This window comes from Glycomyces amatae, assembly GCF_020991375.1.
GTDB lineage: Bacteria > Actinomycetota > Actinomycetes > Mycobacteriales > Micromonosporaceae > Glycomyces > Glycomyces amatae.
The window spans coordinates 1-113,280 of record NZ_JAJLQZ010000016.1; the positions used below are offsets into that span (position 1 = coordinate 1).

At 72.3% G+C, this 113,280-nt stretch carries 102 protein-coding genes and 2 tRNA genes (1 of these 104 only partly in view); 44 read left to right on the top strand and 60 right to left on the bottom strand.

The features are described from left to right. Window positions 1–206: 206 nt before the first annotated feature. The 3 genes from LO763_RS20785 to LO763_RS20795 form a co-directional block, all read right to left on the bottom strand. Window positions 207–1,397, bottom strand: a complete 1,191-nt coding sequence (locus LO763_RS20785) for an MFS transporter (RefSeq protein ID WP_230788285.1) — start codon at window positions 1,395–1,397, stop codon at window positions 207–209. 190 nt (window positions 1,398–1,587) lie between these two features. Continuing rightward, entirely contained in the window at window positions 1,588–2,517 is a 930-nt protein-coding gene (locus tag LO763_RS20790; protein WP_230788287.1) for a deoxyribonuclease IV, read from the bottom strand. 131 nt (window positions 2,518–2,648) lie between these two features. Continuing rightward, window positions 2,649–2,722 (bottom strand) — tRNA-Ile (locus tag LO763_RS20795). Window positions 2,723–3,100: 378 nt separating this feature from the next. Here LO763_RS20795 and LO763_RS20800 point away from each other — a divergent pair. The 4 genes from LO763_RS20800 to LO763_RS20815 are packed head-to-tail and all read left to right on the top strand — an operon-like array spanning window position 3,101 to window position 7,218. Further along, window positions 3,101–4,429 carry a branched-chain amino acid ABC transporter permease gene (locus tag LO763_RS20800; RefSeq protein WP_230788289.1) on the top strand — a complete coding sequence of 443 codons (1,329 nt, stop codon included), beginning with the start codon at window positions 3,101–3,103 and terminating at the stop codon, window positions 4,427–4,429. A gap of 11 nt (window positions 4,430–4,440) precedes the next feature. Further along, window positions 4,441–5,484, top strand: a complete 1,044-nt coding sequence (locus tag LO763_RS20805; RefSeq protein ID WP_230788291.1) for a branched-chain amino acid ABC transporter permease — start codon at window positions 4,441–4,443, stop codon at window positions 5,482–5,484. Next, window positions 5,474–6,331, top strand: coding sequence for an ABC transporter ATP-binding protein (locus LO763_RS20810; protein WP_230788294.1), 858 nt, complete (start codon window positions 5,474–5,476; stop codon window positions 6,329–6,331). The genes LO763_RS20805 and LO763_RS20810 overlap by 11 nt, the downstream gene beginning before the upstream one ends. Window positions 6,332–6,339: 8 nt before the next feature. Continuing rightward, a complete protein-coding gene (locus LO763_RS20815; protein WP_230788297.1) occupies window positions 6,340–7,218 on the top strand; it encodes an ABC transporter ATP-binding protein in 879 nt (292 codons plus the stop codon). A gap of 152 nt (window positions 7,219–7,370) precedes the next feature. On the opposite strand, the gene LO763_RS20820 is transcribed toward LO763_RS20815, so the two are convergent. Beyond that, entirely contained in the window at window positions 7,371–8,627 is a 1,257-nt protein-coding gene (locus tag LO763_RS20820; RefSeq protein ID WP_230788299.1) for an ABC transporter substrate-binding protein, read from the bottom strand. Window positions 8,628–9,006: 379 nt separating this feature from the next. Here LO763_RS20820 and LO763_RS20825 point away from each other — a divergent pair, with 379 nt between their 5' ends. After that, window positions 9,007–10,131 (top strand): hypothetical protein, encoded by a 1,125-nt coding sequence (locus tag LO763_RS20825; RefSeq protein ID WP_230788301.1) that lies wholly within the window; start codon window positions 9,007–9,009, stop codon window positions 10,129–10,131. On the opposite strand, the gene LO763_RS20830 is transcribed toward LO763_RS20825, so the two are convergent. Further along, window positions 10,112–10,744 (bottom strand): TetR/AcrR family transcriptional regulator, encoded by a 633-nt coding sequence (locus tag LO763_RS20830; RefSeq protein ID WP_230788304.1) that lies wholly within the window; start codon window positions 10,742–10,744, stop codon window positions 10,112–10,114. The two genes, LO763_RS20825 and LO763_RS20830, sit on opposite strands and share 20 nt — an antisense overlap. 125 nt (window positions 10,745–10,869) lie before the next feature. Here LO763_RS20830 and LO763_RS20835 point away from each other — a divergent pair, with 125 nt between their 5' ends. Next, the gene (locus LO763_RS20835; RefSeq protein ID WP_230788318.1) at window positions 10,870–11,913 is read left to right on the top strand and encodes an aldo/keto reductase; all 1,044 of its coding nucleotides are present in this window, start codon (window positions 10,870–10,872) and stop codon (window positions 11,911–11,913) included. Window positions 11,914–11,970: 57 nt separating this feature from the next. Here the strand turns inward: LO763_RS20835 and wrbA are convergent, their stop codons facing one another. Further along, the gene (wrbA, locus tag LO763_RS20840) at window positions 11,971–12,570 is read right to left on the bottom strand and encodes an NAD(P)H:quinone oxidoreductase (protein WP_230788321.1); all 600 of its coding nucleotides are present in this window, start codon (window positions 12,568–12,570) and stop codon (window positions 11,971–11,973) included. A gap of 113 nt (window positions 12,571–12,683) precedes the next feature. Between wrbA and LO763_RS20845 the strand changes: the two genes are divergently transcribed. Beyond that, entirely contained in the window at window positions 12,684–13,616 is a 933-nt protein-coding gene (locus tag LO763_RS20845) for a carbohydrate kinase family protein (RefSeq protein WP_230788324.1), read from the top strand. Between the two features lie 35 nt (window positions 13,617–13,651). On the opposite strand, the gene LO763_RS20850 is transcribed toward LO763_RS20845, so the two are convergent. The 4 genes from LO763_RS20850 to LO763_RS20865 form a co-directional block, all read right to left on the bottom strand. Then, the gene (locus tag LO763_RS20850; protein WP_230788327.1) at window positions 13,652–14,821 is read right to left on the bottom strand and encodes a hypothetical protein; all 1,170 of its coding nucleotides are present in this window, start codon (window positions 14,819–14,821) and stop codon (window positions 13,652–13,654) included. A gap of 201 nt (window positions 14,822–15,022) precedes the next feature. Continuing rightward, window positions 15,023–15,880 (bottom strand): glutaminyl-peptide cyclotransferase, encoded by an 858-nt coding sequence (locus LO763_RS20855; protein WP_255672865.1) that lies wholly within the window; start codon window positions 15,878–15,880, stop codon window positions 15,023–15,025. A 147-nt stretch (window positions 15,881–16,027) separates the two neighbouring features. Then, on the bottom strand, window positions 16,028–16,909 hold the full coding sequence (locus LO763_RS20860; RefSeq protein WP_230788330.1) for a putative RNA methyltransferase: 882 nt from the start codon (window positions 16,907–16,909) through the stop codon (window positions 16,028–16,030). Then, window positions 16,906–17,490, bottom strand: coding sequence for a TetR/AcrR family transcriptional regulator (locus LO763_RS20865; RefSeq protein ID WP_230788332.1), 585 nt, complete (start codon window positions 17,488–17,490; stop codon window positions 16,906–16,908). The genes LO763_RS20860 and LO763_RS20865 overlap by 4 nt, the downstream gene beginning before the upstream one ends. Before the next feature lie 257 nt (window positions 17,491–17,747). Between LO763_RS20865 and LO763_RS20870 the strand changes: the two genes are divergently transcribed. Continuing rightward, on the top strand, window positions 17,748–20,120 hold the full coding sequence (locus LO763_RS20870) for a glycoside hydrolase family 3 protein (protein WP_369432048.1): 2,373 nt from the start codon (window positions 17,748–17,750) through the stop codon (window positions 20,118–20,120). Window positions 20,121–20,166: 46 nt separating this feature from the next. Here LO763_RS20870 and LO763_RS20875 read toward each other — a convergent pair whose 3' ends face one another. Continuing rightward, window positions 20,167–20,499, bottom strand: a complete 333-nt coding sequence (locus LO763_RS20875; RefSeq protein WP_230788335.1) for a YtxH domain-containing protein — start codon at window positions 20,497–20,499, stop codon at window positions 20,167–20,169. Between the two features lie 269 nt (window positions 20,500–20,768). On the opposite strand from LO763_RS20875, the gene LO763_RS20880 reads away from it, so the two are divergent. Beyond that, window positions 20,769–20,841, top strand: a tRNA-Asn gene (locus LO763_RS20880). Between the two features lie 714 nt (window positions 20,842–21,555). On the opposite strand, the gene LO763_RS20885 is transcribed toward LO763_RS20880, so the two are convergent. Further along, complete coding sequence (locus tag LO763_RS20885) at window positions 21,556–21,828, bottom strand: hypothetical protein (protein ID WP_230788337.1); 273 nt, start codon at window positions 21,826–21,828, stop codon at window positions 21,556–21,558. Window positions 21,829–21,944: 116 nt separating this feature from the next. On the opposite strand from LO763_RS20885, the gene LO763_RS20890 reads away from it, so the two are divergent. Then, window positions 21,945–22,199 (top strand): hypothetical protein, encoded by a 255-nt coding sequence (locus LO763_RS20890; protein ID WP_230788341.1) that lies wholly within the window; start codon window positions 21,945–21,947, stop codon window positions 22,197–22,199. A 67-nt stretch (window positions 22,200–22,266) separates the two neighbouring features. Beyond that, the gene (locus LO763_RS20895) at window positions 22,267–22,914 is read left to right on the top strand and encodes a TetR/AcrR family transcriptional regulator (RefSeq protein ID WP_230788343.1); all 648 of its coding nucleotides are present in this window, start codon (window positions 22,267–22,269) and stop codon (window positions 22,912–22,914) included. Here LO763_RS20895 and LO763_RS20900 read toward each other — a convergent pair. Both LO763_RS20900 and LO763_RS29165 read right to left on the bottom strand, forming a co-directional pair. Next, window positions 22,911–23,576, bottom strand: coding sequence for a DsbA family oxidoreductase (locus tag LO763_RS20900; protein WP_230788347.1), 666 nt, complete (start codon window positions 23,574–23,576; stop codon window positions 22,911–22,913). The two genes, LO763_RS20895 and LO763_RS20900, sit on opposite strands and share 4 nt — an antisense overlap. Next, entirely contained in the window at window positions 23,576–23,704 is a 129-nt protein-coding gene (locus tag LO763_RS29165) for a hypothetical protein (protein ID WP_255672866.1), read from the bottom strand. Before LO763_RS29165 ends, LO763_RS20900 begins: the two co-directional genes overlap by 1 nt. A gap of 126 nt (window positions 23,705–23,830) precedes the next feature. Here LO763_RS29165 and LO763_RS20905 point away from each other — a divergent pair, with 126 nt between their 5' ends. The 5 genes from LO763_RS20905 (at window position 23,831) to LO763_RS20925 (ending at window position 31,186) form a co-directional block, all read left to right on the top strand. After that, window positions 23,831–25,507 carry a DUF885 domain-containing protein gene (locus tag LO763_RS20905; protein WP_230788350.1) on the top strand — a complete coding sequence of 559 codons (1,677 nt, stop codon included), beginning with the start codon at window positions 23,831–23,833 and terminating at the stop codon, window positions 25,505–25,507. Between the two features lie 453 nt (window positions 25,508–25,960). After that, a complete protein-coding gene (locus LO763_RS20910) occupies window positions 25,961–27,502 on the top strand; it encodes a pyridoxal phosphate-dependent decarboxylase family protein (protein ID WP_439650313.1) in 1,542 nt (513 codons plus the stop codon). Continuing rightward, window positions 27,499–28,776 (top strand): lysine N(6)-hydroxylase/L-ornithine N(5)-oxygenase family protein, encoded by a 1,278-nt coding sequence (locus LO763_RS20915; protein ID WP_230788352.1) that lies wholly within the window; start codon window positions 27,499–27,501, stop codon window positions 28,774–28,776. Before LO763_RS20910 ends, LO763_RS20915 begins: the two co-directional genes overlap by 4 nt. Before the next feature lie 44 nt (window positions 28,777–28,820). Further along, window positions 28,821–29,411 (top strand): GNAT family N-acetyltransferase, encoded by a 591-nt coding sequence (locus LO763_RS20920; RefSeq protein WP_230788354.1) that lies wholly within the window; start codon window positions 28,821–28,823, stop codon window positions 29,409–29,411. Beyond that, window positions 29,408–31,186, top strand: a complete 1,779-nt coding sequence (locus tag LO763_RS20925; RefSeq protein WP_230788356.1) for an IucA/IucC family protein — start codon at window positions 29,408–29,410, stop codon at window positions 31,184–31,186. Before LO763_RS20920 ends, LO763_RS20925 begins: the two co-directional genes overlap by 4 nt. On the opposite strand, the gene LO763_RS29170 is transcribed toward LO763_RS20925, so the two are convergent. Then, complete coding sequence (locus tag LO763_RS29170; protein WP_255672867.1) at window positions 31,183–31,317, bottom strand: hypothetical protein; 135 nt, start codon at window positions 31,315–31,317, stop codon at window positions 31,183–31,185. The two genes, LO763_RS20925 and LO763_RS29170, sit on opposite strands and share 4 nt — an antisense overlap. A 20-nt stretch (window positions 31,318–31,337) precedes the next feature. Between LO763_RS29170 and LO763_RS20930 the strand changes: the two genes are divergently transcribed. After that, on the top strand, window positions 31,338–32,105 hold the full coding sequence (locus LO763_RS20930; RefSeq protein ID WP_230788358.1) for an SDR family NAD(P)-dependent oxidoreductase: 768 nt from the start codon (window positions 31,338–31,340) through the stop codon (window positions 32,103–32,105). A 12-nt stretch (window positions 32,106–32,117) separates the two neighbouring features. Here LO763_RS20930 and LO763_RS20935 read toward each other — a convergent pair whose 3' ends face one another. Both LO763_RS20935 and LO763_RS20940 read right to left on the bottom strand, forming a co-directional pair. After that, a complete protein-coding gene (locus LO763_RS20935; RefSeq protein WP_230788361.1) occupies window positions 32,118–33,386 on the bottom strand; it encodes an MFS transporter in 1,269 nt (422 codons plus the stop codon). 59 nt (window positions 33,387–33,445) lie between these two features. After that, window positions 33,446–34,756, bottom strand: coding sequence for an aminotransferase class I/II-fold pyridoxal phosphate-dependent enzyme (locus LO763_RS20940; protein ID WP_230788363.1), 1,311 nt, complete (start codon window positions 34,754–34,756; stop codon window positions 33,446–33,448). A 48-nt stretch (window positions 34,757–34,804) separates the two neighbouring features. Here LO763_RS20940 and LO763_RS20945 point away from each other — a divergent pair, with 48 nt between their 5' ends. Beyond that, complete coding sequence (locus LO763_RS20945; RefSeq protein WP_230788367.1) at window positions 34,805–35,422, top strand: pyridoxamine 5'-phosphate oxidase family protein; 618 nt, start codon at window positions 34,805–34,807, stop codon at window positions 35,420–35,422. Window positions 35,423–35,557: 135 nt separating this feature from the next. Here the strand turns inward: LO763_RS20945 and LO763_RS20950 are convergent, their stop codons facing one another. The 5 genes from LO763_RS20950 to LO763_RS20970 form a co-directional block, all read right to left on the bottom strand. Beyond that, on the bottom strand, window positions 35,558–36,427 hold the full coding sequence (locus LO763_RS20950) for a ThuA domain-containing protein (RefSeq protein ID WP_230788371.1): 870 nt from the start codon (window positions 36,425–36,427) through the stop codon (window positions 35,558–35,560). Window positions 36,428–36,461: 34 nt separating this feature from the next. After that, a complete protein-coding gene (locus LO763_RS20955; RefSeq protein ID WP_230788375.1) occupies window positions 36,462–37,394 on the bottom strand; it encodes a M23 family metallopeptidase in 933 nt (310 codons plus the stop codon). Between the two features lie 298 nt (window positions 37,395–37,692). After that, the gene (locus LO763_RS20960; RefSeq protein ID WP_230788378.1) at window positions 37,693–38,490 is read right to left on the bottom strand and encodes an ABC transporter permease; all 798 of its coding nucleotides are present in this window, start codon (window positions 38,488–38,490) and stop codon (window positions 37,693–37,695) included. A 9-nt stretch (window positions 38,491–38,499) separates the two neighbouring features. After that, window positions 38,500–39,333, bottom strand: coding sequence for an ABC transporter permease (locus tag LO763_RS20965; RefSeq protein WP_230788384.1), 834 nt, complete (start codon window positions 39,331–39,333; stop codon window positions 38,500–38,502). Continuing rightward, window positions 39,330–40,283 (bottom strand): ABC transporter ATP-binding protein, encoded by a 954-nt coding sequence (locus LO763_RS20970; protein ID WP_230788386.1) that lies wholly within the window; start codon window positions 40,281–40,283, stop codon window positions 39,330–39,332. The genes LO763_RS20965 and LO763_RS20970 overlap by 4 nt, the downstream gene beginning before the upstream one ends. Before the next feature lie 230 nt (window positions 40,284–40,513). Here LO763_RS20970 and LO763_RS20975 point away from each other — a divergent pair, with 230 nt between their 5' ends. Further along, on the top strand, window positions 40,514–41,569 hold the full coding sequence (locus tag LO763_RS20975; protein ID WP_230788388.1) for a fatty acid desaturase family protein: 1,056 nt from the start codon (window positions 40,514–40,516) through the stop codon (window positions 41,567–41,569). A gap of 79 nt (window positions 41,570–41,648) precedes the next feature. Here the strand turns inward: LO763_RS20975 and dnaG are convergent, their stop codons facing one another. After that, entirely contained in the window at window positions 41,649–43,511 is a 1,863-nt protein-coding gene (dnaG, locus tag LO763_RS20980; protein WP_230788390.1) for a DNA primase, read from the bottom strand. A gap of 352 nt (window positions 43,512–43,863) precedes the next feature. On the opposite strand from dnaG, the gene LO763_RS20985 reads away from it, so the two are divergent. Together LO763_RS20985 and dusB are read left to right on the top strand one after the other, a co-directional pair. Further along, the gene (locus LO763_RS20985) at window positions 43,864–46,413 is read left to right on the top strand and encodes a hypothetical protein (protein WP_230788393.1); all 2,550 of its coding nucleotides are present in this window, start codon (window positions 43,864–43,866) and stop codon (window positions 46,411–46,413) included. Window positions 46,414–46,781: 368 nt separating this feature from the next. Continuing rightward, window positions 46,782–47,939, top strand: coding sequence for a tRNA dihydrouridine synthase DusB (gene dusB / locus LO763_RS20990; protein ID WP_230788395.1), 1,158 nt, complete (start codon window positions 46,782–46,784; stop codon window positions 47,937–47,939). Between the two features lie 187 nt (window positions 47,940–48,126). On the opposite strand, the gene LO763_RS20995 is transcribed toward dusB, so the two are convergent. Continuing rightward, a complete protein-coding gene (locus tag LO763_RS20995; protein ID WP_230788397.1) occupies window positions 48,127–48,384 on the bottom strand; it encodes a type B 50S ribosomal protein L31 in 258 nt (85 codons plus the stop codon). Beyond that, window positions 48,381–49,655 carry a CobW family GTP-binding protein gene (locus LO763_RS21000; protein WP_230788399.1) on the bottom strand — a complete coding sequence of 425 codons (1,275 nt, stop codon included), beginning with the start codon at window positions 49,653–49,655 and terminating at the stop codon, window positions 48,381–48,383. Before LO763_RS21000 ends, LO763_RS20995 begins: the two co-directional genes overlap by 4 nt. A 63-nt stretch (window positions 49,656–49,718) precedes the next feature. Between LO763_RS21000 and rpmB the strand changes: the two genes are divergently transcribed. The 4 genes from rpmB to LO763_RS21020 all read left to right on the top strand — a co-directional run bounded on the left by rpmB (window position 49,719) and on the right by LO763_RS21020 (window position 51,012). Continuing rightward, complete coding sequence (gene rpmB, locus LO763_RS30035) at window positions 49,719–49,955, top strand: 50S ribosomal protein L28 (RefSeq protein WP_230788401.1); 237 nt, start codon at window positions 49,719–49,721, stop codon at window positions 49,953–49,955. Between the two features lies 1 nt (window position 49,956). Further along, the gene (rpmG, locus tag LO763_RS21010; protein WP_230788404.1) at window positions 49,957–50,127 is read left to right on the top strand and encodes a 50S ribosomal protein L33; all 171 of its coding nucleotides are present in this window, start codon (window positions 49,957–49,959) and stop codon (window positions 50,125–50,127) included. Between the two features lie 195 nt (window positions 50,128–50,322). After that, window positions 50,323–50,628, top strand: coding sequence for a 30S ribosomal protein S14 (rpsN, locus tag LO763_RS21015; protein WP_230788408.1), 306 nt, complete (start codon window positions 50,323–50,325; stop codon window positions 50,626–50,628). 189 nt (window positions 50,629–50,817) lie between these two features. After that, a complete protein-coding gene (locus LO763_RS21020) occupies window positions 50,818–51,012 on the top strand; it encodes a hypothetical protein (protein ID WP_230788410.1) in 195 nt (64 codons plus the stop codon). 90 nt (window positions 51,013–51,102) lie between these two features. Here LO763_RS21020 and LO763_RS21025 read toward each other — a convergent pair whose 3' ends face one another. Beyond that, window positions 51,103–52,269 carry a hypothetical protein gene (locus LO763_RS21025; protein ID WP_230788413.1) on the bottom strand — a complete coding sequence of 389 codons (1,167 nt, stop codon included), beginning with the start codon at window positions 52,267–52,269 and terminating at the stop codon, window positions 51,103–51,105. A gap of 66 nt (window positions 52,270–52,335) precedes the next feature. On the opposite strand from LO763_RS21025, the gene LO763_RS21030 reads away from it, so the two are divergent. After that, entirely contained in the window at window positions 52,336–53,220 is an 885-nt protein-coding gene (locus LO763_RS21030) for a hypothetical protein (protein WP_230788417.1), read from the top strand. A gap of 6 nt (window positions 53,221–53,226) precedes the next feature. Here the strand turns inward: LO763_RS21030 and LO763_RS21035 are convergent, their stop codons facing one another. From LO763_RS21035 to LO763_RS21045, 3 genes are all read right to left on the bottom strand, one after another. Next, on the bottom strand, window positions 53,227–54,600 hold the full coding sequence (locus LO763_RS21035) for a glycine--tRNA ligase (protein WP_230788420.1): 1,374 nt from the start codon (window positions 54,598–54,600) through the stop codon (window positions 53,227–53,229). A gap of 230 nt (window positions 54,601–54,830) precedes the next feature. After that, complete coding sequence (locus LO763_RS21040) at window positions 54,831–57,764, bottom strand: hypothetical protein (protein ID WP_230788423.1); 2,934 nt, start codon at window positions 57,762–57,764, stop codon at window positions 54,831–54,833. Window positions 57,765–57,835: 71 nt separating this feature from the next. Beyond that, window positions 57,836–59,614 carry an HSP90 family protein gene (locus tag LO763_RS21045; protein WP_230788426.1) on the bottom strand — a complete coding sequence of 593 codons (1,779 nt, stop codon included), beginning with the start codon at window positions 59,612–59,614 and terminating at the stop codon, window positions 57,836–57,838. 277 nt (window positions 59,615–59,891) lie between these two features. On the opposite strand from LO763_RS21045, the gene LO763_RS21050 reads away from it, so the two are divergent. Continuing rightward, window positions 59,892–61,142 (top strand): hypothetical protein, encoded by a 1,251-nt coding sequence (locus LO763_RS21050; protein ID WP_230788427.1) that lies wholly within the window; start codon window positions 59,892–59,894, stop codon window positions 61,140–61,142. 61 nt (window positions 61,143–61,203) lie between these two features. Here the strand turns inward: LO763_RS21050 and LO763_RS21055 are convergent, their stop codons facing one another. The 9 genes from LO763_RS21055 to LO763_RS21095 all read right to left on the bottom strand — a co-directional run bounded on the left by LO763_RS21055 (window position 61,204) and on the right by LO763_RS21095 (window position 68,291). Beyond that, complete coding sequence (locus LO763_RS21055; protein WP_230788429.1) at window positions 61,204–62,154, bottom strand: hypothetical protein; 951 nt, start codon at window positions 62,152–62,154, stop codon at window positions 61,204–61,206. After that, on the bottom strand, window positions 62,151–62,522 hold the full coding sequence (locus LO763_RS21060; RefSeq protein WP_230788431.1) for an antibiotic biosynthesis monooxygenase: 372 nt from the start codon (window positions 62,520–62,522) through the stop codon (window positions 62,151–62,153). The genes LO763_RS21055 and LO763_RS21060 overlap by 4 nt, the downstream gene beginning before the upstream one ends. 25 nt (window positions 62,523–62,547) lie before the next feature. Further along, window positions 62,548–62,931: a Fur family transcriptional regulator gene (locus LO763_RS21065; protein WP_230788551.1), complete on the bottom strand. Its 384-nt coding sequence runs from the start codon at window positions 62,929–62,931 to the stop codon at window positions 62,548–62,550. Window positions 62,932–62,957: 26 nt separating this feature from the next. Then, window positions 62,958–63,269 carry an ArsR/SmtB family transcription factor gene (locus LO763_RS21070; protein WP_230788433.1) on the bottom strand — a complete coding sequence of 104 codons (312 nt, stop codon included), beginning with the start codon at window positions 63,267–63,269 and terminating at the stop codon, window positions 62,958–62,960. A 53-nt stretch (window positions 63,270–63,322) separates the two neighbouring features. After that, window positions 63,323–64,219 carry a metal ABC transporter permease gene (locus LO763_RS21075; protein ID WP_230788434.1) on the bottom strand — a complete coding sequence of 299 codons (897 nt, stop codon included), beginning with the start codon at window positions 64,217–64,219 and terminating at the stop codon, window positions 63,323–63,325. Next, window positions 64,216–65,037: a metal ABC transporter ATP-binding protein gene (locus tag LO763_RS21080; RefSeq protein ID WP_230788436.1), complete on the bottom strand. Its 822-nt coding sequence runs from the start codon at window positions 65,035–65,037 to the stop codon at window positions 64,216–64,218. Before LO763_RS21080 ends, LO763_RS21075 begins: the two co-directional genes overlap by 4 nt. A 15-nt stretch (window positions 65,038–65,052) precedes the next feature. Then, complete coding sequence (locus tag LO763_RS21085) at window positions 65,053–66,150, bottom strand: metal ABC transporter solute-binding protein, Zn/Mn family (protein ID WP_230788438.1); 1,098 nt, start codon at window positions 66,148–66,150, stop codon at window positions 65,053–65,055. 408 nt (window positions 66,151–66,558) lie between these two features. Beyond that, the gene (locus tag LO763_RS21090; protein WP_230788440.1) at window positions 66,559–67,275 is read right to left on the bottom strand and encodes a TIGR03943 family putative permease subunit; all 717 of its coding nucleotides are present in this window, start codon (window positions 67,273–67,275) and stop codon (window positions 66,559–66,561) included. Continuing rightward, window positions 67,272–68,291: a permease gene (locus LO763_RS21095; RefSeq protein WP_255672870.1), complete on the bottom strand. Its 1,020-nt coding sequence runs from the start codon at window positions 68,289–68,291 to the stop codon at window positions 67,272–67,274. Before LO763_RS21095 ends, LO763_RS21090 begins: the two co-directional genes overlap by 4 nt. A 75-nt stretch (window positions 68,292–68,366) precedes the next feature. On the opposite strand from LO763_RS21095, the gene LO763_RS21100 reads away from it, so the two are divergent. Beyond that, window positions 68,367–69,365: an ion transporter gene (locus LO763_RS21100; RefSeq protein WP_230788446.1), complete on the top strand. Its 999-nt coding sequence runs from the start codon at window positions 68,367–68,369 to the stop codon at window positions 69,363–69,365. Here the strand turns inward: LO763_RS21100 and LO763_RS21105 are convergent. The 4 genes from LO763_RS21105 to LO763_RS21120 form a co-directional block, all read right to left on the bottom strand. Continuing rightward, window positions 69,355–70,140: an isoprenyl transferase gene (locus LO763_RS21105; RefSeq protein WP_230788448.1), complete on the bottom strand. Its 786-nt coding sequence runs from the start codon at window positions 70,138–70,140 to the stop codon at window positions 69,355–69,357. The two genes, LO763_RS21100 and LO763_RS21105, sit on opposite strands and share 11 nt — an antisense overlap. Before the next feature lie 91 nt (window positions 70,141–70,231). Continuing rightward, entirely contained in the window at window positions 70,232–70,984 is a 753-nt protein-coding gene (gene recO, locus LO763_RS21110) for a DNA repair protein RecO (protein WP_230788451.1), read from the bottom strand. A gap of 63 nt (window positions 70,985–71,047) precedes the next feature. Next, complete coding sequence (locus LO763_RS21115) at window positions 71,048–71,431, bottom strand: PIN domain-containing protein (protein ID WP_230788556.1); 384 nt, start codon at window positions 71,429–71,431, stop codon at window positions 71,048–71,050. A gap of 5 nt (window positions 71,432–71,436) precedes the next feature. Next, window positions 71,437–71,769, bottom strand: coding sequence for a type II toxin-antitoxin system Phd/YefM family antitoxin (locus LO763_RS21120; protein ID WP_230788454.1), 333 nt, complete (start codon window positions 71,767–71,769; stop codon window positions 71,437–71,439). A 132-nt stretch (window positions 71,770–71,901) separates the two neighbouring features. Between LO763_RS21120 and LO763_RS21125 the strand changes: the two genes are divergently transcribed. Beyond that, window positions 71,902–72,558, top strand: a complete 657-nt coding sequence (locus LO763_RS21125) for an MOSC domain-containing protein (protein ID WP_230788457.1) — start codon at window positions 71,902–71,904, stop codon at window positions 72,556–72,558. A 198-nt stretch (window positions 72,559–72,756) separates the two neighbouring features. Here the strand turns inward: LO763_RS21125 and LO763_RS21130 are convergent, their stop codons facing one another. Continuing rightward, the gene (locus LO763_RS21130) at window positions 72,757–73,377 is read right to left on the bottom strand and encodes an endonuclease V (RefSeq protein ID WP_255672886.1); all 621 of its coding nucleotides are present in this window, start codon (window positions 73,375–73,377) and stop codon (window positions 72,757–72,759) included. 116 nt (window positions 73,378–73,493) lie between these two features. After that, window positions 73,494–73,793 (bottom strand): hypothetical protein, encoded by a 300-nt coding sequence (locus tag LO763_RS21135; protein WP_230788464.1) that lies wholly within the window; start codon window positions 73,791–73,793, stop codon window positions 73,494–73,496. A gap of 141 nt (window positions 73,794–73,934) precedes the next feature. Between LO763_RS21135 and LO763_RS21140 the strand changes: the two genes are divergently transcribed. Further along, window positions 73,935–75,014, top strand: coding sequence for an NAD-dependent epimerase/dehydratase family protein (locus tag LO763_RS21140; protein WP_230788466.1), 1,080 nt, complete (start codon window positions 73,935–73,937; stop codon window positions 75,012–75,014). A 45-nt stretch (window positions 75,015–75,059) separates the two neighbouring features. Here LO763_RS21140 and LO763_RS21145 read toward each other — a convergent pair whose 3' ends face one another. The 5 genes from LO763_RS21145 to LO763_RS21165 form a co-directional block, all read right to left on the bottom strand. Further along, window positions 75,060–75,761 (bottom strand): hypothetical protein, encoded by a 702-nt coding sequence (locus tag LO763_RS21145; protein ID WP_230788468.1) that lies wholly within the window; start codon window positions 75,759–75,761, stop codon window positions 75,060–75,062. Window positions 75,762–76,003: 242 nt separating this feature from the next. Continuing rightward, a complete protein-coding gene (locus LO763_RS21150; RefSeq protein ID WP_230788558.1) occupies window positions 76,004–77,158 on the bottom strand; it encodes a uroporphyrinogen-III synthase in 1,155 nt (384 codons plus the stop codon). Then, window positions 77,158–77,499, bottom strand: coding sequence for a nitrite reductase small subunit NirD (gene nirD / locus LO763_RS21155; protein ID WP_230788470.1), 342 nt, complete (start codon window positions 77,497–77,499; stop codon window positions 77,158–77,160). Before nirD ends, LO763_RS21150 begins: the two co-directional genes overlap by 1 nt. Window positions 77,500–77,504: 5 nt before the next feature. Next, window positions 77,505–79,979 carry a nitrite reductase large subunit NirB gene (gene nirB, locus LO763_RS21160; RefSeq protein ID WP_230788472.1) on the bottom strand — a complete coding sequence of 825 codons (2,475 nt, stop codon included), beginning with the start codon at window positions 79,977–79,979 and terminating at the stop codon, window positions 77,505–77,507. Further along, the gene (locus tag LO763_RS21165; protein ID WP_230788474.1) at window positions 79,976–81,412 is read right to left on the bottom strand and encodes an FAD-dependent oxidoreductase; all 1,437 of its coding nucleotides are present in this window, start codon (window positions 81,410–81,412) and stop codon (window positions 79,976–79,978) included. The genes nirB and LO763_RS21165 overlap by 4 nt, the downstream gene beginning before the upstream one ends. A 282-nt stretch (window positions 81,413–81,694) precedes the next feature. Here LO763_RS21165 and LO763_RS21170 point away from each other — a divergent pair, with 282 nt between their 5' ends. Then, window positions 81,695–84,046, top strand: coding sequence for a terpene synthase family protein (locus LO763_RS21170; RefSeq protein WP_230788476.1), 2,352 nt, complete (start codon window positions 81,695–81,697; stop codon window positions 84,044–84,046). Here the strand turns inward: LO763_RS21170 and LO763_RS21175 are convergent. Continuing rightward, the gene (locus LO763_RS21175) at window positions 83,962–84,693 is read right to left on the bottom strand and encodes a hypothetical protein (protein ID WP_230788477.1); all 732 of its coding nucleotides are present in this window, start codon (window positions 84,691–84,693) and stop codon (window positions 83,962–83,964) included. The genes LO763_RS21170 and LO763_RS21175 overlap by 85 nt on opposite strands. A 77-nt stretch (window positions 84,694–84,770) precedes the next feature. On the opposite strand from LO763_RS21175, the gene LO763_RS21180 reads away from it, so the two are divergent. The 4 genes from LO763_RS21180 (at window position 84,771) to ispH (ending at window position 89,125) form a co-directional block, all read left to right on the top strand. Continuing rightward, window positions 84,771–85,553: a bestrophin-like domain gene (locus LO763_RS21180; RefSeq protein WP_230788480.1), complete on the top strand. Its 783-nt coding sequence runs from the start codon at window positions 84,771–84,773 to the stop codon at window positions 85,551–85,553. A gap of 92 nt (window positions 85,554–85,645) precedes the next feature. Then, the gene (locus tag LO763_RS21185; RefSeq protein ID WP_230788482.1) at window positions 85,646–87,070 is read left to right on the top strand and encodes a family 2B encapsulin nanocompartment shell protein; all 1,425 of its coding nucleotides are present in this window, start codon (window positions 85,646–85,648) and stop codon (window positions 87,068–87,070) included. A gap of 91 nt (window positions 87,071–87,161) precedes the next feature. Further along, a complete protein-coding gene (locus LO763_RS21190; protein ID WP_230788485.1) occupies window positions 87,162–88,172 on the top strand; it encodes a polyprenyl synthetase family protein in 1,011 nt (336 codons plus the stop codon). Further along, the gene (gene ispH, locus LO763_RS21195; protein WP_230788496.1) at window positions 88,169–89,125 is read left to right on the top strand and encodes a 4-hydroxy-3-methylbut-2-enyl diphosphate reductase; all 957 of its coding nucleotides are present in this window, start codon (window positions 88,169–88,171) and stop codon (window positions 89,123–89,125) included. Before LO763_RS21190 ends, ispH begins: the two co-directional genes overlap by 4 nt. Window positions 89,126–89,224: 99 nt before the next feature. On the opposite strand, the gene LO763_RS21200 is transcribed toward ispH, so the two are convergent. The 4 genes from LO763_RS21200 to LO763_RS21215 form a co-directional block, all read right to left on the bottom strand. Continuing rightward, a complete protein-coding gene (locus LO763_RS21200) occupies window positions 89,225–90,349 on the bottom strand; it encodes an alpha/beta hydrolase family protein (RefSeq protein ID WP_230788500.1) in 1,125 nt (374 codons plus the stop codon). 183 nt (window positions 90,350–90,532) lie between these two features. Continuing rightward, window positions 90,533–91,645: an alpha/beta hydrolase family protein gene (locus LO763_RS21205; RefSeq protein ID WP_230788503.1), complete on the bottom strand. Its 1,113-nt coding sequence runs from the start codon at window positions 91,643–91,645 to the stop codon at window positions 90,533–90,535. 143 nt (window positions 91,646–91,788) lie between these two features. After that, window positions 91,789–93,765: a molybdopterin oxidoreductase family protein gene (locus LO763_RS21210; RefSeq protein WP_369432050.1), complete on the bottom strand. Its 1,977-nt coding sequence runs from the start codon at window positions 93,763–93,765 to the stop codon at window positions 91,789–91,791. Between the two features lie 322 nt (window positions 93,766–94,087). Then, window positions 94,088–95,503, bottom strand: a complete 1,416-nt coding sequence (locus LO763_RS21215) for an MFS transporter (RefSeq protein WP_230788514.1) — start codon at window positions 95,501–95,503, stop codon at window positions 94,088–94,090. Between the two features lie 296 nt (window positions 95,504–95,799). Between LO763_RS21215 and LO763_RS21220 the strand changes: the two genes are divergently transcribed. The 3 genes from LO763_RS21220 to LO763_RS21230 all read left to right on the top strand — a co-directional run bounded on the left by LO763_RS21220 (window position 95,800) and on the right by LO763_RS21230 (window position 98,149). After that, complete coding sequence (locus tag LO763_RS21220) at window positions 95,800–96,717, top strand: ABC transporter ATP-binding protein (RefSeq protein WP_230788517.1); 918 nt, start codon at window positions 95,800–95,802, stop codon at window positions 96,715–96,717. Then, window positions 96,714–97,817 (top strand): ABC transporter permease, encoded by a 1,104-nt coding sequence (locus LO763_RS21225; protein WP_230788519.1) that lies wholly within the window; start codon window positions 96,714–96,716, stop codon window positions 97,815–97,817. The genes LO763_RS21220 and LO763_RS21225 overlap by 4 nt, the downstream gene beginning before the upstream one ends. Window positions 97,818–97,894: 77 nt before the next feature. Further along, window positions 97,895–98,149: a PIN domain-containing protein gene (locus LO763_RS21230; RefSeq protein WP_230788521.1), complete on the top strand. Its 255-nt coding sequence runs from the start codon at window positions 97,895–97,897 to the stop codon at window positions 98,147–98,149. 5 nt (window positions 98,150–98,154) lie between these two features. On the opposite strand, the gene rsmI is transcribed toward LO763_RS21230, so the two are convergent. Beyond that, the gene (gene rsmI / locus LO763_RS21235; protein WP_369432047.1) at window positions 98,155–99,006 is read right to left on the bottom strand and encodes a 16S rRNA (cytidine(1402)-2'-O)-methyltransferase; all 852 of its coding nucleotides are present in this window, start codon (window positions 99,004–99,006) and stop codon (window positions 98,155–98,157) included. A 301-nt stretch (window positions 99,007–99,307) separates the two neighbouring features. On the opposite strand from rsmI, the gene LO763_RS21240 reads away from it, so the two are divergent. Beyond that, a complete protein-coding gene (locus LO763_RS21240; protein WP_230788525.1) occupies window positions 99,308–99,868 on the top strand; it encodes a restriction endonuclease in 561 nt (186 codons plus the stop codon). Window positions 99,869–99,962: 94 nt separating this feature from the next. Here the strand turns inward: LO763_RS21240 and LO763_RS29445 are convergent, their stop codons facing one another. From LO763_RS29445 to LO763_RS21255, 3 genes are all read right to left on the bottom strand, one after another. Further along, a complete protein-coding gene (locus tag LO763_RS29445; protein WP_304608858.1) occupies window positions 99,963–101,324 on the bottom strand; it encodes a S1C family serine protease in 1,362 nt (453 codons plus the stop codon). A 179-nt stretch (window positions 101,325–101,503) separates the two neighbouring features. Next, window positions 101,504–103,003, bottom strand: a complete 1,500-nt coding sequence (locus LO763_RS21250; RefSeq protein WP_230788527.1) for a sensor histidine kinase — start codon at window positions 103,001–103,003, stop codon at window positions 101,504–101,506. Next, window positions 103,000–103,719 carry a response regulator transcription factor gene (locus LO763_RS21255; RefSeq protein ID WP_230788529.1) on the bottom strand — a complete coding sequence of 240 codons (720 nt, stop codon included), beginning with the start codon at window positions 103,717–103,719 and terminating at the stop codon, window positions 103,000–103,002. The genes LO763_RS21250 and LO763_RS21255 overlap by 4 nt, the downstream gene beginning before the upstream one ends. A 315-nt stretch (window positions 103,720–104,034) precedes the next feature. Here LO763_RS21255 and LO763_RS21260 point away from each other — a divergent pair, with 315 nt between their 5' ends. From LO763_RS21260 to LO763_RS21280, 5 genes are all read left to right on the top strand, one after another. Further along, window positions 104,035–104,388, top strand: a complete 354-nt coding sequence (locus LO763_RS21260) for an STAS domain-containing protein (protein WP_230788532.1) — start codon at window positions 104,035–104,037, stop codon at window positions 104,386–104,388. Window positions 104,389–104,658: 270 nt separating this feature from the next. Beyond that, the gene (locus LO763_RS21265) at window positions 104,659–108,357 is read left to right on the top strand and encodes a multifunctional oxoglutarate decarboxylase/oxoglutarate dehydrogenase thiamine pyrophosphate-binding subunit/dihydrolipoyllysine-residue succinyltransferase subunit (protein ID WP_230788536.1); all 3,699 of its coding nucleotides are present in this window, start codon (window positions 104,659–104,661) and stop codon (window positions 108,355–108,357) included. 207 nt (window positions 108,358–108,564) lie between these two features. Further along, window positions 108,565–109,887 (top strand): extracellular solute-binding protein, encoded by a 1,323-nt coding sequence (locus LO763_RS21270; protein ID WP_230788539.1) that lies wholly within the window; start codon window positions 108,565–108,567, stop codon window positions 109,885–109,887. Between the two features lie 23 nt (window positions 109,888–109,910). Then, window positions 109,911–110,849, top strand: coding sequence for a carbohydrate ABC transporter permease (locus LO763_RS21275; protein ID WP_230788540.1), 939 nt, complete (start codon window positions 109,911–109,913; stop codon window positions 110,847–110,849). 10 nt (window positions 110,850–110,859) lie between these two features. After that, window positions 110,860–111,744 (top strand): carbohydrate ABC transporter permease, encoded by an 885-nt coding sequence (locus LO763_RS21280; protein WP_230788565.1) that lies wholly within the window; start codon window positions 110,860–110,862, stop codon window positions 111,742–111,744. A gap of 126 nt (window positions 111,745–111,870) precedes the next feature. Here LO763_RS21280 and LO763_RS21285 read toward each other — a convergent pair whose 3' ends face one another. Beyond that, on the bottom strand, window positions 111,871–112,365 hold the full coding sequence (locus LO763_RS21285; RefSeq protein WP_230788544.1) for a hypothetical protein: 495 nt from the start codon (window positions 112,363–112,365) through the stop codon (window positions 111,871–111,873). Window positions 112,366–112,562: 197 nt separating this feature from the next. Beyond that, window positions 112,563–113,280: the 3' portion of a zinc-binding dehydrogenase gene (locus tag LO763_RS21290; RefSeq protein ID WP_230788549.1), read on the bottom strand. The gene runs 257 nt beyond the window's last position; the window shows 718 of its 975 coding nt (coding positions 258–975); its start codon lies beyond the right edge, outside the window; the stop codon is at window positions 112,563–112,565.

A 113,280-nucleotide genomic window follows, 5' to 3' on the forward strand; every position in this document is an offset into this window, starting at 1 on the left:
TGGGCCGCTGGGCCGCTGGGCCGCTGGGCCGCTGGGCCGCTGGGCCGCTGGGCCGCTGGGCCGCCGGGCCGCCGGGCCGCCGGGCCGCCGGGCCGCCGGCGCCGAAGACGGCGCTGCGGGCCCGGCCCTGCCGGGCCCGCAGCGCGGGAGTCGAGCTGATAGCTCTTGTTCGAGATATGTCGTTGTGCCAGTGGAGAAGGCGGTCGCTAGGAGGCGGTGACGAGCTCGGCGGGTTCGATGGCAGGCACGGCGGACTCGGCGTGGGCGCGGGCCAGCGGGACCGACAGCGCGAGCCCGGCCAGCGCCAGGCCGACGCCGACCAGGAGCGGGGCGGTCAGGCTCAACCCGGCCGACAGCGCGAGGCCGCCGAGCCAGGCGCCGTTGGCGTTGGCGAGGTTGAACGCCGCGTGGTGCAGCGAGGACGCCAGCGACGGGGCCTGGTGGGCGCCGTCGAGCAGCAGGCGCTGCATGATCGGGCCGACCAGCGAGGACGAGGTCGCCATGAGGAAGACCCCGCCGATCGCCAGGACCGGGTTGCCCATGGAGAAGAACATCATGAGCAGCACGGTCGCGATCGTGGTGAACGCGGCGAACAGGCCCTGGATCGGGGCGCGGTCGGCGACCTGGCCGCCGATGACGTTGCCGAGGGTCAGGCCGATGCCGAACACCGCGAGGGTGATCGCGATGGCGACCGCGTTCAGGCCGGTGACCTCCTCGAGGATCGGCGTGAGGTAGGTGTAGGCGGCGAACATGCCGCCGAAGCCGACCGCGCCGGTGACCAGCGGGAGCAGGACCTTCTTGGAGCGGATCGCGCGGATCTCGTCGGCGGCCCGGGTCGGGACGATCACGCCGCGGGTGTCGGGCACGGTGACCCAGACGGCGACGGCCGCCGCGAGGCCGAGCGCGGCGACGGCCGCGAAGATCCAGCGCCAGGAGACCTGGCCGACGATCAGGGCGCTGACGGGGACGCCGACGATCGTGGCGACGGTGAGGCCGGACATGATCCCCGCGATCGCGCGGGCGCGCCGCTCGTAGGAGACCAGGCTCGCGCCGACCACCGCGGCCGCGCCGAAGAACGCGCCGTGCGGCAGGCCCGCGAAGAACCGGGTGCCGAGCAGGAACCCGAAGTCGGGGGCCAGCGCGGTGGCGAGGTTCGCGGCGGCGAACCAGGCCAGCAGGCCGACCATGAGCGGCTTGCGGGGGACGCGGGTGGTGGCGACCGTCAGCAGCGGGGCGCCGAGGACGACGCCGACGGCGTAGGCCGAGACGGCCAGGCCGGCCTCGGCGAGCGAGACGCCCGAGGAGGCGGCCATCTGGGGCAGGATGCCCATGATGACGAACTCGGCGGTGCCGATGCCGAACGCGCCGATGGACATGGCGAACAGGGGCATGCGCATGGGAAAAGCAGCTCCGGGAAGACGTGGGAGGGTGAGAACGCTGAGGCTGTCACCGGCTGCTTCCTTGCCGAACCGGTCGCTGTTCAAGAACCGGGGGCGCGTGCGCCCCGTGAGTCCATCATAAGAACACTCGTCGGGCGAGTAAAAGTCCCGGAGGTGAAATCCCGGCGTGATGTCCGTCGCGGGCCGGTTACGCGCGCCGCACCGTCCCGCGACCGGTCGCGACCGATCCGCCGCGGGAGTCGGGAGCCTCCGGCTCGGGGCGGTCGCCGCGGCCGGCGAGGTACTTGGCGTAGGCAACGTCGCGGGCGTGGGCCGGGGTCTCGGTGATCAGCGGGACCCCCGACAGGAGCGGGGTCGACATGACCGTGCGCAGCCCCTCGTCGCCCAGCCTCCCCAGGCCCAGCGACTCGTGCCGGTCCCGGCGCGAGTCGCGCGGGTCCTTGCTGTCGTTGAGGTGCACCAGGCCGATCCGGCCGGGGCCGACGGCGGCGGTCAGCGCCCGGAGCGAGGCGTCGAGGCCCTCCGGGTCGGCCAGGTCCTCGCCCGCCGCGTGCAGGTGGCAGGTGTCGAGGCAGAGGCCGACCGCGTCGGTCCCCACGGCGTCGAGGTACTCCCCCGCGCTGCGCAGCGTCGACGCCGTCCAGTTGGCCCCGCCCGCGGTGGGCTCCACCAGGAGCCGGACCGAGGGCGGCGCCCCGTCGAGGACCCGGCGGAACACCGGGCCGAGGCGGCGCAGCGCGGCCGCCCGGTCGCCGTCGATCGAGGAGCCCGCGTGCACGACGACGCCCGCGGCGCCCAGGAGCCCGGCGGCGGCCATCGCCGTCCGCAGGTTCCCGACCGAGCGCTCGACGACCTCGGCCGCGGGCGAGGCGAGGTTCACCAGGTAGGCGGCGTGGACGAAGACCGGCCAGCCCTCGGCGGCGCACTGGCGCCGGAACTGCGCGGCGACGTCCTCGTCGACGCGCGGCGGCGCCCATCCCCGCGGGGACCCGACGAAGACCTGGAGGGTCTCGGCGCCGATCTCGGCGGCCTTGACCAGTCCCTTCCGGACCAGGCCTCCCGCCACGGGGACGTGCGCGCCGATCCGGTGCTCCACGGCGGCGGGGATCGCGTTCACGCCCAACGGTCCTCTCCCCTTCCGGCCGGGGGCCACTCTCGCGCACGGCCCGGTCGGCGCGGCCGCGGGGCCGTCGCGGACGGCGCTCCGGGCCCGCGGCGGGGCCCGGAGTCCGGGTGGGCCTTCTTCTGTAGGGCAGGCAGGACTTGAACCCGCGACCCAGGGATTATGAGTCCCCTGCTCTAACCAGCTGAGCTACTGCCCCGAGCGGGCAATATCCTCTCACACCGCGTGGCCGCGCGGTGGCCCCAGGGGAGCGGACGGACGAGACGGGGCACGACGCGTGCGGCGAAGTGTTGCAAGATATTCACAGGAGTCGAATCGTCCGGCAACGGGCGCGTGCGAGGCCAGGTCGGCGGCGTCCTGTCGCCGGTAACATCTGAGCCACATTCGCAACGGTTCTATAACGAGGCCTGCTCTTGTCGCCAAGGTCTCCTTAAGATGCGACTCACTCCCGCCGTTTCGTGTTTCTCGAACATCACACGCGACGGGTTCCGACGCCCAAACCTCCCGAGGGGGCCCATTGAGACGTGCAGTGCTGTTGCTGTCGGCTGCGTTCGCCGGCCTGTTGCTGGGATTGGGGGTGAACAGCAGCGCGGTCGCGCAGTCGGCGCTCGGCGTCCACGGCACCCTGGAGAACCAGCAGGACGAGCCCGTCGCGGGGGTCTCGATCACCGTCGCCCAGGCGGACGGGACCGAGGTCGCCACGGTCGAGAGCGCCGAGGACGGCACCTGGGCCGTCCCGCTCGAGACCGGGGGGGCCTACGTGATCACCCTCGACGAGTCGACCCTGCCGGACGGGCTGCTCGTCCGCAACGGCAGGCCGCAGCTCGAGGTCGAGGTCAACTCCGACCGGACCGTCCTGTTCCCGCTCGACACGCAACTGGCCGAGGGCGTCACGCCCGAGGACCCCGACGAGTCCTCCTCCGACGAGGACGGCGAGAGCGCCGCCCCCGGAGACGAGACCTCCGGTGACGAGGTCGACGAGGCCGAGGACGGCGAGGCCCTCGGCGAGATCGAGGACGAGGGCGGCGCCACCCGCGCCGTCAGCCTCCTGTTCTCCGGCCTCCACTTCGGCCTCATGATCGCCCTCGCGGCGGTCGGCCTGTCCATGGTCTTCGGCACCACCGGGCTCACCAACTTCGCCCACGGCGACCTGGTGACCTTCGGCGGCGTCGCCGCCCTGCTGTTCAACCTCACCTTCGGCCTGCCGGTGTGGCTCGCGGCCATCGCCGCGGTCGTGCTCGGCGCCGCCTTCGGCTGGGCCCAGGACTGGGGCCTGTGGAAGCCGCTGCGCAAGCGCGGGACCGGGCTGGTCACGATGATGATCATCTCGATCGGTGTGGCCATGCTCATCCGCTACGCCACGCTGTTCTTCGTCGGCGGCGAGCGCCAGCGCTACACCGAGTACGTCGGCCAGGAGCCGTGGGACTTCGGGTGGCTCGTGATCACCCCCAAGGACGTCGCCACCGGCTCCATCGCGCTCGTCGTCTGCGTCCTGGTGGGCCTCGCGCTCGTGTTCACCCGGCTCGGGAAGGCCACCCGCGCGGTGGCCGACAACCCGTCCCTGGCCGAGTCCACCGGCATCGACGTCAACCGGGTCATCCGCCTGGTGTGGACCATCGGCGGCGCGCTCGCGGCCATGTCGGGCGTGTTCCTGTCCATCAGCGACGGCGTCAAGTTCGACATGGGGCAGCACCTGCTGCTCCTGGTCTTCGCCGCGGTCGTGCTCGGCGGGCTCGGCACCGCGTTCGGCGCGTTCGTCGGCTCCATGATCATCGGGGTCTTCGTGCAGATGTCGACCCTCGTGGTCGCGCCCGAGCTGAAGTACGTCGGCGCGCTGGCCGTCCTCATCATCATCATGCTCACCCGTCCCCAGGGCATCCTGGGCCGACGCGAGCGAATCGGTTAGGAGGCCACGCGATGGATTGGCAATTCGTATTCAGCCAGGCGCTCACGCAGGCCATCGGGCCGACCATGCTCGTGTACGCCCTCGGCGCGATCGGCCTGAACCTCCAGTTCGGGTACACGGGCCTGCTCAACTTCGGCCAGGCCGCGTTCGCCGCGATGGGCGCGTACGGCCTGGCGCTCGCCGTGGCCTCCTTCGGCCTGCCGTTCTGGTGGGGCATCGCGATCGGGCTCGTCGCCGCGGTCGTGATGGCGCTGCTGCTGGGCATACCGACGCTGCGGCTCCGCGCCGACTACCTGGCGATCGTGACGATCGCGGCGGCCGAGATCGTGCGGCGGCTCGCCCGCTCGACGGTCTGGTCGGAGACCACCGGCGGCTCGGACGGCCTGCGGGGCTTCTCCGAGGCGTTCTTCGCGATGAAGCCGTGGGGGGACGACGGCAACTGGTCGTTCCTGTTCGTCTCGATGGAGAGCGGCCGGCTCACGGTCGACCTCGGCGTCGTGAACTTCCAGTACTCCGACCGCGACCTGTGGGTCATGGTCGTGGGCTGGACGCTGGTCCTGTTCTTTCTGGCGGTGATGGGCCTGCTCGTGCACAGCCCGTGGGGCCGCGTCCTCAAGGGCATCCGGGAGGATGAGGAGGCCGTCAGGAGCCTGGGCAAGAACGTCTTCGCGTACAAGATGCAGGCGCTGGTCTTCGGCGGCATCATCGGCGCGTTCGCGGGCTTCATGTTCGCGCTCAGCCGCGCGAACGTCCAGCCCGACGCGTTCACGACGGACTTCACGTTCTACTTCTACGTGGTCCTCATCCTCGGCGGGGCGGCGAGACTCTTCGGGCCGGTGCTCGGCGCGGCCCTGTTCTGGTTCCTGTACAACCTGTTCGCCCAGGGGCTCAACCAGGCCATCCGGGCCGACGTGATCCCGCCGAGCGTGCTCGACTCGACGCAGGTCGGTCCGCTGGTGTTCTTCCTGCTGGGCCTGGGAATGGTCCTGCTGCTGATCTTCCGGCCGCAGGGGCTCATCGGCAACCGGAAGGAGCTGATGCTCGATGTCCGCTGACCAGCAGACCGGGATCTCGGCCGCGCGGGCGGCCCTGTCGGGGGTGGCGGCCGAACCGGGCGTCGCCAAGCCCGACCCGATCCTGACCGCCGCCGGGGTGCGGCGGGCGTTCGGCGGCCTCGTGGCCGTCGACGTCGAGCACCTGGAGGTGCAGCGGGGCTCGATCACCGCGCTCATCGGCCCCAACGGGGCCGGGAAGACCACGTTCTTCAACCTGCTCACCGGTTTCGACCGTCCGAGCAGGGGGACGTGGGACTTCAACGGGCGCAGAGCGAACCGGATGCGCTCGTACCAGGTGGCGCGGGCCGGGATGGTCCGCACGTTCCAGCTGACGAAGGCCCTCACCCGCATGAGCGTCATGGACAACATGCTCATCGGGGCGTCGTCCCAGATCGGCGAGCGCATGTGGGCCGGGCTCCTGCCGCCGCTGTGGCGGCAGCAGGAGGCGGCGAACCGCGAGAAGGCGCTGGAGCTCCTGGAGCGCTTCAAGCTCATCGACAAGCGCGAGGACTACGCGGGCGAGCTCTCGGGCGGCCAGCGCAAGCTCCTGGAGATGGCGCGGGCGCTCATGCTCGACCCGAAGATGGTCATGCTCGACGAGCCGATGGCCGGGGTGAACCCGGCGCTGAAGCAGTCGCTGCTGGAGCACATCAAGGGCCTGCGCGAGGAGGGCATGACCGTCCTGTTCGTGGAGCACGACATGGACATGGTCCACGAGATCGCCGACTGGGTCGCGGTGATGGCCGCCGGGCAGCTCATCACGGAGGGCACGCCGGACCAGATCTCGGCGGACCGGCGGGTCATCGACGCCTATCTGGGCGCGCACCACGACGCGGCCCAGCGTTAGGAGACGACATGAGCGACAACGAGAACCAGCCGCTTGAGGCTCCCGGCGAGGAGGCGGGCGAGGGGTCCGGCGAGGGCATCGCCCCGACGGGCGCCCCGATCGGCGAGACCGCCGAGTCGTCCACGGAGGTGTGCAGCCGCGAGGGCCACCTGGAGGCCTCGGGCGACGCGCTGCTGCGCGCCGACGAGGTCACGGCCGGGTACATCCCGGGCGTGTCCATCTTGAACGGCACGGACCTGTACGCGGACGAGGGCGAGCTGGTCGGCATCATCGGCCCGAACGGGGCCGGGAAGTCGACGCTCCTGAAGGCCATGTTCGGCCTGGTGGGGATCACCTCCGGGACGGTCACGCTCCGCGGGGAGGTGATCACGAACCGCAAGGCGCACCAGCTGGTGCCGCTGGGCGTGGGCTTCGTGCCGCAGACGAACAACGTGTTCGCGGCGCTGACCGTGGAGGAGAACCTCGAGATGGGGGTCTTCCTGCGTCCCGGGTCCTTCAAGGAGCGGTTCGAGTTCGTGACCGACCTGTTCCCGGTGCTCGGGGACCGGCGCGCCCAGCGGGCCGGGTCGCTCTCGGGCGGCGAGCGGCAGATGGTGGCGATGGGCCGGGCGCTCATGATGGAGCCGTCGGTGCTGCTGCTGGACGAGCCGTCGGCGGGGCTGTCCCCGGCGATGCAGGACGAGGTCTTCTTCAACACGAAGCAGATCAACCAGACCGGGGTGACGGTGGTGATGGTCGAGCAGAACGCCCGGCGGTGCCTCCAGATCTGCGACCGGGGCTACGTGCTGGACCAGGGCCGCAGCGCCTACACCGGTCCGGGCGAGGGCCTCATCGACGACCCGAAGGTGGTCGAGCTGTACCTCGGCACGCTCGGCAAGGCCCGTTAGGGGTTCCTGAACGGCCCCTGCCGAAGGCGGGGGAAGGCCCCGGGTCCTGCGGGACCCGGGGCCTTCGCGTCGGCGGCGGCCCGGCCGCCTCGCGGCGGGTGCGGGAAGCCCCCCGGGTCCTGCGTGGACCCGGGGGGCTTTCGCGGTGGGTACTACTCGTTCAGGTCGCCGAAGCGGTATTCGAGGTTCGTGAACGTGTTGTCGGCCGAGTACTGGTAGACGCCGATGGTGGCGGCGGAGACGTCGCCTTCGGGGGAGAACTCGATCGGGCCGGAGTAGCCCTCGTAGTCGATGTCGGCGCTGCTGTCCTCGGCCAGCAGTTCGGCGCAGGCGGTGAAGCCCTCGCACTTGGTGCCGCCGGTCGAGACGTCGATCAGGTTGTCCTTGATGGTCTCGGAGTCGTAGCCCTCGCCGGCGATCGCCGCGAGCGCGGCCAGGGAGGTGGCGTCGTAGGACTCGGGGCCGTAGGTGTACTCCTCGAGGTCGGGGTTGATCTCCAGGAGGCGCTCCTGGATCTTGGCGGGGTCGGCGCCCGGGTAGGTGCCCTTGGCGCCATCGAGGAAGCCCTCGGGGAACTCGGCGCTGTAGTCGGCGAGGTTGCCGTCCACGAGGTACCAGCCGAGGTCCTGGGCGCTCTGGCCGGCTTCGGCGAGCGCCGGGCCGAGGTTCACGATCTCGTTGAAGGTGATGAGGACGACCGCGTCGGCGTCGGCCGCCGCGAGCTGGCCGGCCTCGGCCGAGAACTCGGTGGCGGTCGGGTCGTAGATGGTGTTCATGACCACTTCGCCGCCGAAGGCGGTGATGTTCTCCTCGACCGCGGCGGCCAGGCCGGTGCCGTAGGCGTCCTGGAGGGCCAGGATCGCGATCTTCTCGTGGCCGTCGGCGATGATCGTGTCCGCGAGGACGCGGCCCTGGAGGACGTCCGAGGGCGCGGTGCGGAAGTAGTAGTCGCCGCGCTCGTACGTGGTGAAGTCCGGCGAGGTGTTCGCCGGGGAGATCTGGACGATCCCCTCTTCGTAGAGCTTGTCGATGAACTGGAACGAGACGCTGGAGGAGGCGGAGCCGATGACGACGTTGGCGTCCTGGGCGATGAGCGCGTCGGCGGCCTGGCTGGCGATGTCGGTCGAGGCGTCGCCCGAGTCCTCGTGGAGGACCTCGACGCAGGTGTCGAGGACGCCGCCGAACTCGTTGATCTCCTCGATGGCGAGGTCGACGCCGGCGAACTCGGGCGGGCCGAGGAAGGCGAGGGAGCCGGTCTGCGGCAGGATCGTGCCGACCGTCATGCCGTCGCCTTCGTTGCATTCGCCGCTGGACGATCCGGAGTTCTCCTCGTCGCCGCAGGCGGCGAGGGCGAACGCGGTGACACCCGCTGTGGCGGCAGCGAGCAGCGCTCTGGGAAAGCGAGCCATGGCTTCTCCTAGATTGTTCGAGAGGATCCGCAGATAGATGTGGAGGTTGACGTGATCCGAGTTACAGCATATGGCCGCAGTGGTATCGATGCCATACGCCGTGACCACTCCCCGTCCTGTTTGTGATGGCACCGTGACCTTTTCGAGCATGTATCGCAATCGCTTTTCGGCCTTGGGAACCGCGTGTTCGGGAACGGTTTCGGCGAGGTTTCGCGGGCGGCGGCCGGACCCGCTCGGCGGGGGCCGCGGGTCGCGAGTGGCGTGAGGGGGCGCCGAGGCGTCCCGGGCGGGGTCTCCCCCGGGGCGCTCCCCCGCGAGGGGGAGGCGGTTCGCCCGCTCGCGGGAGGGGCGGGCGCCCGCAGAACGCGAGGCTGGAGGCATGACACAGCAAGCCGCCGCTCAAGCAGACGCGGGCCGCGCGGCCGCCCGCACCGGACGCGCCGCCACGGCCGCCTTCCTCTGGTCGCTCACGGCCGTGCCCGTCGGGCTCTGGCAGCTCCTCGACCCCGAGGGCGGCCCCTTCAGCCACCGGCTCTACGAGCCCACGTTCACGCTCCCCGGGGGCGCCCCCGGGTGGGCCGCCCCGGCCGGGCTCATCGCGGCGGGCGCCGCCGGCCTCCTCGCGGCGCGGGCGAGGCCGCGGCAGTGGCCGGTCACGGCGCTGTTCGCGGTGGTCTTCGGGATGCTCCTGAGCACCACCTCGCCGATCTCGCTGGCCGGCTACCTCTGCGCGTTCCTCATCCCGGCCGTGGTGGTCGCGGGCCCGGTCATGCTGGCGCGCGGCAGGATCGGCAGGATCGCCGCCGCCGCAGCGGTGGCGGGCCTCCTCGCCGGGCTCGGCGCCCTCGGCGTCATCGACTACGCCGCCGCGGGAGGCTTCCTCGCCATGCTCGGCGGCCAGCTCGCCGACCTCGGGTCCTACATGGCCGTCCAGGTCTGGGTCGTGGTCGGCGGCGGCATCTGGGGGTGGCTGACGCTGCGCCTGCTCCTCCAGGGCCGCGAGGACCGGCCGACGCCGCGGTGGCTCACGCCGGAGAGCGCCGCCCGGTGGGGCCGGACCGCCAGCTGGATCGCGTTCGCCTGCGCGCTCCCCTACGGGCTCACCAGGATGACGTGGCTGACGCCGGCGGCGTGGTTCGGCGGTCCGCTCGACAGCTCGGAGATCGACCTGGCCACCCGGGTCTGGGGCCTGCTGCTGGGCTTCGCGGCCCTCGGCGGCGGCGTCCTGTGCCTCGGCATGACCCAGCGGTGGGGGGAGCGCTGGCCGTTCTGGATGCCGGTGCTCCGGGGGCGCCCGGTGCCGCCGCTGCTCGCGATCGTGCCCGCCGCGATCGTGGCGGCCCTGTTCACCTTCGTCGCGGTCCCGTTCGTGGCCCTGGCGATCCGCCAGGACGCCCTGGAGCTGGTCTGGGCCTTCCCGTTCTACTTCTGGGGGCCCGCGCTCGGCGCGGCGACCCTGGCCTACGCGATCCGGCGGGGCGTGGTCACGCCTTCGGAGCACTGACGTCCGGGGGATCGGCGAAGACGCCCGCGCGGGCGGCCGCCGCGGCTGCGGCGGCCGCCCGCTTCGCCGCGTCCCGGTCGAGCGGGTCGCCACTGGCGAGCAGCCGGTAGTACAGGGGCGCGGAGAGGCACCGGACCACCTCGGCGGGGTCGGTGCCCGCGGGGACCTCGCCGCGCTCGACCGCGAGGTCCACGCACGGGGCCCATTCGGCGATCCGGACCCGGTAGAAGCGGTGCAGGGCCTCGGCGGTGGGGGCGTCGCCGGTGGCGGCGGCGATGACCGCCTTGAACAGCGGGCCCTGGCGGTCGTCGGTGAGGGTGGCGAGGATGAGGGCGGCGAGCGCTTCGAGGTCGCCGTCGAGCGAGCCGGTGTCGGCCCGCGGCCGCGAGGACTCGGCCATCTCGGCGAGCATGTCGGCGACGAGCGCGGGGACGGTGCCCCAGCGGCGGTAGACGGTGGTCTTGCCGACCTCGGCGCGGCGGGCGACCTCGGCCAGGTCGACGCCGCCGAAGCCCTGTTCCACCAGGGCGTCGCCCGCGGCGCGGAGCACGGCCTCGCGGACCCGGGCGGTGCGTCCGCCGGGCCGGACCGTGCCGGGCGTGGCCTCATTCATAACGGGACTCCAGTTGCGTTAACGATCCGGTCTGCGCTAGCTTAGACCCATCATAAACGGAACCAGAGTTCTCTTAACGGGCCTCGCCCCGCCGGGACCGGCGTTCCCCCTAGAAAGGCCCTCCCATGGACTTCAACCGACTCGGCCGCTCCGGCCTCCACGTGCCCGCGCTCTCCTTCGGCGCCGGGACCTTCGGCGGCTCCGGCCCGCTCTTCGGCGCCTGGGGCGACACCGGCGTCGAGCAGGCCCGCCGCATGGTCGACATGGCGCTCGACGCCGGGATGTCCATGTTCGACACCGCCGACGTCTACTCCGACGGCGCGTCAGAAGAGGTCCTCGGCGCGGCCCTCAAGGGCCGCCGCGACCGCGCCCTCATCTCGACCAAGGCCGGACTGCCGACGGGCGGGGACGCGAACGGGGCCGGGGCCTCGCGCCTCCACCTCGTGCGCGCCGTCGAGGCCGCGCTGCGCCGCCTCGGCACCGACCGCATCGACCTGTTCCAGCTCCACGCCTTCGACGCCCGCACCCCCGTCGAGGAGACCCTCGCCGCGCTCGACGACCTCGTGCGCGCGGGCAAGGTCCGCTACGTCGGCGCCTCGAACTACGCCGGGTGGCAGCTGATGAAGACCCTCGACGCCGCCGAGCGGCACGGGCGGCCGCGCTTCGCCGCCCACCAGGTCTACTACTCGCTCGTCGGCCGCGACTACGAGTGGGACCTCATGCCGCTCGGCCTGGACCAGGGCGTCGGCGCCCTGGTGTGGAGCCCGCTCGGCTGGGGCCGGCTGACGGGCCGGATAGGGCGCGGCCGGCCCGTCCCCGAAGGCAGCCGCCTCCACCGGACCGCGCAGTTCGGGCCGCCGGTGGAGGACGAGGCGCTGTACGACGTGGTCGACGCGCTGGAGGCGGTCGGCGCCGAGACCAGCCGGACCGTCCCGCAGATCGCCATCAACTGGCTGCTGCGCCGCCCCACCGTGGCGTCGGTGATCGTCGGCGCCCGCGACGAGGAACAGCTGGCGCAGAACCTCGGGGCGGTCGGCTGGGAGCTGGAGCCCGAGCAGATCGCGCGCCTCGACGAGGCGAGCGCGCAGACCCCGCCCTACCCGCACTACCCGTACGCGCGCCAAGAGGGCTTCGCGCGGCTGAACCCGCCGGCGGTGCCGGTCGCGTAGGCGGGCACGCGAAAGGCGGGGCCGGGACGCGACGTCCCGGCCCCGCCTGCGGTCGGCTCAGCCCCCGCCCAGGCGGCGGGCGACGTCCACGACCCGCCTGGTCTGGATGCCGATCGCCGTCCGGGTCTTCTCCCCCACCGGGCCCTTGCCGCCGATATGGCTGGCGCCGTAGGGGTTGCCGATCTCCAGGTCGAACTGGAGCGGGTCGGTGTAGCCGGGGCTGACGATGATCGCGCCCCAGTGGTAGAAGGTGTTGTTCAGCGCGAGGATGGTCGACTCCTGGCCGCCGTGGCTGGTCTGCGTCGAGGTGAACGAGGACATCACCTTGTCGACGAGCTTGCCCTCCTGCCACAGCGGACCGGTGATGTCGATGAACTGCTTGAGCTGCGAGGTCGGCAGTCCGTAGCGGGTCGGCGAGCCCCACATGACCGCGTCGGCCCAGTCGAGGTCGTCGAGCGTCGCCTCCTGGACGTGGCCGGTGGACCCGTGGTGGTTCGACCAGGCCTCGTTGGAGGCGATCGCCTCGGGCGGCGCGAGCTCGGCGACCTTTCTGAAGCGGACCTCCGCGCCCGCCTCCTCGCCTTCCCGGGCGGCGGTCTTCGCCATCTCGTACACGTTCCCGGTCTGCGAGTAGTGAATGACGGCCAGCTTGACCATGGCACCTCCGCTTGCGTGAGAATCGGTCTTGACCCTTGCACAGTCACCGGCTTAGGGTTGCTCCCGCAACGCATTCCAAACTTCGGCAAACTTCTTCCAGGAGATGCAAAATCATGCTCGACATTCTGGTCGTCGGCGGCGTCGGCGTCGACACGATCGTGCGCGTCCCCGAGATCGCGATCGGCGAGGGCGACTCGCTCGGCGTGGAGCCCATCCGCGACTACGTGGCGCACACCGGCAACGGCGTCGCGCTCGGGTGCCTCCACCTCGGGCTGGCCACCCGGTTCATCGACTACATCGGCGAGGACGAGCAGGGGGCCCTCGTCCGGCGCCACTACGAGGCCCACGGCCTCGACTTCCGGTACCTGGTCTCGGCGAACGGCACCTCGCGCTCGGTGAACCTGGTCGACGCCGAGGGCCGCCGGTTCTCGTTCTACGACTACCGGCACGACCCCGGCCTGCGGATGCCCGCCGCGTTCTTCGGACCGCACCTCGCCGAGGCGAAACACGTGCACGTGTCGATCCCGAACCACACGCGCAGCGTGCTGACGGCGATCCCCGACGGCGTGACGGTCTCGACCGACCTGCACGGCTGGGACGGCGAGGACGAGCACCAGAAGGCGTTCGCGCTGCGGGCGGACCTGGTGACGCTGTCGACCGCGAAGCTCGGCGGCGACCCGGAGAAGGCGATGCGCTGGATCATGGACAACGGGCGGGCCTCGATCGTGATCGCGACCGACGGCGAGCACGGCGGCTACGTGCTCGAACGCGGCGGCTCGCTGGAGCGCTACGGGGCGATCCGGCCGGTCGCCGAGCTCGGCGGCGTCTCGCCGGAGTGGGCCTCGTGGCGGCCGGTGGACTCCAACGGCGCGGGCGACGCGTTCGTCTCGGGCCTGCTGTGGGCCTTCGGCAAGGGCCGGGACCGCGCGGCGGCGCTCGACGCGGGCCGCGTCGCGGGCGCCTACGCGTGCCGCACCGAGGGCACGAGCACGGCGCTGATCTCGGAGGAGCTGATGACCGCGAGCCTCGCGGCGCTGGGACGGTAGCGCGGCAGGCCGGCCCCGGCGGGGCCGGCCTCCCGTCACTGCTGGTCCGCGTGCTTGTTGGCGGTCATGGCCTTCGCGCGGGCGATCACGTCGTCGAAGGGCGAGGGCTCCTCGGGGACGGTGCGGATCTCCTCGCGCCGCTCGGGCTGGACCACCAGCATGAACAGGGCGCCGACCGCTGCGGCGACGACGGGCGCGCCGAGGCCGATCTCGGTCTTGGGCCAGTGGCCGGTCGCCGAGCCGGTGGCGATGAGGAAGGCCGCCCACACCGGCACCGCCCAGGCCGCGGCGAGCACGACGAGGTCGCGGCGGCGGCGCAGCTCGGGGCGGATGAGCCAGACCAGGAAGTCGAGCCAGGCGCCCGAGAGCAGGAACACCCACACGTAGCCGCCGTAGTCGAAGCCCGCGTACGCGCCGGCCATGACGGACGGGTAGAGGAACGCGACGGTGAAGAAGCCCAGCGGCAGCCGGAACCGGCCGGTCGCCAGGACCGCGAGCGCGAGCACGAGGACCGTGGTGAACGCGATGCCCGCCACGGGGAAGCCCTCGAAGTGATGCGGCCCCTCGAGCGCGGCGGCGACGCTGCCGGGCGTGTTCGTGTACGGCACGAGGTAGGCCAGGAACAGCACGAGGGTCGCGACGACGTACCCGAGCGAGAGGGCGGGCGCGGCCATGCGGGCCTCGAGCGGGACGGGCTCGGGCTCGGCCTTGAGGGCCTCGCGCCGCCAGGCCGAGAGCCACGGGGCGGCGGCGATGAGGACGCCGCCCGCGGCCAGGCCGAGGTGGGAGGGGCTGAAGAGGACCGCCAGATGGGTCTCGACACCGAACACCTCGTGCCAGATGAGGTCGGCGACGCCGGAGACGAGGAACAGCGGGACGCCGATGACCGCGGGGCCGTAGCCGTGGGGGACGGCGGACATGCCGGTGCGCCCGTCCGCGCGGTGGGCGCGGACGAGCATCCAGGCGATCCACGCCGCGGTGGCGGCGAACCCGGTGTAGAAGACCAGGTGCCACCAGGTGAAGAACCCTTCGACCCAGCCGCGGGCGTGGGCGTTGACGTCGAGGATGAGGCCGCCGAAGAACCAAGCGGAGAAGGCGGCCGTGGTCAGGTCCTGCCACCAGGTGGCGAACGCGCGGGGCTGCCGGGAGTCGTTCAAGAGGTGCATCTTGTACTCCAGCAATCGGTCCAAGGGGGTGATGGCCATGACCTCATCATGGCGTACGCGAACCCCTCGCGCAATTCCCGCAGGGTCACCGGCCGCGCACTGCGCTCGCCTTTCCGGCAGCGCCTTCATCGCGGGCGAATGCGCGGTCGGCTCATGCACGGTCGGTGAATGCGCGGTCTAGGAATGCACAGTCGACGAAAACGTGGTCTACGAATGCACGGTCGAGTCAGGAGGGGGTGGTCAGGCGAACCGCACGAGGAACAGCTTCGGCCACTGCTTCCCGGTGATGTAGAACGTGCCCTCCTCCTCGGCGGCGGCGATGCCGTTGAGCACGTCGGCGCCCGCGGCCTCCTCGTCGGTGAGCAGTCCGGCCGCGTCGACCACGGCGCCGACCTCGCCGGTCGCGGGGTCGATGCGCACGATCTGGTCGGTCTGCCACAGGTTCGCCCAGACCTGGCCGCCGACGCATTCGAGCTCGTTGATCTGGAAGACCGGCTCGCCGTCGAGGGTGACCTCCACGGTTCCGGTCTCGGCGAAGGTGACCGGGTCGCGGAAGGTCAATGTAGAGGATCCGTCGCTCATGACGAGCCGTTCGCCGTCATGGCAGATGCCCCAGCCCTCGCCCTCGTACTCGACGGTGTCGACGACGTCGAGCGTGACGGGGTCGCGCTGGTAGGCGACGTGCTCCTGCCAGGTGATCTGCCAGACCGCGTCGTCGGTGAGGGTGAGGCCCTCGGCGAACTCGTCCGCCGGGAGGTCCTGGGAGGCGAGCACGTCGCCGGTGGCGGGGTCGGTGATCCGCGCGTCGGACTCGCCGTAGAGGCCGGCGCTCTCGTAGAGGACGGTGCCGAACTCGGGGTGCTCGGCCAGTTCGAGGCCCTGCGTGAAGGAGCCCGCGTCGTGGTCGAACGTGTCGAGGACCTCGACGGCGAGTGCTTCGACTGCGCCTCCTTCAACAGCGGCGTCTTCGGGGACGGTCACCGACTCGTCGGCGGCGGCGTCCCCCGCACCGCAGCCGGTCAGCGCGAGCGTCCCCGCGGCCACGAAAGCGAGGCCGTGCCGGGCCGCCGCGCGTTTCTCATAGAACACTGATCTCATCTCCAGCCGGTTCAGGGGCGGGCCCCCGTACCGTACCGGTCGTGAGGGAATCTCGGCCGGTGCGAGGGCGGTCACTCGTACCGTACTGGTCGCGACAATTGAGGACAAGTGCTCGAAGGGGAACATCCGCCGCGGCGGGTGACGCGTTCAGCCCCGGGGGCGCCAGCGGGCCACGGTCGCCGAGACCGTCACGTCGACGGTCTCGGGCAGCGCCGCCACGGCCTCGGCCAGCGCGCCGGGGGCGAGGTGGCGGGCGCTCGGGCCCATCCCCACGAGGCGCATGACCTCAGGGTGCCCCAGGCCAATCGAATATCGAAGCTCGTCGGTCCGCTCGGCCTCGAACACCGAGCCGAGCTGGTCGGCGGTCCGCTGCGGTTTGGCGGGGTCGACGCTCAGCAGGTCCAAGGCGTCGACGAGCTCGCGCAAGTGGTCCTCCCGGGGGGTGAGGACCACGAGCATGCCTCTCGGGTGGAGGATTCGCGAGATCTCGTCGGCGTTTCGGGGAGCGAAGACGTTGAGGACCGCGGCGGCGGCGCCGTCGCGGACCGGCATCCGGTTCCACGCGTCGGCGAGCACCGCGGCGAGCCCGCCCCGAGTTCCGGCGGCTTGCCGCGGTCCGCTGTCCGGGACCTCCCGCTTGGCGCAGCGGCGCAGCGCGTACTTCGAGGTGTCGAGGCCGACGCCCTCCCGCACGGGGTCGGCCGCGACGGCGGCGGCCAGGTAGTGGCCGGTGCCGCAGCCGGGTTCGACGACCACGCCGGGGGCGTCGGTGAGCGAGGCCTTCGCGACGGCGTCCAGCAGCGGGTCGTAGGCGCCGGAGCCGAGGAACTCCTCGCGGGCGGCCACCTGGTCGGCGGTGTCGCCGGTGGTGGCGTTCGAGCCGGGCGCGAGCAGGGGCGCGTACCCCTGCTTGGCGAGGTCGAAGGAGTGCCCGGCCTCGCAGGAGAGGCGCCGTTCGCGCTGGTCGAGGGGGCGGGCGCAGTTGGGGCAGGCCAACGCGTGCAGCGCGGGCAGGGTCGATGGGCTCAAGATGCCGCTTTCGGGTCGAGGAGGCGCATGAACGCGCGGAAGGCCGCGGGCATGTCGAACGTCTCGGGCTCGTGGAGCCACTGGTACTGGAGGCCGTCCATGATCGCGATGACGAGCGGCGCGGCCTCCTCCGGGGTGAGGCCGGAGGGGAGCCGGTCACCCCACTCCTGGCGCAGGGTGGCGGTGAAGGCCTCGCGGATGCGGCGGTAGCGGCGGCGGAAGTAGTCGGCGGCGGGGTGGTCCTCGGTGACGGACTCGCCGAGCAGGGCCGAGAAGGTGCGGACGATCGCGATCCGGTTCGCGTTCGCCTCCACGACGGCCTCGTTGGCGGCCATGGTCATCGGCTCGGCGATGGTGTCGCGGCCGCCGGTGTCGGTCTGCTCGCGGAACCGGAGGACGCCGATGAGCAGGTCCTCCTTGCTCGGGAAGTAGTGGAGGAGCCCCTGCTGGGTGAGGCCGACCTTCTCGGCGACGGCGGCGAGGCTCGCGCCGCGGTAGCCGCGTTCGGCGATGACCTCGATCGCGGCCCGGACGATCTCCTCGCGGCGGGCCTGGCCGCGCGCGCCGTGCTGCGTGGGCATGGGTGCCTCTCGTGGCCGGGACTTCCTGGGGGACCAGCATAGATTATCAAGATTCGGCAACGAAACCTACCGATCACTCGGTAGAGCAGTCATACTTCCAGCGAACCACTCGAGCCCCGGTGCCGATCGAACGCAACAGAGAGGAAGGCGACGTGAGCGACTGGACCGTCCCGGCCGACCGACCCGAATACGACGCGGCCGTGGAGGCCGCCCTGGCGAAGCTGGACCTGGCGACCAAGGCCGACCTGCTCGCCGGCATGGACATGTGGCGGACGATCGCCGCGCCCGAGGCGGGGCTGCGGTCGATGACCGTCTCCGACGGGCCGATCGGGGTGCGCGGCCGGTTCTGGACCGCCGCCGACCCGTCGCTCGCGCTGCCGAGCCCCACCGCGCAGGCCGCGTCCTGGGACCCCGCGCTGGTGCGGCGCATCGGGCACCTGCTCGCGGCCGAGGCCCGCCGCAAGGACGTCGACGTGCTGCTCGCGCCGACGATCAACCTGCACCGCTCCCCCCTGGGCGGGCGCCACTTCGAGGCCTTCAGCGAGGACCCGTACCTGACCGGGCGCATCGCGCAGGCGTACGTCGCCGGCGTCCAGGAGCGCGGCGTGGGCACCACCATGAAGCACTACGTGGCGAACGACGCCGAGACCGACCGGTTCACCGTCGACAACGTCATCGACGAGCGGACGCTGCGCGAGCTCTACCTGCGGCCGTTCGAGATGGTCGCCGCCGCCGTGAACCCGTGGGGCGTCATGACCGCCTACAACTCCGTCAACGGCACCACCATGACCGCGCACAAGGAGCTCATGGCGGTCCTGCGCGACGAGTTCGGCTTCGACGGGTTCAACGTCTCCGACTGGGGCGCCGCCCGCCACACCGTCGAGGACGTCGAGGCCGGGCTCGACCTGGCGATGCCCGGCCCGTTCACGCCGTACGGCGCGAACCTCGTCGCGGCCGTCCGCGAGGGCCGCACCGGCGAGGAGCACGTCGACGCCGCGGTGCGCCGGATGCTCAAGCTCGCCGCCCGCGTCGGCGCGCTCGACGGGGTCGAAGCGGCCGTGGCGGAGCGGAACGAGGCGGACGAGGACGCCGCGGCGCTCCTGCGCGAGATCGCGCGCCGCTCCTTCGTGCTCGCCAAGAACGCGATCCCCGAAGGCGACGAGGCGGCGGTCCTGCCGCTGTCGCGCGACGCGGTCCACCGGCTGGCGCTCATCGGCCCGGCCGCGGCCGAGGCCCGCGTGCTCGGCGGCGGCTCGGCCACCGTGTTCCCGCCGCACGTCGTCTCGCCGCTCGAGGGCCTGCGCGGCGCGCTCGGCGACCGGGTGCACTACGCGCAGGGCGTGGACCTGTTCGAGCAGATCACGGCCGCGGGCCGCGGCTTCGAGCTCACGGTGCGGCCCGTCAAGGGCGACGGCACCGAGGGCGCGGCCGAGCCGCTCGCGAACGGCGACGTCAAGTGGATGGGGTACGTGCCGGGCGACATGGACCCGGACGAGTTCCACCACGCGGTCGTGGAGGGCGTCTACACCGTCCAGGCCACGGGCGAGCACGTCTTCGGCACCCGGGGCGCGGGCCACCACCGGCTGGAGGTCGGCGGCGAGGTGCTCTTCGAGGGCGACCAGACCTTCTCGGGGGACGACCCGTTCGAGGCGTTCTTCGGGCCCGGCGTCGAGCGGGCGGCGGTGCACCTCGAAGCGGGGCAGGAGGTCCCGGTGCGGCTGGTGTACACGCCGTTCGAGTTCCCTCCCGGGTTCCCGCCGTCGGTCCTGGGCGGCCTCATGCACGCCGAGCCGCGCCCCGACGAGGACCGGCTCCTCGCCGAGGCCGTCGAGGCGGCCCGGAACGCCGAGATCGCCGTCGTGGTGGTCTCCACCACCGCGCTGACCGAGTCGGAGGGCTTCGACCGCCGCGACCTGCGGCTGCCGGGGCGCCAGGACGAGCTGGTCGCGGCCGTCGCGGCGGCCAACCCGAACACGATCGTGGTCGTCAACACCGGCTCGCCGGTGGAGATGCCGTGGGCCGACGACGTGGCCGCGATCCTCCTCACCTGGTTCCCGGGGCAGGAGGGCGGCGGCGCGCTGGCGGAGGTGCTGCTGGGCGCCGAGCCGGGCGGGCGGCTCACCACGACGTGGCCGAAGCGGCTCGAGGACGCGCCGGTCGTCCAGGTCGTGCCGACCGACGAGGGCGAGCTCCACCACGACGAGGGCGTCTTCATCGGCTACCGGGCGTGGGAGCGGCGCGGGGGCGCGGCGCCCGCGTTCTGGTTCGGGCACGGGCTGTCGTACACCGACTGGGCGTACGAGGACCTCCGCGTCGAGGGCGACACCGTGACGGTGCGGGTGCGCAACACCGGGACCCGCGCGGGCCGCGAAGTGGTCCAGGTGTACCTGGCGCCCGGCGAGGGTGTCGAGGTCGCGGGCGGGATCGAGCGGCACCGCCTGGCGGGCTTCGCGGCGGTCGAGGCCGGGCCGGGCGAGGCGGTCGAGGTGGCCGTGACGCTCGAGGAGCGGTCGTTCCAGGTCTGGGACGAGACGCTGCACGGCTGGCGCGAGGCGGGCGGGGCGTGGACCGTGGAGGCGGGTCGGAACGTCGCCGACCTGCGTCTGAGCGCGCCCTTGAAGCGGGCGTAGCGAAAGGCGGGCGGGACCTCGCGGTCCCGCCCGCCGAACCGCCGGATCAGAAGCCGGCGGAATCCTCGCGGAGCGCGCGGTCGTTGCGCGCGGGGGTGGTGACCCCGGCGGAGTCCCAGGGCTCCTTCTTGGGGGGCTCGTCGGCACTGGTGGTGAAGTTCTCGATGATGTCGCCGAACTTCGTGCCCTTGACCTTGTCCTGCGCGACGTCCATGGCCTTGTTGGCCTGCGTGCGCATCGACGAGGCGACGTGCTGGACCTTGTCGTTGCCGGTGATCCGCCTCGTGTAGTCCACGATCTGGTCGTAACGCTCCCGGCCGGCCTTCGCCCCCAGGACGTAGCCGACCGCGAACCCGGCTACGACATACCACTTCCGCATATTTGCCTCCCCCGGCCGGCCCGAAGAACCATGCCTCGGTCTCGTGTGCATTGGAGTTACTCTGCGTCGCCGCACTTAGCGGCCATTCTGCCGTACTCCCGGGTGCCCCGGCGGTCCATGGCGGAAACACACCGGGCGAAACCGCCCGGAAATCCCCCGCCGGGGGCGCCCGGTCGGACCTGCGCCACACCCACCCCGGTGGCACCGGCCCGCGCCGGTCCTGTACTGTCGTATCCGGTTCGCAAGGCGAAAGCCGAGCTGGAACCCCTTCCCCAATAGCTCAATTGGCAGAGCAGCCGACTGTTAATCGGCAGGTTCTTGGTTCGAGTCCAAGTTGGGGAGCAGACACAGAAAGGCCGGTCTTCGGACCGGCCTTCTTGCTCGCCCCGATCGGCGGCCGTCGGCACGGAGCGGCACGAAGGCCCTCCGGGCTCATTCGTCCAACGCAGGCGTCAATCCCATGCGGCAAGGATGTCTTCTGGGCCCCACACCAGATCAGCGGGCACATCGTCGACCACACCGGAACGACTGACCACGACCGTGCCGCATTCGTCCTCGGAAGCCCCGGGGACCGCTCCGGCGGACTTCCTCAAATCGTGCAGATCATGGCGGTCGAAGGGTGTGCCGAGTCATTTGACCGAGCCCGTGTAGAAGACCCTCCTCGCCACCGGCCCGCGGTCCGCTCCCACGAGATCCAGTTCGGGGTCGAAGCTTCACGGCGTCCGCAGGATGCAGCGGCTTGACCACCATCGCGTCGGCCCGACCCTAGAACGGGCGGTCGTAGCCGACGAACGCCTCCAGCCATGTTCGCGGCGCTGCGCTCAGAGGCTCGAAGAGCGGTCATGAACATCGCATGCCGCCATCTCCAAACTCATGGTGATCCTTACTTAGATCATATCTAAGTTAGCTCGGATCTAAGTTGACCGATCCGGTAGCAAGGCTCCTCCACCTGCGGGAACAAGGCCTGGGAGCATTGATCGGAGCCACATAGGAAAGGCCGGTCCTCGGACCGGCCTTTCTCGTCTTTGCAGGGGCCGATCCGCAGCCCCTCCCCTGTCAGCGGTCTTCAGCAGTGGTGGCCGTGTCCAGCAGTTGGCGACAGATCACGGCCGCGGTCCACCCGAGGGCGAGGAGTATGAGGCCGAAGCCGGCGGCCAGGGCGCCGATGAACTGGCCGACAGGGTTGGATTCACTCGCTCCGCCGTAGAGGGCGCTCGAATCGAAATCAGTGGCGGTGAGCCAGATGATCGCACCCAGGACGAGCGAAGCGGCGCCGGTGAAGAACATTCCGTTGAGCAGAGGGTTGTCGAGGGGTCGTCTGTTGTCCATGTACCGACGATAAGCGGAGCTTCTGCTTCACGGAAGCGCACGAACGGTTGAAGCGGGCCGGTCGCGTGCGGGTTCGCGGGACCCCGTATCCGCGTGGAACTCCATATCCTGGGTCGATGAAGGACTTCGACAATGAGATCGAGAAGGCGGTCAACCGAGCGGGGAAGGCCGCCGGCTGGATGTTCGCACTCGGCGTGGTGACACTGATCCTGGGGCTCTTCGCGAGCTTCGGGACCTACGGCATCGGCTTCCTGGTCGCCCTCCCCGGCGCCGGCCTCATGTTCGCACTGGGTGTGATCATCAACCTCCAGGGGATGAGCCTGCTGGAGACCTGGCGCCAGGGCCGCGGCCGGGAGGCCTCCGGAAGCTGAGCGCCGCTTCGGCCGCGATCGGGATTCGGCGGTAAAGTTGAGGCCGGTGTCAAGATAGGGGGTCGCCATGAGCGGGCGGGCGGTCCGGGCCGATGCCCGGCGCAACATCGAGAAGCTGGTCGAGTCCGCCGCCGACGTCTTCCGGGAGCGCGGCCTGCACGCGCCGCTCGAGGCGGTCGCGCAGCGGGCCGGGGTGAGCACCGGGACCATCTACCACCGCTTCGGCAGCCGCGAGGCGCTCATCGACGCGGTGGTCCCCGCTTACGCGGAGGAGCAGCTCGACAGGGCGGCGGCGGACGCGATGGCGTGCGCCGACCCCTGGGAGGGGTTCGTGCGGTATGTGGAGCGGGTCTGCGAGCTGCAGGCCTCGAACCTGGCGCTCAACGACGTCATCTCGCGGAACCACCCGGGGACGGCGAAGCTCGCGGAGGTGTGCCACCGGTCCCAGGAGCAGGCGCGGCGGATCGCCGAGCGGGCCCAGGCGGACGGGGCGCTGCGGGCGGACTTCGCCGTGGAGGACCTGCTGTTCGTGTTCTGGTCCAACGCGATGCTCATCCGGTTCACCGCCGGGACCGCGCCCGACGCGTGGCGCCGGAGCCTGGGGTTCACACTCGACGGCCTCCGCGCGGGGGCCGCGCACGCGCTGCCGACCGCGGCCCTGACGCCCGAGCAGGTCGAGCGGGTCATGGCGGGCCGCGGCCGCGCGCCGGCCTAGTCGGTCTTCCAGGCCGTGTTGAGCGCCTTGAGGAAGGCGTCGACGGACTGGGCGCCGGAGACGGCGTACTTGTCGTTCAGGACGAAGAAGGGGACGCCGCTGATGCCCAGTTCGCGGGCCTGGCGCAGGTCGGCCTCGACCGCGTCGTCGAACGCCCCGGACTTCAGGGCCTCCATGGCCCCGTCGCGGTCGAGTCCGACCTCGGCGGCCATGTCGGCGAGCGAGGCGTGGTCGGCGATGTTCAGCCCGTCGGTGAAGTAGGCCCGGAAGAGCCGGTGGACCATCTCGTTCTGGCGGCCGCCGGCCGCGGCGAAGTGCGAGAGCCGGTGCGCGTCGCGGGAGTTGACGGTGACGGCCCGGTCGAGCCGGTAGTCGAGGCCGAGGGCCGCGGCGCGCTCGGTGACGTTCGCGTGCATCCCCGCGACCTGGTCGCGCGGGAAGCCGCGCTTCTCGACGAGCAGGTCGACCAGGTCGACCGGCTCCTTGGAGAGCTCGGGCATGAGCTGGAAGCTGTGGTACCGCACGGTGACGGCGTCGCCGTGCGGGAACCGCTCGACCGCCTGGGCGAGGAGCGTGTCGCCCATGTAGCAGAAGGGGCACATGACGTCGCTCCAGACGTCCACGGTGATCGCGCCGCCGCGGCCGAAGACCTCGCCTCCCATCAGCGGCACTCCCCGTCCAGGTCGCACACGCCGGCGGCCTCGCCGGCGTCGAGGATGAGCAGCGGGGCGGGCTCGGGTTCCGGTGCCTCGGGAGCCTGGGGCTCCTCGGTCTCATAAGTTGACGCCATAGTCAAGAACGATACCCTAACTTGACGGTGCCGCCAAGATACGGGCGGTGAGGGCGGGCCGGATCTTGCTTGCCGCTCGGCTAACCGGGGGTCTAAGGTCAGGGCACCTCGTATGGAAGGGCACTCATGGGCGATCCTCAGCTCGCCGCGCTGGCGCAGCGGCACTTCGACCACCACCTGGCCGACAACCCCCTCTCGGCCAGCTTCTACGGCATCCCCGGCTACGACGACCGGCTCCCCGACCCGACCCGGGAGGGCGACCAGGCGCGGATCGGCCACCACGCGGAGATCCGCGACGGCCTCGCCGCCATCGACCCCGACACCCTCGAAGGCCAGGACCGCATCACCTACTCGGTGCTGGCGCGCCTGGTCTCGGACCAGGCCGCGTACCTCGGGGCGGCCCTGAGCGAGGTCGCCCTCAGCAACACCATCTCCGGCCCGGTCTCCTCGATGCTGTCCTCCCTGCCGCGCCTGTCCCTCGACTCGGCGCAGCGCAGCCGCGACTACCTGGTGCGCCTGGGCGCGCTCGGCGAGTACTTCGACCGGCTGCTGTGGCGGTACCGGCAGGCGCGGACCGTGGGGCGCCACCAGACCCGGCACGGCGTGCTGGCCGTCATCGACCAGATCGAGGACTACCTGGCGACCGACCTGGAGACGGACCCGCTCGCCTCGCTGGAGCCGACCGGCGTGGACGCGGAGGCCTGGCGGGCCGAGGCCCGCGCGCTGGTCCGCGAAGGCGTGCGGCCCGCCCTGCGGCGGTTGGCCACGGCCCTGGACATCGAGTTCCTGCCGGACGCGCGCGACGACGACCACGTGGGGGTCTGCCACGTGCCCGGCGGCGAGGCCGGGTACCGCGCCGCCTCGCGGTACTTCACCACCACCGACCTCAGCCCCGAGGAGGTCCATCAGATCGGGCTCGACGAGGTCGCGCGGCTGCGCGCCGAGTTCGCCGAGATCGGCGAGCGGGCGCTGGGGACCGGGGACGCCGCCGAGGTGATCGACCGGCTCCGAGGCGACCGCTCGCTGCGGTACGGGAGCGCCGAGGAGATCCTCGCCGACGTCACCGGGGCGCTGCGGCGGGCCGAGGAGGCGCTGCCGTCGGCGTTCCTGGACTACGACATCGCGCCGTGCAGCGTGGAGGTCATCCCCGAGGCGGCCGCGAAGGGCTCGACCCTCGCGTACTACACCGTGCCCGCCTCGGACGGCTCGCGACCGGGCACCCACTGGGTCAACACCTACGACCCGCCCAGCCGCGCCCGGTACGAGTACGAGGCCCTCGCGTTCCACGAGAGCGTCCCCGGCCACCACCTCCAGTTCGCGCTCGGGCAGACCCTCGACGACCTGCCGCGGTTCCGGCAGTTCGGGTACGTCACCGCGTTCGGCGAGGGCTGGGGCCTGTACACCGAGCGGCTGTGCGACGAGATCGGGCTCTACAGCGGCGACCTCGCCCGGCTCGGCATGGTCTCGTTCGACGCGTGGCGGGCCTGCCGGCTCGTCGTCGACACCGGGATGCACGCCTTCGGGTGGTCGCGCGAGCGGGCGATCCGGTACATGCGCGAGAACACCGCGCTGTCCGAAGTGAACATCGCGAACGAGGTCGACCGGTACATCGCCTGGCCGGGCCAGGCGCTGGCGTACATGATCGGCCGCAAGCACATCGAGACGCTGCGGGCGCGGGCCGAGAAGGCGCTCGGGAGCAGGTTCGACCTGCGGCACTTCCACGACCGCATCCTCTCCAGCGGCTCGATCCCGCTGGAGACCATGACCTGGGTCGTGGAGGCGTGGATCGCGGAGCCGCGGTAGCCCGTTCGGGGGAACGCGCCGACCGGCGGAGGCCTCGGGCCTTCGCCGGTCTTTTTGCGCCGCAACACCAATGGGGCCGGTGGGGCGTATGCGACGGGAGTCGGGCACCGGGTGTTGTCGGATTGGCGACAGACAGTGCCGCCCGGGTCCTGCACGATGTGGGGGCGGCGGCGACTCCCCCCGGGCGCCGCCGCAACAGTCTTCCGGGCACCCGGCCCGATGCGCCGCGGCGACGCGAGCGGCCTGCGCCGCAGCCCCTCTCGACATTCCTCAAGGGACGGCGAAGCCCTGCCGACATTTCCGTTCAAATGCCCGAACGGGTCGGCCATCGCAAGCATTCGTGGAGAACATCACCATTCGGGATGAGCCCTTCCGCCGATCGTGCACTTAGGTTAGCCTAACCTACACGTTCCCCGGCCATCTCGAGACCGTCCCTCCGCGAAAGGACCTTCTGTGCTGACAAGCGCCGACCCGCGTCCGGCTCCCGCGCCGCCCACCCGGACACCCCCGGCCCTCCTGGGCCGCGAATCGGCCGCCGCCTACCGCGGCCTCATCGCCGAAGTCGCAGGGCGCCTTGCCGAGCGCTTCGCCGCCGCCGACCGGCCCTGGACCGGCGCCGCCCCGGCCGACCTGGCACCGGCCGTCGCCGCGGTCGACCTCGACCGACCCCTGGCGTCCTTCGAGGACGCGTTCGCGGAGGTCGGCGAGCTCTACCTCGACGACGCGGTCTGGTTCCACCACCCGGCCTACCTCGCGCACCTCAACTGCCCCGTCGCGCTCCCGGCCGTGGCCGCCGAGACCGTGCTCGCCGCCGTGAACACCTCGGTCGACACCTGGGACCAGAGCGCCGGGGGCACCCTCATCGAGCAGCGCCTCATCGAGTGGACCGCCGCCCGGATCGGGCTCGGACCGGACGCCGACGGCGTCTTCACCTCCGGTGGGACGCAGTCGAACCTGCACGCCCTGCTGCTGGCCAGGGACGAGGCGGTCGAACGCGTCCTGCGCGGGCACCGCCCCGAGGACGGCCCGCGGCCGCGCGGCGTCGAGGTCCTGCCCCGCCTGCGGCTCTTCGCCTCCCCGCACAGCCACTTCAGCGTCGTCAAGGCCGCCAGGCTGCTCGGGCTCGGCGAGGACGCGGTCGTCACCGTCCCGGCCGACGACTGGTTCCGCATGCACCCGGCCGCGCTGGACGCGGCCCTGGAGACCTGCCGCGAGCGGGGCCTGGTGCCCGCCGCCGTGGTCGCCACCGCCGGGACCACCGACTTCGGGTCGGTCGACCCGCTCGGCCCGATCGCCGAGGTCGCCGCCGCGCACGGGGCCTGGCTCCACGTCGACGCCGCCTACGGCTGCGGCCTGCTCGTCTCCCTGGAGCACCGGGGCCTGCTCGACGGGATCGAGCAGGCCGACTCGGTCACCGTGGACTACCACAAGTCGTTCTTCCAGCCCGTCAGCTCCTCGGCGCTCCTCGTGCGCGACCGCGCCTCGCTGCGCCACGTCACCCACCACGCCGACTACCTCAACCCCGCCGAGGGCGCGGTCCCCAACCAGGTCGACAAGAGCCTCCAGACCACGCGGCGCTTCGACGCCCTGAAGCTGTGGATGACGCTGCGCACCTTGGGGCCCGACGCGGTCGGCGCCATGTTCGACCGGGTCTGCGCCCTCGCGGACCAGACCTGGGACTGGCTCGCCACCGACCCGCGCTTCGAGGTCGCCGCCCCGCCCTCGCAGCTGTCGACGGTGCTGTTCCGGCTCGCGGGCGCCGGAGGCGAGGAGGACGCGGACGAGGTGCACCGCCGGGCCCGCGAGGCGCTCGCGGCCTCCGGGGCGGGCATGGTCGCGGCCACCAGGGTCGAGGGCCGCATCGCCCTGAAGCTCACGCTGCTCAACCCCGGGACGGGCCTGTCGGACATCGTGCCCGTGCTGGAGGCGCTCGCGCGCCACGGCAAGCGGGCCATGGAGGCCGACCGCCGCACCGCCGCGGAGGCCGCCGCGTGAAGGTCCACGACTTCATCGGGATCGGCCTGGGGCCGTTCAACCTCGGGCTCGCGGCGCTGACCGCCCCCATCGCGGACCTCGACGGGGTCTTCCTGGAGCGCAAGACGAACGTCGACTGGCACCCGGGGATGCTCATCGAGGGCACCACCATGCAGGTGCCGTTCATGGCCGACCTCGCGACGCTGGCCGACCCGACGTCCGAGTTCTCGTTCCTCAACTACCTCAAGGAGAACGGGCGGATCTACCCGTTCTACATCCGCGAGTCGTTCTTCCAGCTGCGCACCGAGTTCCAGGACTACCTGCGCTGGGCCGCCGCGAGACTGGACAACCTGCGGTTCGGGCGGACCGTGACGGGCGTGGCGTGGGCCGACGGGGTGTACGCGGTGCGTTCGGAAGGCCCCGGCGGCGACGAGGTCCACCACGGACGCAAGCTCGTGCTGGGGACCGGGACGCCGCCGTGGATCCCGCCCGCGTGCCGCGGCCTCGAAGGCGACACCGTGTGCCACGCGTCCGCGTACCTGGAGCACCGGGACCGGCTCAAGGCGTGCGGCTCGGTCACCGTGGTCGGCAGCGGCCAGAGCGCCGCCGAGGTCTACCGGGACCTCTTGGAGGACGTCGGGACCGGCGGGTACGAACTGAACTGGGTGACCCGCTCCCCCAGGTTCTTCCCGCTGGAGTACACCAAGCTGACGCTGGAGATGACCAGCCCGGAGTACGTGGACTACTTCCACGGCCTGCCGCCCGCCAAGCGCGACGAGCTGAACGCGGCCCAGAAGGGCCTGTACAAGGGCATCAACGCCGAGCTGATCAACGAGATCTACGACCTGCTGTACCGCAAGCGCTTCGAGCAGGGGTCCGTGGCGACGCGGCTGCTCACCAACTGCACCCTCGAGAGGGCCGCGGTCGACGAGAAGGGCCTGCGGCTCGGCGTCAGGCAGCACGAGCAGGACCGCGCCTTCGAGCTGCGCACCGAGGGCCTGGTGCTGGCGACCGGCTACAGCCGCCGCCTCCCCGGTTTCATGGACCCCGTCCGCGACCGGCTCCGGTTCGACGCGACCGGGCGCCTCGACGCCCGCCGCGACTACAGCGTCGACGCCGCCGGGGAGGGCGAGGTCTTCGTCCAGAACGCCGAACTCGCCACCCACGGCTTCACCGCCCCCGACCTCGGCATGGCCGCCCACCGCAACTCCTGGATCATCCGGTCCCTGACCGGCCGGGAGGTCTACCCGATCGAGCGCCGCATCGGCTTCCAGGAGTTCGGGGCGCCGTCGTGACGAACGCCCCCGCAAACGACCGCCGACGTGAGAGAGGCACCGCCGTGAACGCGACCCTGAAGGCGCCCGGCACCTTCTACCACCTGCACGAGGGCCTCGGGGACTTCGGCCTGCGCCTGGTCGACCCGCCCACCGACGCGCCGCTGCTGCACGAGTGGGTGACCCACCCGAAGGCGAAGTACTGGATGATGCAGGACGCCTCCGTGGCCGACGTGCTCGCCGAGCACGAGGGCATCGAGATGAGCGCCCACCACTTCGCCTACATGGGCCTGTACCACTACCGGGCCCGGTTCCTCGTGGAGGTCTACGACCCGGCCCGCTCCGAGCTCGCGGGCGTGTACGACCCGGCCCCGGGCGACGTGGGCATGCACGTGCTCACCGCCCCGAGCGACCGGCCGATCCCCGGGTTCACCAAGGGCGTCATGACCACCGTGATGCGCCTGCTGTTCGAGGGCTTCGGCGCGCAGCGCGCCGTGGTCGAGCCCGACGTGGGGAACGAGGCCATCCACCGGCTCAACGAGTTCGCGGGCTTCCGGCCCGAGCGGACCGTGGACCTCAAGGACAAGCGGGGGCTCCTGAGCTTCTGCACCCGAATCGACTTCGAGCGGTCCGCCGCCAGAGGAGTGCACACGTGAGCGCCATCGACCATCTGACCCCCGGGCCGTGGCTGCGGGCCACGAGGCTCCTGCTGGCCAAGGCGATCGGCGAGTTCGCGCACGAGCGGCTGCTGGTCCCGGTGAAGGACGGCGACGGGTACGCCGTCGCGGCGGGCAGCGCAGCCGAAGGCACCGCCGAGCGGTACACGTTCGCCGCCAGGCGGTTCAAGCTCGACCACTGGGCCGTGGACGCCGACTCGATCGTCCGCCGGGACGCCGGCGGGGCCGAACTGGACCTCGACGCGGCCGCGTTCTTCCTGGCGTTCCGGGGCGAGCTGGGGCTGAGCGACGCGGTGCTGCCGGTGTACCTCGAGGAGGTCGCCGCGACCGTGAACCGCGGGGCGTACCAGCTCGGCGAGGAGCAGCCGGGGGCGGAAGCGCTCGTGGACGCGGACTTCCAGAGGATCGAGGCGGCCATGACCGGCGGGCACCCGTGCTTCGTGGCCGGGTCGGGGCGCCTGGGCTTCACCTCGGAGGACTACCGGGCGTACGCGCCCGAGACCGGGGCGGGCGTGCGCCTGATGTGGCTGGCGGCGCGGCGCGAGCACGCGATGTTCGCCGCCGCACCGGAACTGGACTTCGACTGGCTGGTGGCGACGCAGCTCGACGCCGACTCGCGGGAGTACTTCGCCTCGCTCCTCACCGACCGGGGCCTGTCCTACGAGGACGTCTACCTGATCCCGGTGCACCCGTGGCAGTGGCGCAACAAGATCTCGGTGACCTTCGCGCCCGAGATCGCCGCCGGGCGGCTCGTCCCGCTCGGCGAGGGCCACGACGACCACCAGGCGCAGCAGTCGATCCGGACGTTCTTCAACCGCTCGCGGCCCGAGGCGGACTACGTCAAGACCGCCCTGTCGGTGCTGAACATGGGCTTCATGCGGGGCCTGTCCACCGAGTACATGGAGGTCACGCCCGCGATCAGCGACTTCGTGGCCGACATGGTGCACGGGGACGCGACCATGAAGCGCCACGGCGTCACGGTCCTGCGCGAGCGGGCCTCGGTGGGCTACCGGCACCCGGCCTACACGGCGGGCGCGCCGAAGGGCTCCCCGTACCGGAAGATGCTCGCGGCCCTGTGGCGCGAGAGCCCGGTCCCGAAGCTGGCCGAGGGCGAGCGCGTCGCCACGATGGCCTCGCTGCTGCACGTGGACTCGGGCGGCGGGTCGTTCGCGTCGGCGCTGATCCGCCGCTCGGGGCTGCGCCCGCAGGAGTGGCTTCGCGGCTACCTCGACGCCTACCTCGTGCCCGTGGCGCACTGCATGTACAAGTACGGGCTGGTGTTCATGCCCCACGGCGAGAACGTGATCCTGGCGCTGAGGGACGGCGCCGTGGAGCGGGTCTTCCTCAAGGACATCGGCGAGGAGTGCGGGATCCTGGAGCCCTCGACGGCGGTGCCCGAGGCGATCGCGCGCATCAAGGGCGAGGTGCCGGACGAGTCGCGCGCGATGTGCGTGCTCACCGACGTCGTGGACTGCTTCCTGCGGTTCCTCGCGGCCCAGCTGGACCTGGACGGGGTGCTCGGCGAGGACGAGTTCTGGCGGGTGGCCGCCGAGGCCCTGAAGGACTACCAGGCCGCGCACCCCGAGCTCGCGGAGGCGTTCGAGCGGTTCTCGCTGTTCGCGGGCAGTTTCACGCTCTCGTGCCTGAACCGGTTGCAGCTGAAGAACAACCAGCAGATGGTGGACCTGGAGAACCAGGAGGAGAGCCTGATCTACATCGGCAGGCTCGACAACCCCCTCGCCGCCTGGCGCTAGCCGTGCCCGGGCGGGGCGAAGCGCCGCGCCCGGTCGCCGCCCGGCTCCGGCCGCACCGGGGCGGCGCGGACGCGCGGGGCGGGCACGGGCCGCCCCGCGTTCGGCTCCGCCTGGCGGACCGGGCGTGACACGACGGGTCATTATGAACGGCATGCATCTGAACAGCCCTGTCCTCATCACCGGTGCCAGCCACGGCCTGGGCATGGTCACCGCCCAGCTGCTGGCCTCGCAAGGCGCCCCGCTGGCCCTGTGCGCCCGGGGCGCCGCCCCGCTCAACGAGTTCGCCGAGAAGCTGCGCGCCGAGCACGACGTCAAGGTGGTGACGCGGGCCCTGGACGTCAACGACCCCGAGCTGCTGGCCGAGTTCGTGCACGAGGCGGGGCGCCGCCTGGGCGACCTCGCGGGCGTGGTCGCGAACGTCGGCGGCGCCCGCGGCCGCGGGCTGCTCGACACGGGGCCCGAGGACTGGGCGTACACGCTGAGCGTCAACGTGACCAACGCGATGACGGCGCTGAAGGCCGCCCTGCCGCAGCTGCGGCGCACCCGCGGCGCGGCGGTCCTGGTCTCCTCGATCTCGGGTTCGAAGCCCTCCCCCGGGCTGGCGTACGGGTCGACGAAGGCCGCGCTGAACCACGCCGCGACGGTCCTGGGGCGCGAGCTGGGACCCGGCGGCGTCCGGGTCAACGCGGTCGCGCCCGGGTCGATGCTGGTGCCCGACCGGAACTGGGACCGGCTGCGCGTGGCCGACCCGGGGCGCTACGAGGCGTTCCTGGACGAGTTCCCGACCCGCGAGCTGCTGGACCCCGAGGACGTGGCCGAGGTGATCGCCTTCCTCCTGTCGGACAAGGCGAAGGCGATCAACGGCGCGGTGATCCCGGTCGACGGCGGCCAGAACGCGCCGAGCGCCTACGGCTACTGACCGGGGCACCGGTCAGACGGCCCCCTCGGCCGGCGCGGCGGTGAGCCTGCCCATGAGGAACGGGAAGACCGCCAGGGCCACGACCGCGCAGCAGACGCAGAGCACGCCGTAGCCGGCGTACTCGACGATCGGGCCCGAGGCGATCCCGGCGCCCATGGCGGCCAGGCCCATCACGAGGTCGGAGAAGCCCTGCGTGGACGGGCGCCGGGCCGGGCTGACCGCCCCGGTGACCAGGGCGGCCGAGCCGACGGTCATGGCCGACCAGCCGAGGCCGAGCAGGACCAGGCCGATCGAGACGCGCACGTGGTCGCTCGCGGGGGCCGATCCGGCGACGGCGCACGCGGCGACGAGGAGCGCGGTGCCCGCGATCAGGACCGGCCGGGCGCCGCGCCGGTCGACGAGGCGGCCGATCACCGGCGCGAAGGCGTACATCGCGCCGATGTGCAGGCCGAGGATGAGGCCGACGACGCTGAGGGCGTCCTCGGGGTCGGCCATGCCGTGCCTGATGTGCAGGGCGGTCATGGCCATGACGCCGACCATGACGAAGTGGCCGAGGGCCGCGGCGACGACGCCGGTGCGCACCGCCGGGTTGGTCTTCGCGGTGCGGTAGCCGTCGGCGATGGAGCGCTTCGGGGCGTCGGTCTCGCCGCTGAGCTCGCGGGCCTTCAGGAGCGGGTCGGGGCGCAGCATGACGTTGACGATCGCGGCCGTCACGAGGCACAGGGCGCCGATGGCGGCCATGGAGCCGACGTAGGCGGGGCCGCCGAACCAGGAGGTCCACACGTCCTCGGCGACGGCGGCCAGGGACGGGCCGGCGACCGAGCCGATGGTGGTGGCCCACACGACGAGCGCCAGGTGCGAGCCGCGCTTGGCGGCGGGGGCGAGGTCGGCGGCGGCGTAGCGGGACTGGAGTCCGGCGAAGGAGGCCGAGCCGAGGAGGAAGTACCCGGTGACCGCGACGACGGGGTTGTCGAGGTGGACGGCGGCGATGACGGTGAGGGTGCCGAGGACGGCGCACGCGTAGCCGAAGGCGAGGCCGCCGCGGCGCCCGTAGCGCTCGGTGATGCGCACGGCGGGGACCACGACGAGGGCCGAGCCGCCGACGAAGAGGCTCTGCGCGAGTCCGGCGTAGGTCGAGGAGCCGGTCATGTCCTCGATGAGGAGGGCGCCGACGGCGATGCCGATGCCCACGGCGAGGCCGCCGAGGATCTGGGTGCAGAAGAGGGTGCGCAGGATGCGCCGTTGCAGGGCGGTGGTGTCGGGTGTCGCGGTGGCGGTCACGGGGGTCCTTTCTGGAGTTGTCGGCCGGTCCCGGCGGGGCCCGGCAGTGCCGGGGCGGGTCAGACCGGCGGGGCCGCCGGTCCCGACGCGGCGGCGACGGCGTCGGCCACCGCGGGGGCGAGTCCGGGGGCGAGCCGGGCGGTGCTGATGCGGATGCCCTGGTCGCCGTGGAAGGAGAAGGCCCGGCCCGGGGAGACGGCGTACCCGGCGTCGCGGAGGGCGACGACGGCCGCGGTCTCGTCGGCGACGGGGATCCACACGTTGAGTCCCGAGCGGCCCCACACCTCGATGCCGCGTGCGGCGAGCGCGTCGCGAAGGGCCGCTTGGCGTTCGGCGTAGACCCGGCCGGCGTGCGCGACGCGGGCGCCGGCGTCGGGATCGGTCCAGGCGGCGATCACGAAGTGCTGGAGGATGCACGAGACCCAGCCGTGGCCGATGGCCATGCGGCCCTGGACGCGCGCCTTCGTGTCGGGGTCGGCGGCGACGACGGCGCAGCGCAGGTTGGGCCCGTAGGGCTTGGAGGCGGAGCGGACGAACATCCAGTGCTCGGCGGCGTCGGCGACGAAGTGCAGCGGGGTCTGCGACAGCTCGGCCCAGTGGTCGTCCTCGATGACGAACACGCCGGGGCGGGCGGCGAGGACGGCGCGGAGGTCGGCGGCGCGCTCGGCGGAGACCGCGGCGCCGGTGGGGTTCTGGCCCCGCGAGGTGAGGACGAAGGCGCGGGCCCCGGCGGCGAGGGCGGCGCGGAGCTCCGCGGGGAGGGGCCCCTCGCCGTCGATGGCGACCGGCACGACCTGGTATCCGGCCGAGAGCAGCAGGTCGCGCCCGTTGGACCAGGTGGGCTCCTCGACGGCGACGGTGTCGCCGGGCTCGAGGCGGGCGGCCAGGCCGCGCTCGAAGGCGTCGAGCGCCCCGGAGGTGACCGTGAGCTCGCCGCGGACGCCGTCGGCGGCGAGCCGGTCGCGGGCGAGGTCGAGCAGGTCGGGGCAGGGGCCGCCGTCGCGGTAGTTGCCGTGGGTGACCTCGACGCGCGGTTTGAGGGCGTCGAGGTCGGGGAGCAGGTCGGGGTCGGGCTCGCCGGAGACGAGGTCGAGCACTCCCGAAGGGACGGTGAGCGTGCCGGCGGGGGTGAAGGCGGAGCGCTCGCGGACGAAGGTGCCCGCGCGGCCGCCGGTCTCGACCACGCCGCGTTCGCGCAGGCGGCGGTAGGCGGCGGCGACGGTGCCGGGGGCGACGCCGAGGTCGGCGGCGAGCTTGCGGACGGGCGGCAGGGTGCGGCCGGGGGCGAGGTGGCCCGAGCGCACGCCGGACTCCACGCTGGACGCGATCTCGCTTGCCGCGGTCCCGGTGATCTGATACTGTACCGACATAACTCGATCATTGTACCAGTACAAAAATCACCGATGGGAGCCCCCTCGATGTCCACCCCCGAACGCCCCTCCGGCGGCCGGTTCGCCCGGACCGAGCGCACCACCCCGCACCGCTCCCGCGAGAAGATCACCTACGAGAGGGCGGCCGCGTACGACGTGCTCGACGAGGCGCTGTTCTGCGACGTGGCCTTCACGGGCCCCGACGGCGCGCCGCGGGTCCTGCCGACGTTCCATGTGCGCGTGGGCGACACGCTGTTCGTCCACGGCTCGACCGGGTCGAGCATGGGCCTGGGCGGGCGCGAGGGGTTCCCCGTGAGCGTCACCGCCACGGTCGTGGACGGGCTCGTCTACGCGAAGTCCTGGTTCCACCACTCGATGAACTACCGCAGCGTCGTGGTCCACGCGAACGCCCGCCCGGTCGACGACCCCGACGAGCGCTGGGCGGTGTTCAAGGCCCTCATCGACCGCATGGGCGAGGGCCGGTCGGAGCGCTCGCGCGAGGCGAGCCCGAAGGAGAACGCCATGTCGGCACTCCTGGCGATCCCGCTCGAGGAGGTCTCGGTCAAGCGGCGCCAGGGGCCGCCGGTGGAGGAGCCCGGGGACGAGGACCTGCCGTACGAGAACGGCGTCGCCGAGGTGGCCACGGTCGTCACCGGGCGGCTCTGAGCCGCAGTCCGCGGGGAGTGAGCGGGTCGTGGGAACCCCTTCTCGACTGCCCGGACGGCACCGGCGACGGTGCCCGGCGGACCGCGCAGGACCGGGCGGGAGGCATGGCCTCCCGCCCGGTCGCCGTCTCGGCGCCTACACGCCGGCGGCGACCGGCGGCCCGGCCTCGGCCTCCTTCGCGGACTCGGCCTTGTCCAAGCGCCACACCGCGATCGAGCCGCCCCCGGCGACGGCCACCACGAACAGGACGAACGTCCACGTGTAGGGCCACGGCGGGGCCGCGTCCTCGGAGTTCTGGACCAGCACGCCCTCCTCGCCGGCGGCCCACCAGATGCCCTGGCGGATCAGCTGGAGGAAGTCGCGGTCGCCCCAGGTGCCGCCGTCGCCGCCCGGGGAGGCGTAGAAGGCGCGGTAGACCTCGCTGTTCCACGCGACCGGGTCGCCGGAGCCCAGCTGCGCCAGGACGGTCGAGTCCGACGCGTCCGGCTCGGGGTCGAAGTGGTACCAGCGCTCGGTGACCTCGAGGTCCTCGTCGAGTCCTTCGGTGATCCGCGAGCCCGCGTTGAAGCTCACGGCCTCCTTGGCGGCGGGGTCGGTCGGCGGGAGCACCACGGTGGCGCCCAGCATCTCCTGGTAGAACGCCCACTCGGATTCGCTCGCGGCCGCCGAGTGCGTCGCGACGAAGCCGCCGCCGCCCTCCACGAAGGACTGGAGCGAGGCCTGCTGGGTCTCGTCGAGCAGGTCCGGTCCGGTGTTGAGGAACATGACCACGTCGATCGCGCCGAGGTCGGCCACGTCCTCGGGGGTGCCCTCGATGAGGGTGAAGTTCCAGCGCCGCGCCTCCATATGGAGGCGCTCCACCGCGTAGTCGGCCACGTCCTGGGCCTCGTTCCCGGTGGTGACGACCAGGACCTGGGGGCCTCCGGCGGCGTGGGCCGCCGAGGGGGCGAAGGCGGGCGCGCAGGCCAGCGCGACGATGGTGCACAGTCGCAGCAGGGTTCTCACGCGCCCACCTTAGCGAAAGGGGCCGGTGCGGGCGTCAGCCGCAGTGGCTCCAGCCGCTCGTCCAGGTCGTGGAGCCGACCGAGCCGCCCCATTTGACGCAGGTGCTCGCCGCCGACTTTTTCACCGGCCCGGCGTAGTAGGAGAAGTTGCCGGAGTCCTTCGCGACGGTGCCGCCCTCCACCTGGAGGGTGGCCGAGACCGCGCTGGGGCTGCCCACGCTCGTGTACTTCAGCGTCACGACGCAGTTGTAGCCGTTGGAGCTGTTGTACAGCAGGAAGACCTTGCCGACCGAGCCGAGGGCGTGCTGGTTGATCTGGGTGTAGCCCGAGCCGCAGACCTCGCCCGCGCTGTACGGGTTGCCGCCGCCGGAGCAGCCGTTGGAGGAGGTGATGGCCTTCTTGGTGCCCAAGGGGACCGAGATGCCCTCGACCCTGGGGGTCACGACGGTGCCGGAGGCGTTGCGCTGCTCGTAGTGCAGGTGCGGCGCGGTCGAGCCGCCGGTGGAGCCGACGGTGCCGATGACGGTGCCCTGCGAGACGGACTTGGAGGTGCCGACGGCGCCGATCATGGACGACAGGTGCGCGTAGCGGGTGCGGGTGCCGTCGGAGTGGACGATCTGGACCCACTTGCCGTAGCTGGTGCTGCCCTCGTTGTAGAAGTAGGCGGTGCCGCCGGCGGTGGCGCGCACGTTCTCGCCGTTGATGGCGTCGGAGCCGTAGTTCTGCCAGTCGATGCTGTTGCTCGGGTTGTGGCCGCCGGTCCAGTTGTTGGCGTTGAAGGTCTTGTTGCAGTTGAACGGGCTCTTGTGGGTGACGGCCTGGACGGAGACGTCCTCGGCGTTCGCGACGACGGTGGGGATCGCCGCACCGGCCGCCGCGAGCGCCAGGGCGCTGATGAGGATGACGAGTCGGCGCGCGCGCCGGGTGCCGGGGGCGCGGAGCCACCGGGGTCGTCCTGGAGTCCGCATGAGGAACCTCCTTATAGCGAGTCGGGGTCGCGCTGGGGTGCGGAGCGCTGGCCTTCATGCGTGAATAGGACGATATCGGAGTTTTTCTTCGTGGGGAAGGTCACTTTTGAAGAATTTCTTCTTACCGGGAGGCGTCGGCGCCGCCGGGCCGGTGACGGTGTTCCCCCTGGGGCGCAATGGGGTTCGCGGAGCCGGTGGGAACGCCGGAAAAGGCCGGCCGCGCCGCCGGTTCCCCGTCGGCGCGGCCTGCTGCTTGACCGTCTCCCACTTATACAGGGCGGATGCAAGCCCCCGGCGCCTACTTGTAGAGCGCCTTCGAGAGCCGCCGCTGCGCGACCCACATCCCGCCCAGGCACAGCGCCGTGAGGTAGGCGATGTGCAGGAGCATCCAGGGACTGGGCTGCCCGAGGCTGAGGCCGCGGACGAGCTCGATGCCGTGGTACAGCGGCATGGCGTACACGACCGGCTGCGCGAACGAGGGGTAGGCCTCCACCGGCGTGAAGGTCCCGCCGAACAGGAACATCGCGAAGACGACCGCGTTCATCCAGTCGAAGTCGGTCCACTCGCGGAAGAACGTGGCGAGGGTGAGGCCAATCCCGGCGAACGCGAGCGCGATGAACACGCAGGCGGGCACGGCCAGCAGCGACCACCACGAGTCGAGGAGGCCGAAGCAGGCCATGACGACGACGAACGCGGCGATGTAGGTGCCCCCGCGGATGAGCGCCCACCAGACCTCGCCGAGGGCCACGTCCCAGGGCCGCAGCGGGGTGTTGAGGATGCCGTCGTAGACCTTCATCCACTTGAACTTGGCGAAGACGTTGATGGCGGTCTCGGCGAGCACGCCCATCATGGCGGCGTTGGCGAGGATCGCGGGCGCCACGTACGCGGTGTAGGAGACGGTGGTGCCGTCGGCGAGCGTGAGGTCGCCGACGAGGGCGCCCACGCCGAAGCCGAAGGCGAACAGGAACAGCAGCGACTCGACGACGCCGGAGAGGACGAGGATCCAGGCCCGCCGCATGGCGATCCAGTTGCGGTTGAGCATGGACCCCGAGGAGCGGAGGGTGGCGCGCGCGGCGCTGTAGGCGATGACGGACACGCGGGGCTCCTAGAAGTTCAGGCGGCGCTGGATGACGCGGCGGGCGGCGAACCATCCCGCCACGGCGAGCAGCGCCAGGTAGGCGATGTGGGCGGCCGGCGGCAGCGCGGGCGCGACGTCCGCGGTGGCGGCGCGGGCGAGCTCGGTGCCGTGCCACAGCGGCGAGGCCCACACCAGCGGCTGGAGGAAGACGGGCATCTCGCTCGCGGGGAAGAACACCCCGGAGAACAGCGAGATCGGCATGACGGCGAACCGGAAGATCATGTTCAGGTTCGAGTCGTTCTTGATGCTGGAGGCCCAGCAGTGCAGCCAGGGCGCGAGCGAGGCCGCGACGAGCGCGGCGGCGACCACGGCCAGGGCGGCCCACCAGGAGGCGTAGACGCCGAAGAACGCCATGACGGCGGTGACGATGGCGCAGTTGGTGAAGGGCCGGAAGACCACCGCGTAGGCGAGGTGGCCGTTGAGGATGTCGACCGGTTTCAGCGGGGTGGCCCGCTGGGCGAGGTAGTGGCCGCCCCAGTCCTGGTAGCCGCCGTGCACGGGGTAGACCATGTCGTTGCCGAGCATCATGACGGCGACCGAGCAGATGAGGCCGGGGGCGATGAACTCGGCGTACTCGATGCCGCCGAGGGAGGCCGGGTCGATGTAGGCGCCGACGCCGATGCCGATCGAGACCATGTAGAGGATCGGCAGGAGCACGGAGGTGAAGACGGTGCCGTGCCAGACGTGCCGGTAGAGGGCGAGCTGGAGGTTGAAGGCCCGCCAGGCGCCGACGGCGACGCCCGGCGCGGTGCGGTCGACCGGGGCGCGGGTGCCTACGCGCGCGTCGAGGGCGGTGCTCACGCTTCGTCCTCCACCAGGGCGCGGCCGGTCAGGCGCAGGAAGACGTCCTCGAGGGTGGCGCGGCGGGCCAGCGTCGAGGTCGGCTGGACGCCGCGGGCCTCGAGCGCGGCGCTCGTGTCGTCGGCGTCGTCGGTGTAGACGAGGATCTTGTCGGGCAGGGGCTCGATCTGGGCGCCGACGCCGGCGAGGGCCGGGGCCAGCTCGGCGAGCTCGGTGGTGTGGGCGGCGCCGAAGCGCAGCTCGACGACCTCCTTGGTGACGTGCGTGTCGATGAGCTCGCGCGGAGAGCCCGCGGCGATGATGCGGCCCTCGTCCATCACGACGAGGCGGTCGCACAGCTGTTCGGCCTCGTCCATGTAGTGGGTGGTGAGCAGGATCGAGACGCCGCGCTGCTTGAGCTGGAACAGCCGCTCCCACACGAGGTGGCGGGCCTGCGGGTCGAGGCCGGTGGTGGGCTCGTCGAGGATCACCAGGTCGGGGTCGTTGATGAGGGAGCGGGCGATGGCGAGGCGGCGCTGCATCCCGCCGGACAGCTCGGAGACCTGGTCCTTGGAGCGGGGGGTGAGCTGCACGAAGTCGAGCAGTTCGGCGGCCTTCTCGCGGGCGGCCTTCTTCCTGATGCCGAAGTAGCCGGCGTACACGACGAGGTTCTCGAAGACGGTGAGCATCCCGTCGAGGGTGTTGTCCTGGGGGACGACGCCGAGGCGGGCCCGGATGGAGGCGCCCTCGGTGCGGGGGTCGCGGTCGAAGACCTCGAGGGTGCCGCCGGTGGGCTGGGAGACGCAGCCGATCATCCGCATGGTGGTGGACTTCCCGGCGCCGTTCGCGCCCAGGAAGCCGAAGGCCTCGCCGCGGAGGATCTCGAAGTCGACACCCCGGACGGCCTCGTGCTCGCCGTAGCTCTTGCGCAGGTCCACGGCGCGCACGAGGACCTCGTTCTGAATAGGCATGGGGCCACCCTAAGCGCCGGCGCCGACAACCGTCCAACCGTTTGAAGGGGGTCTTTCACACCTCGGCGGCGGGCCGGGACCGCGGGGCGGGCGCCGCCCCTCCATGGAACAGGAGGACGAAAAAGGTAGGGCAAGCACTACCCCAAGAGACGGGTCAGCAGTAGCGACAAGCCCCGCGCGAGACGGGAGGCTTGTGAGGTCGACAAGTTCCCGACAGATCGGACGTTTTCATGACGCTCATCGCCGAGAAGACCCCTCCCGCTCCGGAGCGCCCGCGCACCGGCAGCGACTTCGCCGAGCTCGGCCGCCGCATCAACGAGGCGGGGCTCATGCGGCGCCGCCCGGTGTACTACGTGGTCCGCTTCTCCCTCATGGCCGCGGTCTTCATCGGCTCCTGGGTGGCCTTCGCCCTGATCGGGAACTCCTGGCTCCAGATGTTCACGGCGATCTTCATGGCGCTGATGAGCGCCCAGGTGGCGCTCCTGGGCCACGACCTCGCGCACCGCCAGGTCATCCGCAGCCGCGCCACCTCCGAGCGCCTCGGCTGGTTCACCGGGAACCTCGCCAACGGCATGGGCTACGGCTGGTGGAACGACAAGCACAACCGCCACCACGCCAACCCCAACCACGAGGAGCTCGACCCCGACGTCTCGCCGGGCCTGTTCGTGTGGTCCAAGCGCCAGGCGGGCTTCGCGCAGGGCATCGCCACCTGGTTCGGCAAGTACCAGGCGCAGCTGTTCTTCCCGATCCTCACCCTCGAGGGCCTCAACCTCAACTGGTCGGGCATCAAGTCGGTCCTGAAGCCGGGCCTGAAGAACCGCGGCTGGGAGGCCCTGTTCCTGGCCGTCCACTGGGCCGCCTACCTCAGCGCGCTGTTCATCGTCCTCTCCCCCGGCAAGGCGATCGTGTTCATCCTGGTGCACAAGGCCGTGTGGGGCGTGTACATGGGCTCGATCTTCGCCCCCAACCACAAGGGCATGCCGACCTTCGTGGGCGAGACCGAGCTGGACTTCCTGCGCAAGCAGGTCCTGACCTCCCGCAACGTCAAGGGCGGCGCGGTGATCGACTTCGCGCTCGGCGGCCTGAACTACCAGATCGAGCACCACCTCTTCCCGGCCATGCCCTCGGTGCACCTGAAGAAGGCCCAGCCGATCGTGGAGCAGTTCTGCAAGGAGAAGGGCATCCCCTACCACGCGACGGGTCTGATCCAGTCCTGGAGGGAAGCCCTCACCGAGCTGCACGCCCACGGCGAGCCGCTCCGCAACCCCACTCCCGCCAAGGTCTGACGACCTCCCGGAAGCACGCGCCAAGGCCGCCCCGAGGGGCGGCCTTCGTCGTCTCCGCCGGGACGCGCTCCGCGGCGCCTTACTCGACCGCGTTCGCGGCCTGGTCGCGCAGGGACCTGACGTGCTGCTCGAAGCCCATGAGCCGGCCGAACAGGCTCATGTACTCGTCCTTGTCGGTGCTGGGGTTGATCCGCTGGAGGCGCCGCTTGATGTCGGCCAGCTCGGCCTCGACCACCGGGATCTGGATGCGCGCCAGGATGGTCCGCACGTAGACCGCGTCCGGCTCGCCCGCCAGGCGCAGCTCCTCCACGGCCAGTTCGGAGACCAGCGCGCCCGCGGCGATCTCGGTGCACGCGGCCTGCACCGCGGCGACCCAGTTCGGGCCCGCGGCGGCCTTCGCCGCGCCCCCGGCCGCGTCCACGGCCTCGCGCACGGCCCGGTAGTTCGCGTCGGTGTACGGCGTCGCGTCCACCGCGTCGAAGTAGGGACCCGCGATCTGCGGCTGCTGGAGGGCCACCTTCAACAGCTCGCGCTGGGCCCGCAGCTGGGTCGAGTCGGCCCGCTGCTCGCGCCGGGGCCCCGCGGGGGCCTCCACCTGCTGGCCCGCGGCGGCGCCCTGCACCGCGCGGCGCAGCTCGGCCTTGTCCTTGCCGAGCCGACCGGCGTACACGCCGAGGTACTCCTCGACCAGGCCGCGGTCCTTGACGCGGGCCAGCAGCGGCGCGATCGCGCGCGTGGCGTGCAGGCGGCCCTCGGCGGTGTCCAGGTCGTGCTTGGCGATCGCGCGTTCGAGCGCGAACTGCACGAGCGGGGTGTGCCGCTCGATGAGCTCGCGCACCGCCGCATCGCCCTCGTGCTGCCGCAGCTCGCACGGGTCCTGGCCGCCGGGGGTGACCGCGATGTAGGTCTGGGAGACGAACCGCTGCTCCTCGTCGAAGGCCTTGAGCGCGGCCCGCTGGCCGGCCTCGTCGCCGTCGAAGGTGAAGATGATGCGCCCGTCGGCGGACTCGGAGTCGAACAGGAAGCGCCGCAGGATGCGGATGTGCTCGGGGCCGAACGCGGTGCCGCAGGTCGCGACGGCGACCGGGACGCCCGCCAGGTGGCAGGCCATCACGTCCGTGTAGCCCTCGACGATCACGACGCGGCCGGTCTTGGCGATGTCCTTGCGAGCCAGGTCGATCCCGTAGAGCACCTGCGACTTCTTGTACAGGGGCGTCTCGGGCGTGTTGAGGTACTTGGGGCCCTGGTCGTCGTCGAAGAGCTTGCGGGCGCCGAAGCCGATCACCGCGCCCGACGAGTCGCGGATCGGCCACACCAGGCGGCGGCGGAACCGGTCGATGAGGTTCCCGGTGCGCGAGGGCTTCGCGAGCCCGGCCTGGGTCAGCTCCTCGGCGGTGAAGCCCTTGGCGCGCAGGTGCTTCGCGAGCGCGTCCCACGAGTCGGGGGCGTAGCCGCAGCCGAAGGTCGCCGCCGCGTCCCGGTCGAAGCCGCGGGCGGTCAGGAACTGACGGGCCGTGAGCGCCTCGGGCGAGTGCAGCTTCCCGGTGTAGAACTCGGCGGCCGCGGCGTGGGCGTCGAGCAGGCGCTGCTTGAGGCCCGGCTGGCCCGAGGGGCCGCGCTGCACGCGCCCGTCGACGTCCTCATAGGTGAGTTTGAGCCCGGCGCGGGCGGCCAGGCGCTCGACCGCCTCCACGAAGGTGAGCCCGTCGAGCTCGGTGAGGAAGGTGATGGCGTCGCCGCCGACGCCGCAGCCGAAGCAGTGGTAGACGCCACGCGCGGGGGTGACGTTGAAGCTCGGCGACCGCTCGTCGTGGAAGGGGCAGAGGCCCTTGAGATTGCCGCCGCCGGCGTTGCGCAGGGTGACGCGCTCGCCGATGACGTCGGCGATGTCCACGCGCTCGCGGACCAGCTGGATGTCGGCGTCCCGGATTCGCCCCGCCACTGTTCACCTCTTCTCGCTGCCATGACCATTCTGCCCGGTCCCTGCGACAGGCCGCCCGCAGACGCCGCCGGTGTGATCGGGCGGAGTCGCGGGCGTCACCCCCCGGCTACGGCGGGCCGGATCGCTTGGCGCCGAGCCGAACCGCGCGGCCCTCCTGCTCTACCACGGTTCCCACCCGCACCTTTCCCGACCACGCCTCACGGTTGCGCGGCCCGATCCGCTAGAGTCGCCTATCATGCCGGACCCATCGCCCGAGCAGCCGCCCTCCTGGCCTCCGACCAGTGAGCCTGCGGCCAGACCCACGAATCCGCCCCGAATCACCGCGCGCGGGGTGGGTCACTTGCCTTCCGCCGTGCCGGAAGACGAGCAGGCGTCCGATCTGTTCCGTCCCGCGGCCCCCGGCCCGGGCGTCTACGGCGAGCCGCCGCAGGCCGCCGACCCGTACGACCTCGACCCCGAGGCCCGCCGGAACGAGTGGGCCGCCGACCTCGGCGGCGCCCCGGAGGTGCCGCAGCAGCCCGGACCGCAGTACCCGTCGCCGCAGGCGCCCGACCCGCAGGCCCCGGGCCCGCAGGGCGGCGCGCCGCAGCAGGGCGGCGAGTGGGGCGAGTCCGGCGACTGGCCGCCGAAGTCGAGCCAGGACTGGATGGCCCAGCAGTCGCAGACCCCCTGGGGGCTGTCGTCGTCCGGGGGCCCCTGGCCCGGCCCGGACGCCGCACCGCAGGACGCCGGAGCCGCCCCAGGGGCGCCCGACCAGGGCGCGGTGTACGGCGCGCCGGCCTCGGGGCCCGCGTTCAACGCGCCGCCCCAGCAGGACCAGCAGGGCGGGAGCCTCGAATTCCCCGAGCTGCGCGCCGACCCGTACGAGGCCGACGTCTACGGTCACGCCCAGTACCGCGGCGACGCCGGCGGGCAGGACCTCTACCAGTCCGACCCCTACCAGGCCGACCGCCTCCAGGCGGAGGCCCGGCAGGCCCGCGAGGACTACCAGGCCGCGCAGCAGCCGCCCGCCCCGTTCGGCCCCCCGCAGCAGCCCGGCGGGGCCCCGTTCGGCGAGCAGCCGTTCGGCGAGCAGCCCAGCGGCGGCCCGTTCGGCGAGCAGCAGTACCAGGCCGAGGTGCCGCCGGCCCCGCAGTCGAACTACTCGGACCAGCCGTTCGGCGAGCAGCCCCCCTACCCCGAGCAGGCCCGCCAGGAGCCGGCCCCTGCGCCCGCCGAGAGCGTCCCCGCGCAGCGCGGCGTCGAGGCCCCTGAGGCCCCGGCCGAGCCCGACCCGGCGCCGGTGCGCACCGCGCCGCCGACGCACCGCGGCGTGCGCTACGCCATCTACGGCGTCGGCGGCCTCATCACGCTGGGCCTGATCATCGGCATCGTCATCATGCTCGGCGCCGCTCCCCCGAGCGAGCCGACCCAGGAGGGCGACGGCTCCGACGAGGGCGCGGGCGAGGACTCCGGCGCCGACACCGCGCTGGACGCCGAGCGCTACGGCGAGCTCGCCGCGGCCGCGGGCACCGCCGAGTGGTTCTCGTGGCGCTACGGCGACGCGGGCGGCGGCAGCGGCGCCGAGGAGGTCGCGGCCGTCGGCGGCGACGTCCTCGCGACCGAGCCGCTCCTTGGCGACGCCGACCAGAGCGTCCAAGGCCAGCTCGGGTACCTCACCGACGACGCGGGCCTGACCGGCATCGACCACATCACCGCGGTGGAGAGCACCGACGACCTGATCGGCCTCACGCCGCGCGCGGGCGGCCGGTTCTCCGAGGACGGGCCCGAACCCGAGCTCAAGGAGGGCGCGACCGCCGACTGCCTGAGCGGGCTCGGCGACCTCGGCAGGCCGGTGGCGCTGGCGCGCCCCGAGCAGAGCGGCGAGGTCGGCGCCCACTCGGTGATCGTGTTCTCGTCGGGGATCGTGGCGACCACCGGCATCAGCGGCGCCCAGGGCGGCACCTGCCTCCAGCTGCCGGACGGGCAGGTCCCCACGGACGTGGCGCTCACCGACGGCAACGAGCTGGCGCTGGTGACCACGTGGAACCCGGCGTCGCAGACCGGCGCGCTGGTGGTGCTCGCGATGGGCGACAAGAGCGGCTCGTACCAGTCGAGCTGGTCGGAGTCCTATCCCGGGCTGCCGAACCCCGGGCACTTCGAATCCGCCGCGATCGTGGGCACGGTCGATCTGCCGTTCACGGCGCCGACCTCGGTCGACGCGTGGTCGAACTCGGGCGGGTCGCTCTCGCTGGAGCGCGGCACGGTCGAGGACGGCGCGCACCGGGACACGGTGGCGAGCGCCGGCTACGCGATCGTGGGCGACCTGAGCGCGAGCCAGGTCGCGGTCGTGGACCTCGCCTCGACGCTGGAGGGCCTGGCGGCCCAGTACTACGACGGCGCCGAGTTCGCGTTCGACGCGGCGGCGGGCGAGGCGGTCGGCTTCGACGGCGGCGTCGCGGACGTGGCCGCGACCGAGGGCGCCTCGGCCGTGGCGACGAGCGACGGCGTGGTGCACGAGCTGGACGGCGAGCTGAAGGAGACGGCGGCGACCGAGGTGGGCGCGAACCCGACCTGCCTGGTCGTGGGCGCGCAGAGCGGCGCGTTCATCGCGACGAGCCGCGGCGACGCGACCGTGAGCTGGGTCTCCGGCGGCGAGGTGTCGAAGGAGCTGGCGGACTCGCGGCTGACCGACCCGGTGTGCGCCTCGGAGACGCCGGCGATGGACGTGAAGGGCTACGCGGGGAACGCGGTGGTGGTGCTGGTCTCGGACTTCGAGGGCGGCAGGCTGCATGCGTACCTGGACGGCGAGGCGACGATCCCGGGCGGGGCGACCGTGGGGGGCGAGGGCTTCTCGTACGGCGGCGCCTACGAGGTCGCGGGCAAGCCGTGGGGCGCCTCGGTGACCGTGGACGTGGACTAGACGAGACGAGACGAGTGAGGGGCCGCCCGGCGATGCCGGACGGCCCCTCGCCGTTCGTGGTGGAGGGGGCTCGAGGCCGTCCACCGTCCCCAACTCCCGCCCTCCCGGGGGAAAGGCAGCCCCACCTTCCCGCTCGGGTCCGACAAGAACCGGGCCCAGCGGCGCCCGTGTCACCCGGACGGGCCGCGGAGCGGGCGGCGCGGCCGTCCGGGCCTGCGGCGCGGACGAGCGGCGGGTCGGCCCCGCGGCGGCGGGGGTCGCGCTCGTTGCAGGCGCGGTCGAAGGCGGCGGCGACATCAGACCCGCGGGCGGCGGGGGTCACGGCATCGCGCTTTGGCGGGCCGGACGGCTGCTGGGATAATCGACCGGTGACCGCATCGCTCTCGCTCGCGGGGAGACCCGTCTCGCCGCCCGTCGTCCTGGCGCCCATGGCCGGGATCACGAACCTGCCCTTCCGCAAGCTCTGCCGCGAGCAGGGCGCGGGCATCTACGTGTGCGAGATGATCACCACCGTCGCCCTCACCGAGCGCAACCCCAAGACCATGCGGCTCATCGAGTTCGACCCCGACGAGGAGACCCGCAGCCTCCAGCTCTACGGCGTCGACCCGGCCGGGATGCGCAAGGCCGTCCAGATGGTCGTCGACGAGGACCTCGCCGACCACGTCGACCTCAACTTCGGCTGCCCCGTCCCCAAGGTCACCCGCCGCGGCGGCGGCTCCGCGCTCCCCTGGAAGCGCCGCCTGTTCCGCGAGATCGTCACCGCGGCCGTCGACGCCGCCGGGGACCTCCCCGTCACCGTCAAGATGCGCAAGGGCATCGACGACGACCACCTCACCTACCTCGAGGCCGGCGAGATCGCCCAGGACGCCGGGGTCGCGTGGGTCGCCCTCCACGGCCGCACCGCCGCCGAGCGCTACTCGGGCACCGCCGACTGGGAGGCGATCGCGAACCTCAAGGACCGCCTGGACGTGCCGGTGCTCGGCAACGGCGACGTCTGGGAGGCCGACGACGCCCTGCGCATGGTCGACGAGACCGGCTGCGACGGCGTCGTGGTCGGCCGGGGCTGCCTGGGCCGCCCCTGGCTCTTCGGCGACCTCGAGGCGGGCTTCGACGGGCGCGCCGAGCGGCGCATGCCGACCCTCGGCGAGGTCGCGCGGGTCATGTACCGCCACGCCGCCCTCCTGGTGGAGTGGATCGCCGGGGCCGAGTCGTACGAGACGCGCCGCAACATCGCCGCCGAGGAGCACGGCTGCCGCGAGTTCCGCAAGCACGTCGCCTGGTACCTCAAGGGCTTCCCGGTGGGCGGCGAGCTGCGCCGCTCGCTCGCCATGGTCGCGTCCCTGAACGAGCTGGAGGACCTCCTCGGCAAGCTCGACGCCGACGCGCCGTTCCCGGAGTCGACTCTCGGCAAGCCGCGCGGGCGCACCAACAGCCCCGGGAAGGTGACGCTCCCGGACGGCTGGCTGGACGACCGCGACGACCGCACGGTGCCCGAGGGCGCGGAGGTCGACTCCTCGGGCGGCTGAGCCGCGTCCGAGCGGGGCGGTGCACTCGTTCGGGTGACACGGGCGCCGCCGGGCCCGGTTCCTGTCGGACCCGAGCGGGAAGGTGGGGCTACCTTTCCCCCGGGTGTGGGGGTTGGGGACGGTAGAGACACGGTAGACGCGGAAAAGGGGGCCTCCGGTGCCGGGAGGCCCCCTTGTTCCGTGTCGGCTAGCCCTGCTTGGGCTCCTTGCCGTACTTCTTGTAGAACTTGGCGACGCGGCCCTCGTCGTCCAGGACGCGGCTCTTGCCGGTCCAGAACGGGTGCGAGGCCGAGGAGATCTGGACGTCGATCACCGGGTAGGTCCGGCCGTCCTCCCACTCCACGGTCTCGGCCGAGGTGGCCGTGGACCGGGTGAGGAAGGCGAAGTCGGCGCCGCGGTCGCGGAAGACCACCGGGTGATAGTCCGGGTGTATGCCTTGCTTCATTCCTGGTTCCTCTCGTTGCTCTCGAAACAACCCTCGAAGGGGTCGCGGTATTCCCGCCACGCGTCCCGGCCCTCGGCGAGTTCGGCGTCGGTGAGCAGGCAGGCGTCGAGGACGGCGGCGAGCTCGTCGGCCGCGAAGTGGAGGCCGACGAACACCAGCTGGGTCTCGCGGTCGCCGAACTCGGGGTCCCAGTGCAGGTCGGCGTTGACGCGCCGCTCGGGGCTCGCCTCCTCCCACTCCTCGTCGGGGACGGCGGCGAGCCAGCGGCCCATGTCGCCCATCGAGACGCCGCCGCCGCTGGACTCCCAGGCCACGATGTGTTCGGGCTGGGAGGCGAGCCACAGGTGGCCGCGGCCGCGCAGGGTGCGGCCCGAGACGGCGGGGAGGGCCCGGTGGAAGCGCTCGGGATGGAAGGGCCGGCGGGCGCGGTAGAGGGCGGCGACGACGCCGCAGTCGGGTTCGGGCTCGTGGCAGCCGACGGCGTAGCCCTCCAGGCCGCGCCCGTACGGCTCGGGCCCGTCGGGGTCGAAGCCGCCGCTGCGGCGCAGCTTCGCGGAGAGCCACCGCGCCCGGTCCTCCGGGGTCCGCGCTTCGGCGTGGACGGCGAGGTGGCGGGCCCAGGGGTTGAGGCGCTGGAGCAGCACGGCGAGGCGCGCGTGCTCGTACTCGGGTTCGGCGCGCGGGGCCCAGAGGAGGACGGTGTCGGCGTACTCGATCTGGCGGGCGGCGACGTCGGCGACCGAGCGGGTGTCGTCGTCGGCGGCCTGGAGGCGGCGGTCGGCGAGGTCCTGGTCGGAGTCGAGTGTCGCGAGGAGGCTCGCGGGGTCGCAGACGGCCACGACGGAGTCGATCCGGATCGCGTCGGTGACGGGCGCGCCGTCGACGTGGTGCCAGGAGCAGGCCGAGGCGACGGTCTCGGGCTCCATCGAGGGCGGCAGGACCAGGGCGATGTCGCTCTCGGGGCGGGCGCGGGCGAGGCGCACGAGGGCCGGGAGGAGGTCTTCGCGGACGGTGCAGGCGATGCAGCCGTGCTCGAGGGTCAGCGAGACGTCCTCGACGAGGCCGCCGCCGTCGTGGACGGTGCGGCGGACGGTGCCGTCGACCAGGAGGTCGGTGAGGTCGTGGGCGACGACGAGGAGGCCCGGGTCGGCGAGGGTGAGCTGCTCGGCGGCCTCGCGGACGGCCGCGGGCGCGAAGCCGGTCAGGATCGTCACCGCGGGCCTGAGTTCGGGCCGGGACCGGGTCGCGTCGGGTTTGGCGAGTCGGGACATGAGACCTCCGATCTAATCGAAAACGATTGTCATTATACTTGTGATCGTGAGAGGAGGACGACCGTGTCCAGAACATGCGAGGTGACCGGCGCCGGGCCGGGTTTCGGCAACAACGTCCCGTGGTCGAAGAAGAAGACCCGGCGGCGGTGGAACGTGAACCTGCAGAGCAAGCGGTACTACCTGCCCAGCGAGGGCCGGCACGTGCGGCTGCGGGTGTCGACCAAGGGGATCAAGATCATCGACCGCGACGGCGTCGAGGCCGTCGTGCAGCGGATGCGAGCAGAGGGAAGGCGGATCTGAGATGGCGGGCAAGAGCACCGACGTCCGGCCGGTGGTGAAGCTGCGGTCGACCGCGGGCACCGGCTACACGTACGTGACCAGGAAGAATCGGCGCAACGACCCGGACCGGATGGTCCTGCGCAAGTACGACCCGATCGTGCGCCGGCATGTCGACTTCAGGGAGGAGCGCTAGTGACGATCCTGAAGCTTGAGCGCAGTAGGGAGGAGCGCTAGTGACGATCCTGAAGCTTGAGCGCAGTAGGGAGGAGCGCTAGTGACGATCCTGAAGCAGGGGGCACAGCAGGGAGGAACGCCAGTGACGACCCCGAAGCAAGAAGTACAGGGAGGCGGCGCCCTGAACCGCGAGCACAGCCGAGAGGACCGGTAGATGGCCAAGAAGAGCGCGATCGCCAAGCAGGCCCGCCGCGAGGTCCTCGTGGACCGGCACCGTGAGCGGCGCGCCGAGCTCAAGCGCCTCGCCGCGCACCCGGACACCGATCCGCAGGCCCGGGCGGAGGCGGTGCGGCGGCTCCAGAAGCTGCCGCGCGACTCCTCCCCCGTGCGGCTGCGCAATCGGGACGCCGTGGACGGCCGCCCGCGCGGCTTCAACCGGAAGTTCGGACTGTCGCGTAACCGACTCAGGGAGATGGCGCACCGGGGCGAATTGCCCGGAGTGCGTAAAGCGTCCTGGTAGGAGTATCGCCCGAACCGGGCAAAGACCCCGCCTGACCTGCGCCCCCTGCGATCCTTTGGCATGAAACCGTCATGCGGGCGTCGCAGGGGGACGCTAACCTGAGGCTTGCGAGTGCGCTGTGAGACTGCTCTCAGGCCCGGAACCATGTGAGGGGCTCCTGCGTTTCACTCTGTGGACGAAGAAGGAGTTATGACAGTGATGGTCCAGCAATTGGAGACCGCCCCGTCCGAGGCGGGCGAACCCGCCGAGGTCGAGGCCGACGTGCCCGCCAGCCCCGCGTCCCTGTGGACGTCGGAGAGCCGGGCCCACTACTCCATCACGCACGTCGAGCAGGGCGACGCCCGCGCCTGGATCGACTGCGACTGCGTCATCCACGGCGACTAGCGGTCCACCGCCGTAGCTCCCCGGGGCCCAGGCCCCGGCGACGCCCTGCGGCCTCGGCAGGACCGGCTCGCGGCGCGGCCGCACCGGGACTCAGCCGATCTCGACCAGGGAGTGGCACTGGTCGTTCGCCCCCTCCGGGGCCTCGGCGACCACGGCGCCGCCTTCGAAGTCGAGTTCCGCGCGCAGCCCGTCGATCCAGATGGGACAGCTCACCGTGGCCGTGCGCTCCTGCCCGCCCTCGGTGACCACCACTTCCGTCCGGGCCTCGCCAGGCGCGGTCGTCACCAGGGCGAAGCCGTGGCCCGTCTCGTACCACCACCACTCGGTCTGCCACTGCGGGTAGGCCGTGATCTCCCAGGCCGCTCCGGGCGCGAAGGACACCTCGCGGTCCGGGTCCTCGGGGAACCCGAACGCGCAGGCGTCGAGCGCGGGGTCGGCCGCGCAGGCGTCGAGGCGTCCGCGCAGTGCCGCGTCGACGGCCTCGATGCCCTCCCCGCTCAGCAGGATCGCGGGGAGGAACAGCCAGGTGTCCGAGTAGTCCTCGCCGAGGGGCGTGAACTCGGTCCCGAGCGCCAGCACCCGGGGCTCGCTCTCGAACTCCATGGTGGACGGCAGCTCGGGGTAGAACCGGTACACGCCGGGCAGCAGCATGACCTCCACGGCCCCCATGTCGTCCTCGACCGGGACGCTGACGCCGTTGAGGTCGAAATGGTCGAAGGGGGCGAGGAGGTCGGCCGGCGTGAGGGCGTTCTCGATCTCGGCCTGCCCGTGCCCGATCCCCACGCGGTAGCGAAAGCCCGCCCGGGTGCCGTCGTCGGCCTCGATCTCGGCGTAGACCTGCGCGAGGGCGTCGCTGGGCCGCTCGGTGTAGTCGACCTGGGCGACGGTGACGACGCGCCAGGAGTCGTCCAGGGCCTCGGGTTCGACGAACCCGCCGACGGGCTCGTCGACGGTCGTGTAGGACAGCGCCTCGTCGACGTCGCCCTCGCGGACGGCCTCGAGGTACGCGCGCACGGTGTCCTCGGCGAGCGGCCGGTTGAGCGGCGACAGCTTCACGGCGGCCACGACCGCGGCGACCAGCACGATCACTATGGCGGCGTAGGCGAGCAGGAGGTTCTCCCGGCCGAGCGGGAGGCCGGGCCACGGGCGGCGGGACCGCGGAGGCGGCGGTTCGGGGGGCGGGGCGATCGCGTCGGCGGCGCCGAGGTCGATCGAGATCTCGACGTCGCGCCGATCCGGTGAGGGGGATCCGGACACCGTGGCTCCAGTTGCTCGACTGCTACCGTTGTCGTGCAAAGTGTAGCGTTCTCAGGTAGGCCCCTCATGCCCTCGACCACGTGGTTCAGGAACGGCGCGCGATCCCTGCGGCGCGCGGCGGGCCGCACTCACCGGCGCGCCGAATCGCTGCCGCGGCTGCCGTTCGCCGTCGCGTTCGCCATGGCGCTGGTGGCGCTCGTCGTCGCCGTCGAGTTCCGCCCGCCGTCCGAAGAGGTCGCGGTCGAGGTCGATGAGCACCCTTCCGATGCTGAGGAGATGTGGTACGGCGGCGGGTTCCCCACCGAAGAGGTCGAGCTGGAGATCGTCGAGTACGGCGTCAGCAGGGTCGTGGTCCAGGAGCTGCCCCGGCTCGTCATCGGGCTCGTGGTGCGCAACCCCTACGACAGGGACATGAGCACGGGGGCGGTGTCGCTCACCTCCGTGACGCAGGACGGGAACCCGGTCCGCATCGAGGACTTCTACATCGGCACGATCCCGCCCGAGACGACCGTGAGCGTCGGCTACGTCGCCTCGGGAGGCGGCGACCTCCCGGTGGAGGCGATGCGGCTGGAGGCCTCCGAGCCGGCGTTCCTCTACGACGATCCCGAGGCCGAGGGGGCCGACGTCTTCAGTCCGGCGCCGGTGCTGCCGGAGGCGACGCTCGTGGAGACCGAGCCGCTGCTCAGCCCCGACGGCTACCGGCTGCGGTACCGGCTGGACGCGCCGGAGGCGGCCGAGGTCCAGGTCACGATCCTGTTCCGCGACGGCGAGGGGCGGCTCCTCGGCGGCATACCCGCGGGCGGCGAGCCGTTCAGCATGTTCCACGACGGGTGGACCACGCACCGGTTCCCCGTGGAGGAGGGCGAGACGCTCCACCACGTCGACGTCCCCGAGGCGTGGATGCCCGAAGGGACCGACCCCGATCGGTTCGAGGTCGGCCCCAGCGTCTGATCTGCTCTAGAGCCGTTCGAGGAGGAACCGCTCGACCTGGTCGATCGCGACGCGGTCCTGCTGCATCGTGTCGCGGTCGCGGATCGTCACCGCCTGGTCCTCGAGGGTGTCGAAGTCGACGGTGATGCAGTACGGCGTGCCGATCTCGTCGGCGCGGCGGTAGCGGCGCCCGATCGCGCCCGCGTCGTCGAAGTCGACGTTCCAGCGCTTGCGCAGGCGGGCGGCCAGGTCCTTCGCCTTCGGCGACAGGTCCTCGTTGCGGCTCAGCGGCAGCACCGCGGCCTTGACGGGCGCCAGGCGCGGGTCGAAGCGGAGCACGGTGCGCTTGTCCACGCCGCCCTTGGTGTTCGGGGCCTCGTCGACGTCGTAGGCCTCCAGGAGGAAGGCCAGCACCGAGCGGGTCAGGCCCGCCGCGGGCTCGATGACGTACGGGGTCCAGCGCTCGCCCTTGGCCTGGTCGAAGTAGGACAGGTCCGCGCCCGAGTGCTTCGAGTGGGTCGACAGGTCGAAGTCGGTGCGGTTGGCGACGCCCTCGAGCTCGCCGAACTCGCTGCCGGCGAAGTTGAAGCGGTACTCGATGTCGACGGTGCGCTTGGAGTAGTGGGAGAGCTTCTCCTTCGGGTGCTCGTACCGGCGCAGGTTGTCCTGGCTCAGGCCGAGGTCGACGTACCAGTCCCAGCGCTGCTGGAGCCAGTACTCGTGCCACTCCTCGTCCGTGCCCGGCTCGACGAAGAACTCCATCTCCATCTGCTCGAACTCGCGGGTGCGGAAGATGAAGTTGCCCGGCGTGATCTCGTTGCGGAACGACTTGCCGGTCTGGGCGATGCCGAACGGGGGCTTGCGCCGCGAGGAGGTCATGACGTTCGTGAAGTTCACGAAGATGCCCTGCGCGGTCTCGGGGCGCAGGTAGTGCACGTTCTCGGAGTCCTCGGTGGCGCCGAGGAAGGTCTTCATGAGGCCGTTGAACATGCGCGGCTCGGTGAAGGAGCCGCGGGCGCCGCAGTGGGGGCACGCGAGGTCGGCGAGGCCGTTCTCGGGTTCGGCGCCGTGCTTCTCCTCGTACGCCTCGACGAGGTGGTCGGCGCGGAAGCGCTTGTGGCACGACTGGCACTCGGTGAGCGGGTCGGTGAACTCCTCGATGTGGCCGCTGGCGACCCACACCTGGGGGTTGAGGACGACGGCCGAGTCGATGCCGACCACGTCGTCGCGCTCGCGGACCATCGCGTTCCACCACTCGCGGCGGATGTTCTCCTTCAGCTCGACACCGAGCGGGCCGTAGTCCCAAGCAGAGCGGGTGCCTCCGTAGATCTCCGAACTGGGGAAGACGAAGCCGCGGCGTTTGGACAGGCTGATGAGCGCTTCGGTGCGATCTTGGGACACGATGATTCCTCTCGATCCGGCTGGCGGTCGGTGAGACTGCGGATAAGTGCTCGAACAGACTGCTCGAGCGGCGGTGCGTGGTCAATCCAGTTTCGGGGCTGGACGTCGAACCCTGGCGCACGGGAAGTGCGCCTCCGCCAGTGAGCAAGCGTACCTCGCAGTAGGGGCCCCGCCGCTGCCGCCCCGCGGCGCGAGTCGCGCGCCGCGGGCCCGCCCGGGCGGGCCCGCGGTCAGCTCCCCGGCTGCTTGCGCAGATCCGCCAGGTGCTGCTCGAACCCCTCCCTGGCCTCGGTGAAGACGGGGGCCGCGAGCCAGCCGAGGGCCTCCTCCCCCACCTCGATCGCGCCCTGCGCGTCGCCGAGCTCGGACAGGAGCCACATCGTCTGGTGGGCCGTGAGGCTCGCCCGCTCCAGCAGCAGCGGGCCCTCCCGGAACACCGCCAGGGCCCGGCGCTGGAGGTCGAGCACCGGTTCGGCCTCGTCGCGGCGCAGGCCCGGCTCCCCGGCCTGGGACTCCAGGAACTGGAACGTCAGCTGGGCGTGCTGGCGGTAGGTCTCGCCGAGCTCGAACCGGGCCGACTCGCGCACGGCCTCCGGCTGCGAGGCGTCGGCGCGGACCGTGTGGAGGCGGGCCGCGATCTGCGCCATCGTCTGGAGGCCCTCGCCGAACGCGGCGTCGCCCATGATGGTGCGCAGCAGCCAGGCGCGGGCGCGGCTCACCCGCGTCCAGGACGCGAAGTCGCCGAGCTCGTCGGTGGTCTCCACCGCGCGGGTGTAGACCTCCAGGGCGTGGTCGTGCTCGCCGAGCTTCTCCAGCAGCTCCCCGGTGAGGAACAGCGTGTCGGCGTACAGGTGCACCAGGTGGTTCTCGTCGGCGGCCTCCAGCAGGGCCAGGGCCGCGAGGCCGTGCTCGACGCCCTGGCGGGTGTCGCCCTGCTTGTCGTAGGACTCGGCGAGGTTGAACCGCACGTTGCACACCCGCCACAGCTCGTGGTCGGGCAGGTCGGCGAGCGCGGCCTCCAGGAGCGGGAGGGCCTCGGCGCGGCGCTCCTGCTCGATGAGGGCCGCGCCCATGAGGTGGCGGGCGACGGCGGCGGGCACGGTCATGCCGGCGGCGTCGCAGTGGACGGAGGCCTCCAGGGCGTGCGCGTAGGTGCCCTGGTGGTCGCCCGAGCGCATCGAGAACTCGGCGGCCTGGAGGCGCAGCTTCGCGGCGATGGTGTGGCTCGGTTCGTCGCCGAGGGCCTCGATGCCGTCGGCGGTGACGGCGAAGGCCCGCTCCAGGTCGCCGGTGAGGCCGATCTGGTCGGCGAGGTCGGCGCAGGCGCGGGCGACGGCCCAGCCGGCGTCGGCGGCGCGGGCGGTCTCCAGGCCGGCGGTGAGCAGGGCGGTCTTGGCCTGCGGGTCGTCCTCGAGGCGGGCGCGCAGGTCGATGAGGTCGCAGCGGCGGATGAGCGCGTAGCGCTGCCCGGTGCAGGCGGCGAGGGCCTCGTCGAGGGCGCGGGCGCGCTCGTCGAGGTCGGGGGCGAGCGCGGCGAGGCCGCCGGAGGCGGTGCTGCCCGAAGACGTGGCGGCGAGGTACTCGGCGCGCATGGCCAGGACCTGGGCGGTGTGGAAGCTGCGGTCGTCGATGCGCCGCTCGGCGCGGAGCTCGTGGGCGGCGGCGGTGACGCGCTCGGCCCCGGCGCGGATGTCGCCGGGCTCGGTGTCGGCGCGGTGGATGAGCAGGAACGCCTCGGCGACGAGGGCGCGGCCGGGCTGCCCGGCGAGGCCGAACAGCTCGACGGCGCGGCGCAGCCCGTCGAGGACGGCCTCGGGGTCGTCGGACTGGGCGGACTCGGCGTGGGCGATCTCGGCGCGGTGCTCGGGGATGAGCTCGATGCCGAGGGCGCCGGCGAGCGCGCCCACCTTCAGCCAGGCCTTCCACGTGTCCGGGGAGCAGTCGTCGTAGGCGGCGTAGGCGGCGTCGATGGCGGCGTCCAGGTCGGGGCCCTCGACCGGCCCGGACGCGAGGTCGGCGGTGAGCACGTCCACGGCGGGCTTGGCGGGGGCCTCCTTGAGGCCCAGGTGGACCTTCTGCTCGTACGGGGTGGAGTCGACAACGCACGCGGACATGTGGGAGTGGTGGTCGTTGCCGTTGCGGGCGTCGAAGCGGGCGCAGACGGCGGCGCGCTCGGCCTCGGCCCAGTCGTGGAGGGAGTCGGCGGTCCACTCGCCGCCGCCGGGGCCGGGCACCGAGGCGTCGGCGAAGCCGAGGGCCCTGAGGCGGCGGCAGGTGAGGACGGCGACCTCGAGGAGGCGCTGGCGGTCGCGCACGCCGAGGTCGAGGTCGAAGAAGCGGGCGTGCTCGGCGAGGATCTCGACGGCGCGGTGCTCGTTGCCGGTGAGGGCGCAGAACTCGATGTGGAGGGCGATCATGGCGACCATGTCCTCCTTGCCCTTGCACATCTGGTAGCCGCGCAGGTGGTTGGCGCGGGCCTCGTCGATGCGGTCGAGCTCGACCAGGGGCAGGAGGGAGAGCGCGAGCCCGTAGTGGGGCTCGTGGGCGCAGGTGTGCTCGCCGGCGAGGACCGGTTCGAGCATCTCCATGGCGGCGTCGGCCGAGTCCTCCTCGGCGTAGAACACGATGGTGGCCAGCGAGGTGTACTGGCAGGCGGTGCAGTCGGACATGTCGTCCTCCTCGGCCGCCCCGAGGGCCTCGATCGCGCGGGCGACCCGGTCGTAGTCGCCGACGTGGTAGGCCAGCTGCATCTCGTAGGCGGCGGGGGCGTGCATGGAGTAGCCGGCCTCGGCGTAGCGGCGGCGCATCTCCTCGAGCCAGTGCTCGATGGACTCCAGGGGCACGTCGGGCTGCTCGATCATCTTGTCGACGATCCACTTGAACGTCCAGTACAGGGACCGGGTCAGGTAGGCGTCGAAGTGCTCGGGCTGGGAGTCGAAGGCGCGCAGGAGCCGGGCGAAGGGGACGAGGATGCGGGTGGAGTCGCGGGAGAACTCGTAGGCGTCGACCAGCCCGCTGAGCGCGTAGTTGACGAGCTCGGGGTCGCCGACGGCGTCGGCGGCCTCGACCGCCCGCTCCAGGGCCGCGACCTTCGCCTCGCCGGCCTCTTCGAAGCGGGCCTCGTTGAGCAGTCGCCAGATCTCGTCGGGGTCGGGAGTGGCCATCTGTCACTAGTCCTTCGTGATGGGTTCAGTTCGGTGGAGGGCCGCTCGGTCGGGGCGGCCCCCGCGGTCCGTCAGTCGGCTCCGGTGAGGTGCTCCAGCAGGTTCATGAAGGAGCGGTTGAGCAGTGCGGTGTCGGCGCTGCGCAGCGGGCGGCGGCTCATGAGCAGGGCCTGTCCGTAGAGCGACTCGACGGCGGTGCCGGCGAGGTCGGAGTCGCCGATGGCGCTGACGCGGCGGACGGTGGGGTTGCGGTGGTTGAGGACGAGCTGGGCGCGGGGCGCGTGCCGCTTGATGGAGGCGAGGATGCCGCCCCACAGGTCGTCGGCCTGGGCCTCGGCCTCGGCCCGCTGGCGCTCGCGGCGGGCCTCGCGGTCGTCGAGGAGCAGCGCGGGTACCGAGACGGGGTTGAACTCGCGCACGACCACGTCCACGTCGACCGCGTCGAGGCGGGCGCGGGCGGCGTTCAGGAAGGACTGGATGCCCAGTTCGGTGCGGGTGTCGAGGGGGTCGAGGCTGGCCGAGATGACCCCGGGCTGGAGCGCCTCGACCTTGATCTGCGGGTCGAGGCGCGGCAGGGCCTGGACGAGCTCGGCGTCGTAGGTGTAGCCGCCGTTGACCACGCCGATGCCCTGGGCGGCGGCGATCTGGGCGACCTGCCGGTACTCGTCGACCGTGGAGGCCAGGTAGACCGGCTGGTGGGCGCGGGCGAACTCGGGGAGGCTGGCGTGCCCGGCGGTGGTCTCGAACCGCAGCCACGGCAGCATCGCCGCGAACAGCTCCGCGTCGTGGCGGGCGAGGGCCTTGACGCCGAGCTCGTGGACGGCGAGGAACGCCTCCAGGCGGGAGGGGTCCTCGGCGGCGAGGCGGGAGATCCACTCGCGGATCTGCGCGCCGATCGCGTCGCGGGCGACGGCGAGGGCCTCGTCGTCGTAGAGGGACTCGCGGGAGGCGGTGGGGCGCAGCGAGTCGGTGTCGACCACGCAGCGCACGAAGAAGGCCCACTCGGGGACCAGGTTGTCGGCGGTGTCGGTCAGGAGCATCCGCTTGAGGTGGACGCGGTGGGCCGGGCGGGCCGAGGGGGAGGTCGCGTGCGGGAGGACGAACGCGACGCCCTTGATGCCGGACAGGGGCACGTCGAGGTCGATGACGTCGAGCGGCGGGAAGCCCAGGACCTCCTCGCAGTAGCCGTTGAGCGCGACGCGGCGCGCCGTGGGCGTGGGGTGGCGCCGCTCCCACACCGGCGGCGTGTCGGTGATGCCCACCGGCGCGTCGCCGCCCTCGACGGTGACCGCCACCGGCAGCAGGGAACCGTACTCGCGGGCGAGCTCGGCGGCCTTCTCGGGCTTGAGCCAGTCCTCGCCGGGGCGGGCGACCAGCTCGACCGTGGTGCCCGGCTCGGGGTGCTCCTCGGGCGGCACCTCGACGACCGTGTAGGAGCCGTCGTCGCACGCGGTCCAGCGCACCGCCCCCGCGTCGGGGTGCTTGGCGGAGCGGGAGGTCACGGTGATGACCGAGGCGACGGTGAAGCAGGCGAGCAGGCCGATGCCGAACTGGCCCAGGAAGTCGCGCCGGGCGCCCTCGATCTCCTCGTCGCGCTTGGAGGAGCCGCCGATGGTCGCCAGGAGCTGGTGGACCTCGGCGACCGTGAGGCCCACGCCGGGGTCGGTGATGCGCAGGCGCCTGCCGTCGGCGACGATGCGGACCTCGGGGGCGGCGTCCGCGAAGCCGGGGTCGACGGCGCGGCGGGCCGTGACGGCGTCCACCGCGTTCTGGAGCAGCTCCCGCACGTAGACCTTGGGCGACGAGTACAGGTGGTGGGACAAGAGGTCCACCAGGCCGCGCAAGTCCACTTGGAAGGTATGGGAAGTGGGCGTTGTCTCAGACACGGCGCGTCCTGCTTCGTTCGGAGGTCTTTCAGCGTCAGTCAGACTAGCAAACGGCCGCATCCGCGGATCGCGTGAAAAGGCGCAGTGGAGCGTGTCCGCGGCTGGAGCCTTTGCGGCCCTTGGGGCTTCGCGGCGGCGCGGATCCGGCGCGCGGGCGGGCCGCCGGAGCGGGGCGGTGGAGTGGGGCAGGTCCGGTAAGGTGACCGCTACCGATCTTCCCCACGTGCGAGGCAGGCACCCGATGACCTTTCCGCCCCCGCCCCCGGACCGGGTGCACCTCCAGTACCAGCCCTCTCCGGTGCCGCAGCAGCCGCAGCAGATGGGGCCGGGCGGCGCGTACGGGCCGGTGCAGCACTCCCCCGGCCAGCCGGTCCCCGGGCAGCTGCCGCCGGCCTCGATGACGATGGGCAAGCCGGGCACCATCACGGGCATCCAGGCGATCCTGTGGATCCTCCTGGCGCTCAGCGGGATCGGGAACCTGTTCTCGATCATCGGCATGGTCAACTTCTTCAACCCGCTCCAGCTGCTGGTCCTGGCCTACACGGTGTACTCGACGGCGCAGGCGCTGATCAGCCCCGTGCAGATCGCGCGCGGCAAGCGCTGGGCGTGGATCTGGTCGCTGGTGAGCGCGATCATCGGCCTGGTCATGAGCGCCGTCGCGATCGTCTTCGGCGTCATCATGATCGACTTCGCGGTCTACACGCTGCTCATCGGCATCGCGCTCGCCGGGCTCTACGGGACGTTCCTGGGGCTCCTGTGCTCCAAGTCGGCGCGGCAGTGGATCCTCATGCACCGCATCCAGCGTGGCGAGGTGCAGCTGCCGGGCATGGCGGGGCCGGTCGGCATGGCCGGGGCGGGGCAGGCCGCGCCGCAGCGGCCCGAGGCCAAGCCGGGCGCGGTCACCTTCGCGGTCGTGCTGATGGTCCTGCTCATGGCGCTGGCCGCGTGGGCCGTGTACAGCGCGGCCATGGCCGTGTACTGGATGACCTACGGGACGATGCCCATGGACGCCGCCGCCGCGTGGTACGGCGTGCGGTTCCCGCTCATGGCGGGCACGGCCGCGTTCCTGGTGCTCGTGTGCGCGCTGATCTCGGTGATCGGCCTGCACCGCGGCAGCTTCGGCGCCCGCGTGTTCACCCTCGTGTGGACCTCGGTGCTGGTGCTGGCCTGCGGATTCGTGGCCGCTCCGCAGCTGCTGGACTTCCTGCGGTTCGGCGACATCGCGCCGCCCCCGGTGCGGACCTCGTGGCTGGCGGCGGTGGCGCGCGACGTCGCGATCACCGTGCTCGTCATCGCCGTGTTCATCGCGGCGCTGCTGCCGGGCGTGCGCGCCTGGACGCCGGGCAGGGGGACGGCGGCGCTGGTCGTCATGGTCCCCATGGGGCAGCCCCAGGCCGCCCAGCCGGGCCCGTACGGGCCGCCGCAGCCGGGCGGGTACGCGCCCCAGCCGCCGGGGCAGCAGCCGCCGCAGCCGCCTTACGGCGGCTACTGACCGGGGTTCGGGAGACGGCACCGGTTCAGCAGAAGCCGCCGGTTCAAGGGCCGGTGCCGGTTCAGGAGAGGGTGCGCCAGCCGCAGACGTTCGTCTCGAGCGCCTCGGACGACTGGTCGACGCCGATCTCGAGCGCGATCCTCGACCCGTCGGCGAGTTCGACCTCGACCTCGACGGCCTCCATGGACATCGGCTGGACCTCGGCGCCGGAGGCGTCCCAGGACTCCCACTCGCCGACGTAGTCCTCGGCGGGGCGGTCCCGGAGGTCCTCGCAGAGCATCGCGTAGGCCGCGTCCCAGTCCTCCTCGGCGACCTCGCCGATGAACGCCTCCGCGGTGTCCTCCATCTTGTCGACCACCGAGTTCGCGAAGGTCGTGAACGCGACGACCACCGCGATGACCACGGCGGCGACCAGGACGAGGCCGCCGCCGATGCCGAACACGAGCTTCAGGGCGAGGCGGCCGCCGTCGACGTCGGTGGGCGGGGCCGCGAACGGCACCGGGACGCCCGAGGGCGGCGGTGGCGGCGGCGGGGTGGAGGGCGCCGGCTCGACCTCCTTGGTCGTGGGCGGCAGCGCGAGGGTCTGATCGGTCGAGGGCTCCAGGGCGACCGGCGGGCTGGAGGCGGCGTCGGTCGTCTCGGGCACGGACGGCTCGGGTTCGAACGGGATCGGCGCCGAGCCGGGCTCGGGGGCGATCTGCGCGGGGGCGGCGGGCTCGGGGACCGGCTCGGCCCGCGGCTCGGAGGGGACCGGGACGGGCGCGGCCTGGTCCGCGTTGCCGGGTTCGGGGATCGGCTCGGCGTACGACCGCTCCAGGGGCTCGGGCCGCAGCGGTTCGGGAGCGGGCGCGGGATGCGGCGGCTCGGGAGCGGTGTCGGGCTCGGGAGAGGGGGCCGGATCGGGCCGCAGCGGCTCAGGAGAGGGGTCGGGCCGCGGCGGTTCGGAGGCGGTGTCGGGCTCGGGGCGCGAGGGCTCCGGCGATGCGGCGTCGGGGGCGGGCCGGTCGGTCATCGGGCGGCCTCCCGGCGGGCCCGGTCGGGGTCGGCGGCGCGGTCGGAGCCGGTGCGCTCGGGCGCGGCGCCCGGCGCGCACTCGGCGAGGACCTCGAACCCGGAGGCCTCGGGGAGCGCGCGGGACAGCAGCGGGGTCGCCATCTTGACCGCGAAGTTCCCGAGGGCCCGGCGGTAGGAGCCGACGCCGTCCCACTCGGTCCAGAGCAGCCAGACGGCGTCGTCGTCGCCGAAGTCGTCGACGGCGCGGCCCAGGCCGCCGCGCAGGTAGCCGTCGCAGGAGGCGAGCGCGCCGAGGGCGCCCTCGGCGTCGCGCGAGAAGGTCTCCGCCTCGCCTTCGGTTACGGCGAAACGATATACAACCAGCACGGTCCTCACCCTACTTGCCGTCGCGCTAGGGCGCGCAGTCGGCGCACAGGCCGTGGAGTTCGAGCGTGTGCCCCACCTCGGTGAAGCCGTGCTCGGCGGCGACCTTGCTCGTCCAGCGCTCCACGGTCGGCCCGGCCACCTCCACGGTCTTGCCGCAGGAGCGGCACACCAGGTGGTGGTGGTGCTCCTCGGCGGAGCAGAGCCGGTACAGGTGGTCGCCCCCCGGCAGGCGCATGACGTCCACGATGTCGGCCTCGGCGAACGCCTGGAGGGTGCGGTACACCGTGGTCAGGCCGATCTTGGACCCGGCGTCGCGCAGGATCGCGTGCAGGTCCTGTGCCGAGCGGAACGCGTCGTCGTGCTCGAGCAGTTCGAGGATCGCGGTCCGCTGCTTCGTGGACCGGGCCATGTTCTCGGCCGGAGGCTTGGTGGCCACTAGCGCTCCTCTCGGGCGTGGTGGACGGCGTCGGTGACGATGTGCGCGATGTGGTCGTCAATGAGCGAGTAGGAGATCTCCCGCCCCGACCTGGTGCCGCGCACGATACCCGCTCCGCGCAGGACCCGCAAATGCTGCGAGACCAGGGGCTGGGTGACGCCGAGGGTCTCCACGATCTGGTGCACGTACTTCGGTCCGGCGGCCAGTTCCATCACGATGGCGATCCGCAGCGGCGCGGCGAGCGCGCGCAGCAGCTCCCCGGCCGCCTCGTAGTCGGCTGGGGCTTCGGTCGGTTCGATCTCGGTCCGCACTTCGCAAAAGTATCGCGTCGCCGGGCCGCCGGGGGTTCCAGGTGTCGCCGAGCTCATGCTTTCGCGGGGAGCTCGACCTCGAGCGGCTCCCCCTCGGGCGGCAGGTGGCCGCGCCGGGTGCGGCGCAGGCGCCCGACGACCGCGGCCAGGAGCGCGGTGGCGACGAACACGGCGACGCCGATGAGCACGATCGTGGACCCCGGCGGGACGTCCTTGGCGGCCGAGGCCAGGACCCCCGTCCCGGCGATGAGGAGGCCCGCGCCCATCGCGGCGAACATGGTGGCCTTGAACGAGCGCGTGAACTGCTGGACCGTGACGACCGGGATCACCAGGAGGGCGCTCACCAGGAGCAGGCCGACCGCGCGCATGGACACCGAGACGGTGACGGCGGTCGTGACGAGCAGCAGCAGGTTCAGGGCGCCGACGGGCAGGCCGGAGACGCGCGCGTACTGCTCGTCTGCGCAGATCGCGGTGAGCCAGGGGCGCAGCACCAGCATGAGGGCCGCGACGACCGCGCCGCCGACCACGATGGTCCACACCTCGGACCAGCCCGCGGTCAGGAGCGAGCCGAACAGGTACTGCTGGAGGTTCGCCACGCCCTTGTCGGAGGCGATGCCGGTGAGGTAGACGCCGCCGGCGATGCCGCCGTAGAACATCATGGCGAGCGCGACGTCACCGGAGGTCTTGGAGTGGCTGCGCAGCAGCTCCATGACGACCGAGGCGGCCACGGTGACCGCGAGCGTCGTCCACAGGGGGGCGGCGCCGGTGAGGAAGCCGATGGCGACGCCCGTCAGGGCGATGTGGCCGAGGCCGTCCCCGATGAGCGCGAGGCGCTTCTGGACGAGGAAGACCCCGACGGCGGGGGCGCACAGGCCCACCACGAGCGCGCTGATGAGCGCGCGCTGCATGAACTCGTACTCGAAGTACCCGAAGACCTGCTCGAGGTTCATCTGCCGTCCCAGGTGTCTGCGTCGGTGCCGCCGCCGGCGTTCCCAAAGGAGATTCGGGGCGCGGCCCCGTCGAGTTTGGGGAGCGGGTGGGGCGAGGGGTGCGGGTGCACGTGCTCGTGGCCGGGGTCGGCGTGCTCGCCGACCGGGCGCGGGGGCGCGCCGTCGTGGACGACGCGGCCGTCGGCGAGGACCACGGCGCGGTCGAGCCGGTCGGTGAGCGGGCCGAGCTCGTGGGTGACCAGGAGGACCGCGCACCCGGCGTCGATGCGGGCGGCGACGACCTCGGCGAGGGCGGCCTGGGTCTCGGCGTCGACCCCGACGGTGGGCTCGTCCATGATGAGCAGGTCGGGGTCGGTGGCGAGGGCGCGGGCGATGAGCACGCGCTGCTGCTGGCCGCCGGAGAGGGTGTCGACGGAGCAGTGGGCGTGGTCGGCCAGGCCCACTTCGGCGAGGCTGCGGGCCACGGCCTCGCGGTCGGCGCGGCGGGCGGGCAGGCCGATGAGGCGGTGGGCGAGGCGGCCCTGGGAGACGACCTCGGCGGCGGTGGAGGGGACGCCGGAGGCGGCGCCGGTGCGCTGGGGGACGTAGCCGACGCGCTTCCAGTCGCGGAAGCGCTTGCGGGGGGTGCCGAACAGCTCGATGGTCCCGCCGGCGAGCGGGACGAGCCCGGCGACGGCCTTGATCAGGGTGGACTTCCCGGAGCCGTTGGCGCCCATGAGGGCGACGGCCTCGCCGGGGGCGACGGCGAGGTCCGCGCCGCGCACGACGGCGCGACCGCCGTAGGAGACGGTCGCGCCGTGGACGTTGAGAACGGGCATGGGGGCAATGCTGCCTTACGCCGCGCCCAGGGCGGTCTGCAACGCCGCCAGGTTCTCGCGCATCACAGTGAAGTAGTCGGCGTCGGCGTCGAGCTCCTCGTCGGTGAGGCCTTCGAGCGGGTTGAGGACGGCGGTGTCGGCGCCGGTCTCGGCCGCGAGGGTCTCGGCGATGTCGGGCGAGACGAGGGTCTCGAAGAAGATCGTGGTGACGCCGTTGGTCTCGATGTACTCGGCGACCTCGGCCATGCGCTGGGTGTCGGGCTCCTGGTCGGGGCTGAGGCCGGAGATGGCGACCTGGTGGAGGCCGTAGCGGTCGGCGAGGTAGCCGAAGGCGGCGTGGGAGGTGACGACGGCGTCGCTGGAACGGGCGGCGAGGGCGTCGGTGAACTCGGCGTCGAGCGCGGCGAGGTCGGCGGCGAAGTCCTCGGCGGCGGCGGTGTAGTCGTCGGCGTTGGCGTCGTCGACGCCGGCGAGGCCGTCGGCGACGGCGGTGCCGATCTGGGCGTAGCGGGTGGGGTCGAGCCAGATGTGGGGGTCGGTGCCCTCGAGCTCGTCGTGGGAGTGGTCGTGGCCCTCCTCCTCGGCGCGCTCGTCCTCGGAGGCGGTCTCGTCCGCGTGGGTCTCCTCGGCGTGCTCGTCCTCGTGGGCGTGCTCCTCGCCCTCTTCGTGGGCGTGCTCCTCGCCCTCTTCGTGGGCGTGGTCGTCGGCGTGCTCCTCCGCCGCGTGGTCGTCCTCGAAGACCTCGGTGTCGTCGTAGCCGAGGGTCTCGACGGCGGTGGCGACGTCGAGGGACTTGTCGGGGGCGTACTGCTCGACGGCGGCGTCGAGCTCGGGGATGAAGTCCTTGAGGTAGACGACGTAGTCGGCCTCCTCGATGGCGGCGATGTCGGAGGGGGCGAGCTCGAGGTCGTGGGGCTCCTGGCCGGCGGGGGTGAGGTTGGTGACGGTGACGTTGCCGGCGCCGACCTGCTCGGCGGCGTAGGCGAGGGGGTAGAAGGCGGCGACGACGTTGATCTCGCCGTCGTCGGCGGGGTCGCCGCCGCCGCAGGCGGCGAGGGTGCCGGCCGCGGCGAGGCCGGCGATGGGCAGGAGGATCAGGTGGGAACGGCGCATGGTTGAACCTTGCCTAGGCATGACAATCATTGTCAACAGCTAATATGAGCGTTCGATCAGCGGCACGCGGCCCGGAGCAGCGAAAACACCCGATGCGGCGGTTCCGGCGGAGGCCGGTGAATGATCGGTATCACGCGAACGGATGAATTCCGAGCAGGACGCGCGGGGAGGGCCCGTTCCCGTCGGCCCCGCGCGGGAAGGTGGGGACTCCTTTTCTTCCCCTGGGCGGGCGGGGGTCGGGGACGGCGTCGCGGGGGCACGCCGTTCGCAGTCGGCCCGCACCGGTGATCCCGGTCTCCCGGACGCCGCATCGCCCCCGGTTCTGTCGCACCCCCGCGGCACCGTTGAGAACCGGGGGGCCGTCCCACCGGGCCCCGGGGCGCGGCTCGCTGCCCGCCTCCGGCGCCGCTACTGGTACTCGTTGTCGGGCGTGGGAATGCCCGTGACCGACTCGACCTCGATGTAGGGCACCAGCTCGCCGTTGATCTCGTCGCGGCCCTGGCGCGGCGAGTACTCGCCGACCACCTCGACCCACTGGTCCGGCTCCAGGCCCGCGGGCACCTCGCCGTCGAAGCCGATCTTCACCGGGCGCGCGTCCGCCGCGCAGCACGCCACCACCATGCGCGCCAGCTGCGGCTCGTCCCCGTCGTAGAGGATGAACCCGCGCAGCTGGATCCGGTGGCCCTCCAGCGTGTGGCCGTCGTCGAAGATCGCCCGCGCCGCGTAGTCGAGCAGCGTCAGCGGCACCGGGTCCACGTCGTCGGGCAGCTCGGGGTAGGTCGAGCGGTCCTCCTCGGCGCCGACCACCGTCCCGGTCCGCTCGGCCTCGTACGAGCCGAGCGCGTCCGGCGCGACCAGCAGCATCCCGACCACCGGCGCGAGCAGCAGCCACGCGACCTTCGGCTCGCCGTGGCCGTGCTCGTCCTCGCCGCCGTGCGCCTCCCGCTTGTCGCGCCAGGCGTGCCAGGCGGTGATCGCGGCGACCGCGAGCAGGATCGCCCCGGCCGGGAGGATGAGCCACAGCGCGTACGGCTTCACGTAGTTGAGGTAGTCCCCGGTCCAGGCCAGCCGGATCAGGCCCCCGCCCACCAGGAGCAGGACGATCGCCTGCGCGTCGCGCCTCACAGCCAGATCACTCCCATCAGGACGCTCGCGGCCACGGCCGTGCAGAACACGGCGGGCGCGAAGCGGGCCGCGAACCGGCGGCCGAAGGTCCCGGCCTGCATGGCCGCGAGCTTGACGTCGATGAACGGGCCCACCACCATGAACGTCAGCTTCGCCGTCGGCGAGAACTGGGTCAGCGACGCCGCGACGAACGCGTCCGACTCCGAGCAGATCGACACCAGCACCGCCAGGACGGCCAGCGCGAGCACCCCGAGCACGGGATGCTCGGCGATCGGCGCGAGCCACGTCTCGGGCACGAGCGTGTTCAGGCTGGCGGCGATGGCCGCGCCGATGACGAGGTAGCCGCCCGCGTGGAGGAAGTCGTGGCGGATCGCGGCCCAGAACGCGGCCCACTTGCCGTCCTCGTGGTGGCGGTGGGTCGGGAGCCTGAGCCACTCGGTCTTGCCCAGCCGCGCCCACAGCCATCCGATGGTGACGGCGGCCAGGAGCGAGGCGGCCACGCGCGCGGCGACCATCGCCGGGTCGTTCGGGAAGGCCACGAAGGTCGAGACCACGACGATCGGGTTGATGGCCGGCGAGGCGAGCATGAACGTGAAGGCGGCGGCGGGGGCGACGCCGCGGCGCACGAGCGCCCCGGCGACGGGCACCGAGGCGCACTCGCACGCGGGCAGGACCGCGCCGGCGACCCCGGCGACGGGGACGGCGAGCGCGGTGCGCTTGGGGACGGCCCGGTGGAAGAAGTCGGCGGGGACGAACGCGGCGATGGCGGCGGAGAGGGCGACGCCGAGGACCAGGAAGGGGAAGGCCTGGACGCAGATGGCGACGAACCGGGTGGCCCACGCCTGGGTGACGGGGGCGGCGAAGAGCTCGGTGAGGCCGGGGCGGGCGGTGAGGCCGAAGACGAGGAGGAGCGCGAGCGCCTCGATGGAGGTCAGGCCGCGGCGCCGCCGGGGGGCGGTGGGGGCGGGGGTCCCGGATTCGGCGAGGTCGGCGCTCACGCTGCCATTGTGCGGCATGGACACCCGTGAATGCGTCCCCGCCTCGCCGGGCGCGGCGGCCCCCGGCGTGTTCGGACTTATTACGCTTGTCCGGTGCGCGTTCCCACCGTAGGTGCCGATCCCGGCCGTATCCCCGCTGCTTGCAGGACCCTGCTGGCCCACCGGCGGTTCCAGATCCTGTCCATCTCGGTGATCGTCCTGAACGGGGCAGTGCTGGGCGCGATGACGTTCGGCGGGGCGCTCGACGCCATGGGCGAGGTCCTGCACTGGGTGGACCACGTGTGCCTGGCGTTCTTCGCGATGGAGGTCGTGGTCGGGATCGTCTCGTTCGGGCGGCGGCCGTGGCGGTACTTCGGCGACGGTTGGAACGTGTTCGACTTCGTGATCGTGGTGGCCTCGTTCCTGCCGGGCCTGCGCGAGAACGTGACGATCCTGCGGATGCTGCGGCTGGCGCGGATCGTGCGGATCTTCCGGTCGATGCCGTCGCTGCGGATCATCCTGGTGGCGGCCGGGAAGGCGCTGCCGAAGTCGGCGGGCGTGTTCGGGTTGACGGGCCTGGTCATGTACCTGTGGGCGATGATCGGCTGGATCGCGTTCAGCAAGAGCGACCCGGACCACTTCGACTCGGTCGGGAAGGCGCTGCTGAACCTGTTCCAGCTGGTGGCGTTCGACGACATGGGCAACGTCATCCGCGAGAGCATGGCGGTGAACATGTGGACGCTGCCGTACTACGTGGTGTTCATCCTGTTCGGCGCGTTCATCCTGGTGAACCTCATGATCGGCGTGGTGCTGGCCTCCATGGAGGAGGCGCAGAAGATCGACGACGAGGACGGGCAGGTCTCGGCCGACACGGCGCTGCTGCTGGAGCGGATCGACAGGCTCCAGACGACCGTGGACAAGCTGACGGACGACCAGCGCCGGGCCAGGGAGTACACGCCGTTCCGGCAGACCGGGAACGGGTCGGGCGGCGACGGGGTCGAGCTCGGCGCGACCGCGGTGCGGCAGGGGTCCTTACCGGCTCAGGACGTGGCGGGATCGGGCCCGGCCCGCCCTCCGGCCCCGCCGTGGCCCCCTGCCCGGCTCATGCGGTGACCGGGTTGGGCTCGGCCCCCCCGAAGCGGCGGTCGCGGCGGGCGTAGATCTCGCAGGCCTGCCACAGGTGGCGGCGGTCGAAGTCGGGCCAGAGGACGTCGAGGTAGACCATCTCGGCGTAGGCGGACTGCCAGAGCAGGAAGTTCGAGGTGCGCTGCTCGCCGGAGGGGCGCAGGAACAGGTCGACGTCGGGCAGGTCGGGGTTGTAGAGGTAGCGGGCGAAGGTCTTCTCGGTGACGCGGTCGGGGCTGATCCTGCCCGCCTTGACGTCGCGGGCGAGGGCCGCGGCGGCGTCGGCGACCTCGGCGCGGCCGCCGTAGTTCACGCAGAACTGGAGGGTGATCTTGTCGTTGTGCTTCGACATCTCCTCGGCCGTCTCGAGTTCCTTGATGACGCTCTTCCAGAGCTTGGGGCGCCGGCCCGCCCAGCGGATGCGCACCCCCATGGCGTGGAGCTCGTCGCGGCGGCGGTGGATGACGTCGCGGTTGAAGCCCATGAGCCAGCGGACCTCGTCGGGGCTGCGGCGCCAGTTCTCGGTGGAGAAGGCGTAGGCGGAGAGGGTGGAGACGCCCATCTCGATGGCGCCCTCGATGGTGTCGAAGAGGGAGGCCTCGCCCATGGTGTGGCCCTCGGTGCGCTTGAGGCCGCGCTCCTTGGCCCAGCGGCCGTTGCCGTCCATGACGAGGGCGATGTGGCGCGGGACGAACTCGCGGGGCAGCGCGGGCGGCCTGGCGCCCGACGGGTGCGGTTTCGGCGGCTCGTACGTGCGGCTCACAGGTCCTCCAAGGGTCGTCCGGCGGGCTCGATGGTAGCCCCGGGGCCGGAGGCCCCCGGGCGGGCCCTTGCGCCGCCGTTCCGGGGCGGGCTCAGGACTGGTGGGGGACGTACTTGAGCGTCCGCAGGGGACGTTCGGAGTGCCATTGGAAGTGGGCCGCGATGAGGCCCGCGGCCTCGGAGCGCTGGCGCCGGTCGGCGGCCCTGGCGTTCGCCCAGTCCCCGGACTCCAGGGCGCGCATGAGCTCCAGCGAGGCCGGGGCGGGGACGGAGGCGCCGCCGGGGCGGCAGTCGCCGCAGACCGCGCCGCCGGCGGCGACCGCGAAGGCCCGGTGCGCGCCGTCCTTGCCGCAGACGGCGCACTCGCCCAGCGAGGGCGCCCAGCCGGCGGACTTCATGCCGCGCAGCAGGTAGGAGTCCATGATCAGGACCGGCGGGATGCTGGTCTCGGCGAGCGCGCGGAAGGCGCCGAGGGTGAGCTGGAAGACGTCCAGGTCGGGCTGGTGGTCCTCGGGGACGAGCCGCTCGGCGGCCTCGGCGATGACGCACGCGGCGGTGTAGGCGGCCCAGTCGGCGCTGATCGCGCCGCCGCTCAGGTGGAGGCCGACGGCCTGGGTGACGGTGTGGAGCTCGCTCCGGCCCTCGATGAGCTGGAGGTCGACGTGGCTGAACGGCGCTAGGCGGGCCCCGAACTTGGAGGAGGTGCGGCGCAGGCCCTTGGCCATGGCGCGGTAGCGGCCGCGAGTGCGGCCGAGGACGGAGACGATCGCGTCCGCTTCGCCGAGTTTGAAGGTGCGCAGGACCACCGCGTCGTCGCGGAACAGCTTCCGAGTGCTCACCCCCACGGGACAAGCGTAACCGGAGGGTACGACGACGCCCCGGCCCGAGGGGCCGGGGCGATCTCGGATTCAGTTCATTCCGGGGGAGGCGGTCGGGAGGCCCTGCTCTTTGGCGATCGCCAGCATCTTGCGGTCGTAACTGACCAGCACGGTCAGGTAATCAGCGATGCTGATCGCTGTCGCGATGTGCAACGCGTCCAGAGCCTTGATCCGGCCTGGGAGCTGCGCTGCCGTGTCTTTGACCTCCTCGGTCAGGATGATCTCCGTGATCGCGGATTCCATCTCTGCCTGGAGCATGGGCTGATGCCCGTGCTGCGAGCTGTTGCGGATCGTCTCCACGAATCCGATCGTGTTGGTCGCCATAGGCGCCTTGGGGCGCCCCTTGAGGTATCCGCGCAGATCCTTTACATAGTCGCGGTGGGTGAAGAGCGTCACCAACGCGGACGAATCCATGTAGATCACCGGTCGATGTCCTCTGTTTCCTCTCGGGAGATTTCCGCCAGCGGATCGCGATCCCGCTCGGCTTCCCGTTCAGCGAGCAGCTTCTCCAGCAGATCGTCGTCGCCGGTGTCGAAGAAGGAGAGCTGGTCGATGTCGTCGGTCGTGAACGACTTCAGGCGGATCCTGCCCTCCGCGACCAGCTTCGCGTACTTGCCCATCGGACCCGCCGCCGGTGACACGATCGCGATGGGCTCACCGCGCTTGGTCACTGTCATCGACTCACCTCGTTCCACCAGCGCGAGAAATGCGCTCGGATTGCGCGAGAATTCACGGACTGACACCTCACTCATGCAGACCTCCCCAGGTCACAGTCATGTACGTGCATGAACGCACCAAGAAACGCTGTCGGATGCTCACAGCACCCCCTTTCCATACCGATTATCTGCTTGTCCTCTCACTTTGCGGCCGTTAGGCTCCGGCGCGTGAGGATTGTTTCGGTGAACATCGGCCGGCCCCGCTCCAACCCCTGGAAGACGGACCCCGAGCGCACCTACATCGACAAGCGCCCGGTCGAGGGGCCCGTGGCGGTGACCTCGCCCGGCCCCAAGGGCGACGGCTCGGTCGGCCTCGCGGGCGACCGCGTCGGCGACGTCGCCCACCACGGCGGCACCGACCAGGCGGTCTACGCCTACGGCACCGAGGACTACGCGCACTTCGCCGCCCTCACCGGCCGCGACTTCGCCCCCGGCGCGTTCGGGGAGAACCTCACCGTCACCGGGCACGGCCTCGGCGACGCCCGCATCGGCGAGCGGTGGGCGGGCCCCGGCGGCCTGGTACTCCAGGTGACCGGCGCGCGCATCCCCTGCGGGACGTTCCGCGGCTGGATCGACGAGCGCGGCTGGCTCAAGACCTTCACCCGCGAAGCCCGGCCCGGCCCGTACCTGCGGGTGGCCGCGCCCGGCCACGTCGAGCGGGGCGCCGAACTCGAGGTCGCCCACCGGCCCGGCCACGACGTGACCGTGTCGATGCTCTTCAGGGCCGCCATGGGCGAGCGGGAGCTCATCCCGAAGGTCCTCGAGGCGCCCGAGCTGCCGCCGGGAGAGGCGGACTTCCTGCGCCGCCGGTACGACGAGCGCTGAGCGGGAAGGGCGCCCCGGCCCTCCTGCGGCCGGGGCGCCCCGCTCTCGGCGAGTCCGGTCCTCGGGCGGACGCGGGCCGTGAGGACGCGAGGGCGGGTGCTCGGCGGTCTCCGGTCGCCCCGTGGCCACGGCACCATGGGACGGCGCCGTCCGGCGGGCACCCCCGGGAACGGGACGCGCCCTGCCGGCGCGGCGGGGTCAGAGGTCGGCGAGCCGCCTGCGCCCCAGCTGGTCCGCGGCGCGGATCGGCTCGGGGATGCGGTAGTCCGGGGCGAGTTCGAGCATGAGCTCCCGGGCGGTGGCGAGCGTGCACCGGTGCCCGACCGAGACGTACACGGGCTTGACCCCGTCCTGGGTGCGCAGCACGCAGCCCACGGTCTCCTCCCCCGCCGTGATCGGCGTCCACTCGCCGCGGCGGGGCCCGGGCGCGGTCACCGGCAGGTGCGGCGGGTTCTTCGCGACGCCGATCGCGCGCGCGTCGAGGACCACGCCGAGGTGGCAGGCGAGGCCGAGGCGCCTCGGGTGCGTGAGGCCGTAGCCGTCGCACACGTAGAGGTCGGGGGCGACCGTGAGCGCCTCGATCGCCTCGAGCAGCAGCGGGAGTTCGCGGAAGGCGAGCAGTCCGGGGATGTACGGGAAGTCGGAGGTGCCGCGGACGACCGCGCTGTCGAGGACGGCGCGGTCCTCGCGGCGCAGGACCACGGCGGTGGCGACCGCGGTGTCGCTGTGCTTGTCGTAGGCGATGTCGAGGCCCGCCACGGTCTCGACGGGGCGGTCGTCGTCGGCGACGACCACGCAGCCGGCCAGTTCGGTCTGCATCGCCACCGCCTCGGCTTCGTCGTGCGGCAGCCTGGCGTAGACCGCGCGGGACGGGGCGTCGGAGGAGTCGGTCACCCCGGAAGCCTAACGACCGCGGCTCAGCCGCATCGAAGGCCTCACGAGCCCGTGTCGAAATCGCGGTCGGCGTCGGGGCCGGACCCGGGGTCGCCCTCGTCGTGGAAGTCGAAGTCCGGTTCGGGATCGGCGTCGAAGGACTCGTCGTCGAAACCGGCCGTGTCGGTCTCGAAGCTGCCGTCGCCCTCGGCCTCGTAGAGGAACGCGTCGCCGTCGCCCAGCAGGTCCTCGAGGCCGGCGTCCGGCGGGTCGTCCGCGACCGGGTCGTCCGGGTTCGCCGCCAGGGACGCGAAGAAGGCCTCGTCGAACTCGCCCTCGTCGCCGAACAGTTCGTCGGTCATGGCGTCCTCCGCGCTTCCCTCCGCCTGCCTCCCAGCATATTCGCCCCGTGCGACGACAGTGCGGGGCCGCGCTGCCGTGAGCGGATCCGCTGTGGGTGAACGGCCCTTGCCCGCCACCCGGCCGGGGACCATGCTGAGTGGATGAGCGCACAAGCGAAGCGGGTCCTCGTCCTCGGCGGGACCGCCTACCTGTCCCGGACCATCGCGCGGACGGCGGTCGAACGCGGCCACCGCGTCACCGTCGCCGCGCGCGGCGTCAGCGGCGAGCCGCCCGAGGGCGTCGAGTTCGTCTCGATCGACCGGGGTTCGGCCGAGGGCGTGGAGGCGCTGCGCGGCGGGGAGTTCGACGCGGTGTTCGACGTCGCGCGCATGCCCGCGCACGTCGGGCCGGTCCTCGATGTCCTCGCCGACGGGGCGGGGTACTGGTCGTTCGTCTCCACGATCTCGGTGTACGCCCGGAACGACGTCGTCTCGGGCGAGGTGCACGAGCCGACCGCGACCGACTCGGCCGACCCGTCGCCGGAGGTCTACGGGGCGAGCAAGGTCGCGTGCGAGAACCTGGTGCGCGAGCGCCTCGGCGACCGGGCGCTGGTCACCCGGCCCGGGCTCATCGTCGGCCCCGGGGACCCGGTCGACCGGCTCGGCTACTGGCCGCTGCGGTTCGCCGAGGGCGGCGAGGTCCTCGCCCCGGGCGATCGGGACCGGCCGGTGCAGTGGATCGACGTGCAGGACTACGCGGACTGGCTGCTGGACGCCGCGGACGCGGGCGTCACCGGGACCCTCGACGCGATCGGCGACCACATCGGCATGGGCGCGTTCCTCGACGGGATCGCCGACGCGCTCATCGCGGAGGGCGTGATCGCCGAGCGCCCGGACCTCACCTGGGTGCCGCAGGAGTTCCTGCTCGAGCACGGCGTCAGGCCGTGGGCGGGCCACGAGTCGCTCGGGTTCTGGGTGCCCTCGCCCGACTACGACGGCCACGGCAGCCGCCCCGCGGGCCCGGCCGTCACGGCGGGCCTGCGGCTGTCCTCGCTGCAGGAGACGGTCAAGCGGTGGTGGCGCGCGAACGCGGCCGCTCCGAGCCTGCGGGCGGGCATGAGCCGCGTGAAGGAGGGCGAGGTGCTGGCGGCCTGGCACGGGACCGAGCCGGACCCCGAGCTGGAGCGGTACGACCGGGAGCGGGGCTTCGCGGTGCCGGCGGCGGCTCGGCCCGCGGGCTGAACGCGGCGGCGGCCCCGCCGCAGAGGCGGGGCCGCCGATGTCGCGTCACTGCTGGGGCGGGGCGGGCGGCTGCTGCCCGTAGGGCGGCTGGCCCGGCGGGGGCTGCTGGCCGTACGGCGGCTGGCCGGGGTAGGGGCCCATGGGCGGCTCGTCCTTGCGGAAGAACTCGTTGGAGGCCGGGACGGCCAGCAGGACGATGATCACCAGGGAGCCGACGATGAACGCCAGCAGCGTGGCCCAGTCGAGGACGGTGACCCAGCCGGGGGTGGCGTCCTCGATCGCCTGCGTCATCTCGTCCTGGTACTCGGTGCCGTTGACGGTGTAGGTGGCCTGGCCGACCTGGCCGATGAGGCCGCCGATGCCGCAGCAGGCCAGGGCGATGCCGGAGAGGATCCAGCTGAGGATGCGCGCGGCACGGCTGCCCTTGTTGTTGAGGATGCCGAGGACGATGTAGAAGACCGCGAACAGGAGGTAGACGGCGGCGACCAGTGCGAACGTCACGGTGATGAGGGTGCTGACGTCGTCTACGGTGATCCCCGAGCCCTCCAGGGAGGGGTCGGTCATCACCTCGTCGAGGACGATGTCCTTGACGGCCGACTGCACGGCGAACATGCCGATGCCCGTGATGACGAGCAGGGCCGCGGTGATGAACTGCGTCCAGACCACGGCGACGACCGCGGTGGGCTTGGCCTTCGGCCCGGACGGCGGTGGCTGCTGCGGATACTGCGGCGCCGGCGGGTATGCCATGACGGCCTCCGATTCGGATAGGTGCGTTGGGCGGTGCGTGCTCGGGTCCCCTCATCGTACGGAGTCCGCGCCCGGCCCGCCACTCATCCTCAATGGCCGGTCGCCGCAGGCCGCGGCCCCGGCGCGGGCGCCGCGCCCGCCGATCCCGACTCTAATGAGGACTCGCGGTGCGGGCCTCCGCCGTCCGGGCGCGGGCGGGCTGCCCGGACGCCGCCCCGATCCGGCGGGCGGCGTCCGGCGCGTCAGACCTCCAGGTTCAGCCGGTAGCCGCGCTTGATGACGGTCTCGACGCAGGTGCGCAGGTGCACCGCGTCGCGCAGCCGCGTCACGGCCATCTCCACGGCGTGCCCGTCCGCGCCCCTCGGCAGGTGCCCGAGGAGCTCGGTGCGCGAGAGGACCTTCCCCTCGGCGCTGGCGAGCGCCCGGATCACCGCCATCGGCGCGGGCGGCAGCTGGAACGGCTCGTCGTCGAGCAGCACCATGTGCCCGCGCAGCTCGATGCGGTGCCCGGTCGCCAGCCGCATCCGCCGGGAGCGCTTGGGCAGCGCCGAGGCGACCGTGCGCACCAGCGACCCCAGGCGGGCCCGCTGCGGCTGCGCCGTCTCGACCCTCAGGCGCGTCAGCGGGGCGGCGGTGACGGGGCCGACCGCGACGGGGAGGACGCCGTTGTCCTCCGCCGGGGCGCGGAAGGCCTCCAGCATGTCGGCGGCCTGGTCCCCCGCGATGCGCAGCAGCGCGTTCACGGCGGGCGCGGACGTGAAGGTGACCGCGTCGATCCGCCTGGCGCAGACGGCGTCCACGAGCCGCTGCACCGGCGTGATGTCCGTCGGGAGCGTCCAGCGGTAGACCGGGACCGGGACGGCCGCGCCGCCGCCGGCGCGGACGGTGCGGATGAAGTCCTCCGCGGGGTCGCCGTGCAGCTGGATCGCGACCTTCTGCCCGGCGACGCCCCGCTCGCGCAGGTACTCCACGACCTCGTCGCCGGTCTCGCTCGGCGCCGTCCACTCCTCGGTGAGCCCGGCCGCGCGCACCGCGCCGAGGGCCTTGGGCCCCCGGCACAGGATGCGCGCCTGGGCGCACACGCGCAGCAGGTCGTCGCCCATGCCCCAGCCCTCGGCGGCCTCGAGCCAGCCGCGGAAGCCGATGCCCGTGGTCGCCACGACCAGGTCGGGCGCCTCGCGGATGAGCTCGACCGTGGCCGCCCTGAGGGCCTCGTCGTCCGGCAGCGGGACGATCCGCAGGGTCGGGGCGACGACGGTGCGGGCGCCCCGGCGCTCCAGCAGCGTCGACAGCTCGTCGGCGCGCCGCTGGGCCGTGACGGCGACGGTGTAGCCCGTCAGCGGCGCGAGCGCCGGGCGCGCGTCGGACCCGCGGACCGGGGCGCCGGTGCCGACCATCAAGCGACCGCTTCCACTTCCGCGCGGGCGCCGACGCGGACCTCGCCGTCGATCACCTCCACGGCGTAGACCTCGAGGGCCGCCGAGGCGTCGTCGAGGCACGCCCCCGACGCGAGCGAGAACGCCTGCTTGAGCAGGGGGCTGACGACGACCGGCTCGCCGCCGCGGTCGCCGACCAGTCCGCGGCTGATGACGTTGGCGTGCATGAACGGGTCGCGGTTGGACACCGCGAACAGGCTGTCGTCGAGCAGCCGGAACACGGCGACCTGGGTGCCGTCCCCGAGCAGGGCCGCGACCCCGCGGCCGGGGATCAGGCGGTCGAACGCGCAGATCGTTTGCATGGCGGTTACTTCCTTTCCGGAGTGCCGAGCAGCACCGGCTGAGCGTGCGAGCGGGCGGTGGTCCCGGCCGGGAACTTCTGGCCCCGGACGGTCTCGAACTCGATCGAGGGGTCGGGCGCCTCGGGGGCGTTGACGAAGGAGACGAACCGCTGGAGCTTCTCGGGGTCGTCGATGACGCCCTTCCACTCGTCGGCGTAGTTCGCGACGTGCTGCTCCATGAGGGCGTCGAGCTCGGCGCAGATGCCGAGCCGGTCGTCGACGACGACCTCGCGGAGGTAGTCGAGGCCGCCTTCGAGGCCCTCGACCCATTTCGAGGTGCGCTGGAGGCGGTCGGCGGTGGAGATGTAGAACATCAGGAACCGGTCGATGGTGCGCACCAGGGTCTCGGAGTCCACGTCGGACAGGAGCAGGTCGGCGTGGCGGGGCGTGAAGCCGCCGTTGCCGCCCACGTAGAGGTTCCAGCCGTGCTCGGTGGCGATGACCCCGAAGTCCTTGCTCCGGGCCTCGGCGCACTCGCGGGCGCACCCGGAGACGGCGGACTTGAGCTTGTGGGGGCTGCGCAGGCCCCGGTAGCGCAGTTCGAGGTCGATGGCCATCTTGACCGAGTCCTGGACGCCGTAGCGGCACCAGTCGGTGCCGACGCAGGACTTGACGGTGCGCAGGGCCTTGCCGTAGGCGTGCCCGGACTCGAACCCGGCGTCGACGAGCCTGCGCCAGATCTTCGGCAGGTCCTCGACGCGGGCGCCGAACATGTCGATGCGCTGGCCGCCGGTGATCTTGGTGTAGAGGTCGAACTCCTTGGCGACCTCGCCGATGACGATGAGCCTGTCGGGGGTGATCTCGCCGCCGGGGATGCGCGGGACGACCGAGTAGGTGCCGTTGCGCTGGAGGTTCGCCAGGAAGTGGTCGTTGGTGTCCTGGAGGGCGGCCTGCTCGCCCTCGAGGATGTGGCCGCCGCCGAGGCTCGCGAGGATCGAGGCGACCGCGGGCTTGCACAGGTCGCAGCCCGCGCCGGTGCCGTGGCGGGCGATGAGCTCGGAGAAGGTGGTGATGCCGGTGACCTTGACGATGTCGAAGAGTTCGGCGCGGGACTGGGTGAAGTGCTCGCACACGGCCTTGGAGACCTCGACGCCGCCTTCGGCGAGGAGCTGCTTGAGCATCGGGACGCACGAGCCGCAGGAGGTGCCGGCCTTGGTGCAGGCCTTGAGCTCGGCGACGTCGCAGCAGCCTTCGGCGATGGCGCCCATGATGCGGCCCTTGGTGACCGCGTTGCAGGAGCAGACCTGGGCGGCGTCCGGGAGCGTCCCTTCGACCTCGCCGGAGGAGAGGAGGTCGGCGAGTGCGCCGGGGACCTTGCCGCCGACCGAGGCCCGCAGGAGGGGGTAGGGCTCGGCGTTGCCGACGAGCATCCCGCCGAGGAGGGTGGCGGCGTCGTCGGAGAGGACGAGCTTGGCGTAGGTGCCGCCGGCCGGGTCGAGGTAGGTGGTGGCGAGCGGGCCGTCGAAGGCGCCGAACTGGGCGACGTCGACGCCGAGGAGCTTGAGCTTGGTCGACATGTCCGCGCCGGGGAAGGTGGCCTCGCCGCCCGCGAGGCGGTCGGCGACGACCTCGGCCATCGCGTAGCCGGGGGCGACGAGCCCGTAGCAGACGCCTTCCATGGCGGCGACCTCGCCGATGGCGTACACGTCCGGGTCGGAGGTCCGGCAGGCGAGGTCGGTGGTGATGCCGCCGCGCTCGCCGACCGCGATGCCGCACTCGCGGGCGAGCTGGTCGCGGGGGCGCACGCCCGCCGCGAAGACGATGAGGTCGGTGTCGAGCACGAGGTCGTCGCGGTTGGTCGCCATGCGCAGGCGCCCGTCGACGGCCTCGATCGCGGTGGCGCCGGTGCCGCAGTCCACGGTGATGCCGAGCTTCTCGATGTGCTGCTTGAGGACGCCGCCGCCGGCCTCGTCGAGCTGGCGGGCCATGAGCCACGGCGCGAACTCCACGATCCGCGTCTCCAGGCCCAGGAGATTCAGGGCGTTGGCGGCCTCGAGGCCGAGCAGGCCGCCGCCGATGACGACGCCGTGGCGGCGCCCGGCGGCGCGGGCCCTGATCGCCTCCAGGTCCTCGATGGTGCGGTAGACGAACACGCCGTCGAGGTCGGCGCCCGCCACGGGCGGCACGAACGCGTACGAGCCGGTCGCGAACACGAGCTTGTCGTAGGCGTACTCGCCCCGCTCGGAGCGGACGACGCGGGCCTCGCGGTCCACCGAGGTCGCGGGTTCGCCGAGGCGCACGTCGACGCCGGGCAGGTCCGAGGCGAGCGAGAGCTCCTCGGCGCCGACGCCGTCGAAGAACGCCGACAGGCGCACCCGGTCGTAGGCCGGCCGGGGCTCCTCGGCGAGGACCGTGACGTCCCAGGACGGGTCGCGCTGGACGACCGCCTCCAGGAACCGGCGGCCGACCATGCCGTCGCCGATGACTACCAGTTTGCTCATGCTGACACCTCGTTCAGTTGCGCGGCGCCGATGTCCTCGGCGGCCCGGCCCAGACCGGCGACGGTGCCGCCCAGCCACTTACAGATCCCGGCGACGTCCTCGGCGCACGTGCCGCAGCCGGTCGAGGCCTGCGTCGCCTCCGACAGGGCCTCGGGGGTGCGCGCCCCGTCGAGGAACGCGGCGCCGAGCTCCCCTTTGGTGACGTTGTTGCAGCGGCAGACCACGACCTCGTCGGGCATGGACGCCGGCGTGTCGGGGGCGACCGACACGGACTCGCCGGGCCGTCCCATCAGGAGGGTGCGGCGGTCGTGCGGCACCGGGTCGCCGGTGTCGAACAGCTGGACCACCTGGCCGACCATCGGGTTGTCGCCGAGCATGACCGCCCCGGCGAGGCGGCCCTCGGCGTCGATCACCAGGCGGGCGTAGGTGCCGCGGCGCGGGTCGGCGAAGGAGACGACCTCGTCGCCCTCGACCTCGCCCATCGCGGCCAGGTCGATGCCCGAGGCCTTGAGGCGGGTCACCAGGCGCGAGCCCTCGTAGGCCGCGTCCGGGTTCGCGCCCGAGAGGAGGTCGACGACCACGTCCGCCTGCTCCCAGGCGGGGCCGACGAGCCCGTAGGGGATGCCGCGGTGCTCGGCGCAGTCGCCCACCGCGAACACGTCCGGGTGGGAGGTGCGGCACTGGTCGTCGATGACCACCGCGCGGCCGCAGGCGACGCCCATGGACGCCGCGAGCGCGGTGTTCGGCTTGACGCCGCAGGAGACGACCAGGAGCTGGCCGGTGACGGTGCGCCCGTCGGCGAGCACCAGCGTCAGGCCGTCCTCGCCGTGGACCACCTCGGTGGTCTGGGCGTCGGTGACCGACGCGACGCCGACCTCGGCGTAGGAGTCGGCGAGGACCTTGGCGCCCAGGGGGTCCAGCTGGCGGTCCATGAGGTGGCCGCCGGCGTGGACCACGGTGACGTCCATGCCGCGCCCGGCCAGGCCGCGGGCGGCCTCCAGGCCGAGCAGGCCCCCGCCGAGCACGATCGCGCCGGCGCGGTTGGCGGCCTCGCCGAGGATCGCGCGGGCGTCCTCGACGGTGCGGAGCACGTGGGCGCCGGTCGGCAGCGGGTTCAGGCCCGGCACCGGCGGCACGAACGCCTCGGCGCCGGTGGCGAGCACCAGCTTGTCGAAGGGGACGCCGTTCACGGTCTTGGCGTCGAGGTCGACCGCCTCGACGGCCTCGCCGAGCCGGAGGACGACGTTCTCGGGCGGGACGGGCAGCGCGATCTCCGACTCGCGCTGCTTCCCGGCGATCATGCTGGAGAGCAGGATCCGGTTGTAGGCGGCCGAGGGCTCGGCGCCGAACACGGTGACCTCGACGCCGCGGCGCCCGAGCTCGCGGGCGACGCGGGCCCCGGCCATGCCGTAGCCGACGATGGCGACCTTCACGCTCTGGACCTCCCGGTGCTGGACCGACTGCGAAGGCGCGGCGGCTGCCGCCGCGCCGTCCGGGAGACGCCGCTGTCAGTCCCCGACTCGGGCTCCAGGTTCGCCCGGGGCTGTTACGCGATCGCGCGGTGAATGTTTCGCGTGTGCTAAGTAGTCCGCACCGTCCGGCCGCTCCACGCGGACAGCTCCGTGCACGGGACCCGACTGGGGGTAGCGGCCCCGCTGGGAAGGCTCTACAGTGAACGGCACCGCAAACGACCGGTTTCGCCAGTAGGGAGCGCTATGTCAGAAAATCACCCGTTCGTGTTGCCCGTGTTCTACCTGCCCTATCCGGCCCGCCTCAACCCGAACGTCGAGGGCGCCCGCGCCCACGCCCGCGTGTGGGCGAAGGAGATGGGGATGCTCGACGCCCCGTCCGAGGGCGGCGGCGTCATCTGGGACGAGGCCGAGCTCGACCGCCACGACTACGGACTGCTGTGCGCCTACACGCACCCCGACTGCGACGCGCCCGCGCTCGACCTGATCACCGACTGGTACGTGTGGGTGTTCTTCTTCGACGACCACTTCCTCGACGCGTTCAAGCGCACCCGCGACACCGCCGGGGCCAAGGCGTACCTCGACCGCATCCCGATGTTCATGCCCCTCGACCTCGGCGAGACGCCTGAGGCCGAGAACCCCGTGGAGCTGGGGCTCGCGGACCTGTGGCGGCGCACCGCCCCGTCGATGTCGATGGACTGGCGGACGCGGTTCCTCGAGAGCACGGTCAACCTGCTGTTCGAGTCGCTGTGGGAGCTCGCGAACATCAAGTCCGACCGGGTCGCCAACCCGATCGAGTACCTCGAGATGCGCCGCAAGGTGGGCGGCGCGCCCTGGTCGGCGGGGCTGGTCGAGTACGCCGTCGGCGCCGAGGTCCCCGAGGCGGTCAGCGCGGCGCGGCCCCTGGAGGTCCTGCGCGACACGTTCTCGGACGCCGTCCACCTGCGCAACGACCTGTTCTCGTACGAGCGCGAGGTCACGAACGAGGGCGAGCACGCCAACGCGGTCCTGGTCTTCGAGCGCTTCTTCGGCATGGCGACGCAGCGCGCGGCCGAGCTCGTCAACGACATCCTCACCTCGCGGCTGCACCAGTTCGAGAACACCGCGCTCACCGAGATCCCGGTGCTGGCCGCGGCCGAGGGCCTCGGCCCGTCCGAGCAGGTCGCGATCGGCCTGTACGCCAAGGGGCTCCAGGACTGGCAGGCGGGCGGCCACGAGTGGCACATGCGCTCCAGCCGGTACATGAACGATGCGGCCGAGCGGGTCCTGGGCGGCCCCAACGGGGTCGGGACCTCGGGGGCGCGGATCGCCGCGTCCGGGCTCAAACAGCACCTGCGGGTCCCGTTCAAGCAGGTCGGGCCGACCGAGATCCCCGAGTTCCGGCAGCCGTTCGCGCTGCGGCTCAACCCGCACCTCGACGAGGCCCGCCGCCACGGCCTCGAATGGGCCGCGGCGATGGGGTTCCTGGAGCCGGACCCGGCGCTGCCGGGGTCGGGGGTGTGGGACCGCCGCCAGTTCATCGGCATGGACCTGGCGATCTGCTCGGCCGGCATCGACCCCGACGGCACCCGGGAGGAGCTGGAGGCGTCCGCGGACTGGCTCGCGTGGGGCACCTACGGGGACGACTACTACCCGCTGGCGTTCGGGCGCGGCCGCGACCTGAGCGCCGCGCTCGCGCAGCACCGCAGGCTGCTGGCGTTCATGCCGCTGGACCTGGGCGCGACGCCCGAGGCGCGGAACCCGCTGGAGCGGGGCCTGGCCGACCTGTGGGGGCGCACGGCCGCCGCGTTCGACGAGCGGGCCCGCGGCGAGTTCCGCAGGGCCGTCGAGAAGATGCTCGAGGGCTGGCTGTGGGAGTTGCACACCGAGGGCCAGAACCGGGTGCCCGACCCGGTCGACTACGTGGAGATGCGCCGCGACGCGTTCGGGTCGGACCTGACGATGTCGCTCGCGAGGCTGCGGGCGGGGCGGCAGGTGCCCGACGCGGTCTGGCGGTCCCGGCCGCTGCTGGCGATGGAGGCCGCGGCGATGGACAACGTGTGCCTGCTCAACGACGTCTGCTCCTACCACAAGGAGGTCGAGTTCGAGGGGCAGCTGGTCAACGGCGTCGTCGTCGTCGAGGAGTACCTCGGAGTGGACTCGAAGGAGGCGGTGGCCGTCGCCGCGGCGCTGGCGAACGCCCGCATGGAGCAGTTCGAGCTGGTGGAGGCGACCGAGCTGCCGGGGCTCGCCGAGGAGTTCGGGCTCGACCGGCCGGCCCAGGAGGCCCTGGCGTCCTACGTGGCCGACCTGAAGAACTGGATCGCGGCGATCTACAACTGGCACCTGGTCGGCACCGACCGGTACCGGGAGGGGACGCTGCGGCGCCTGAGCGGCCGCGAGCCGGGGCCGGCGGGCGCGCACGGCGTCGGCAGGTACCTGGACGACGGCACGGCGGAGCGGGAGGCCGAGACGGCGGCCGCGGACCCGGACTCGGCGCTGAGCCGGGCCCTGCGGCCGCCGTCGTGGCGGGTCTACCTGCCCGCGCGGCCCGAGAACGCCGCGCCCGCGGACGTCGCCATGGCGAACGCGAACACCGCGGCCATCATCCGCCGCTGAGTCGTCGCCCCGTCGTCCTCCTCCGGCGCCGGGGCGGGCTCGGCCTCCTCCACCGCGAGGACCTCGGGCAGCGGCCCGGGGTCCCGCGGCGGGGCGGGGGCCTCGCTCGGCTCGGGCTCCGGCTCCTCGACCGCGGGCGAGGCCGGCGGGACGGGTGCGGCGGGCACCGGACTCTCGGACGCCGGAGGTTCCGGTTCGGGCTCGGGTTCGGGCGCCGGGGCCGGCGGTGCCGGCTCCGGCGCGGGCGGACTCGGCGCGGGCGGGTCCGGCGGGTCCGGAGGATGCGGCGGGTCCGGCGGCTCCGGGGGGTGCGGAGGATGCGGCGGTTCCGGAGGTTCCGGCGGGTGCGGCGGTTCGGGGGGATGCGGCGGGTCCGGAGGCTCGGGTGGGTCGGGCGGTTCGGGGGGATCGGGAGGCTCCGGCGGGTCGGGCGGTTCAGGAGGGTCCGGGTGGTGGGGGTGGTCCGGGTGGTCCGGGTAGTCCGGGTAGTCGGGATAGCCGGGGCGGTCCGGGTAGCCGGGGCGATCGGGGTGGCCCGGCCCGTGCTCGGCCCCCGGCGAGGCCGGCCCGCCGTCGAAGGCCAGCGCGAGCGCGGGCAGCACCGCGAGCGCCGCGACGACGACCCCCAGGGTGATAAGGCGCCTCATGAGGCCTCCATACCTGATTCAAGGCGTTCATTAGGATTCACACTGAATATTCTGCTTTACGAGGTTTGGTGAAATCAATGGCCATTTGGTGGCAAGGTCTGCTCTTCGCTCTCGTGGTGGTCGCGGCGGCCAGCGTGGTCGTGGCGCTCCTCCAGCGGTTCGCTCCCCCGACCGCCCGAGGGCACAACAACGAGCTCGGCACGACGCTGTTCGAGCTGCTCACGGTCCTGTACGCGATCGTGCTGGCGTTCGTCCTCATCACGGCCTGGGAGAACAAGAACGAAGCGGGGCACGTGACCTTCAAGGAGGCGAACGAGCTGGTCGGCGTCTACTGGTCGGCCGCGGCGCTCGAACCGGACCAGCGCGAGGAGGTGCGCGCGGCGGTCCGGGCCTACACCGAGGAGGTGATCGCCGCCGAGTGGCCCGCGATGCGCGAGCAGGAGGAGGTCACGTCGGAGGGGCTGCTGCTGCTCGACGCGATGCGGGCGCCGATCGCGTCGGTGCAGACCGACGAGGACGCCGTCCAGGCGCGGCTCGACACCACGCGCGACGGCATCCTGGCGGTGTCGGAGTACCGCACCGACCGGCTGTTCCAGGCGCAGCGGGGGCTGGGACCGGTCATGTGGACCGTGCTGGTGCCCGGCGCGCTCCTGGTGTTCGCGGTGATGCTCACGCTCGGCACGCCGACCCGCAAGTACCAGTTCGTGCTCGTGGGGCTCATCTCCGGCATGGTGGCGCTGATGCTGTTCGCGGCCTACCAGCTCGAGTACCCGTTCAGCCGCGGCGAGGCGACCGACCCGGTGGCCTACCAGACGGCGATCGAGCGCTTCGACATGATCGATGAAGTTTACACAAGTTAATGACACCTACGGGTGAATTACTCGATTAATGCCCATATAGGGGTTTAAGATCCTCTTGAGACTTAACCGCCTCAACGTGAGGAAGTGCGCACATGACCGATTCCGTCGTCGACAACGCCCCAGCGGCACCTCAGCAGGCTTTGGCCCCTGAGCACCAGCAGACCAGCCTCAGCACCGCCGCCGCGCGGAACCTCGCCACCACCACCAAGTCCGTCCCCCAGATGCAGGAGATCACCTCCCGGTGGCTCCTCAAGGTCCTGCCGTGGGTCCAGACCCAGGGCGGCGCGTACCGCGTCAACCGCCGCCTGACCCACACCGTCGGCGACGGCCGCGTCGAGTTCCGCACCGAGGGCGACGAGGTCCGCGTCATCCCGACCGAGCTCGGCGAGATCGCGCAGCTGCGCGGCATCGACGACGAGGAGGTGCTGGCCGCGCTCGCCGACCGCTTCGAGCAGCGCGAGATCGGCGCCGGCGAGCGCATCGCCGAGGAGGGCCGCCCGGTCGACGGGATCCACCTGATCGCGCACGGCCGCGCCGAGCAGTTCGGCTCCGGCCCGTACGGCGACCAGGCCTCGCTCGGGCGCCTGGTCGACGGCGACCACTTCGGCGAGGAGCTCCTGGTCGAGGACGACCCGGTCTGGGACCACGACGTCATCGCCGCGACCCCGATCACCGTGCTCACCCTCCCTGCCGCCGCCGCGGCCGAGCTGGTCGAGCGCATCCCGTCCCTCGCCGAGCACCTGGGGCGCTTCCGGGCCGGCCGCTCCGCGAAGTCCAACAAGCACGGCGAGGCGGCCATCGACATCGCCGCGGGCCACACCGGCGAGCCGGACCTGCCGAGCACCTTCGTCGACTACGACCTGGCGCCGCGCGAGTACGAGCTGTCGGTCGCGCAGACCGTGCTGCGCGTCCACACGCGCGTCGCGGACCTGTACAACAAGCCGATGAACCAGATGGAGCAGCAGCTGCGGCTCACCGTCGAGGCCCTGCGCGAGCAGCAGGAGGAGCAGATGGTGAACAACCGCGAGTTCGGCCTCCTGCACAGCGCGGCGCTGAGCCAGCGCATCCCGACCCGCTCGGGCGCGCCGACGCCGGACGACCTGGACGAGCTGCTCAGCCGCCGCCGCGACACCCAGTTCATGCTCGCGCACCCGAAGGCGATCGCCGCGTTCGGCCGGGAGCTGAACAAGCGCGGCCTGTACCCGACCCCGACGCTCCTGGACGGGCGCGAGGTCCCGGCGTGGCGGGGCGTCCCGATCCTGCCGTGCAACAAGATCCCGATCACCTCGGCGCGCACGACCTCGATCATCGCCATGCGGACCGGCGAGGACAACCAGGGCGTCGTCGGCCTGAACCAGATCGGGCTGCCCGACGAGTACGAGCCGGGCCTGTCGGTGCGGTTCATGGGGATCGACGAGAAGGCCGTCATGTCCTACCTGGTCAGCGCCTACTACTCGGTCGCGGTCCTGGTCCCCGACGCGCTCGGCGTCCTCGAGCACGTCGAGATCGGACGTTAGAAACGCCGGGCGGCCGAGGCCGCACCGCCTCGGCCGCCCGGGCCGACGCCCGTCCCCCCTTTCTGAACGACCTGCCGCCCAGGGAGGCCCCATGTCCGTCCTGACCGACCGCTACACCGCCGAACGCGAAGCCATCGACGCCGGACTGCGGGCCGCCGCGAGCAGGCTCCCCGCCCCCGCCGCGCGGATCACCGCCTACCACTTCGGATGGACCGACGAGGCCGGCGAGCCCGCGCGGGCGAGCTCGGGGAAGGCCCTGCGGCCGCTGCTGACGCTCCTGGCCGCCAAGACCGTCTCGGGCGACTGGCGCGCGGCCGTCCCGGCCGCCGTGGCGGTCGAGCTGGTCCACAACTTCTCCCTCATCCACGACGACATCATCGACCGCGACAGCCTGCGGCGGCACCGCCCGACGGCGTGGACGGTCTACGGGGTCAACGACGCGATCCTCGTCGGCGACGCCCTGCACGCGCTCGCGTTCGAGGTGATCGCCGAGGCCGGCGGCGACCGGGCCCCGGCCGCCACGGGCCTGCTGGCGCAGACCGTGCGGGCGCTCATCGAGGGGCAGCTGGCCGACACCCGCTTCGAGGACCGCGACCAGGTCCCGCTCGACGAGTGCGTGGCCATGTCGGAGGCCAAGACCGCCTCGCTCATGGGCTGCGCGACGGCGCTGGGCGCCCTGTTCGGCGGCGGCACGCCGCAGCAGGTGGAGGCCCTGCGGGACTTCGGGTGCCGCCTGGGCCTGGCCTTCCAGCACGTGGACGACCTGCTCGGGATCTGGGGCGACCCGGCCGTCACCGGCAAGGCGGTCTACTCGGACCTGCGCAACCGCAAGAAGTCGCTGCCGGTGACCGCCGCGCTCGGCTCGGGCCGCCGGGAGGCGGCCGAGCTCGCGCGCCTCTACGGCGCCGAGCGGCTGAGCGACGCCGAACTGCACCGGGCCGCCGAGCTCGTGGAGGTCTGCGGGGGCCGGGAGGCCAGCCAGAGCGCGGCCGCGTCCCTCACCGAGGCGGCCGCGGGCGTCCTCGTCGCGCAGCACCTCCAGGACACGGCGGTCGAGGAGCTCACCAGCCTGGCCGCGAGCACGGTCGGCCGGGTCTGGTGACCGCGGTCCGCCGGGTGCTCCTGCCCGCGCCGCGGTCCTTCTGCGCCGGCGTGGAGCGGGCGATCGAGATCGTGGAGCGGCTCCTGGAGCGGCACGGCCCGCCGGTGTACGTGCGCAACCAGATCGTCCACAACACCCATGTGGTGGCGGACCTGGAGTCGCGGGGCGCGGTGTTCATCGCCGACCTGGACGAGGTCCCCGAGCACGCCGTGGTGGTCTTCAGCGCCCACGGGGTGGCGCCGGCGGTCGAGCGCGAGGCGGCCGAGCGGGGCCTGGACGCGGTGGACGCGACCTGCCCGCTGGTGGCGAAGGTCCACGCGGAGGCGAAGCGGGCGGCCGAGGCCGGGGACACGGTGGTCCTCATCGGGCACGAGGGCCACGAGGAGGTGGTCGGCACGATGGGCGTGGCGCCGGAGCGCACGGTGCTCGTCGAGAGCGCCGAGGCGGTGCCGGCCCTGGAGGTCGCCGACCCGGCGAAGGTCACGTACCTGAGCCAGACCACGCTGTCGGTGACCGAGGTGGAGCAGATCGCCGCGGCGCTGAAGGAGCGCTTCCCGGGGATCAAGGGCCAAGGGGCCGAGGACATCTGCTACGCCACCAGCAACCGCCAGGCGGCGGTCGCGGCCGTCGTGCGGGAGGCGGACCTGGTGCTGGTGGTGGGCTCGGCGAACTCCTCGAACTCGAACCGGCTGGTGGAGTTGGCGGTCGAGGCGGGCGTGGCGGCGCACCTGATCGAGGACGCGGGGCAGCTGGACCGGGCCTGGGTCGAGGGCGCGCGGACGATAGCGGTGACGGCGGGGGCGTCGGCGCCGCCGGCGCTGGTGGACGAGGTCGTGGCCGCGATCGGCGCGGTGGGGCCGGTGGAGGTCGTGGAGCGGCCGGTCGCCGAGGAGACCCAGGAGTTCCTGCTCCCGCAGCGCCTGCGGGCCGCGGGCCCGGACCGCGGCCGCTGAGCGGTCGCCGCCGGGGGCGTTCGCGGCCCCGGGGACGACGGAGGGCGAGGGCCCGGCCGCGCGGTGCGCGGCCGGGCCGCTCCTGTCTCCCGGTCGGGCTTACGGGTTGTGGAAGACCAGCTCGGGCCAGTCCTCGCCCGGTCCTTCGAGGACCGGGGCGTCCTCGCCGCGCAGGTGCTCGCCGACGAACCCGGTCACGAGCGCCCGGGAGACCTCGTCGCTGCGGAAGCCGTCGAGCTCGTCCTGGTTCACGCCGAGCTGCTCGCCGAGGGGGCCGAAGTCGGTCAGGGAGCTGTGGCCGGTGCCGTCCACGGTGATCCACCGCTTCCAGCCGCGGAGCTTCTTCCAGGCCTTGTCCCAGGTCTTGTCCTCGCCGGGCTGCCCGTGGACCTCGGCGCCGACCATCATGAACGGCTTGTCGAGCTTGTGCGGGTCGAGCGCGAAGAAGGTGCCGTCGAGGTTGAACCCGGCGTCGAAGCGGTCGTCGGCGAGCATCGCGCGGTGGCTGGAGGCGCCGCCGATCGAGTGGCCGCCCACGGCGATCCGGTCCTGGTCGATGACTCCCGCGTCCTCCCAGGCGGCGTCGTCGCCGGTGAGCTCGTCGAGCACGAACGACAGGTCCTCGGCGCGGTTGGGGACGACCGAGTCGATGTCGTCGGTGGTGCAGGCGAGGCACTCGGTGGTGCGGCCGTCGGGGAAGGTGATCGGGGCCTCGTGGTTGTGGCCCACGGCCGCGACGGCGTAGCCGCGGCTCGCGAGCTCCTCGGCCATGCCGGTGAGCGTGGCCCGCGGGAACGAGAAGCCGGGCGAGAGCACCACGAGCGGCAGCGTCCCGTCGTCGGCGAGCGGCTCGGCTCCGGTCACCGAGTTCGTCCCGATCGACGCGAGGACCTCGCCGGGGAACTGCAGCTGCTCGCCGAAGAGCGTGCCCTCCGCGAGGGTCATGTACGGCGCGGTCGCGCCCTCGGCCTGGTCGGTCGGGTACCACATGGTGACCATGAGCTCCCGGTCCATGTCGGGGGCCCACAGGTCGGGTCGGCCCTCGTCGACGAGGTGGAGCTGCACGGTGCCGGTAGCGTACTCGCCGCCCGGCGCCGGGACGGCCGGCGCCTGCGGCGCGGGGTCGAGGGGGGTCTCGGCGTTCGCGGCGGGGACCGCGAAGGCCCCGGCGGCGACCGCTGCGGCGGTCGCGGCGAGCAGGGCTCGTCTGAGGTGGCGGTGCACGATGGACTCCTGTTGTGGTCGTTGCTGATCGGTTCGGTCTCGGCGCGGGCCGGAACGCTTTCCACGGTAGGGAGCGGGACGCGCGGCCGCTGCTCACTTTCGGCCGGTTCGCGGGGTGTCTTTCGTCAGGTGCGGGCCCGGCCGCGCGCGGCGCGGCCGGGCCCGCGGGTTCGCGGCGGAGCCTTACGGGTTGTGGAAGACGACCTCGGGCCAGGCGTCGCTGGGGCCGTCCAGGAGCGGGGCGTCGCAGCCGCGCAGCTCCTGGTCGACGAACGCGGCGACGTAGGCGCGGGTCAGGTCGACCGCGCGGGCGCCGGTCATCTCCTGGGTGGGGATGCCGAGGTCGTCGGCGATCGGCGCGAGGTCGGTGAAGGAGCTGTGGGTGGTCTGCTCGACCTGGATCCAGCGCCTCCAGTCCGACATCTGCTCCCAGGCGGCCGGCCAGTTGTTGTCCTCGGCGCCGGGGACGCCGTTCTCGGCGTTGCCGACGAGCAGGAACGGCACGTCGACCGGCGCGTCGGCGGCGTCGTGCAGCTTGCCGTCGAGGTTGAACCCGGCGTCGAAGCGGTCGTCGGTCTGGACCGCGGTGTGGGCGCTGGAGCCGCCCATGGAGTGGCCGCCGGCGACGACGCGGTGGCGGTCCAAGTGGCGGCCCCACTCTGAGCCGCGGGCGGTGAGCTCGTCGAGCGCGAAGGAGAAGTCCGCGGCCCGGTCGGTGGTCACGTCGAACCCGTCGGGTCCGGTCGGGCAGGCGAGGCACGGGTTGGTCTCGCCGCCGGGGAGGCTCATCGGGGCCTCGTAGTTGTGGCCGAGGGCCGCGACGGCGTAGCCGCGGCTCGCGAGCTCCTCCGCGAGGCCGGTCAGGGTGGCGCGCGGGAAGCTCCATCCGGGAGAGAGCATGACCAGCGGCAGCTTGCCGCGCACCGGGTCGGCCTCGGCGACCGCGTTGGTGGCGACCGCGGCGAAGTAGTCCTCGGGCGCGTCGATGCCGAGCTGGTCGACGAAGACGGCCGACTCCTCGGCGGTCATGTACGGCGCGGCCTCGCCGCGGTCCCGGGTCGGGTACCACATGGTGACCATGAGCTGCCGGTCCTCTTCGGGGAACCAGGGGTCGGCGCGGTCCTCGTCGACCATGTGGAGGGTGGTGGCGCCGACGCGGTAGGGGCCGGTGGGCTCCGCCAGGGCGAACGAGGCGGCCTCCGGTCCGGCGGTCTCGGCCTGCGCGCTCGGCAGCGCGACGGCGCCGAGGCCGGCGGCGGCCGCCACGGCCGTCGCGCCGATCAGCGTGCGTCTCATCGTGCGTTGCAAGGTGGTTCCAATCGGTCGGGGTGCGGCCCGTGCGGCCGCTTCCCCAACTCTGGAACGCGGAACCCTCGCCGCCCTGGGTATCTCGGCCGGTTCGGGTAGGTCTTTCGACCTATTCTCGGTGTGTCCGTTCCTCAGGGCCGGGAGGCGGGGGCGATCTTGACCGCGCAGACCTTGAACTCGGGCATGCGGCTGACGGGGTCGAGCACGTCCGAGACGGCGGCGTTGACGTTGGCCGCGCCGGGGAAGTGGAACGGGCTGAACACGGTGTCGGGCCGGATGTCGGCGGTGAGGCGCGCGGGGGCGGTGTAGGAGCCGCGGCGGGAGGTGACGCGGACCAGGTCGCCGTCGCCGATGCCGTGGCGCACCGCGGTGTCGGGGTGGATCTGGAGGAACTGCTCGCTGTCGGGGGTGCCGCCGAGGGCGTCGATGAGGCGGGTCTGCGCGCCGGACTGGTACTGGGTGAGGACCCGCCCGGTGGTCAGGTAGAGCGGGTAGACGCTGTCGCGGCGCTCGGCGGGGTGGCGGTGGTCGACGGCGATGAACCGGGCGCGCCCGTCGGGGGTGGGGAAGACGCCGTCGGTGAACATGCGGGGCGTGCCGTCGTGGCCGGGGTCCGGCACGGGCCACTGGAAGGTGCGCTCCTCCAAGCGCGCGTAGGAGATCCCGGAGTAGTCGGCCCGCCCGCCCGCGGAGGCGCGGCCGAGCTCCGCGAAGACCGCCTCGGGGTCGTCGGAGTAGGCGCCGGGGGCGTCGAACCGGGCAGCGAGCGCCTTCATGATCCACAGGTCGGAGCGGACGCCGTCGGGCGCCGGGCGCAGGGAGCGGCGGCGGATGACGCGGCCTTCGAGGTCGGTCATGGTGCCGTCCTCCTCGGCCCACTGCGTGACCGGCAGGACGACCTCGGCGAGCCGGGCGGTCTCGGACATGACGAAGTCGAAGGAGACGAGGCAGTCGAGGTCCTTGAGCCGGTCGGCGACGCGGGTGGCGCGGGGGGCCGAGACGACCGGGTTGGAGCCCAGCACGAACAGCATCTTGACCTCGTCGCCGCATTTGCGCAGCAGCTCGACCGCGGAGACGCCCGCGCCGGGGATCGCCTCGGGCTCGACGCCCCAGACCGCGGCGACGTGCTCGCGCGCCGCCGGGTCGGTGATGGACCGGTAGCCGGGGAGCTGGTCGGCCTTCTGGCCGTGCTCGCGCCCGCCCTGGCCGTTGCCCTGGCCGGTGAGGCACCCGTACCCCGAGGAGGGCCTGCCGGGCAGGCCGAGCGCGAGCGCGAGGTTGATCCAGGCGGTGACGGTGTCGACGCCCTTGGCGTGCTGCTCGGAGCCGCGCGCGGTCAGGATCACGGTCCGCTTCCCGGCCATGAGGCGCGCGGCGGCGTAGAGGTCGGGGACGCTGACGCCGGTGATGCGCTCGACGAACGCGGGCCAGTAGCCGGCGGCGGTCTGGCGGACCTCGTCGAAGCCGGCGGTGCGGGCCTCGATGTAGTCGTGGTCGAGGTAGCCCTGCTCGATCGCGATGTGCAGCAGGCCGTTCGCGAGCGCGAGGTCGGTGCCGGGGGCGGACTGGAGGTGGAGCTGCGCGGACTCGGCGGTGGCGGTGCGGCGGGGGTCGACGACGACGAGCTCGGCGTTGCGCAGGAACCGCATGAACGGCGGCATGGTCTCGGCGGGGTTGGCGCCGACGAGGACCACGGTCTCGGCGTCCTCCAGGTCCTCCTTGGGGAAGGGCAGGCCGCGGTCGACGCCGAGGGAGCGGTTGAGGGCGCCGGCGGCCGAGGACATGCAGAAGCGGCCGTTGTAGTCGATGTGCCTGCTGCCGAGGGCGAGGCGGGTCCACTTGCCGAGCTGGTAGACCTTCTCGTTGGTGAGGCCGCCGCCGCCGAAGACGCCGACGGCGTCCCGGCCGTGGGCGGCCTGGACGGCGCGGACCTTCGCCGCGACGTGGTCGAGCGCCTCGTCCCACGAGACGGGCTCGCCGCGCAGCAGGGGCCCGGTGAGCCGCTGCGGGTGGTCGAGCAGCTCGGGCGAGGTCCAGCCCTTCTTGCACATGCCGCCGCCGCGGGGGGAGGCGGTGACCTTGCCGTCGGCGTCCTCCTCGAGCCGCATCGCGCACTGGAGGGCGCAGTAGGGGCAGTGGGTGTCGGCGGTCCGCAGCGGGAGGAGGGGGCGCTCGCTCCGCTCCGGGCAGCGGCCGGTGACGGGTGGCGGCGGCGAGGCGGGGCGACGGGTGCGCGAGGAGTCCGGCACGGCGGAGCCGTTCGAGTCCGGGGAAGCGAGCGCAGCGAGCGGCTGGGCGGGGCGACGGGTGCGGGTCATGGGGCGAGTGTCCCCGCAGGTCGTTACGTCGCCACGTGGTCGGTGTTTCGAGGATGCTAAGCGGCCCGCAATCACCGCTCGGCGGCGATTGCGGGCCGGCGCTGATCGAAGGTCAGACCTTCGCGTAGGCGAGGCTGGGGGCCTTGGCGACCAGGACGGTGCGCTGGTAGCACCACCAGTTGAGGACCAGGAAGACCCCGTAGGCGCCGACGAACGCCCACATCGCCGGGACGACCGAGCCGGTCTGCTCGTTGGCGATGCGGAAGCCCTGGTTGATGAGGAACCCGCCGAACGCGCCGATGGCGGAGATCCAGCCGAGCGCGGCGGCGGTGATCTTCTTGGCCTGGAGGACCCCGGCCTCGTCGGCGCGGCCTCCGGCCGCGGCGGCGGCCTCGGCCTGGAAGATCGCCGGGATCGACCGGTACGTGGACCCGTTGGCGACGCCGCTCATCGTGAACAGCAGCATGAACGAGCCGAAGAACAGCGGGAACGAGGCGGCGTTGATGCCCCAGACGGCGCCCATGGCGCCGACGGCCATGAGGGCGAACGCGAGGCTGGTGATGGGCGCGCCTGCGAGCCGGTCGGCGAACCAGCCGCCGAGCGGGCGGGCGAGGGAGCCCACGAGCGGGCCGAGCGCGGCGATCCACAATGCGTTGAAGTCGGGGAACGAGATCTTGATGACCAGCGGGAACGCGAACGAGTAGCCGATGAAGGACCCGAACGTGCCGATGTAGAGGACGCTCATGATCCAGGTGTGGCGGCGCGCCAGCGCCGGGACCTGCTCGCGCAGGGGCGTTCGCGCGACCGCGAGGTTGTCCATGGCCCGCCAGGCCATGACCGCGGCGAACACCGCGAGCACGAGCCACAGCAGGGGCACGTTGTGCAGGTAGAAGGCGCTGCCCGCGTCGGTCGCGCCCTGCGAGGTGCCGAGGACGGCGACGCCGATGACCAGGGGGCCGGCGAACTGGACGGCCGAGACGCCGATGTTGCCGCCCGCGGCGTTGACGCCGAGGGCCGCGCCCCGGTGGCGCTCCGGGTAGAAGTAGGAGATGTTCGCCATGGAGGACGCGAAGTTGCCGCCGCCGAACCCGGCCGCGACGCCCGCGGCGACGAACATCCAGTACGGGGTGCCGGGGGTCATGACGCAGTAGGCCAGGAGCGCGGTGGGCAGGACCAGTAGTGCGGCGGAGATGACGGTCCAGTTCCGGCCGCCGAACAGGGCCACGGCGGCCGTGTAGGGGATGCGCAGGAACGCGCCGACGAGGTTGGGGACGGCGGTGAGCCAGAACAGCTGGCTGGTGGTGAAGCCGTAGCCCGCGGCCGCCAGGTAGGGGGTGATGATGCTGAACATCGTCCACACCGAGAAGCCGAGGTGCTCGGCGAGCACCGACCAGGCCAGGTTCCGCCTCGCGATCCTGCGGCCGGTGGAGCGCCAGAACGCCTCGTCGTCGGGCCGCCAGTCGTCGATCCAGCCCTTGCGGGCGCCGGTCGGCCGCGGCGGCGCCGCTGAAATCGGTGTCGCTGTCATGGCCCCACCCTCGGGCAGCGGCGTTGCCTGGACGTGCGCCGCCTGTGCCGGCGCCGTGAAGTTCGGCGCACGGTCCTGTTACGGACGGTGTGAAAGGGGCGACCCGCGGCCGGGTGCGAGAAGGGGACCGCCGCCGGGCATGAGCGATGCTCGCGCCCCGGAACCGTCGCACCCCTGGGGCACGCTTGAACCGGGGGGCCCTGCGAACGCCCGATTTGCCGGGAACCGCCGTTCACGTTCGCCGCCGCCCGGCCGAGAAGCCGGTCACATCGCACAATGGCCTAGCGTTAGCGTCTATGGACGCCGCCATCGAGGTCGCCGACCTCCGCAAGACCTACCGCGGCCGCAGGACCGGTGAGATCCGGGCGGTCGACGGGGTGAGCTTCCGCGTCGAGCGCGGCGAGTTCTTCGGCATCCTCGGCCCCAACGGGGCCGGGAAGACCACCACCCTCGAGATCGTCGAGGGCCTGCGCCGGCCCGACTCCGGGACCGTGCGCCTGCTCGGCGCGTCCCCGTGGCCGCACTCCCCCGAGCTGACCGGCCGCGTCGGCGTGCAGCTCCAGGCCTCGGCGTTCTTCGAGTTCCTCAGCGCGAAGGAGCAGATCGAGACGTTCGCCGAGCTCTACGGCGCGACCCGGGACCGCGCCGCCGAGATGCTCGAACTGGTCGGCCTCGCCGAGCACGCGAACGTGCGGTGCGAGAAGCTCTCCGGCGGCCAGCAGCAGCGCCTGTCGATCGCCTGCGCGCTCGTCGGCGACCCCGAGCTGGTGTTCCTCGACGAGCCCACCGCCGCCCTCGACCCGCAGGCGCGGCGCAACCTCTGGGACCTCATGCGCGCCATCAACGCCGAGGGCCGCACCGTGGTCCTGACCACGCACTACATGGAAGAGGCCGAGGCGCTCTGCGACCGGGTGGCCATCATGGACGCCGGGAGGATCAAGGCCGTCGACTCCCCCGCCGGGTTCGTCAAGGGCCTCGACGCGCCCACGCGCGTCACCGTCGCGGCCGGGCAGCTCACCGACGAGCGCGTCAAGGAGCTCGCCGCCGGGGAGGCGGTCACCGCGGACGGGGCGGCCGTGGTCTTCGAGACCCGCGACCCGCGGAAGCTCCTGACGGCCCTCGCGTCCGACGGGGCCCTGGAGGGCCTCGCGGTGCGCACGGCGAACCTCGAGGACGTGTTCCTGCACGTGACCGGACGGGAGTGGCGCGCATGAGCCTCGACACCGAGACGACGCCGCGGGCGCGCGTGGGCGCGCCGCGCGGCAAGGCGTTCCTGAGCCTGTTCAAGGCCCTGGGCCGCGGCTGGCTGCGCGACCGCAGCCAGGTGTTCTTCACGATCCTGCTGCCGCTGATGTTCATGGTCCTGCTGTCGAGCGTGTTCGGCTCCACCGGGGGTTCGACCCCGCGGGTCCTGGCCGTGGGCGAGGTGCCGGTGCTCGAGGGCGCCGACCCCGACGACGTGGCGGTCGCCGCGGCCGCCGACCTGGACGAGGCGCTGGCGCTGCTGCGCGAGGGCGAGGCGGACGCCGCGGTGGTCCAGGACGGCGAGCGGGTGCTGATCTACCCGTCGCCGACGAGTTCGACCTCGGGCGCGATCGCCGCGGGCGAGATCTCGGCGCTGGTCGACGACGTGAACGTCGAGGTCCTCTCGGCGGCGGCCCCCGGCGAGCCGGTGCTGACCGCCGAGGTCGAGGAGGCCGACGGCGGGGCGCTGCGGCCCATCCAGTACCTGGCGCCGGGCATCCTGGCGTGGGGCATCGCGATCTCGGGCGTGTTCGGCGCGGCCGGCACGATCGTGGACTGGAAGCGCGACAAGCTGCTGCGGCGGCTGCGGCTGACGCCGGCGTCGGTGTCGACGTTCCTGGGCGCGAAGGTCTCGGTGAACCTGGTGGTGGCGCTGGGGCAGACCGCGGTGTTCCTGGCGGTGGCGGCCCTGGTGTTCGGGCTGGAGCTGTCGGCGTGGACGTGGTTCGCGGCGCCGCTGGTGCTGCTGGGGACGCTCGCGTTCCTGGCGATCGGGGTGGTCATCGGCGGGATCGCGCAGACCGGACCGGGCGCGGCGGGGCTGAGCAACCTGGTGACGATGCCGATGGCGTTCGTGTCGGGCGCGTTCTGGCCGCTCGCGCTGTCGCCGGAGTGGGTGCAGTGGCTGTCGTACCTGTCGCCGATGCGGTACCTCAACGAGGCGTTGCAGGCGGTGGTGGTCTACGGCGAGCCGCCGGGCGCGGTCCTGCCGCAGATCGGCTTCCTCGCGGTCTTCGCGGCGGTGGTCGCGGCCGTGTCGTGGAAGACCTTCAGGTTCGACGAGCTCTGAGCGTGTCGCGACCTGGAGAGCGGGTCGCGCCCTCCCGCCTCCCCGCAGCGTTCATGCGCGCCCTTCGAGGCATGGCGATGGGGAACGAGATCGACCTCGATCGAGCCGAGTGGGCCGTGCGAGAGCACTTCGAGCCCGGGGTCCGCCTCATCGAGCCCGATGCCGCAGTGTTCGATCGCGCATGGAAGCCGCGCCACGGCCTCAGCGCCTACGATGCGCTCCATGCGGCGATCGCGGAGCGGCTCGGCCATCCGCTGCCCGCTTCCGATGCCCGCATGGAGGCTTCAGGAGCGGCACACCGCGAGATCAAGGTGCTTCGCTCCGGCGAATAGGAGTATCAGTCCGCCTTGAGGACCGCGTCGTAGACGTCCCTGCGGCTCACGCCGTACTTGACCGCGACCTCCTTCATGGCCGCCTTGCGGTCGGTCCCGCCCTCCTCGAGCGCGGCCACGGCCGCGGCCATCGCCTCGGGGGTCGCCTCGCTCGCGTCCGGGCCCGTCCAGCCCGAGACCACCAGCGTGATCTCGCCGCGCGGCGGGTCCGCCTCCGCGCCCTCGGCGAGCGCGCCCAGTCCGCCGCGCCGGACCTCCTCGTGGGTCTTCGTCAGCTCCCGGCACAGCGCCGCCGGGCGCTCATCGCCGAACGCCGCGGCCATGGCGCGCAGCGTCTCCGCGACCCGGCGCGGCGACTCGAAGAACACCATGGTGCGCCGCTCCTCGGCGAGCTCGGCGAAGCGCCTGCGGCGCTCGCCGTCCTTGCGCGGCGCGAAGCCCTCGAAGCAGAACCGGTCGCACGGCATCCCCGACAGCGCCAGCGCCGTCGTCACCGCGCTCGCCCCCGGCGCGCAGGTGACCGCGATCCCCGCGTCGACCGCGGCCCTGACCAGCCTGAACCCGGGGTCCGACACCGACGGCATGCCCCCGTCGGTGATGACGGCGACCCGCTTTCCGTCGTACAATTGTTCGAGAAGGGTCGTCGTTCTCCCGCTCTCGTTCGCCTCGAAATAGGAGGTGATCGCAGCCCCTGGAACGACTTCCAGTTCGCTCAGGAGCCGCCGAAGGCGCCGGGTATCCTCTGCGGCGATGACGTCGGCCCGGGCCAGCTCGGTCCGGAGCCGAGGCGAGGCGTCCTCTGGATTTCCCAGCGGCGCACCGAGAAGCACCAAAACGCCTGTTGATGATGTCGACACCCGGCCAGTATCCCCCACCGCCCGCGGCGGGGACGGCTGCCGGGGGACGCGTCGCGGCGGGCCGCACATGCAGGCTGCCGCTCCATGCTGTCGGGTACCGGACATAGCCCTTACGCGTGAGCGAACAGTAACGGATACTTGTAGTCACAACACAGGCGACATAACGCTAACCGCACGCCCTCTGAACCAAGTGGAGGCCGCCTTGTCCGTGATCCTCAGAGTTGGAGCGGGAATCGCCGCTCTCATCCTCGGTTACTTCGTTCTCGGATTCATAGCGGAGCATTGGGCCTGGTTCGCCTCGGTGGCGATCCTGTTGGGGGGCACGACGCTGGCCGGCTGGATCCTGTTCCGCAGCCGCGGTCACGAGCACCACCGCGACCGCGCCATGACCGCCGAGCGCCACGCGCTCATGCGCAGCGTCGACAAGATGAACATCCCGGCGTTCGACGCGATGATCGGCCAGCTCCTGGTCGGCCTGGGCGCCAAGCGCGTCAAGAAGTTCGGGCACCGCAAGAACGACCTGGGCTGCAACTACGTGGTCACCTTCGCCAACGGCAAGCGCCTCATCGTGCGCGCCAAGAAGGACGACCGCGCGATGCGCAGCCGCAACGGCAACCGCCACGTCCAGATCCTCGGCGGCGAGATCAAGCCGCGCTGGGACTGCGACGCGGGCGTGCTCATCACCAACGCCAACCTGCACTGGATGCACCACGCCTCCCGGAACGAGGCCGTGGCCGCGCAGCTGGGCGTCCTCATCGTCGACCGGATCCGCCTCGCGGAGTGGATCGAGACCGGCGAGGGCCCCGCCGAGCTGCGCCCGGTCCGCGCCGCGATCCCGGCGAGCAGCGCGCCCGCCCAGTGAGCTCCACCGCGCCGGGAGGCAGCGCTCTGCGGCGCGGTGACACGATCGCGGCCCCGGACCTCGCGTCCGGGGCCGCGGCGCTGCGCCGGGGGCGTCAGGAGGCGGCGAGGGTCGCCGTGGTCTGCTGCTCCTGCTGGTCCCTGGTGTAGGTGATGGCGATCTCGGTGCCCGAGGCGGTGCCCTGGACGGCCGCGACCACTTCGGAGGCGCTGGTGATCGGCTCGCCGTTGACGGCGGTGATGATGTCGCCCTCCTGGAGCCCGGCGGCCTCGGCCGGCGAGCCGCCTTCGACGCTGAGGACCATGGCCCCGTTGCCGTCGGTGTCGGCCACCGAGACGCCGAGGTAGCCCTGCTCGACCGAGCCGTTCTCGATGAGCTGCCCGACGACGCTCTGCACGGTGTTCGACGGGATCGCGAAGCCCAGGCCGATGGAGCCGGAGTCGGTGGTGGCGATCGCGGTGTTGATGCCGATGAGTTCGCCGTTGCCGTTGACGAGCGCGCCGCCGGAGTTGCCGGAGTTGATCGCCGCGTCGGTCTGGAGGAGCCCGGTGAGGGTCTGGCCCTGCTGCTGGAGGCCCTGGGACTGCTCGCCGGCGACGGTCATGGACCGGTCCAGGGCCGAGACGATGCCGGTGGTCACGGTGCCTTCGAGGCCCAGCGGGGAGCCGATCGCGACGGCGGCGTCGCCCACCTGGATGCCGTCGGAGTCGCCGAAGGCGACGGGGGTGAGGTCGTCGACGCCGGAGACCTGGATGACGGCGAGGTCCTGCGTGGAGTCGGTGGCGATGATCTCGGCGTCGGCGGTGGTGCCGTCGGAGAAGCGGACCTCGACCGTCTGGGCGCCGTCGACGACGTGGTTGTTGGTGACGATGTAGCCGTCCTCGGAGTAGACCACGCCCGAGCCCTCGGCCGAGTCGGTCACGATGGTGACCACCGAGGGGCTGACCTTGTTGACGATCTCGGTGTAGGTCATGCCGCTGCCCGCGTCCATCGACACGGACTCCACGACGGTGGTCCCGCCGCCGTTGTCGTTCAGGAACCATCCGGCGGCGCCGCCGGCGCCGCCGGCGATCAGGGCCAGGGCGAGCGCGCCGGCCACGAGCCTGCCGCGGCCGCGGCCCTGCGGCGCGGGCGGGCGCTGCTGGTACATGGGGGGGACGGGGGGCCCGGCGGGGTGCCAGGCGGGCGCCTCTCCGGGGGCGGCCATCTGCGGGGCGCCGGCCGGGGCGGGCGACCCGGCGGGCTGGAGGACGCGGGTGTGGTCGGCGGGCGGGCCGGCGTGGTGCGGCGGGGGCGGGGCGGCGGGCTGCGGGGCGGTGGCGTGGACGGGCGCGGCGGGCCCGCCCGGGGTCGCCGGGGGGAGGCTCGGTGCGGCCGGTCGTTCGGCATCGGGGGCCCGCTCGGGGCCCTGCGGTTCGGCCCCCTCGGGGCCCTGGGTGCTCTCATCGGTGCTCATGTAAGGAAGCATGCGGGTCGCAGCTCTCGGCCCGCTGCGAAAACGCCTTAAAACCCTTTAATGATCCGAACGGCGTCCAGGGGCGGGCGCACTGGTCAGGGCGGCCGGAACCGCGCGTCGGCGCGGCCGGCGGCGGCCGCTGCGGGCGGCGCTCCCTTGGAGAAGTCACAGCGGGCCGCTCAGGCGGCGGGCGGCTCGGCGGTGAGGCGCACGGTGAAGACGGTGCCCTCGCCGGGTTCGGAGGCGACCTGGACGGTCCCGCCGTGGGCCTTGACGATGGCGGCGACGATCGCGAGGCCCAGTCCGGACCCGGGGTGGACGACCGCGTCGGCGCGGAAGAACCGCTCGAAGACCCGCTCGGCGGTCGCCGGGGACATGCCGGGCCCGTCGTCGGCGACGGTGAGGCGCACCGTCTCGTCCTCGTCGGCGGCGATCGCGACGCTGACGTGCGTGCCCGGCGGGGTGTGCCGGACCGCGTTGGACAGGAGGTTGTCGAGGACCTGGCGCATGCGGGCCCGGTCGGCGGCGACCACGGTCGACCCGCCCGGGACGGACTCGAAGCTGAACTCGTGGTCCTCGGACATGACCGCGTGGGCGGCGACGGCCTCGTGGCCGAGGACGGCGAGGTCGACCGGTTCGGTCTCGACGGGCCGCTCCTGGCCGAGGCGCGCCAGGTGCAGCAGGTCCCCCACGAGCAGGCCCATGCGCTTGGCGGCCTCCTCGATCTGCCCGATGTAGTGCTGGCGCTCGGCCTCGGGCATCTGCGGGTTGGTGCGCACCAGCTCGGCGTAGCCGCGCACGTTCGTCAGCGGCGTCCGCAGCTCGTGCGAGGCGTCGGCGATGAACTCCCGCATCCGCTCCTCGGAGTCGTGGGCGCGCTCCTCGGAGTACTCGCGGGCCCGGATCGAGCCCTCGATCTTGGTGAGCATCGAGTTGATGGCGTAGCCGACCCGTCCGACCTCGGTGCTCGGGTCGTGCTCGGGGACGCGCCGCGAGTAGTTCCCCGCGGCGATCATCGCGGCGGTGTTCTCGATCTGGCGCAGGGGCGAGAGGCTGGCGCGGACCAGTCCGACGCCGATCGCGGCGAGGCCGGCCAGGACGCCCGCGCCGATGAGCAGGTCGACCCAGACGAGCCCGGCGACGGTCTTGTCGAAGTGCGCGAGCTTGTAGGACAGGATGTAGTAGGCGTCGGCCTGGAGGTTGTGCGCGCCGGGGTCGTACTCGGGGTCGCCGGTGCCGACCCGGGTGCCGGGCAGGCCCAGCACGCGCCAGCGGGTGGTGCCGTCCTCGCCGAGGGCGGTGAAGGCCTCGCCTCCGGCGGCCTGGAGGTCGTCGTAGTCGAACACGGGCATGTCGGCGCGGTTGTCGGGCCGGTCGAGGCGGTTGCCGTCGGGGCCGAGGTAGGTGAAGATGTACTGCTCGGGGCGGAGGGCGGGCCCGTCCTCGGAGCCGGCGAAGTTGTCGAGGTCGAACGGGTCGGGCTTGAAGCTGAGCAGCTGGGTCTCGAGCTCGTCGTCGACGGTGCCGAGGAAGTAGGAGTGCAGCGCCAGGATCGTGGAGACGCTGATGAGGATGAGGGAGCCGGCCACGAGGACGAGCACGGCCGCGGTGAGCCGGACCCGCAGCGGGATGCGGTCCCACCGGTCGCGGACGCCTTCGAGGACGCGCGGTGAGCTCAACGATGCTGCTCCCGCAGGACGTAGCCGATGCCCCGCAGGGTCTGGATGAGTTTGGGCTCGCCGGTGTCGATCTTGCGGCGCAGGTAGGAGACGTAGGACTCGACGATGCCGTCGTCGCCGCGGAAGTCGTAGCGCCACACGTGGTCGAGGATCTGGGCCTTGGAGAGGACGCGCCCGGCGTTGATCATGAAGTAGCGCAGGAGCTTGAACTCGGTGGGCGAGAGCTGCACGGCCTTGCCGGCGCGCCAGACCTCGTGGGTCTCCTCGTCGAGTTCGAGGTCGGCGTACTGGAGGCGGGAGGGGCGGGGCAGCTCGCCGGCGGAGCGGCGCAGGACGGCGCGGATGCGGGCGACGACCTCCTCGAGCGCGAAGGGCTTGGTGATGTAGTCGTCGCCGCCGACCGAGAGGCCGGTGACGGTGTCGGCGGTGTCGTCGCGGGCGGTGAGGAACAGCACGGGGGTGTGGTCGGAGCCCGAGCGCATCCGGCGCACGACCTCGAAGCCGTCGAAGTCGGGGAGGTTGACGTCGAGGACGACCAGGTCGGGGCGGTGGCGGGCGATGGAGCGGAGGGCCTCGTCACCGGTGCCGACGGCGTGGACGGCGAAGCCGGCGTAGCGCAGGGAGGTCGCCAGCAGCTCGCAGATGTTCTCCTCGTCCTCGACGACGAGGAGGGTGGCCTCGGTCTCGGTGCTCGGCTGGCCAGTGGAAAGCGGCATATGCCTCTCACAGGGTCGGCGGGTCAGGGCTCCGCAGGTCACAAGGTGGTTCTGAAGCATACGCCGCCGCGCAGGGCGCGCCAAGCCGCGACTGTCGCGCTCCAGGCGGGGGCACAGGCGGAGGGGCACGGACGGGGGACACTGTCGGGTGACCTTCGTCCCGGTGGCGGGCGGGTTCGCGGGAAACGACCTCGCGTGAGGTGTTTTCCGTCGTCACCGTCGGATAGACTTTGTGTCGCAGCCGAGGCTGGGCTTCGCCGTCCGAGCGGGGCCCATGTGCTCGGGCCGGGGCACCCTACCGAATCAGGTGAGTTCATGACGTTGTCCATCGAGACCGCCACGACCGACGCCGGGGTCGTCACCGTCGAGCTGGCAGGCGAGGTCGACTACGCGACCGCGCCCCAGATCCGCGAGACGATCACCAACGCCCTCGAGGCGGGCGGAGCCACCGCCATCCGGGTCGACGTCGCCAAGGTGACGGTCCTCGACTCGACCGGTATCGGCACCATCGTGGTCGCCTACCGCATCGCCCGCGAGATGGGCGTGGCGCTGGCGGTCGTCAATCCCAACCGCTTCATCACGCGCCTCTTCACCGTCGTCGGCGCCGAGGAGCTCCTGGAGGAGCCCACCGAGACGTTCGCGAACAAGGAGCGCTCCGCGGCCGGCTAGCCCGCGCCGCCGTCCCGACCGACAGGAGGCCGCCGTCCCGCGAGGGGCGGCGGCCTCGTCGTCCAGGCCCCGCCCGGCGGCGCGAAACGCCGCTGTGGCGAACGAGACTCGCACCCCTTTCGCCCTGCTGCGCAGTGCGTTCGCACCGTCCCGAGTGATCGGCTCCGCAACGGCGTTGCCGGTACTACACTTTTTCCTCCCCCCGGTTACCCTTGAGTCCGGGGACTGCCGTCCCCGTCCACGCAGCGTCAAAGAAGAGGCGATTCAGTCGTGTCGAGTGCGACTCCGGGCAGCCCGTTGACCGATTTCGGTGCCAATGAGTGGCTGGTCAACGAGATGTATGAGCGTTACCGCGAAAACCCCGACAGTGTGAGCGCCGGGTGGCGCGAGTTCTTCGGGGGCGATCCGACGACCGCGCAGTTCAACGACGAGCAGCCGTCCGCGGACGGGGCGAAGGCCGAGCCAGCCGAGGCGGCGCCCGCCGCCCGGGCCACGCCCGCGCCCACTCCGGAACCGGAGCCCGCACCGAAGGCCGCGCCCGCCGAGGCCGCGCCCGCCCCTGCCGCTGCGGCCCCACCATCAGCGAAGAAAGCGGATCCCGTCGTGAACGAACCCGGCACCAAGCCGCTCAAAGGCGTCGCGGCCAAGGTAGCCCAGAACATGGACGCTTCACTGGAGATCCCCACCGCGACCTCGGTCCGGGCGGTCCCCGCGAAGCTCCTGTTCGACAACCGGATCGTCATCAACAACCACCTCAAGCGCGGCCAGGGCGGGAAGGTCTCCTTCACGCACCTCATCGGCTACGCGCTGGTGCAGGCGGTCAAGGCGCACCCGGGCATGAACGCCTCCTACAAGGAGATCGACGGCAAGCCGCAGCTGGTCACCCCCGAGCACGTCAACCTGGGCCTCGCCATCGACCTCGCCAAGCCCGACGGCACCCGCACGCTCGTGGTGCCCTCCATCAAGCACTGCGAGTCGATGGACTTCCGCGAGTTCTGGCAGGCCTACGAGGACCTGGTCCGCAAGGCCCGCGGCAACAAGCTCACGATGGAGGACCACGCGGGGGCGACGCTGACGCTGACCAACCCAGGCGGCATCGGCACCGTCCACTCCGTGCCGCGCCTGATGCAGGGCCAGGGCCTCATCGTCGGCGTCGGCGCCATGGAGGTGCCCGCCGAGTTCGCCGGGGCCTCCGACGAGACCCTCTCCGACCTGGGCGTCTCCCGGATCATGACGGTGACCTCGACCTACGACCACCGGATCATCCAGGGGGCCGAGTCCGGCCAGTTCCTGGCCACGCTGCACAAGCTGCTGCTCGGCGACGACTTCTTCGACGAGGTCTTCCGCTCGCTGCTGATCCCCTACGAGCCGGTCCGCTGGGTCCGCGACGTCTCCAAGACGCACGAGGGCCAGATCGACAAGACCGCGCGGGTCATCGAGCTCATCCACGCCTACCGGGTCCGCGGCCACCTCATGGCCGACACCAACCCGCTGCACTACGAGATCCGCCGCCACCCCGACCTGGACATCCTGTCGCACGGCCTGACCCTGTGGGACCTGGACCGGACCTTCCCGGTCGGCGGGTTCGCGGGCCAGCAGCGCATGAAGCTGCGCGACATCCTCGGCGTCCTGCGCGACTCCTACTGCCGCCGCGTCGGCGTGGAGTACATGCACATCCAGGACCCCGAGGAGCGGGCCTGGATCCAGCGGCGCATCGAGGTGCCGTTCGAGAAGCCGAAGGTCGAGGAGCAGAAGCACATCCTCGGGCGCCTCAACGCCGCCGAGGCCTTCGAGACGTTCCTCCAGACCAAGTTCGTGGGCCAGAAGCGGTTCAGCCTCGAGGGCGGCGAGTCGCTCATCCCGCTGCTCGACCGGGTCCTCAACGAGGCCGCCGGCGCCGCGATCGACGAGGTCGTCATCGGGATGCCGCACCGCGGGCGCCTGAACGTGCTGGCCAACATCGTGGGCAAGAAGCTCTCCAAGATCTTCACCGAGTTCGAGGGGCACATCGACCCCAAGAGCATCGGCGGCTCCGGCGACGTCAAGTACCACCTGGGCCTGACCGGCAAGTTCACCTCCCCGGACGGGAAGTCCGAGACCGTCGTGTCGGTCGCGGCCAACCCCTCGCACCTGGAGGCCGTGAACCCGGTCCTGGAGGGCATCGTCCGCGCCAAGCAGGACCGCCTGGACCTGGGCGAGCAGGGCTTCACCGTCATGCCCGTGGCCATCCACGGCGACGCGGCCTTCGCGGGCCAGGGCGTGGTGGCAGAGACGCTGAACCTGTCGCAGCTGCGCGGCTACCGCACCGGCGGCACCGTGCACGTGGTCGTGAACAACCAGGTCGGCTTCACCACCGCCCCGTCGCACTCGCGCTCGTCGCTGTACTGCACCGACGTCGCGCGCATGATCCAGGCGCCGATCTTCCACGTCAACGGGGACGACCCCGAGGCCGTGTGCGAGGTCGCCAAGCTCGCCTTCGCCTACCGCCAGCAGTTCCGCAAGGACGTCGTCATCGACATGGTCTGCTACCGGCGCCGCGGGCACAACGAGGGCGACGACCCGAAGATGACCAACCCGCAGATGTACGAGGTCATCGACGGCAAGCAGTCGGTCCGCAAGCTCTACACCAGGGCGCTCATCGGCCGCGGCGACATCACCATGGAGGACGCCGAGGAGGCCCTGGCGGACTACCAGGCGCAGCTGGAGCGGGTGTTCCGCGAGACCAAGGAGGCCCTGTCGGGGCAGACCGGTCCGCTGCCGTGGCGCCACCAGCCCGAGCCGGCGGCCGACGTCGACACCTCCGTGGACGCCGAGACCATCGCGATGATCGGCAAGGCCCACACGACCCTCCCCGAGGGCTTCGGGCCGCACAAGGCCGTCCGCAAGGTCCTGGAGAAGCGCAGCGAGATGTCCGTGTCGGGCACCGTCGACTGGGCGTTCGCCGAGACGCTCGCGTTCGGGTCGCTCCTGATGCAGGGCAAGCCGGTCCGCCTCGCCGGGCAGGACTCGCGGCGCGGCACGTTCGTGCAGCGCCACGCCGTGGTCATCGACCAGGCCACCGGCGAGGAGTACACGCCGCTGGCGCACCTGGGCGAGCGCACCGCGAAGTTCTTCATCTACGACTCGCTGCTCTCGGAGTTCGCCGCGCTCGGCTTCGAGTACGGCTACTCGGTGGAGAACCCCGAGATGCTGGTCGCCTGGGAGGCCCAGTTCGGCGACTTCGTCGACGGCGCCCAGACCATCATCGACGAGTTCATCTCCTCGGGCGAGGTCAAGTGGGGCCAGCACTCCGGTGTGACCCTGCTGCTGCCGCACGGCCACGAGGGCGCCGGCCCCGACCACACCTCGGGGCGCATCGAGCGGTTCCTCCAGCTGTGCGCCGACGAGAACATGCGCGTGGTCAACTCCACGAGCCCGGCCAACTACTTCCACCTGCTGCGGCGCCAGGCCCTCGACCCGGTCAAGAAGCCGCTGGTGGTGTTCACGCCGAAGTCGCTGCTGCGCCACAAGGCCGCGGTCAGCCAGCTCGACGAGTTCACCGGCGGCCGCTTCCACCCGGTCCTCCAGGACCCGGCCGTCGCGAGCGGCGAGATCCGCGCCGAGGACGTCGAGCGGGTCCTGCTGTGCTCGGGCAAGGTCTACTACGACCTGGCCGCCGCCCGCAAGAACCGCGGCGTCGCCGACACCGCGATCCTGCGGGTCGAGCAGCTGTACCCGCTCCCGGCCGAGGAGCTCAAGAGCGCCCTCGGGGCGTTCCCGAACGCGACCGACACCGCGTGGGTCCAGGAGGAGCCGGCGAACCAGGGCGCCTGGTCGCACATCGCGCTCAACCTGCTGGAGCAGCTCGGCGGGGTCCACCTGCGCCGCATCTCCCGCCCGGCCGCCGCCGCGCCGTCCACCGGCTCGCCGAAGGTCCACGAGGTCGAGCAGCAGGCGCTGGTCGACGTGGCGGTGCCGCAGCCGCAGTAGTACGACGACGCGGACGGGGGAGGCCTGAGGCCTCCCCCGTCCGCGTTTTCCGAAAAATATTCGGACAGGTGGGCACGTCAGCCCCACTGGCAGCGGTTTCTATATATGCACACTCTTGACTCCACTGATGAGAACGGTAACAATGACAGGGCGGCCCACCCTTCGTACGGCCGTCCCGACAAAGAATCACATTGGAGTGATGCATTGATGCCGAACCATCCCTCGCCACCTGGATCCCTGTCCAGGCGGGCGCTCCTCACGGGGACGGCGGCCGCCGCCGGCATCGGCCTGGCCGGCTGCGGCTCGGCCACGGACGCCTTCAGCGGCCAGACCACGGTCAAGCAGTGGAACCTCCTGGCCGGCTCCGACGGCGCCATCATGACCGACATGCACCGCCAGTTCATGGACGAGACCGGGATCGAGCTCAAGGCCACCACCTTCGCCTGGGGCACCCCGTTCTACACCAAGCTGGTCATGGGCGCCTCCGGCGGCAACGCCGCCGACGTCGCCACCATCCACCTCTCGCGGCTCGAGAGCCTCTCCCCCGACACGCTCCTGGAGGCCATCGAGCTCGACGAGCTCGTCGCGGCGGGCCTCGACCCCCAGGACTTCCCGACCGCCATCTGGGAACGCTGCTTCGTCGACGACCGGCTCTACGCCGTGCCGATCGACACCCACGCCCTGGTGAACTACTACAACCGCACCGTCTGCGAGCAGGCCGGGGTGCTCAACGCCGACGGCACCCTCCTGGAGACCCACGGCGTCGAGGAGTACTTCGACCTCCTGCGGGCCGTCAAGGACGTCACCGGCGAGTACGGCACCTCGCTCGACACGAACGCCGGATGGCGCCAGTTCTGGGCCTGGTACCGCCAGCAGGACGGCGAGTGGACCTTCCACGAGGACGGCTTCGAGCTCGACGACGACAAGGCCCTCACCGCCATCGACGTCATGTGGCGCATGGCCGAGGAGGGCCTGTGCCCCCGCATCTCCGACGGCGGCGCGACCGCCGCGAACTTCGAGAACGGCCTCGGCGGCCTCGTCCAGGTCGGCAACTGGGAGATCACCCGCTTCCGGGCGTTCAACGAGGCCCAGGGACTCGACTTCTCCATGTGCGAGATGCCCGACTTCTTCGGCAACCGCCGCACCCAGGGCGACTGCCACACCTACGTGCTGCCCAGGCACAACACCTGGTCCGAGGAGGGGCGGGCGGCCACGATCGAGTACGTCTCCTGGATGCTCCGGCACAGCTTCCAGTGGGGCGCGGGGGCCGGGCACACCCCGGCCTACCTGCCGGTCACCGAGAGCGCCGAGTACCAGGAGCTCGAGCCCAACGCCGAGTACGCGGGCGTGGTCGACAACGTCCAGTTCGACCCCCAGGTCTGGTTCTCGGGCTCGGCCGCGCGCCTGGCCGACGAGGTCGCCCAGGTCCTCGCGGGCGTCTACGCGGGCAACACCCGCCCCGAGGACGCGCTGGAGGCCGTCAAGCAGCGGGCGCAGACGCTGGTCGAACTCCCCAACCCGATCGATTAGAACGATTCATAGGGACCTCTCTCATGACTACTGACACCGAAGCGCCCGCCGCGGCGCCGACGGCGGAGCAGCCGCCGCCGACCGCGGCGCGGGCCCCCAAGCGCCGCTCGTGGCTGGGGCTGTGGTTCGTCCTCCCGTTCACCGCCGTCTACGCCGTCTTCATGCTCTGGCCGATGCTGCTCGGCCTGTACTACTCCTTCACCGACAAGAGCCTCACCGGCCGCCCCGTCTCCTGGATCGGCCTGGACAACTGGGCCGAGGCGTTCGGCGACGAGAAGGCCTGGGACTCGCTGTGGAACACCGCGTGGTTCACCCTCCTCAGCACGCCCCCGCTCGTGGTCCTCGGCCTCGCGTTCGCCCTGCTGGCGCACCGCGCCCGCAAACTGGGCTGGTTCCTGCGGCTGTCGTTCTTCGCGCCGTTCGTCATCCCCGTCTCCGTGGTCACCATGGTCTGGGTCTGGATGTACCAGCCCGCCGGCGGCCTGTTCAACCACTACCTGGGCGAATGGGGCCTGGGCGCCGACCACCTGTGGGTCTTCCAGGAGGACTCGATGGCCTCGGTCGTCATCACCACCGTGTGGTGGACCCTCGGCTTCAACTTCCTGCTCTACCTGGCGGCGCTCCAGACCATCCCGGCCGAGGTCTACGAGGCCGCCGACATCGACGGCGCGAACTCGCTCCAGAAGCTGTGGGGCATCACCCTGCCGCTGCTGGGTCGCACCACCGCGCTCGTCATCGTGCTCCAGCTGATCGCCTCGCTGCGCATCTTCGACCAGTACTACCTGATGGCCGGAGGCGGCATGAACCTCTCGCCGGAGAACGTCTTCATCCAGTACATGTACAACTCCGGCTTCACCGGACTGAGGGTCGGCTACGCCTCGGCGCTGTCCTACATCCTCTTCTTCTTCATCCTGCTCGTGGCCCTCGTCCAGTTCCGCCTGATGTCAAGGAAGGAGGACTGACGTGACCGCCATGCAGACGCAGACGGAGGCGCGCCCCTCCGAGACCGAACCCCGTCCCCCCGGGCGCCGGCGCCGCCGGCTCACCGTCGGCACCGCCCTGGTCTACTTCGCGGCCTTCTTCCTGGCCCTGCTGTGGCTGGTGCCGTTCCTGTGGGCCCTGTCCACCTCGTTCAAGACCGAGACCGACGCCAGCCTCGGCCAGCCCGTCCGGTGGATCCCCCCGGAGTGGTCCCTCGAGGGCTACCGGGTCCTGTTCGAGCGCGGCGACCACGTCACGTGGATGGTCAACTCCACGGTGGTCTCCACGATCGTGACCGTCCTGACCCTCGTGCTGTGCGTGCTCGCCGCCTACGGCTTCTCGCGGCTCGACTTCCCGGGCAAGAAGGTCGTCTACGCGGTGATCCTGGCCGGGATCATGGTGCCGCCGCAGGCGCTCATCATCCCGCTGTTCGACGTCGTCAGCTCCCTGAAGATGGTCGACACCTACTGGGGCCTGGCGCTGCCGCAGGTGGTCGCCCCGGTGATGATCTTCATCCTCAAGCGGTTCTTCGACGCCGTCCCCCGCGACTACGAGGAGGCCGCCCGCCTCGACGGCGCGGGGCACCTGCGGACGCTGTGGAGCGTCGTCCTGCCGCTGTCGGGCCCGATCCTGGCGGCCGTCGGCATCTTCACCTTCATCGGCTCCTGGAACAACTTCCTGTGGCCGCTGCTGGTCGCCAACGACCCCTCGATCATGACCCTGCCGGTCGGCCTCGGCGTCGTCGCGGGCGGCTACGGCCTGTTCTACGCCCAGAACATGGCCGCCGCGGTCCTCGGCGCGCTGCCGCTGCTGATCGTGTTCATGCTGTTCCAGAAGCAGATTGTCAAGGGCGTCGCCGGCGTCGGCCTGAAATAGGCTCCCCCCGGTGAAAGAGGCGGGACGCGCAATGTCGCGTCCCGCCTCTCGGCGCCTCCGGGCATGGACCCGCCCGGTGTGCGGTGTCGGCGCTTCAGCGCCGCGGTGTTCCCGGAGCCGCCGCGATCACCACACCCCCTCCTTGACCAGGCACGAGGCCGGCGCGTACCCGACGGTGTCGCCGGACTGGATCCGGACCCACTGCGTCTCCCATTGCAGGCCCGCGCAGCCGATGGTCCTGCCGCCCTCGACCGGGTCGCACGCGCCGTTGACCTCGGTCCGGTTGTGCAGGCGGATGAGCCGGCGCGCGCCCATGTCGGTCTCGGTGAAGATCGAGACGCCGAACGTGGCCTCGACCGTGTACGCGCACGCCAGCGACTGCTCGCGGCTCCAGCCCTCGGAGAGGATCGCGTGGCGCGCCGCGATCGGGTGCGCCTCGGTCCCCGAGGCGCCGGTGCCCGTCCCGTGCGACGAGACGCTCTCCCCGTGCCTGGCCAGGGCGACGGCCACGGCCGTGATGGCCGCGGCGATCGCGATCCGTACCAGGAGCTTCTTCGTGACCCCCCAGGTGCTCCCGGCGGCGGATCTGAGCCCGCCCTTGACCCGACCCATTACCGACATGGCCGCTCTCCCCCTGCCCTCGGCGCCCGCCCCTTCCCTTCGGCGGGCGCTCGGCGACGACGCCGGCGGGCGCGGAGGCGCTCGCGGCGGCGTCCACTACAGGGTGGGGGCGGGCGGGGCCGGCACGTGGCGGAACGGCGCAGAAACCGGTCCCGCTGTCGTCCATCCGACCCGGCGGCGGTTACAGCGGTGTGGTGCTAGCGCAGCACCACGACCTTCCCGAACGACTCCCCCGAGGCGAGGCGGCGCAGGGCGCCCTCGGCGTCCTCGAGGGCGTGGGTCGAGTCGATCACGGGCCGCAGGCCGCTCTCGGCGCAGAACAGCAGCAGCTCGGCCAGCTCCTCGCGGGTGCCCATGGTCGACCCGAGGATCTCCAGCTGCTTGAAGAAGACGTGGCGCAGGTCGACCTGCGGCGCGTGGCCGCCGGTGACGCCGCAGTTGACCAGGCGGCCGCCCGGTTTGAGCGACTTGATCGAGTGCTCCATGACCGGCTCGCCGACGGAGTCGACGACGATGTCCACCCGCTCGGGCAGGCGGCCGTCGGGTTCGACGGGGACCGCGCCGAGCTCGGCGGCCCGCTCGCGGCGCTCGGGGCTGCGCCCGGTGGCGTACACGCGGGCGCCGAGGGCCTTGGCGAGGACGATCGCGGCGGTCGCGACGCCGCCGCCGGTGCCCTGCACGAGCACGGCGCCGCCGCCGTCGGGGGCGCTGCCGGGCAGGCGGCCCCGGGTGGTGAGCATCCGCCAGGCCGTGAGGTAGGCGGTGGGCAGGCACGCGGCCTCGGCGGCGGTCCAGCCCTTCGGGACCGGCAGGAGGTTGCGCGAGGGCACCGAGACGTGCTCGGCGAGGGTGCCCGGGTGGAGTTCGGACAGGAGCGTCCGCTTCGGGTCGAGGGTCTCGTCCGCGAGGGAGGCG

Bases quoted from the DNA above. Each gene is read 5' to 3' on its own strand.
- LO763_RS20930 (WP_230788358.1), top strand. From the start codon at position 31,338: ATGCATCTGAACAGCCCTGTCCTCATCACCGGTGCCAGCCACGGCCTG.
- LO763_RS20900 (WP_230788347.1), bottom strand. From the start codon at position 23,576: ATGGGAGGCGAGGTCTTCGGCCGCGGCGGCGCGATCACCGTGGACGTC.
- LO763_RS21065 (WP_230788551.1), bottom strand. From the start codon at position 62,931: ATGGCCCGGTCCACGAAGCAGCGGACCGCGATCCTCGAACTGCTCGAG.
- LO763_RS21150 (WP_230788558.1), bottom strand. From the start codon at position 77,158: ATGGTCGGCACCGGCGCCCCGGTCCGCGGGTCCGACGCGCGCCCGGCG.
- LO763_RS21215 (WP_230788514.1), bottom strand. From the start codon at position 95,503: ATGACAGCGACACCGATTTCAGCGGCGCCGCCGCGGCCGACCGGCGCC.
- LO763_RS21135 (WP_230788464.1), bottom strand. From the start codon at position 73,793: ATGACCGACGAACTGTTCGGCGACGAGGGCGAGTTCGACGAGGCCTTC.
- LO763_RS20875 (WP_230788335.1), bottom strand. From the start codon at position 20,499: ATGCGGAAGTGGTATGTCGTAGCCGGGTTCGCGGTCGGCTACGTCCTG.
- LO763_RS21175 (WP_230788477.1), bottom strand. From the start codon at position 84,693: ATGAGGCGCCTTATCACCCTGGGGGTCGTCGTCGCGGCGCTCGCGGTG.
- LO763_RS20940 (WP_230788363.1), bottom strand. From the start codon at position 34,756: ATGTCGGTACAGTATCAGATCACCGGGACCGCGGCAAGCGAGATCGCG.
- LO763_RS20995 (WP_230788397.1), bottom strand. From the start codon at position 48,384: ATGAAGCAAGGCATACACCCGGACTATCACCCGGTGGTCTTCCGCGAC.
- LO763_RS21230 (WP_230788521.1), top strand. From the start codon at position 97,895: ATGGGGAACGAGATCGACCTCGATCGAGCCGAGTGGGCCGTGCGAGAG.
- LO763_RS20970 (WP_230788386.1), bottom strand. From the start codon at position 40,283: ATGCCTATTCAGAACGAGGTCCTCGTGCGCGCCGTGGACCTGCGCAAG.
- LO763_RS20835 (WP_230788318.1), top strand. From the start codon at position 10,870: ATGGACTTCAACCGACTCGGCCGCTCCGGCCTCCACGTGCCCGCGCTC.
- LO763_RS21180 (WP_230788480.1), top strand. From the start codon at position 84,771: ATGGCCATTTGGTGGCAAGGTCTGCTCTTCGCTCTCGTGGTGGTCGCG.
- LO763_RS20955 (WP_230788375.1), bottom strand. From the start codon at position 37,394: ATGCGGACTCCAGGACGACCCCGGTGGCTCCGCGCCCCCGGCACCCGG.
- LO763_RS21075 (WP_230788434.1), bottom strand. From the start codon at position 64,219: ATGAACCTCGAGCAGGTCTTCGGGTACTTCGAGTACGAGTTCATGCAG.
- LO763_RS21280 (WP_230788565.1), top strand. From the start codon at position 110,860: ATGCAGACGCAGACGGAGGCGCGCCCCTCCGAGACCGAACCCCGTCCC.
- LO763_RS20905 (WP_230788350.1), top strand. From the start codon at position 23,831: ATGGGCGATCCTCAGCTCGCCGCGCTGGCGCAGCGGCACTTCGACCAC.
- LO763_RS20870 (WP_369432048.1), top strand. From the start codon at position 17,748: ATGGACATGTGGCGGACGATCGCCGCGCCCGAGGCGGGGCTGCGGTCG.
- wrbA (WP_230788321.1), bottom strand. From the start codon at position 12,570: ATGGTCAAGCTGGCCGTCATTCACTACTCGCAGACCGGGAACGTGTAC.
- LO763_RS20830 (WP_230788304.1), bottom strand. From the start codon at position 10,744: ATGAATGAGGCCACGCCCGGCACGGTCCGGCCCGGCGGACGCACCGCC.
- LO763_RS21185 (WP_230788482.1), top strand. From the start codon at position 85,646: ATGACCGATTCCGTCGTCGACAACGCCCCAGCGGCACCTCAGCAGGCT.
- LO763_RS20865 (WP_230788332.1), bottom strand. From the start codon at position 17,490: ATGCCCACGCAGCACGGCGCGCGCGGCCAGGCCCGCCGCGAGGAGATC.
- LO763_RS20855 (WP_255672865.1), bottom strand. From the start codon at position 15,880: ATGAGATCAGTGTTCTATGAGAAACGCGCGGCGGCCCGGCACGGCCTC.
- LO763_RS21030 (WP_230788417.1), top strand. From the start codon at position 52,336: ATGCCCTCGACCACGTGGTTCAGGAACGGCGCGCGATCCCTGCGGCGC.
- LO763_RS21145 (WP_230788468.1), bottom strand. From the start codon at position 75,761: ATGGCATACCCGCCGGCGCCGCAGTATCCGCAGCAGCCACCGCCGTCC.
- LO763_RS20885 (WP_230788337.1), bottom strand. From the start codon at position 21,828: ATGGACAACAGACGACCCCTCGACAACCCTCTGCTCAACGGAATGTTC.
- LO763_RS21205 (WP_230788503.1), bottom strand. From the start codon at position 91,645: ATGAGACGCACGCTGATCGGCGCGACGGCCGTGGCGGCCGCCGCCGGC.
- LO763_RS20810 (WP_230788294.1), top strand. From the start codon at position 5,474: ATGTCCGCTGACCAGCAGACCGGGATCTCGGCCGCGCGGGCGGCCCTG.
- LO763_RS20820 (WP_230788299.1), bottom strand. From the start codon at position 8,627: ATGGCTCGCTTTCCCAGAGCGCTGCTCGCTGCCGCCACAGCGGGTGTC.
- nirB (WP_230788472.1), bottom strand. From the start codon at position 79,979: ATGAGCAAACTGGTAGTCATCGGCGACGGCATGGTCGGCCGCCGGTTC.
- LO763_RS20895 (WP_230788343.1), top strand. From the start codon at position 22,267: ATGAGCGGGCGGGCGGTCCGGGCCGATGCCCGGCGCAACATCGAGAAG.
- LO763_RS21210 (WP_369432050.1), bottom strand. From the start codon at position 93,765: ATGCGGCTCGAGGAGGACGCCGACGGCAAGGTCACCGCCTCCCCCCGC.
- rpmG (WP_230788404.1), top strand. From the start codon at position 49,957: ATGGCGGGCAAGAGCACCGACGTCCGGCCGGTGGTGAAGCTGCGGTCG.
- LO763_RS21085 (WP_230788438.1), bottom strand. From the start codon at position 66,150: ATGCGCCGTTCCCACCTGATCCTCCTGCCCATCGCCGGCCTCGCCGCG.
- LO763_RS21130 (WP_255672886.1), bottom strand. From the start codon at position 73,377: ATGCAGACCGAACTGGCCGGCTGCGTGGTCGTCGCCGACGACGACCGC.
- LO763_RS21055 (WP_230788429.1), bottom strand. From the start codon at position 62,154: ATGACCGACCGGCCCGCCCCCGACGCCGCATCGCCGGAGCCCTCGCGC.
- LO763_RS21050 (WP_230788427.1), top strand. From the start codon at position 59,892: ATGACCTTTCCGCCCCCGCCCCCGGACCGGGTGCACCTCCAGTACCAG.
- LO763_RS20815 (WP_230788297.1), top strand. From the start codon at position 6,340: ATGAGCGACAACGAGAACCAGCCGCTTGAGGCTCCCGGCGAGGAGGCG.
- LO763_RS29165 (WP_255672866.1), bottom strand. From the start codon at position 23,704: ATGGCGTCAACTTATGAGACCGAGGAGCCCCAGGCTCCCGAGGCACCG.
- LO763_RS20845 (WP_230788324.1), top strand. From the start codon at position 12,684: ATGCTCGACATTCTGGTCGTCGGCGGCGTCGGCGTCGACACGATCGTG.
- LO763_RS21140 (WP_230788466.1), top strand. From the start codon at position 73,935: ATGAGCGCACAAGCGAAGCGGGTCCTCGTCCTCGGCGGGACCGCCTAC.
- LO763_RS21115 (WP_230788556.1), bottom strand. From the start codon at position 71,431: ATGGATTCGTCCGCGTTGGTGACGCTCTTCACCCACCGCGACTATGTA.
- LO763_RS20975 (WP_230788388.1), top strand. From the start codon at position 40,514: ATGACGCTCATCGCCGAGAAGACCCCTCCCGCTCCGGAGCGCCCGCGC.
- rpsN (WP_230788408.1), top strand. From the start codon at position 50,323: ATGGCCAAGAAGAGCGCGATCGCCAAGCAGGCCCGCCGCGAGGTCCTC.
- LO763_RS21255 (WP_230788529.1), bottom strand. From the start codon at position 103,719: ATGCCGCTTTCCACTGGCCAGCCGAGCACCGAGACCGAGGCCACCCTC.
- LO763_RS21275 (WP_230788540.1), top strand. From the start codon at position 109,911: ATGACTACTGACACCGAAGCGCCCGCCGCGGCGCCGACGGCGGAGCAG.
- LO763_RS21000 (WP_230788399.1), bottom strand. From the start codon at position 49,655: ATGTCCCGACTCGCCAAACCCGACGCGACCCGGTCCCGGCCCGAACTC.
- LO763_RS21040 (WP_230788423.1), bottom strand. From the start codon at position 57,764: ATGGCCACTCCCGACCCCGACGAGATCTGGCGACTGCTCAACGAGGCC.
- nirD (WP_230788470.1), bottom strand. From the start codon at position 77,499: ATGCAAACGATCTGCGCGTTCGACCGCCTGATCCCCGGCCGCGGGGTC.
- LO763_RS20890 (WP_230788341.1), top strand. From the start codon at position 21,945: ATGAAGGACTTCGACAATGAGATCGAGAAGGCGGTCAACCGAGCGGGG.
- LO763_RS21220 (WP_230788517.1), top strand. From the start codon at position 95,800: ATGGACGCCGCCATCGAGGTCGCCGACCTCCGCAAGACCTACCGCGGC.
- LO763_RS20825 (WP_230788301.1), top strand. From the start codon at position 9,007: ATGACACAGCAAGCCGCCGCTCAAGCAGACGCGGGCCGCGCGGCCGCC.
- LO763_RS21225 (WP_230788519.1), top strand. From the start codon at position 96,714: ATGAGCCTCGACACCGAGACGACGCCGCGGGCGCGCGTGGGCGCGCCG.
- LO763_RS20945 (WP_230788367.1), top strand. From the start codon at position 34,805: ATGTCCACCCCCGAACGCCCCTCCGGCGGCCGGTTCGCCCGGACCGAG.
- LO763_RS21190 (WP_230788485.1), top strand. From the start codon at position 87,162: ATGTCCGTCCTGACCGACCGCTACACCGCCGAACGCGAAGCCATCGAC.
- LO763_RS20805 (WP_230788291.1), top strand. From the start codon at position 4,441: ATGGATTGGCAATTCGTATTCAGCCAGGCGCTCACGCAGGCCATCGGG.
- LO763_RS20850 (WP_230788327.1), bottom strand. From the start codon at position 14,821: ATGGCCATCACCCCCTTGGACCGATTGCTGGAGTACAAGATGCACCTC.
- LO763_RS21170 (WP_230788476.1), top strand. From the start codon at position 81,695: ATGTCAGAAAATCACCCGTTCGTGTTGCCCGTGTTCTACCTGCCCTAT.
- LO763_RS20785 (WP_230788285.1), bottom strand. From the start codon at position 1,397: ATGCGCATGCCCCTGTTCGCCATGTCCATCGGCGCGTTCGGCATCGGC.
- LO763_RS21260 (WP_230788532.1), top strand. From the start codon at position 104,035: ATGACGTTGTCCATCGAGACCGCCACGACCGACGCCGGGGTCGTCACC.
- LO763_RS21285 (WP_230788544.1), bottom strand. From the start codon at position 112,365: ATGTCGGTAATGGGTCGGGTCAAGGGCGGGCTCAGATCCGCCGCCGGG.
- LO763_RS21270 (WP_230788539.1), top strand. From the start codon at position 108,565: ATGCCGAACCATCCCTCGCCACCTGGATCCCTGTCCAGGCGGGCGCTC.
- LO763_RS21080 (WP_230788436.1), bottom strand. From the start codon at position 65,037: ATGCCCGTTCTCAACGTCCACGGCGCGACCGTCTCCTACGGCGGTCGC.
- LO763_RS29445 (WP_304608858.1), bottom strand. From the start codon at position 101,324: ATGAGCACCGATGAGAGCACCCAGGGCCCCGAGGGGGCCGAACCGCAG.
- LO763_RS21120 (WP_230788454.1), bottom strand. From the start codon at position 71,769: ATGAGTGAGGTGTCAGTCCGTGAATTCTCGCGCAATCCGAGCGCATTT.
- LO763_RS21095 (WP_255672870.1), bottom strand. From the start codon at position 68,291: ATGCCGCACAATGGCAGCGTGAGCGCCGACCTCGCCGAATCCGGGACC.
- LO763_RS21020 (WP_230788410.1), top strand. From the start codon at position 50,818: ATGACAGTGATGGTCCAGCAATTGGAGACCGCCCCGTCCGAGGCGGGC.